The sequence below is a fragment of the Thermodesulfovibrio sp. 1176 genome (assembly GCF_029946585.1).
GTDB lineage: Bacteria > Nitrospirota > Thermodesulfovibrionia > Thermodesulfovibrionales > Thermodesulfovibrionaceae > Thermodesulfovibrio.
On record NZ_JARZRZ010000001.1, the window covers coordinates 230,687 to 346,029 of the forward strand.

Below are 115,343 nucleotides of genomic sequence, written 5' to 3' on the forward strand. Positions count from 1 at the left end.
AATGAAAAAGTATATTTTTGCTGAAAGAAACGGGATTCACATAATTGACCTGCAAAAGACAGTTAAAGGAATTGAGGAAGCCTATGAATTTATTAAAAGTGTAGCATCTCAGGGAAATGGAATTCTTTTTGTTGGAACAAAAAAACAAGCTCAAGAAGCAATAGCTGAGGAGGCAAAAAGAGCAGGAGTATATTATATTAACAACCGTTGGCTTGGAGGAATGTTAACTAATTTTTCCACAGTTAGAAAAAGTGTTGAAAAATGGCAGAGAATTGAACAGATGAAAGAAGACGGAACTTTATATCTTCACACCAAAAAAGAAATTGCCAAACTTGAAAAAGAAAGACAGAAACTTGAAGTCAATCTAATAGGAATAAAAGATATGATGGAACTACCTAAGGCTATATTTATTGTTGATATAAAGAAAGAAAGGATCGCTGTTGCAGAGGCAATAAAACTTGGAATTCCCATAGTAGCAATTGTTGATACAAACTGTGATCCTGACCTTGTTGATTATGTAATACCTGGTAATGATGATGCTATAAGAGCAATTAAGCTTATAACTTCTAAGATGGCAGATGCTGTTTTAGAGGGCAAAGAAATTCTGATTAAAAAACTTGAGGAAGAGGCTGAAAAAGCAGCAATAAAAGAAAAAATACTCCAGGAAGAGGAGTATCAGAAATCAATGGATGAATACATAGAACAGTAAAAAGGAGGAAATCATATGGCAATATCTGCTCAAATGGTCAAAGAACTTAGAGAAAAGACAGGTGCAGGAATGATGGAGTGTAAAAAAGCCCTTGAAGACTCAGGGGGAGATTTTAATAAAGCAATAGAATATCTTAGACAAAAAGGGCTTGCAACAGCTCAGAAAAAAGCAGGAAGAACTGCAACAGAGGGTATAATAACTTCTTATATTCATATGGATAAAATAGGTGTACTCTTAGAGCTAAACTGTGAAACAGATTTTGTAGCAAGAAATGAAGAGTTTCGTCAGCTTGCAAAGGACATTGCTATGCATATAGCAGCAGCTAATCCTCAATATATAAGCAAAGAAGATATACCTCAGGAAATAATTGAAAAAGAAAAAGAAATATATAAAGCTCAGATTACAGGGAACAAACCTCCACAGGTTATTGAAAAAATTATAGAAGGAAAACTAGAAAAATTCTTTGAAGAGATGTGCTTACTAAACCAACCCTTTATTAGAGAGCCTGAGAAAAAAATTCAGGATTTAATTACTGAAAAACTCGCTAAATTTGGTGAAAACATAGTTATAAGAAGATTTGTTCGTTTTCAGGTAGGACAGAGTGAATAAAAAATTTTATGATAGGATTCTCCTGAAACTAAGTGGAGAAGCCCTTATGGGTGACAGGGGTTATGGAATTGACCCTGATACAGTTAGTTATATGGCTAATGAAGTTAAAAAAGCCTATGAATTAGGAACGCAAATAGCGGTAGTAATAGGAGGAGGTAATATATTTAGAGGAGTTGAGGCAGCAGAACAGGGCATAGAAAGAGCAACAGCAGATTATATGGGAATGCTTGCTACAGTGATAAATGCTCTTGCTCTTCAGAATGCCCTTGAAAAAATAGGAGTAAACACAAGAGTACAATCAGCTATTGAAATGAGAGAGCTCGCTGAGCCATATATAAGAAGAAAGGCAATTAGACATCTTGAAAAGGGTAGAGTTGTTATTTTTGCAGCGGGCACAGGAAATCCTTATTTTACAACTGATACAGCTGCTGCCTTAAGGGCAATTGAAATTGGTGCTAATGTTATACTTAAAGGCACTAAAGTTGATGGAATTTATTCCTCAGATCCTATAAAAGATTCAAAGGCAAAAAAGTTTGATACACTTACTTATATGGATGTGATAAGATATTCATTAAAAGTTATGGATTCTACAGCGATTACGCTATGCATGGATAATAATCTTCCAATAATAGTGTTCAACATTCGTAAAGAAGATAATTTAAAGAAAATTTTGTTAGGTAAAAGAATAGGAAGCATTGTTTTAAGAGAGGTGAAAGATGATGCAGGAGTTCAAGAAGAAAGCTAATGAAAAAATGAATAATGCAGTTGAAGTTTTTAAAAAAGATTTAGCTACTTTTAGAACTGGTAGGGCTTCTCTTTCCATTCTTGATAACATAAGAGTTGATTATTATGGAAGCCTTGTCCCTCTAAATCAGGTTGCTACATTAGGAATTCCTGAACCAAGAACAATTACAATCCAACCTTGGGAACAAAAGATGGTAGGAGAAATAGAAAGGGCTATAATGAAATCAGATCTCGGACTTACACCTATAAATGATGGTAAAACCATAAAAATTAATATTCCTCCCCTTACAGAAGAAAGAAGAAAACAGCTTGTAAAAGTAGTAAGAAAAAGAGCTGAGGAAGCAAGAGTTGCAGTTAGAAATATAAGAAGAGATATTATTGAGGAAATAAAAAAAGCTGAAAAGGATAAAAAATTAAGTGAGGATGACTCAAGAAGAATTCAGGATGAAATTCAAAAGATAACAAATTCTTTCATTGAAAAAATAGATAAAATCCTTGAGCAAAAAGAGAAAGAGATTATGGAGGTCTAAATAAATGAAAATTGATGATGAAAGAAAAGATAGACTAAAAAAAATGCTAAATAAAATGAAAGAACAGATTATACAAGAAGACAGAGAAGAGATGAAAAAGTTTCAAACCGGTGAGAAAAGACAAATTGTCGAAGCTGTTATGGATGATGCAGATTTAAGTGCCATTGATATATCAGAAGACATTAGCTTGAAACAATTAAGTACCCACAGAGACATTTTAAAAAAAATAGAAGAGGCATTGAGAAAACTTGAAGAAGGTACATATGGAATATGTGAGATGTGCGGGGATGAGATTTCTGAGCAAAGACTGAAAATTCTTCCCTTTGCAATTTATTGTAGAGATTGTCAGGAAAAAATAGAAATCTCAGAAAAATTTGAAGGGGAAGAGGGTTAATAAATAATTCTCTCTAAAAAAAGTCCTTGGGGAGGGGCTGTTCTTAATGGATTTGGCCTCTCCCCTTTTTTTATAGCTTTTTTAACAGCCTCTATTGTTAAACCACCTCTTCCTATTTCAATTAAACATCCTACAATATTTCTTGCCATATATTTTAAGAATCCATCTGCTTGTATTCTAAATTTTATAAATGAACCATTTAAATCCATATCCATAAAGGAGAATTTGTTTAAAAATTCTAAATTTATTTGATAAACAGTTCTGACCTTGTCTTTAACATCGGTACTCCCAGAAAAAGATTGAAAATTCATGGTACCAATCAAAATTTCCTTTGCCTGATTCATAATTGATAAATCAAGTTTTATTGGATAATGCCATACATATCTTTTAAGAAAACATGAACAATCCTCATCAATGCAAAGATAATAAATATAGGATTTTTTCTTAACATCATATTGAGGATGAAAATTTTCATCCACCTCTTCTAAATCAACAATTCTAATATCTGGAGGAAGATTAACATTTATAGCTTTTTTTAAAATATCAAGGGAAAATTTTAAATCAAAGCTGAATGTAGCAACCTGTCCGAGGGCATGGACTCCTGCATCTGTTCTTCCTGAACCTCGGATTTTGATATCTGATTTTAGGATTTTTGATAGAACCTCTTCAATGGTTGCCTGAATACTTTTTCCTTTTTTTTGTCTTTGCCAACCGTTGTAATTTGTTCCATCATATTCAATAGTCATTTTAATTTTACCCATAGTTTTAAATTATAACATTTTGATACTTCTTATTCTTTCAGGTTAAAATATTTCATGCAAAAGACAGGTATTGCTGAACTTCCACTCCATAATGGTAAAGCTCCAAGATGGCTCTTCAGCAGAATGAAAGCCCTTGCAGAATCATTTGTAGAAATCATGATTATTGAATTTGGTAAAAAAGAAATTTTGCGAAGAATGTCTGATCCATTCTGGTTTCAGGCTTTTGGGTGTTTGCTTGGATTTGATTGGCATAGTAGCGGACTAACCACAACTGTCACAGCAGCAATTAAAGAAGCTTTGAAGGATAAAAAAAAGGAATTCGGAGTCTTTGTTGCTGGGGGCAAGGCAAATACTGCCTTACAGACTCCTCAGGAAATACTAAATTACGCCGAATCCTTTTGTTTTGATCCAACCCCCTTTATTTATGCAAGTAGACTTTCGGCAAAGGTAGATAATGTAGCAGTTCAGGATGGATTTAATTTATATCATCATACTATCATATTTACCGATGAAGGAGATTGGTGCGTAATACAGCAGGGAATGAATAGTAATCTTTGTGTAGCAAGAAGATATCATTGGTTAAGTTATAATCTTAAAAGCTTTGTTGAAGAACCGCATACTGCTGTATGTTGTGATTTAAAAACAGAGGCTTTGAATTTTACAGCTATTGAATCATCTTCTTTAAGGGAAAAATCTGTATCGCTTTCCTGTGAGAAACCTGAAAAAACTTTAAAAGAGATTAAAAAGGTTAAAGAACTTATTATGCCGAAAAGACATTTTTTAACATTGGAAGATATAACGCCAGAAAATATCTACAAAATTTTAATCAAAACCTATGAAAAACAACCTTGTAATTTTGAGTCATTACTAGAAATTAAAGGGGTAGGAGCAAAAACCCTTAGAGCTTTAGCTTTGACATCGGAACTTCTTTATGGAACACCTATTAGTTTTAAAGACCCTGCCCGTTATAGTTTTGCCCATGGTGGTAAAGATAGAATACCTTATCCTGTCGATAGAAAGCTTTACGATAAGACCGTTGATGTTTTAAGAAAAACAATTGAAGAATCTAAAATAGGCAGAACTGAAAAAATTTTCGCATTAAGGAGATTGAATCAATTTTTTAAGCTGGCGTAAGAACTTTATCTTCAAGTCTTTGAATTCTTATTAAAACATCGTCAATTACTTCTTTTTGAGAAAGAGCTTTTTTTAGTTCTGTTTTGATTGAGGATATTTCGATATAGAGTTGATCAATTCTTTGATTTGTCTCGTCAATTCTTGCACTCAGTTGAGAGTTTAAATTATCAATTCTTGTGCTTAGTTTCCAATCTAAATCATCAATGCGTTTATTAGTATCATCAATGCGTTTGTTAGTATCATCAATGCGTTTGTTAGTATCATCAATAGATTTTCTTATTTGTCTTAATTCATTTTCAATATTAATCTGACGATTTTCCATCGCTGTCATTCTGTTTTCTATTGCTGTCATTCTTGCATTCATTGATTCTATTGCTATCTGAAATCCTGCAAGTTGTCCTGTAACAGTGTTTTTAAAATCTTTAAATTCTTCCTTTATTTCTCCAAGAATTAAATCTCTTATTCTTTCTGCTATTTTTTCCCATTCCATAATGCTCCTCCAATTATTTTAATACTATCAAAAATCATATTAAAATAACAAGATTATCTCTGTGAATAATTTCATCGGAATATTTGTAACCTAAAATTTTATTTATATCAGAGGATTTTTTCCCTTTTATTAACCTGATTTCACAGGAGGAGTAATTAACTAATCCTTTTGCAATTCTTTGACCATTTTCATCAATGCAATAGACTGCATCTCCTATATCAAAATCACCTTCAACTTTCTTTATTCCTGAAGGTAAAAGACTTTTTCCATTTTGTATTAATGCCTTTACAGCACCGCTGTCAATATATAAATTCCCCTTTGACCTTGTTGCATAGGCTATCCAGCCCTTGCGAGAGGTTACTCTGTGACTTATTGCTTCAAAGTAGGTACCAATACTCTTACCTTCTAATACTGCTTTTATATTTCCGTATTTTCTTCCACTTACAATATGAACAGGTACACCAAAGGAAGTTGCTTTTTTTGCAGCAATTACTTTAGAGTACATTCCTCCTGTTCCATATCCTGTTGAAGTTGGTTTTGCAATATTTTCAATCTCCTTTGAAAATTCTTTGACATGCCTGATTATCTTTGCATCTGGGTCTTTTTTAGGATCTGATGTGTAGAGTCCTTCAACATCAGATAGAATTATTAAATGATTAGCCTCGATAAGTCCGGAAACCAAGGCTGCAAGCTGGTCATTATCACCAAATTTTATTTCATCAGTGGCAACAGTATCATTTTCATTTATTATTGGAATCACTTTCATCTCAAGGAGTGTTAGAATCGTATTTTTTGCATTTATATATCTAATCCTGTCACTTAAATCATCTCTTGTAAGAAGAATCTGAGCTATGTGTTTCCCATATTGTAAAAAATACTTTTCATACATCCACATTAAAAGAGGTTGACCTACTGCGGCTGTTGCTTGTTTTTTTCTTATTTCCTTTGGCTTATTTTTTAGTCCGAGTTTTCGAAGCCCTGACGCAATTGCCCCAGATGAAACCATTACAATTTCTATTGAACGATCAGTCAACTCTGATATTTCTTTTGCAAGGAAATGAATTCTTCTCTGATTAATTCGACCAGCTTTGTCTGTTAAAAGATTGCTCCCTATTTTTACTACTACTCTCATTTTTTATTACTCACTTTCTCTGAAAGATATTCTAATAATTTATCGATTCCTTCTTTTTTTACTGCACTTATTGGGAAAAAATCAATCCTTTTTTCTTTACAGTAATCTTTCAGCCTCTTAAGCCTTTTCCCTTCGTAGGCTATATCAATTTTTGTTCCCACAACAGCAAAGGGTTTATTTATAAGTTTAGGGTTATAAAGTTCAAGTTCCTTTTGGATCTTTTCAAAATCCTCTACAGGGTCTGATTGAAGATAATCTGATACATCTACGAGATGGAGAATTAAAGAGGTTCTTTCTACATGTCTTAAAAATTGATGCCCTAATCCAGCACCTTTATGGGCTCCTTCAATTAATCCAGGAATATCGGCAACAACAAAGCTTTGGTAGTCTTTATATTTTACTACACCTAAAACAGGAGTAAGAGTAGTAAAAGGATAATCAGCAATTTTTGGACGAGCAGAACTTATTATTGATATTAAAGTTGATTTTCCAGCATTTGGAAGACCTATGAGTCCAACATCAGCAAGAAGTTTAAGTTCAAGAATTATCCATTTTTCTTCACCTTTTTGTCCTGGTTGAGCATATCTTGGAGCTTGATTTGTAGGAGTTGCAAAATGGGCGTTTCCAAGACCTCCTTTGCCTCCTCTGGCTACTATAAACTCTTTGCCATCTTGATTAAGGTCTATAAGTATTTCTTCTGAATCAGCATCTTTAACAACTGTACCAATAGGAACTTTAATTATAAGGTCTTCACCATCCTTACCTTTCATGTTACTACCTTTTCCGTGTTCACCACGCTTAGCTTTATATGTCTTCTGATACTTGTGATCAAGGAGAGTATGAAGTTCTGAAGAAGCTCTTATTATAACATCACCGCCTTTTCCACCGTCACCACCATCAGGTCCGCCCTTAGGTACATATTTTTCTCTGCGAAAGCTTATACAGCCTCTTCCACCATCGCCTGCTTTTACATATATTTTTACATAGTCAACGAATTTCATATAGAAGAAAGGGGTGGACTTTCCACCCCGCTGATTTTTATTTATTGGGTAGGTTGAGTAACTGGATAAACGCTTACTTTAAGTCTTTCTTTGTCTTTTCTTTCAAATTTAACAACCCCGTCAATTAATGCAAAAAGTGTGTAATCAGAGCCTACACCTACATTGGCTCCGGGATGAAACTTTGTTCCCCTTTGTCTAACCAATATGTTACCTGCTTTAACAAACTGCCCACCAAATCTCTTAACACCCAATCTTTTTGCTTTACTGTCTCTACCATTTCGAGAACTTCCTACTCCTTTTTTATGTGCCATTTTATTCCTCCTTGTTTCTTAAATTTTTTAAACAATTTCCTTAATTTTTACTTTAGTAAAAATTTGTCTGTGTCCCTTTAGTTTGTGAATAGCTTTTTTTGATGGTGGTCTGTAAACAAGAATTTTGTCATCCTTTTTTGTTTCAATTACTTGAGCTTTAACTTTCATCCCCTCAATATAGGGATTACCTACTTTGATGCTTTCTGAAGATTTAAAAAGTAATACTTTCTCAAAAATTACTTCATCTCCTGGATTTAAATTTAGTTTGTCAATTTTTAATATGTCTCCTTCTTTTACTTTAAATTGTTTTCCTTTTGTTTCTATGACTGCGTACATTATAAATCACCTCCGTTATGGAATTACTTTATTAAGTGGATACTCTACAAAACCAGATGCTCCAGCATCTTTAAGTTTTGGTAGAATTTCTCTTACTTTTTTCTCATCTATTATAACCTCTAAGGCATACCAATTTTCATCATAAAGTTGGGATATTGTTGGAGAATGTAAAGAATTAAGTAAGCTCAATACTCTCTTTAGAGATTCTTTAGGAACATTCATTTTAAGCCCCACTTTTTCTTCTGCTAAAAGAGCACCCTTAAGAAGTATTGCGATGTTTTCCATTTTCTTTTTTTTCCAGGGATCTCTCCATGAATTTCTGTTTGAAATAAAACGGGTTGTTGACTCAAGTATAACTTCAATTACACGAAGTTTGTTAGCCCTTAAAGATGTTCCTGTCTCCGTTAAATCTACAATTGCATCGGCAAGATAAGGAGGTTTGACTTCTGTAGCACCCCATGAAAAGTAAACTTCTGCTTTTATTCCCTTATTTTTTAGATATCTCTTGGTGTATCCCACTAATTCTGTAGCAATTCTCTTGCCCTGTAAGTCTTCAATTTTCTTTATAGGAGAGTCTTCTGGAACAGCTATGACCCATCTAACGGGTCTAAACCCCTCTTTTGCATATTTCAACTCAGCAACTTCTACAACATCAACATTTTGTTCAAGTAACCAATCATATCCAGTAAGCCCGCAGTCAAGATAACCTTCTTCTACATATATGGGAATTTCCTGTGCCCGTAAAAGCATACAAGATATTTCTTCATCATCGATTACAGGATAGTAAGACCTGTGTGATACATGTACATTAAAACCTGCTTTTTTAAAAAGTTTCAATGTGGATTCTTGAAGACTTCCCTTTGGTAATCCTAATTTTAAAATCTTTTCTGCCATATTTTTATTAAAACCCCCAATATTTGCTTAGAAATATTATTTTAAAATTATCTTTTATTTTCAGTCAACTAAATTTTAGTTCAATTTTTTTAATTAAAAATAAAAAAAACTCTTGACAATCTTTGTAAAATTTGGTATTGTTTACTTCAAAGTAAAAAATTATTCTTTAAAAGGAGGTCATTATCATGACAAAGGCAGATTTAATCAGCAAGGTAGCAAGTAAAGCGCAGTTAACAAAGGCTGAAGCAGCAAAAGCTCTTGATGCTACAATTGAAGCAATTAAAGAAGCTCTTAAAAAAGGAGATAAGGTTACACTTGTTGGATTTGGAAGCTTTTATGTAACAAAGAGAAAAGCCAGAAAAGGAAGAAATCCAAGAACAGGTCAGGAGATTAAAATTCCTGCAACAAAAGTTCCTAAATTTACAGCAGGTAAATCTTTAAAAGACTCTGTGAAATAATTCTTATTTTTTTAATTAAAAGAGGGGAGGTCTATGCCTCCCCAATTTGTATTAGAAAAATGATTTTAAAGTGACAAAACATTACAATTTATTTTTTAATTTAGCCTTTCCAAATAAAGTACCAACAAAACAACAAATAAAAAATCTTATATTAAAAGTTTCTGATTTGTTTACCAATCTCGAAGCTGAAAGACCCGCTGATTATATGAATTCTAAAGAAGTGCTTACAGGTTATCTTATATACTTTGTACCTGTTAATTTATCGAAAATTTATAATATTTTTAAAGAATTAGCAATGCATAATAAGTTTTTAAAAAAGAATGAATTACGAATAATAGATTTAGGATGCGGACCATCACCTGCAGTAGTTCCCATTTTTGATTTAATAGAGGAGGGAAAATTAAGGATAAATCATATCAGATATGCAGGAATTGATTCAGAAGAAAAGGCTTTAAAAATAGGAGAAAAAATAGTTCAAAAAACTAAACCTGAAAAAGTATCTATTAAAGCTGAATTTATAAAAGGTGATTTACTTGATCTTTCTCTTTATAAAACTTTAAGAGATATCAAGCCCGATATTATTATCTTTTCTAATTCCTTAGGTGAAATTTTTGATAAAAGAGGGATTAACATAGATGAATTTATAAATCTTATTAAACCTTTTACATATAAAAATCCTGATCTTACTTTGATTTTAATTGAACCAGGTACAAAAAAAGCATCAATGAGGCTTCATGGAATAAGAGATAACTTAATAGAAAAACTTAATTTTTATCCCTATAGTCCCTGTCTTAATAATTTGCCTTGTTCAGCGCTTAAGGCAAAAAACTGGTGCTATGAGGAAAGAAAATGGTCTCCTCCTGAATATCTGGTTTTTTTAAGTTCTGTTGGATTACAGATTAATTATCTAAAGTTTAGTTATGTTGTATTGAGAAGAGATAAAGCTAACATTAGTGATATATTCGATACAGATGGTCATATAATAAAAAATACAAGTCATCTTTTAAATGAAAAAGGTAAGGTTAGGTTATGGGCTTGCTGGAATGGAAAACTCATTGATATGGAAAAATTAAAAAGAGATTTGAATGAAGATGATAATTGGCTAAAAATAAAAAAGGGAACCTATTTTTCAGTTGAAGGTGTAATATTTCTTTCAGACAAAAAAGTCAGAATTCCTAAGGATAGTGAAATCAAAATTCTTTATGAACCTTAAAAATTTTTTATAGAGGGCGGAGCCTCCGCCCTCTTAGATTAAAGAATCGGTAAATATCTTTCTAATTCATAGGGGAATATTCTTATACGGTAGTCATCCCATTCCTTTTTCTTGCTTTCAATAAGATTTGTGTATATGTGATCTCCTAAGGTTTCTCTAAGTATTTCACTTTTTTCGGCATATTCAATGGCTTCAATTAAACTTCCTGGAAGATTGTCTATCCCCAAAGCTTTTCTTTCTTCTGGATCAAGATGATAGACATCTTTTTCAATGGGTTCAGGAAGTTTATAATTCTTTTCAACTCCAGTTAATCCAGCATTAAGCATACATGCAAAGGCAAGATAGGGATTACACGCAGGGTCTGGACTTCTTAGTTCAATTCTTGTTGCCTTTTCTTTCCCAGGTTTATAGAGGGGCACTCTTATAAGAGCAGATCTGTTTCTTCTTGCCCAACATATATAGACAGGAGCTTCATAGCCAGGGACTAATCTTTTATAGGAATTAACCCATTGATTTAAAACAAGGGTAATCTCTTTTATATGAGTTAAAAGTCCTGCTATGTAACTTTTTGCAACATCTGATAGATAGTACTTGTCTTTTGGATCAAAGAATGCATTTTTATCACCTTTAAATAATGACTGATGGGTATGCATTCCACTTCCATTTTCCCCAAAAAGGGGTTTTGGCATAAAGGTAGCATAAACTCCGTGCTGTTTTGCAATCTCTTTTACTACAACTCTATAGGTCATTACAATATCAGCCATCTCAAGAGCTTCAGCATATCTTAAATCTATTTCATGTTGAGAAGGTGCAACTTCATGATGGGAATACTCTACCTTAATGCCCATTTGTTCTAAAGCTAAAATAGTGTCTCTTCTAAGGTCTTCTGCAGCATCTAATGGATAATCAAAATATCCACCTTCATCAAGAGTCTCTGTGCCTTTATCGTTTTTGAAATAGAAAAACTCAAGTTCTGGTCCGAGATAGAAGGTATACCCTTTTTTAGAAGCCTTTTCAAGATTTAGCTTGAGTATGTATCTTGGATCTCCTTTGTATGGAGTTCCATCAGGCTCATAGATATCACAAAACATTCTTGCAACAGGGCTTTCTTTTGGCCTCCAAGGAAGTATTGCAAAGGTAGTTGGGTCAGGTCTTGCAATCATATCTGATTCATCAATTCTTGCAAATCCATGAATTGAAGAACCATCAAAACCCATACCTTCTGAAAAGGCTACTTCAAGTTCTTCCACCGGCACGGCAAAACTTTTTAACTGTCCGAGAATATCAGTAAACCAGAGTCTTACAAATTTAACATTGTAATCCTTTACAAGTTGCATAACATCCTTTTGATCCCTTGGTTTTGAGTAAGTCATAAAATCCTCCTGCATTCATATTTACTGAGGCAAAGCCTCTTTATATAAAACTCCGTAAGTTTTTAAGTTTCAAAAATAGTTAAACATATTTTTATAAAACTTTTCCAATAGATTTAAGAAATTTTAAACGGCTAACGGTTGCCATATAGACATTATATTGGAAAGAAATTTTTTTGTCAATATAAGAGAAAAATTCTTATATGAAAAATGAATAATAAAATGGTAAAATTTGACAGTTTTCAAAGATTGATTAGAGAATTGTCAGAATAAAAATTTTTTGAACAAATTTGAGCCTAAGCATTACTTAATAAAAAATTAATATTTCAATTAAGTGAAAAATAAAAAAAGAGGAGGTGAATATTGAAAAGGATACTTTTTATTTTAATTATGCTGTTCTTTTTCACAGTTTTTATTACTGCAGACATCTATGGGCAAACACCGATTAACAAGTCACCACTGAATAATGCACCACCTAAGGTTAATGAAAACATTCCAAAGGAAAAACCTAAACCAACTGTTAAGAGCAGGGAATTCAGAAACATTAACTTAACAGCCACCCAGATTTCAAAGAGCAGAGAATTCAGAAACATTAACTTAACAGCCACCCAGATTTCAAAGAGCAGAGAATTCAGAAACATTAACTTAACAGCCATCCAGATTTCAAAGAGCAGGGAATTCAGAAACATTAACTTAACAGCCACCCAGATTTCAAAGAGCAGGGAATTCAGAAACATTGATTTTATTGTTACCCCCTTTAGATGAAGAGCAAAAAGTTTTGAGATATTGAATTTATAGAAGTAAGAATTTTTGATCTACAAAAAGTAAAAAATGAAAAGCAAAAACAAGGAGGAAAAATGAAAGTAAAATTTAGTATTTCTTTAACCCTATTGGTAATTATTGCCTTAGTAGTATTCTCAGTAAGCTTTGTATTAGCCCATGACCCTTCACTTACTAATCATCCAGGATTAAGTCATATTCATGTTAAAGGAAAAATAACTGCACCAGATGGTTCTCCTGCTCGTCTTCCCAGTGGTGCAATGATTGGTGGTAAGTCAGGTGAAGTATTTGATCTGATAGCTATTGAATGTCATGCTAATCCGAACGAAGTTGTTACCTCTCCGATTAATCCTAATACTGGAGAGTATGAAATTATTTTTTATTTCAAAAACCATACCGAAAGATGTCGTGAAGAGTTTGACGTAAGACCCATGTGGCCAGAAAGAATGAGATTTATAAATGCTCCGGGTTATGAGTTAAAGAGGGCAGCAAGATAGTAAGTAATTAACTCTTATATCGGATTGCTAAAAACATCAGAGGAAGGATTTAGCCTTCCTCTGATATTTTAATTTATAGACTTTTAAAGATCTTTTTTGAAATAATGTTTCTTTATTTCTTCTACTGCCTGTTCCTTTGTAGAAATTTTACCTGCTAATATAAGGATTTCTATTCTTTGTAATATCTCCCCTATTAGAGGAGATGGTTCAAATCCAAGATTAATAAGATCATCACCCTTTATTAGCGGGAGTTTTTTCTTGTTTCTTAAATAAACCTTTTTATAAAAGTCCTCAATCTCTTCATAGAACCATTTTCTTGAAGTACCAAGAGGATCTTTGCTCATTCCGTATATCAGGGCAGGTTGTAGAATATGCTCAAAATCTTTGATAAATCTAACTTTGTCAAGCAAAGTTTCAATTTTTTTTATTCTTGTGCCAGCTTTAATTAAAGCTTCGCAAAATTTTTGTTCTTTCCTCGAAGGTTTAATATTTTTTAATAAATCTGAGGAATGAAAATCAAACAAAGTTACAAATTTAAAACAGTTTAAATGTTTTATCTCTCTTTTTGAATTAATTAACAGTTCTTCTGCTATCTTTAAAGCTTCTATATGAGGTTTTAACGGCAGATAATCTGAAGTTTTGAATATACTTCTAAAGATATCATCTTCTATGATTAATTTTACGGTTTTATAGCTTCTTTCAACAGAAAAAATCTTCCAGAGTTCTTCCTTTACTCTTTCTTTTGCTGTAATTTTCATTAAAGGGGCATATTTTTTTAAAGCCTCCCTTGTTTTTTCTTCAATTTCGAATTCTAATGTAGCATGAAATCTATAAGCTCTCAGTACTCTGAGTGGGTCTGTCTTAAGATTTTCTTCATTTACCATCCTTATTATTTTATTTTTTATATCTCTCATTCCCTCAAAGGGATCAATAATTTTATCCATAGATAAGGGAACAGCCATTGCATTTATAGTGAAGTCTCTCTCACTTAAATCAGTTTCAATTGAATCTCCTCTTAATTGAGAAAAATCTATAGTTACATTGTCTTTTACAACTCTACCAATTGAAAAATTTTCATCAAGTAAAACAAAACTTCCTCCAACTGTTTTTGAAAACTCCCTTGCAAGTTCAATAGTCTCAGCATTAATTGCAAAATCTAAATCTTTTATTTCTTTTTTAAGAAGTAAATCTCTAATCGTCCCTCCGACCAGATAGGAATTATGAAAGAGTTTTTTTGATATTAAAAAATTTGAAACTTCTTTGAAATAGGGATTTTCTTTAAATTTATCAAACATGTCTCACCTCGAATTTATAATAAAAGTTACAGGTCCTTCATTGATAAGGCAGACATGCATAAATTTTCTGAATATTCCCTCTTTTACTGGAACTCCTTTTTCTTTTAAAGATTCAATAAATTCTACATATATTTTTTCTGCTTCCTCTGGAGGCATTGCTTTATCAAAGGAAGGTCTGTTTCCTCGACTACAGTCTCCCGCAAGAGTAAATTCTGATACAATTAGTATTTCTCCATTTACATCTACAACTGAAAGATTCATTTTTCCACGGGAGTCTTCAAAAATTCTCAAGTTTATAATTTTTTTAACAATATAATCTATGTCCTTTTTATTATCTCCTCTCTCAATTCCTAAAAATACAACAATACCTTTTTTAATTTCTGATATAATTTTGCCATTAACTTTTACATCTGCTTTACTTACTCTTTGGATTAATGCTATCATTTATGCTAATATATCATACAATGTTTGAGGAAGTCTCTACAATATTAGTGGTTGACGATGAAGAGGTTAATCTTGAATTAATCAGTGCAATTTTTTCAAATGTACCCAACATCATTGTCCTTACAGCCTCAGATGGATTAGAAGCAATGGAAATTCTTAAAAAACAGAGTCCTGATGTTATTGTGCTTGATATTAGAATGCCAAAAATGTCAGGTATGGAAGTTTTAGAGTACTTAAAATCTGACCCTCAGACTTCTCTGATTCCTGTAATTATTCTGTCAGGTGATGAAAATGAAAGAAAAAGAGCTTTGAACATGGGTGCTTCAGATTTTATTGGGAAACCCTTTGATTCCGAAGAACTTAAATTAAGAATTATGAATAATCTCAAAGTAAAAAAATACAATGATTTAATTAAAGACATAAATGAGGTCCTTCAAAAAGAGGTAATGAAAAAGACTCAGGAATTAAGAATAGCTTTAGAACTTGCAAGGGAAGCTGAATATGAAATGGTTATTAAGTTTGGTATGATTTCTGAATTTAGAGATGAAGAAACAGGCGCCCATATTAAAAGAATAAGTTTCTATGCTCAGCTATTAGGAAAGTTATATGGATTGTCTGAGGAAGAGCAAGCCCTTCTTCTTTATGCTGCTCCTTTACATGATGTAGGTAAAATAGGGATACCAGATAATATTTTAAAAAAACCTGGTCCTCTTACACCAGAAGAGTTTGAAATAATAAAACTTCACACAACTATTGGAGCAAAAATTTTAGAATCCGACCCAAGATTTTTAACTTTAAAAGCTGGGAGAATAATAGCAGAACAGCATCATGAAAAATGGGATGGGACAGGATATCCTTATGGACTTAAAGGAAAGGATATTCATCTTTATGCAAGAATTGTTGCAATATGTGATGTTTTTGATGCAATGACCTCAGATAGAGTATATAGACCTGCCTTCAGTGTTGAATCTACTTTAAATATCATGAAAAATGGCAGAGGTACTCATTTTGATCCTGATATTTTTGATCTTTTCATAAATAATATTTCAGATTTCATAAAGATTAAGGAAACATTTAAAGATTAACTAATAAATTATCTATAAGTCTTGTGTCTCCAATTTTAACTGCAATAGCAATTAAACAGACATCTTTCAATTCTTTTAATTCATTAAGAGTAAAGGGATCGAAAACCCCAGCATACTGAATTTCTTTTATAAGAGGTTCTTTTTTCAAAAGATTTTGAATTCTCTCGGAAACCTCTAATGGATTAATTTTTGCTTTTAAAAGTTTTTCTCCCTCTTTTAGACATTTATATATAACTGTGGCAGATTTTCTTTCAATTTCATTCAAATAACTGTTTCTTGAACTCATTGCTAATCCATCCTGATCCCTTATAGTAGGACATACTATGATTTCCACATCAATGTTTAAATCTTCTACCATTTTTTTTATAATTAAAGTTTGTTGATAGTCTTTTTGACCGAAATAGGCTCTATTTGGATTTACTATGTTGAAAAGTTTACAAACAATGGTTGCAACTCCACGAAAATGACCCGGTCTGAACTTCCCACATAATTTATCACTTAGATTTTCAACATTAATATAGGTACTGTAACCATTAGGATATAAAGAATTAACATCAGGTAAAAATAAATAGTCTATTTCTATATTTTTTAGTTTTTCGCAGTCTTTATCAATATCACGAGGATATTTTTCATAATCTTCACCAGGAGCAAACTGGATAGGATTTACAAAAATACTTACTACAGTAATATCATTTTCTTCCTTTGCCCTTTTTATTAAAGACAAATGTCCTTCATGGAGAGCTCCCATTGTAGGAACAAAACCAATAGTCTTGCTTTTTATTTTTAAATTTTTGGTTATCTCTCTCATCATTTTAGGTACTCTTATTATTTCCATCCCTTCGTCTCCCTATAAATTAGTTTTTTGAAAGAAATTATTTTATGATATATTTATTTTATGTTTTTTCTCAAAAAATTAGCCACTTCACTTATTTTGCCTCCTGGGTTTTTTATAGTTATATTTCTTATGATTTTTATTTTAGTGAAAAAGCATAAATTATTGCGTTTTATATCAATTTTTATGGCTTTTTTTATTTATTCAATTTCAATTGAACCAGTAAAAGATTTTTTAATTACACCTTTAGAAAAATTCTATTTTCAACCTTCGGAATTAAAAGGTGATGTAATTATTATTCTTGGAGGAGGTGTTTACAATTCTGGCTCTTTAAAAGAGGATACTGTTAATCGCCTGTTAGAAGGGTATATGTTGTATAAGAAAATAAAAACTCCCATAATTCTTTCAGGAGGGAATACAGAAGGTAAAACAGGTGAAGTTAAGATAATGGCAAGGATTTTAAAGGAATTGGGAGTTAATGAAAAATTCATAATAGAAGAGAGCAAAAGCAGAGATACATCAGAAAATGCTAAGTATGTAGCTAAAATTTGTAAGGAAAAAGATTTCAGAAAAATTATACTTGTTACTTCTGGCTATCATATGAAAAGGGCAGTTATATTTTTTAATGATAAAGGATTTGAGGTGGTGCCATATCCAGTTGATTTTAAAAGAGATGGACACTATACAGTATACAGTTTTTTACCTAAATTTAGTTCCTTTGTAAATTCAGCAAAGGCAATAAGAGAATATATTGCCCTTTTAATTTTGCTGATATAATTGTTAGATTAAAAAGATGAAAAATATTGACAAATTTTAGTGATTTAAAATTTGACAAAGTAAGAGATTTTAAGGTAATTTATAATTTTAAGTCTAACTGATAAATTAATTTGAGGTGGGGTATAAAAATGAAAACAGTCTTTGTTAAAAAAGAAGATGTAAACAGAAAGTGGTGGATTTTAGATGCTAAGGGCCAGACTCTTGGAAGGTTTGCTTCAAGAATTGCAAAAATATTAATGGGTAAAAACAAACCCAACTATACTCCAAACGTAGATAATGGAGATTTTGTTGTGGTTGTGAATGCTGAAAAAATTAGAGTAACAGGGAAAAAATTAAATCAAAAAGTTTATTATCATCACACTGGTTATATCGGCAATCTAAAGGCAGAAACTCTTAAAGAAAGATTAGAAAAAAAACCAGAGGAAGTTATTGTTGATGCTGTGTGGGGAATGCTTCCCAAGACAAGATTAGGAAGAAAGATGATAAAAAAATTAAAAGTTTACAGAGGTTCAGATCATCCTCACATTGCACAGAAACCTGAACCTCTTAAAATAAATTAAAGTTTGAGGTGAAAGTAATGTCTGAGAATTTAGCCACAGGAAGAAGAAAAAGATCAATTGCAAGAGTTATTTTATTGCCCGGTTCAGGTAAAATTACAGTAAATAATAAGCCAATTGAAGAGTATTTCCCGAGAGAAACATTAAGAATGATTCTTATGCAACCCTTTCAAGTAGCTGGTGTGACAGGTAAATACGATGCGATTGTAAATGTTACCGGTGGAGGATTAAGCGGGCAGGCTGGAGCGATAAGGCATGGAATTGCAAGAGCTCTTGTAAGTATCAACCCTGATCTGAAGCCAAAACTAAAAAAAGAAGGACTTCTTACCAGAGATCCAAGAGAAGTAGAAAGAAAGAAATACGGTCAGCCAAAGGCAAGAAAGAGATTCCAGTTCTCTAAGAGATAAAATGCTCAAAGTTTTTATATGCGGTGGAAGCGGTTATACAGGGGCAGAACTTTTAAGGATCCTTGCAGGACACAATGAAGTAAATGTAGTTGGAGTAACTTCTGAAAAATCAGCAGGGATGGCAGTTAATAGCCTTTTCCCTGCTTTTTTTATTTATAAAGATTTAAAATTTGAAAATCTGAATGTAGATGCTATAAAAGACAGGGCTGATGTTTATTTTCTTGCTCTTCCTCATGGTAAATCTCAACAAGTAGCTTCAGAACTTGTTCAATATGGTAAAAAAGTAATAGACCTTTCTGCAGATTTTAGAATAAAAGATGCAAAAGCCTACTCATTGTGGTATAAAACTGAACATCTTTATCCCTCTCTTTTAAAAGAAGCAGTTTATGGTTTACCTGAAATATACAGAGATAGAATAAAAGAGGCAAAACTTATAGCCAATCCTGGCTGTTATCCAACAAGTGTTATTCTTCCTCTTTATCCTTTTTTAAAAGGAAATTTGATAGATACCCATACTATTATTGCTAATTCCTGTTCAGGAGTCTCGGGAGCAGGTAGAAAAGCTGAAATTGCTCTCAGTTACTGCGAAGTAAATGAGGATTTTAGAGCATACAATGTGGCAAAACACAGACACACCCCCGAGATTGAACAGGAGTTAAGTTATGCTGCTGGTAGTTCATTAACCATAGATTTTACAACCCATTTATTGCCTCTTAACAGAGGGATTCTTTCAACAATATATGCTAATCTGAACAAAGAGTTAAAAACAGCAAATGCTATAGAAATACTTATAGAACAATACGGGAATGAACCCTTTATTCAAATTATGCCAGAGGGTGAAGTCCCAAGTATTAAGTATGTAAAGGGAACAAATTATTGTTATATTGGGGCAGTATGTAATCCAAGAACTAAGAGATTAATTCTTATCTCTGCAATAGACAACCTTGTAAAGGGAGCTTCAGGACAGGCTGTACAAAATATGAACATTATGTTTGGAATTGATGAAACCAAAGCCCTTAAAAATCTTGCACTGTCTCCTTAATAATTCCTCCTCCTAAAACTATATCATCTTTGTAAAATACAGCACTCTGACCGGGTGTTGGTGCAAATTGAGGCTCGTCAAAAACAACCTTAGCTTTTTTATCCATTACAGTGACGGTAGCTTTTTCAGGATTCATGGCATAACGAATTTTAACTTCACATCTGAAATCGCTTTCTATATCATAAAGCCAATTTAGTTCTTCCACATAAAATTCTCTTATAAAAACCTTATCTTTCCCATCCACATAAATAGCATTAATGTTTGGGTCTATTTTTACAACGTATAATGGATATGGCGAGGCAATACCGATTCTTTTTCTCTGACCTATTGTATAAAGATGAATGCCTCTATGTTGACCAATAATTTTACCTGTTGAGAGGGAAATAATCGGTCCATAGGATGAGGTTTTAAGCATTTCATAGTATCTTTTTTCTTTAAGAAAACAAACTTCTGCGCTTTCCTCTGCTGACTTTGAAGGAATATTGGCTTTTTCAGCAATTTCCTTTACCTGTTCTTTTGTATATTCTCCGATAGGAAAAATTAATTGTTTAAGAAAATCCCTTTTTATTCCATAAAGAAAATAGGACTGGTCTTTTTTTCTGTCAATTCCTTTTGCAAGATAGCAATTTTTATTTTTTCTTAAAATCCTTGCATAATGTCCTGTAGCAAAATATTTTGCATTTAATCTGTCAGCTATATTTTTTAGGGCAGGAAATTTTATGTATTTGTTACAAAGAATACAAGGGTTTGGCGTTAAACCACTTTTGTAACCTTCAAAAAATGGATTTACAACATAGCTTTTGAAGGATTCTCTTAAGTCTTCAATGTGAATTTTGATATTGAGAAATTTTGCCGATTCCTTTGCAAGCTCAATATTGGCAGGGTCATCATAAAGAACAAAATATACTCCTTCAACAGCCCTTTTATCTTTAAGTAGCAAATAGGCTACAGTAGCTGAATCAACTCCTCCGCTCATTGCCACAACTACTTTTTCCATTTTTTTATTGTATCAGAGAGAGTTCGTAAAATTGAAAAATTCTCTTAAGGTTTCATCGGAAGGAATTAAGAACTTAATAATATGGACATTCTCCTTATAGCGAAGAAAATTCCTTCTATGTGGTATTATAATTTTATTGGAGAGGTGCCAGAGTGGACGATTGGGGCGGTCTCGAAAACCGCTGTGGGTTTACACTCACCGAGGGTTCGAATCCCTCCCTCTCCGTCATCCGATAAATTTTTTAATTATTTTTTCTTCATATTCAGGAAAATCTTCAAGATAAAAGGGAGTTTTTCTGCCAATATTGAGTTTAAGTATTTTAAAATTAAGTTCTCTTATTTTTCTGATTCTTACTTCGTCATCATCTATTGTTTTTAAAAGCTCCTTTAAATCTATTATTTCTTTTCTTATTTCCATCTCAGGAGGAATACATCCTGCATTTTTAAGAATTTTATAAGCAAGTCTTAAATCTTCAGGTACCCAGCTAAGGTCTTCAAGTTTCAGAGGTTTTCCCTTGTTTGGAAGGTCATCAAAAAGTCCCTGTTCCATTGCTTCACGAATTTTTTCTTCAGCTATTTTTTCAAATATATCCATTAATTTATATTGGCAGAAAATTTTTATAAAAAGTCAAATTTTTGTAGGTTCTTTACCTAATTGAAGAAATTAAAAATTCTTTAAATTTTTCGGGAATAATCCATTCTATACCAAGTTTGTCAGCCCATTTAATAAGTCCCTGATCACCTGTTATCAAAGTTGCTTTTATTTCTAAAGATAAAAATATCAAATCAACATCTTCTTTACTGTCGATAATTCCTTCTCTTAAAGCTTCTCTGTATTTTTTTCTTAAATCTTTAATAGTATCCTCAATGCCCTTTTGGGATACGGTCTTTACTGCGTGTTCTGCAGATCTTAATCCTTTGTTTATTCTTATTCTCATTTCCTCTACAAGTTCATAAAAAAATATAGCAGGACATAAAATCCTATGTTTATCAGGTGATTTAATTCTTATTAGATAATAAAAGTCCCTCGAAAGTTTTTTTTCATCGATAAAATAAAACAATTCTTTAACTACAGAAGAAGGCATATAAAAGTCAAAAGATGGACTTTTTTTCGCCAGATTTAAGAATTCATTTATAGCTTCTTCAGGAGTTTTTCCGAAAGGACTTCTTACGTCTGGATTTACAAAAATACTTGTATCTAATACTATTTTTCTTCTTTTTTTTAAAAAGGAAAAAATCATTTTATGAGTTCACAACCTCTAAAATCTACTTGAAAACTATTCCAGTCACCACATTTGGAACATCTTCCTGTCCATTCTTCAAATTGAGATTTGCAAACTTTGCAACTATAATTTATAGAGGAAATCCTGTTTTCAGGGCATAATTCCTTAAATGAAGAGAGGGCTTTTAAAGTTTGATTTCTTCTCAGATAAAGATACCCTTTAATGCAATAAAGTTTAGGGTTTGTATATACAGCAGTATCTATTGAGTCTAAAATATCCATTGCATCATCAATCATTTCTAAACGATAATATAATCTGCCAAGTAGCATTTTAAGTTCATTATCATTTGGAGATTCATTTATAGCTTTGATGTAAGACTGAATTAATCTTTTTGGATCGCCAATGCTTATAAGTAAGTCTTCAAGTCTAATGAGTAAAATTTTTGATTTATGTTCAAAATAGGCTTTTTCAATTAAATTTATAGCCTCTTCTAATTCACCCTTTGAGATTAAAACTTCAACCATGCCTAAATAGGAAGGAATAAAATTTGGATGGGATTTGATTAAAGTTGAAAAAATTCTTTCAGCATTTTCTAAGTTTCCTTGTTCAAGGTTTACTCTTCCGTATTCATAGGAATATCCAATTAATTTGTTTTCTTCCTCCAACTTTTTTGAATTAGATACCATTTTAATAATTTTTTTCTGAATATTTATTAACTCTTCCCATTTTTCCATTTTTTCAAGAATGTTTCTCATTTTATAATGGGCTAATAAATTATCTGGCTCTATGCTTAAAATCTGATCTATATATTTTAATGCGAGCTCATTATCATTCATTTTTTCCATCATATCTTCAAGTGAAAGAAGGGGTATGATATTTTTGGGATCGAATTCATAGGCTTTTTTATAATATTTAAGGGCTGTTTTGAAATCTTCTTCTTTTATTGCGATATCTCCCAATCTAATAAGTGCATCAATATGTTCTGGTTCTTCGTTTAATATTTCCTGTAAAGCTTCTTTTGCTTCTGAAGTTTTATCACGCATAATTGCATTAAGTGCCTTTGCATAATATTCTTTGATTTTTTCTTCTCTTTTCTGCCTTTTTTGTGTTTGAATTTTATTGATAAGTCCAACTGTATCCCTTATAAAAAAAACAATAAAAATAAAAAAAGCACCGAAACTGACGGAAATCAGAATTAGGGCTATTTTAGACATTTCATAGTAAGAGCTAAAAGGTATTTTTAAAATAATAGATTCCTTATTTTCAACCGCAAATAAACCAATAATTGTTATAAAAATAAGTATTAAGAAAATATACAATTTCGCCATAAAAAACCCCTCAGCTTTATTTTCTAAATTATAACTCAAAAGAGATAGAAAAATTAATATTAATTGACAAATAAATATATAAATATGTTAATTTTATAAGTCGGGGCTGTAGCTCAGTTGGGAGAGCGCTTGAATGGCATTCAAGAGGTCGGGGGTTCGACTCCCCTCAGCTCCATTAGATTTTTCAAGGGTTTTCAAAAGTTAAAATTATTAACATATAACTTAGTATTTTTAAGAAAGTTGTAAAGTGAAATTGATAATTTTGGGATAATTATTTTAAAGAATTAGCTAAAGAGAGATGATAGGGCTCTGATGTCCTTGATTAAAATTTTGCGATTTTGTTCAGTTATATAGCCTAATCGTTTAAGTTTACTTATAATTCTGATTGCTGTTTCTGTTGTTGTTCCACTTAACTCAGCAAGTTCCTGTTTTGTAATTTTTAAATTTATTAAAATTCCATCATTTGTTTTCTCTCCATATTTATTTGCGAGTTTAAGCAACTGATAGGCAATTCTTGCAGAAACATTCTCTAAGGCAATCTTCTGAAGATTTTCAATTCCTGATTTAAGTCTCATTGTTACGTGATGAAGAATTTCAGAGTGTAGTTCGGGATATTCTTTCAGAACCTGCAAAAAAATATTACTTTTTATTTTTCCTATTTCACAATCTTCCATGGCAATAGCATTTGCTGGATAGGGAAAGTTTTTTATAACTGCAAGAGCACCAAAAACATCAGGTGCATTAATTATTTCAAGGACTACTTCTCTGCCATCTGTGGCAATTTTTGAGATTTTTATTTTTCCTTTCAAGAGGATGTAAAGCCAATCGGGTTTTTGTCCTTCATGAAAGATAAAATCTCTTTTTTTGGTTTTGAAAGAAATTAGATTCCTTTGTAGAATTTCTATATCTTTTTGATTAATGTTCTTAAAAATAAATATTTCTTTGAGCATTGCGCTTTTAACTAATTTCTCTTGTCAATTACTCTTTTTAATTTTCCATCTACTTTTTCTAAGGAACGTTTTTCTGCGAGCTTTACATTAAAGGATAAACCAAATTCCGATGAAAGCCTATCTTTAAGTATATTTATTAATTGGCTTTGTTCCTTCATTACATCGGAAAATATATCTTCTGTTACTTCAAGTAAAATTGTGATGTTGTCAACTCCTGATTGTCTTTCAAGTATAATCTGATAATTTGGTTGTTTACCTTCTATTTCATATAAAATAGCTTCTATCTGAGAGGGAAAAATTTTTAAACCTCTTATAATTATCATATCGTCTGTTCTTCCCATAATCCGATCAATCCTTCTAAAGGTTCTTCCACAGGGACATTGTCCTGGTAAAAATCTTGTTAAGTCACCAGTTCTAAATCTCAATACAGGAAACGCTTCTTTTGTAAGAGTTGTTATAACAAGTTCCCCTGTTTGCCCTTCTTCCAATGGTTCAAGAGTATGAGGATCTATTATTTCAAATAGAAAATGGTCTTCATTTATGTGTAATCCGTTTTTTTCCAAACATTCTCCAGCTACACCAGGTCCCATAACTTCACTTAATCCATAATTATCTGTCGCTGTTATTTTAAGTTTTTCTTCAATTTCCTTACGCATTCTTTCTGACCAGGGTTCAGCTCCAAAAAGTCCGAATTTAAGGGATAGAGAATTAGGATTTATGTCTATTTCAAGTATTGTATTGGCGATTAAAAGGGCATAAGATGGAGTAGATATGAGGGCTGTGGTTTTATAGTCCTGCATTATTTTTATTTGTTTTTTAGGATTTTCAATTGATATGGGAATAACTGAGGCTCCTATTTTTTCTGCTCCATAATGAAAACCAAAGGCACCTGTAAAAAGTCCATAGTTAAAGGCAATTTGTATTACATCATCCTTTGTAATTCCTCCAGCTGAAAGGACCCGTGCAACAAGTTCAGACCATATTTTAAGATCACCTCTTGTATATCCAACAACAATAGGCATACCAGTCGTACCAGAAGAGGTGTGAATCCTTACTACCTCTCTTAATGGAACAGCAAATAATCCATAGGGATAATTCTCTCTCAAATCATTTTTAGTTGTGAAGGGAATTTTTTTTATATCTTCAATACTGCTGAAAGAATCAGGGTCTATTCCTTGTTTGTCAAACATTCTTCTGTAAAAAGGCACATTTCTGTAAACTCTGTGGATAGTTGATTGAAGCCTTTCAAGTTGAAGTTGTTTAAGGTCTTCTCTGTCAATGCATTCTTTTTCTTTATCCCATATCATAGTAACCTCCTTTAAATTCTTAATTCTGCATCAAGGTCTCTGCCAAGATAGGCTCTCTGCACATCTTTGTTAGAAAGCAAATCCTCGGCAGTTCCTTCTAAAATAATTCTTCCAGTTTCAATAACATATCCTCTGTTTGCTATTTTTAAAGCACTTCTTGCGTTTTGTTCTACAAGGAGAACTGTAAGCCCGTAAAGTCTTTTTAACTCTACAATATGCTGAAAAACTTCCTTTATAATATTCGGAGCAAGTCCCATACTTGGTTCATCAAGAAGAATAAGTTTGGGTTTTGACATTAAGGCTCTTCCAATTGCAAGCATTTGTTGTTCTCCACCAGACAGAGTCCCAGCAAGTTGTTTTTTTCTTTCCTTAAGTTTTGGAAATAAATGATAAATTTTATCGAGTTCCTCTTTAATTTCCTTTCTTTTTTTTAAACTATATTTACTATATCCTCCAATTAAAAGATTTTCCTCTACTGTAAGAGTTTTAAAAATCAAACGCCCTTCTGGAACCTGTGATATTCCCATTTTAACAATATTTTCAGTAGATTCTTTTGTTATATCCCTTTCTTCGTATATAATGCTTCCAGAAGAAGGTTTGATAAGCCCTGAAATAGTTGAAAGCAAAGTGGTTTTACCTGCTCCATTACTTCCAATTAAAGCTACTATTTCGCCTTTTTTTATATGAAGAGAGATTTTTTTCAGCGTGTAAAGTTTTCCATAATAAACATCTATGTTTTTAAGTATAAGCATTCAATCTTCCTCACCAAGATAGGCAGTAATTACATCAGGATTTTTCTGAATAGATAAGGGATCACCCTCTGCAATAACTTTTCCAAAGTTTAGAACAGTTATTGTATCACTTATACCCATAATCAGTTCCATATCATGTTCAACAATGAGTAAGGTGATTTGTTTTTCTTCTTTTAAATTTTTTATAAGAATGCTTAAATTTTTAGTTTCTCTAATATTAAGTCCTGCAGCTGGTTCATCAAGAAGCATTAATATGGGATCTGCTGCAATAGCTCTTGCAATCTCAAGAAGTCTTTGTTCTCCTACGGGTAAATTTTTAGCATATTCGTTTTTTCTATGATTAAGTCCAACATAATCAAGTATATTAAGGCTTTTGGTAATTATATCTTTTTGGACTTTCCTAACACTGTTTAACATTAATCCAGATTTTATAAATCCTGTTTCATATTTTAAATACATTCCCACCATAACATTTTCTAAAACTGTCATTTCTCCAAATAATTCAAGATTTTGAAAGGTTCTTGCAATGCCTATTTTTGTTCTTTTCTCAGGTGGAAGTTTATTAATAGGTTTATCATTAAAGATTATTTCTCCAGAATCCGCTGTTTCTAAACCACTTATAATATTCATTAAAGTTGTTTTTCCCGCACCATTTGGACCAATAAGAGCATGGATTTGACCAGTTTTAACTGAAAAACTAACATTTTCAAGAGCTTTAAGTCCACCAAAACTTTTCGATATATTTTTTATTTTAATTGTTATCTGTGAATCCATCTTTTGTATGTGTCTATAGTCATGGGTACTAAGCCTTTTCTCATAAAAAGAAGAAATAGTGTTAAAATTAATCCATAAAGGAGTATGTCGAACTCTTTAAATCCCCTTAATACTTCTGGAAGAATTGTTATAATAAGAGCACCTACTATACCTCCCCATATGTTAGATATTCCACCAATTACTACCATCATCAAAAACAAAACAGAATGAAAAAGTGAAAAACTACTCGGACTTAAAAATGTTACATAATGGGCATACATTGCTCCTGCTAAAGATGCATATATAGAACTTAAGATAAAAACTTTTATTTTTAGCTTTGTCAAATTAATGCCAGCAGTTTGAGTTGCTATTTCACTTCCATGCATAGCTTGAAGAGCTTTCCCTGTCATAGAATTAATAAGATTTAAAGAGAAAATCATGATTACTACGACACACATCCAGACAAGATAAAAATAATCATTTGTTGATGTAAAGGTATATCCAAAAAGATTCATTTTAGGAATATCTCCAAAACCAGAAGGTCCTCCTGGTCCCCATTCATGAAGTATAATATGGATTATCTCCCCAAATCCCAATGTAGCAACTGCCAGATAATGTCCTTTAAGTCTTAATGCAGGGATTGCAAGAATTATGGCAGCAGTCGATGAAACCAAAAGGGCTAAAAAAATGCTTAATATAACGGGTAGTCCAAAATGCAAACTCAATATAGCTGAAATATAAGCTCCGATTCCATAAAAAGCAGCCTGTCCAAGAGATATTTGCCCAGCATATCCCATGAGTATTGTGAGTCCAATTGCTACTAAAGCATTTATCCCTGCAAAAATTCCTATTGTATGAAGATAAGTATCTTTGATTACTATCGGGAATATAATAATTACTAAAGTTAAAATTAAAAGACTAAGTATATTACCTTTACCCATATTAAAATTTTCTTAATCTTAATGTTTCAGTTTTACCAAAAATTCCAGCAGGTCTAAAAAAGAGAATGAACAGCATAATCAAAAGAGCTACAGCATCTTTAAAGCCAGAATGAATATATCCTGCAGTGAATGATTCCAGTATTCCAAGAGTAAATCCACCAACAACTGCACCTCTTCCTCTTCCAAGTCCTCCCATTATAGCAGCACAGAATCCTTTAACAGAAAGCATAGCACCTTTATCATACTCCATAAGTGATATAGGAGTTATTGCTATTCCTCCAATTGCACCAATAAGACCACTTATAATAAATGAGAGCATAACCATGTTTGAAACATTAATCCCCATCAGCCTTGCTGCTTTTATATCAAGGGAACAGGCTTTCATAGCTCGTCCAAGCATTGTTTTATTAAAGAAAAGATAAAGAATGACAATACTTAATGCAGTAATTCCTATAACCCAAAGAGTCTGCTGGGTTATGACAGCGCCATAAATAACTAATGGTTCTCCCTCTGTGAAAGGTGGATATGTGTAAGGATCTTTACCAAATTTAAACATTAGAAGTCCTCTAATTAGAATAGATACAGCAATGGTAACCATTATCATAAGAAGGAGGTCACCTTTTTTAAGGAGAGGCTTAATAGTAAGCCTCTCCATGAGTAAAGCTACAGTAGCTGCTACAGTTAAAGTTAGCGCTACAGAAGTGGCAAAGGGTAAATTCATTCCTTCAAGAAAAAACCACATCATAAGTCCGCCAATAACAACAAATTCTCCCTGAGCGAGATTCAGAATAGAGGTGGAATTGTAGACTATATTAAATCCTATTCCAACCAAAGCATAAACAGAACCTGTTGTAAGTCCTGAAAAGAGAAATTGTAGTAATAAACTCATTTAAGTAATTATTTTAATATTTCCCAGTCACCATTTTTTACAATAACCATCTCAAAGGCTGTCATATCAAGTCCACAGTGGTCATTAGGAGACATATTAAAAATACCTCCTGTGCCAGGCCAGTTTTTAATTTTATTTTCAATGTAATCTCTGATTTTTTTCTTATCAGGTCCTGCATTTTTCAGGGCATCTACTACAATCATCAATGCATCATAGGCATGGCCACCAAAGGTGCCTGGTTCACTCTTATAACGAGCTTCATAATCAGTAACATATTTTTTCAAAAGAGCTTTTTGAGGATGTTTATCAGGAAGTTTATCCCAAATAACAAGTCTGCCAAGAGGAGCAATTACTCCTTCTGCAGCCTTACCTGCTAATTCAATATTTTTCTTGCTACCCCATCCATGACTCTGAAATAGAGGGATTCCCATTTTAAGGGCGTGCCAGTTTTTTGTAACTATGACCTGTCCAGGTCCAACAGACCAGTTTATAACTGCTTGAGCTCCAGCAGATTTTATTTTTACAAGCTGGGTTGTCATATCTGTATCTTTAGGACCATATCTTTCATCAGCTACAACAGATATGCCAAATTTTGGAGCTAATTCAAGAAGGGCTTTTCTACCTGCATCACCGAAACTTGTTGTTATTGTTATTATGCCAACTTTTTTTATACCCGTCTTTTTCATGTATGTATAAATTGCCTCTACTGCACTTGTATCATACTGGGCAGTTTTGAATACCCAGTATCTTTCTTTTACAGGTTGGGTTATACTTGCTCCAGCAGCAACTGAAATAAGAGGAGTTTGAGCAGATGTTGTAATAGGAATTACTGCCATTGATTCTCCTGTAGTAGATGGTCCAATAATGGCAAGGACTTTGTCTTTTTCAATTAATTTTTTAGCTGCAAGCACAGCCTGAGTTTCATCACTTTTTGAATCTTCAATTATTACTTCAAGGGGATGACCATTAATGCCACCAGCTTTATTAATCTGTTCTACAAGCATTAGCACAGTATTTTTTTCTGGTTCACCAAGAAAGGAGGCTGCACCTGTTACTGAAAAAATAGCTCCAATTTTGTAAGGTTCTTTGCAATAAGATGGAGAGGTCCATAAAATTATAAAAGCTAAAATAATTAATAATAACTTCCCAAAAAACTTCATGATATCCTCCTTTTACTTTGTTTTATCTATTCTTTTTACCTTCTTATGTAAAGCCTCTATTTCCTCCTTTGTAAGGGATCTATACTGTCCTGGCTTTAGTTCTCCCAATTTTACTCCATCAATGGCGATTCTTATAAGTCTTATTACAGGATGACCAACTCTTTCAAGCATCTTACGAATCTGTCTTTTTCTCCCCTCATGAAGAGTTATTCTTATCCATGAGTTTGCTTTAAGTTTTCTTACAAGATTAACGCTTACTGGTATAGCTAGTTTACCATCAATTTTTATACCCTTTTTTAATTTTTCAATTGTCTCTGACTCAATGATACCATCAACCTTTACAAGATAAGTTTTTTCAACTTCTGAACTTGGATGCATAACATGATAAGCAAGTTCTCCATCATTGGTAAGAAGAAGTAGTCCTTCTGAGTCAAAATCAAGACGACCAACTGGATAAACTCTGAACTTTATACCTTTAATAAAATCTTTTATTGTTGGTCTTCCCTGGGGATCAATCAGGGAAGTTATTACTTTTCTTGGTTTATAGAAAGCATAATAAACTTTAGGCTCTGGTTTTATAAGAAGCTTCCCGTCAACCTTAATATAATCTTTTTCAGGATCTGCTTTCTGTCCAAGTTGAGCAATTTGACCGTTTACAGTGACTCTTCCCTCTTTAATTAATTCTTCTGCCTTTCTGCGGGATGCAATTCCATATTCTGATAATATTTTCTGTAATCTTTCGAGCATATATTAATCCATAATCTCTATGTATGCCTTTTGTCTAAGACTTCGTACCCAAAGTTTATAACCCTTCTTAAATTTTTCCTCTTCAAGCAGAGCTCGAACATAGTTTTTTAAAGCTTCTGAGTCCCTTTTAAAACATTTTCCATCAAGTTTAAAAATGTATATACCATTTGCTGTCATCATAGGTTCACTAATTTGACCTATGTTCATTTTTGAAAAGAGATTTAAAAGTTCTGGTGAAATCTCACTTGTCTTAAGAAGTCCAATTGAACCACCTGATTTTGATGAAACATCTTCACTAAATTGAGAAGCCACTTTGCTGAAGGACTCACCTTGTATGAGTCTTTTTAAAATTTCATTGATTATATTTTTCATTTCATCTTCTTTTTCCCTGGCCTTGACGAATATTTGACTTACATAATAACCTTCTTCATCACAGGATAATTCTGGATGGGAAGCAATATAATTATTTACCTCTTTTTCAGTAATAATAATCTTGCTTCTTACCAATGAATTTAATGCTCTACCAATTAATATTTGTTCCCTAAGCATTTTTCTGTAATCATTTAGAGTCATTCCTTCTTTTTTAAGTGTTTCTATGAAGGCTTCATCAGTGAGGTTATATTTGTTCTTTATGTCTTTGATAGCACCCTCAATTTCACTTTCAGCAACAAAAATTCCATATCTTTCTGCTTCATCAATTTGAAGCTTTGTATCAATTAATTTTTCAAGGAATTCCTGTTCATGGTTTTTAAAATATTTAAATTTTTCATCAGGATTTAATGCCTTTAACTCATCTTTAAAGGTGAATTCCATGAATTTATAAAGCTCACTCCATGTAATAACTTCTTTATTTACTACCGCTACCACTTTGTCAACAAAGAATTTGTTTTCTTCTGCAAATGCCAAAGAGACAAGAGGGAGAGGCAAAGCGGAAGGTTCTCCTTCTTTAGAAAAATCTAAGATAGACTGAAATAATAAAGTTGTTATTAAAGTAAGAAAAACAGCAATTTTTACCAATTTTGAATAATTTTGAATAAACCTGAACATCTTTATCTCCTTAAATTTAACATATTCTTGGTAACTGTTCTCCCGGAAGCATGTCAACCAATCTTGTTCCTCCAATAGATGTTTTAAGTAAAACTTTGCCTCCACCTCCTGTTATCTCTCCAATTATAGCAGATTCTTTCCCAAAGGGGTGTTTTTTTATTAATTCTAATATTTCTTCTGCTTTTTGAGATTCTACTATTGCAACAAAAATTCCTTCATTGGCAACATATAGAGGGTCAAGTCCTAAAAGGTCACATGCTCCTTTGACAGTATCATGGACTGGAATTGAATTTTCGTAAATTGTTATATCTTTTCCTGAATCCACAGCAAGCTCTTTCAATGTTGTGGCAACTCCTCCACGGGTTGGGTCTCGCATTATTTTTATTGCTGAAGCAAAATTTTTCATTATTTCATTTATAATTCCGTTTAATGGTCTTGTATCACTTAGCACAGGAGGTTCAAAGGTAAAACCATTTCTTTCTGCCATAACAGCAATTCCATGATTTCCAATTGAACCACTTATCAAAACCTTATCTCCTACTTCTATTTTTAAAGGTGAAAGCTCAACTCCATCTGGTACTATACCAATTCCTGAAGTATTTATAAAAATTCCATCTCCTTTTCCTTTATCAACAACCTTTGTATCTCCTGCAACTATTTTTATATTTGCTTCCTTTGCTGATTTAGATATACTTTTCAAAATTCTTTCAAAATCAGAAATTTGGAAGCCTTCTTCAAGAATAAATCCTACTGTTAAATAAAGAGGTATAGCACCGACAACCGAAAGATCATTCACAGTTCCATTTATTGCAAGGTCACCAATATCACCGCCAGGGAAAAAAATCGGTGAAACTGTATAGGAATCAGTAGTTATGGCTATTTTACCTGAATGATTAATATTAACTATTGCTGAATCCATGAGGGTGGGAAGCTCAAACACAGGAGCAATATATTTTTTTATAAGGTCATGCATTAATTTCCCACCACTTCCATGGCCAAGAAGAATTCTATCCATGACTTACCTCCACTTTTATTTCTACTGGTTCACTTTCTTGTAAAGGACCTTCAGAGGAAATTTTATAAAAAATAGGCTTTTTTAAGTTATTAATATTATACTCAGCATCAAAAAATAAAGGAATCATTGTTTCCCCAATTAATATAAAATCCGAATCAACTTCTATTTTCCTATAAACTTTGTATATATTAACCCATTTCTCAGGAACTTCTTTCCATGATATGTAAACACCATTCTCATTTACTGTAAAGAACACTTCTTCTGGTTTGGATGGAATAAAATCATAAAGAGGGACTTTAATTTCAGTTCCTTTGCCTTCAATGTAGATATTAGGCTCAGATATGTATGGAGTAACAAAATAAATTAAAAATTGAGACTTTAGGTTCGAATCTGTAGGCTTAAGAAGATTTTTGAAAGTTTCTTCAACTAAGAAATAGTTTTTTTCTGTAAAACCAATTTTTGAGGCACTACCTTCTTTTTTTATTTTGTAAATGTTATACATTACAGAGTTTTCTGATTTCCATGAAAGTAAAACTCCATCATGGGTAATTTTATATTGTAGCCCCGTAACTTCTGGAAGTTTTTTGGTAGTTATAGAATTTTCTATAGGTTTGCTGTAAATTCCTTTTTTGTTTATTGCAAAAATTCTGTATTTATATGTTTCACCGAAAGCAAATTCTTTATCTTCAAAGGAAGTTTCTTCTGGGCTAAAAAATCCAAGAGATTTTACCTGACCATTATTTAGCCTCTCTAACAGAAAACTTCCAAGTTTAGATTTATTTTTTTCTGGATAACTCCAGGAAACCTGAATTTTATCATAATAAGCATTAATTGTAATTTTTTGAACAGGCTCTGGTTGAAGATAATCTTCAATGGTGGGATCCATTTTCTTCCCACATCCAGAAAGAAAGAGTAAAAGTAAAACGATAATAAGGAGGAGATTCTTCGCCTTCGGCTCAGAATGACATAAAGGCGAATCAGAATGATACAGAGATGGCTCAGAATGATATATAGGAGGCTTTGAATGACAGAAAGGTTGATTAGATGCTGTCGGGGTCTCCAAAAAGTCGTGAGCCTTTTTGGGTGCCCTTGTCTTGAGTCCTTTGAGTTTACTCAGGATAGACTCTTCGAAGGAATGACTATTCCTTCTGTCAACCTGAGGCTTTGCCGAAGGGGTTCCTCCTTGATTGTAGATGGATGAGATTCTTCGCTGAGGCTTAATTTTATATGTTTTCATTTCATTCCTAATGATTTTTTTAGTATTATTATTTGTTCTTTCACAAACTTCTTTGCGGTGCTTCCATAGGATTGTTTTGCAGTTATTGAGCCTTCCGGAGTTAAAATTTCATAAACATTTTCATCAATTTTATCTGAGAATTTTTTGAATTCTTTTATTTCAAGTTCTGAAAGATTTTTACCTTTTTCAATACAGTAAAGTACAATTTTGCCTACAATTTCATGGGCAATCCTGAAAGGGACTCCTTTTTTTACAAGATATTCTGCAAGGTCTGTTGCTGTAAGAAACCCTGTTTTTAGCGATGCTTTCATTTTATCAACGTTGAATTTTACCTGAGGAAGCATTTCTATCATAATTTTAAGGCTCATAATAACTGTATCGCAGGTATCAAAAACTGGCTCTTTGTCTTCCTGCATATCTCTGTTGTAAGTTAAAGGAAGAGCTTTCATTGTTGTTAAAAGAGAAATAAGATTCCCATAAACTCTTCCTGTTTTTCCTCTTATGAGTTCAGCTGAGTCAGGATTTTTTTTCTGAGGCATCATACTTGAACCCGTTGAAAATTTATCAGGAAGCTCTATGTATCCAAATTCATCAGTTGACCATATTATGAGTTCTTCAGAGAGTCTACTAAGATGCATCATTATCATTGCTCCACAGTAAAGAACATCAAGAACAAAATCTCTGTCAGAGACAGCATCCATACTGTTTGGGATTACTCTTTCCATTCCAAGTTCTTTAGCTGTGTAGTCTCTGTCAATTGGAAGTGACGTTCCTGCTATTGCACAGGCTCCAAGGGGACATTGATTTATTCTCTTTAAAGCCTCTGTGAGTCTACTTCTGTCTCTTTCAAACATCCATGCATAGGCTAAAAGATGATGAGCAAGAAGCACAGGCTGAGCTTTCTGCATATGTGTATATCCGGGCATGATTATATCAATATGTTTTTGTGCAATATTAATAATTGTTTTTTCAAACTCTGTAAGAAGTCCATTGATTTCAGTAACTTTTTTTCTTAAATATAGCCTCAGATCAGTTGCAACCTGATCATTTCTTGAACGGGCTGTATGTAGACGAGCACCTGCTGAACCTATTTTCTCAATAAGTGCTTTTTCAATGTTCATGTGAACATCTTCAAGCTCTGTTTTAAACTGAAATTTTCCCTCCGCTATTTCCTTTGCTATTTCTTTAAGCCCCTTTGATATTAACTTGAACTCTTTATCATTTATTATTCCTTGTTTATTAAGCATCTTTGCATGGACAATACTTCCTTCAATATCTTCCTGCCATAATCTCTGGTCAAAGGATACTGACTCTGAGAATTTTTCCAGTGTTTTTGCTGTTTTTTCCTTAAATCTTCCACCCCATGGCTTTTTCATTGTTCCTATACCTTTATTTGTCGCTCTTTTGTTTTGTGATGATAACCTCTGAAGTCTCTTTTCTCCTCATTCTGAGGTTTTCCATGTCATTCTGTTCCTCTTTTTTTGTCATTCTGTTCCTCTTTTTTTGTCATTCTGAGCCAAAGGCGAAGAATCTCCTCCTTATTCCGAGAGATTCCTCGGGGCATCGAGCCCCTCAGAATGACAGAAAAAGAAGGTATTCCCTTGAAATACATATCTATTACTACTCCTCTGCCTTTGCCTGACGTTCTTTCTGTCTTTGTTCAATTATTTTTTGAGCTATATGAGATGGAACTTCCTCATAATGGGAAAACTCCATTGAGTAAATTCCTCTACCAGAGGTCATACTATGAAGCTGATTGGCATATGTAAGCATTTCAGCCATTGGAACAAGGGCAATTATTTTTTGATTTCCACCTGCCTGTGGCTCCACTCCCTGGACCTTTCCTCTACGGGCATTTAAATCTCCAATTATTGTACCAAGAGTTTCATCGGGAACAATAATTTCTGTTTTCATTATTGGTTCAAGCAAAACAGGTTTTGCATCCATGAAAGCCTTCTTTAAAGCTAAAGCTCCTGCAATTTTGAATGCCATTTCTGAGGAATCAACTGGATGATATGTTCCATCATAAAGAGTGACCTTTATGTCAATTATTGGATAATAAGCCAAAATACCCTCTTTCATTGTCTCAAGAATACCCTTTTCAACAGCAGGGCGATACTGCTGAGGTATTACTCCACCTACTATTTTATCAACAAATTGATATCCTTCACCCCTTGGAAGCGGTTCAATCTCAATCCAGCAGTCTCCATACTGCCCTCTTCCACCAGATTGTTTTTTATACTTACCCTGTGCTCTTGCAGTTGCTCTGATTGTCTCTCTGTAAGGAACCTTCGGAGCCATAAGATTTACTTCAACTCCGAATTTTCTCTTAAGTTTCTCTAAAGCAACTTCAATGTGAACCTGTCCCATTCCACTTAAAATCATATCCTTTGATTCTTCATCCCTTGAAAATCTAAGAGTAGGGTCTTCTTCAAGTAATTTATGAAGTCCTGCACTTACTTTTTCTTCATCTCCTCTGGTTTTTGGTGCAATTGCATAGGAAATAAGAGGTTCAGAGAATCTCACCTCTGGTAAAATTATAGGATTTGCTTCATCACAGAGGGTGTGTCCTGTAAGAGTATCCTTTAATTTAACTGTTGCAACAATTTCACCGGGACCTGCTTTCTGACAGGGTGTTTGATTTTTACCAAGTACATAGTAAATCTGACCAATTCTTTCTTTTGAACCTATATTAGGATTAAGAACTGTGGAGTCTGCTTTAAAAATTCCTGAAAATACTCTTATGTAAGATATTTTCCCTGCAAAGGGATCAATGGTAGTTTTGAAAACATAGGCTGAAAGGGGTTCAGATTCAGAGGGCTTTCTAATTATCTCAGAACCGTCTTTTGGATTAGTTCCTTTTATTGGATAGATATTTGCCCTTTCTACAGGATCGGGAAGACATAGGATTATGCTGTCAAGCAATGCTTCTATTCCAATTCCAAGGAGAGCTGAACCTGCCAACACAGGAATAAATCTTCTTGCAAGGGATGCATCATGAAGTCCCTTTCTTAATTCTTCTTCTGTAAGATCTCCACCTTCAAGATATTTTTCAAGGAGGCTGTCATCAAGTTCAGCAATTTTTTCAACAAATTTTTTCCTGTATTCTTCCACAGAAGAAGAAAGTTCAGTAGGAATTGATGTTTCCTTCAGAGAATTCCCATCATAAATGTATGCTTTCAATGAGATTAAATCAACAACTCCCTTTAGTCCAGGACCTTCTCCAATTGGTAGTGTAAGAGGAATTGCTTCCTGTCCAAAGATTTTTTCAATTTCTGCCACTGCTCTCTGAAAGGAAGCATTCTCTTTATCAAGTTTATTTACAAAAACAACTCTTGGAAGGTCATAGTCATCGCAGTATTTCCATATTCTTTCTGTTTCTGCCTTTACCCCTGAAATTGCGCTAACTATGACAACCGCACCATCGACAATTCTTAAAATGCTTTTTGTATCTTCAAGAAAATTAACAAAGCCAGGTGTATCAATTATATTGATTCTATAATTTTTGTAGTCGCAGTATGCAACTTTGGAACTTAGTGTCATATTTCTCATAAGTTCTTCTGGTTCATAGTCAATAACCTTGCCGGTAGACTCACCAGTAGTCACCCTGTCAATCAACCCTGTTTTAAAAAGTATTTGTTCTGCAAGTTTAGTATTACCTGCACCTGCATGGGCAACAACAGCAATGTTTCTGATTTTTGTAACATCTCTACTCATAGAGAGCCTCCTTAAAATAAGTTTTTATCTATCTCCAAAAACTCTTTCATAAATATAATCTACATTTCTTGTGTAATAGTTTAAATCAAAAATGCTTTTTATTTCATCTTCGGTGAGATATTTTCTTATTTCATTGTCATTAAGAAGTAAATTTATAAAGGGTACACCTTCCTGCCAGCTACGCATTGCATTTGTTTGAGTGATTTTATATGCTTCTTCACGAGTAAGTCCCTTTTCAATGAGAGCAAGAAGTACTCTTTGAGAATTATAAAGTCCATAGCTAAGTTCTATATTTTTAAGCATTCTTTCAGGATATACAACAAGGTCCTTTATTATTCCATAAAGCCTGTTAAGCATGTAATCTACTAATATGCAGTTGTCAGGTATAATGATTCTTTCAACGGAAGAATGAGAGATGTCTCTGTCATGCCATAGTGCCACATTTTCAAAACTTGCAAAGGCATTACTTCGGACAAGTCTGCTTAGTCCTGATAAATTTTCGCATCCAACAGGATTTCTTTTATGAGGCATTGCTGAGGAACCTTTCTGCCCCTTTGTAAAGGGTTCTTCTGCTTCGAGGACTTCTGTTCTTTGAAGATGTCTTATTTCAATAGCTATTTTTTCAACCATTGCAGCAATGAGGGCAAGACAACTTAAAAATTCGGTGTGTCTGTCTCTCTGGACAACCTGTGTTGCCACAGGCTCTGGTTTAAGTCCAAGCTTCTTCAGAGCAATTTCTTCAATTTCTGGTGGAATATTTGAAAAAGTTCCAACAGCACCAGATATTTTACCAACACTGATTCTTTCTGTAGCTTGTCTTAGTCTTTCCATGTTTCTTTTTGTTTCTTCATACCATAAGGCAAATCTTAGACCAAAACTTGTTGGTTCTGCATGAACACCATGACTTCTTCCCATACATATAGTGTTTTTATATTGAAAAGCCTTTTCACGAAGAAGTTCTTTAAATTCAATAAGGTCTTTCATTATAAGATCTCCTGCTTCTTTCATCTGTAATGCTAAAGCTGTATCCACTACATCACTTGATGTAAGTCCCATGTGGATGTAACGGGATGAAGGACCAACCTTTTCTGCAACAGCTGTTAAAAAGGCTATAACATCGTGTTTAACCATTGCTTCAATTTCATCAATTCTTTTTAAGTCAAAGTCTGCCTTTGCTTTAATTTCTTCTAAGGCATCTTGAGGGATTTTTCCAAGTTCTGCCCATGCTTCACATACAGCAATTTCAACTTCAAGCCATTTTCTGAATTTGTTCTCCATGCTCCATATATGACCCATTTCTTTTCTTGTATATCTCTCTATCATAATTCTTCCTCCCATATAATTCTTTCAGGTTTTATAATTACGCCATTTCCAAAGCCTATGCCAAGAATTTTTCCTGTTTTATCCTTAACCTTTACCCATCCTGCTGGAACAATTCCAGAGGGAATTTTTACTGAATTTCCATTTAAAAATTTTCTAACAAGAGCATCACCTATTATGACAGAAGGAATGAAATATAAAGCTTTATCTATTGTTAAAAAAGCATCTGAAATTGCCTTTTCTTTTATTTTTTTCAATTCCTCTAAATCAATGGATTCTTCAACTTTAAAGTTTCCTATTCTTGTTCTTTCAAGTTCAACAATATGGGCTCCTATTCCTAATTCTTCACCTATGTCATTGCAAAGAGCTCTTACATATGTTCCTTTACTACATACTACTCGGAATGATACAAAGGGTGGTTTAAACTCTTCAATTTTAATGGAATGAATAATAACCTTTTTAGGCTTTCTTTCTACCTCAATTCCCTTTCTTGCAAGTCTATAAAGGGGAGTGCCGTCAATCTTTACTGCTGAATACATTGGAGGAGTTTGCATTATTTCACCTTTATATTTCGTTAAAATTTGCTCTATTTCCTCTTTTTTAAGTTCAAAATTCTCTATCACCTTTGTAACATTGCCATCAGCATCATAGGTGTCTGTTGATATCCCAAATTTTGCTTTAAAAAGATACTCCTTTTCAAGTTCCATAAGAAGAGGTGTAATTTTTGTAGCCTCATTAATACAAACAAGCAAAATACCTGTTGCGATTGGATCAAGACTGCCAGCATGACCTGCTTTTTTACATTTTAAAATCCTTTTTACTTTTGTAACAGCATATTGACTTGTAAAACCCTTTGGCTTATTGAAAATCAGTACTACATTCATAGAAGTTTAATTGCTCCTATTCCTTTTAATTCAAAAATTACAAGGAAACTAAAGTCAGATGTCTCTTTACCATGTCTTTCAACAGGTTTTCTTGATAAGGAAATATTTGCTGCCCAGCATTTTTCAGCATATCTTATATTTAAAGTACTGTCCCTTAAACCAGCACCCTTTGCATCGTAATTTATATTTGTATTAAACGACCATTTTTCAGATATTTTTTTTGCTAAAGAAAAAGCATATGTTTTTATTCCTTCTTCATTTTCATAGAAATCATACTGGTTTCTTAATGTAGGAGCCCATAAATAGGCAGGAGAAAGGGCTTCATCTCTTGTATATCTTTGACTAAATGAAATAGAAGTTGTTTCATCAGGAGAAAATCCTATCCAGCTATTAAAACGTTCCATTCTTTTTTTAGAAATATTTTGATAGGTATCAAAGCCAAAACTTATTTTCCAGAAAGATGCTCTTCCTTCTATTAAAATAGGATACATTTTATCCCATTCATTTTTTGCTCTAAAATCATAAACCTGTGCTATTCTTCCCTCAATGGTGAGACTCTTAAATTGCAATTTATTGTAAACTCCTGCTCTTATTAATCCTGTATCATCAAGTATTTCAGCATCTTTTAAAATTGGTGGTTTTCCATTTACACCAATAAAAACTCCTTCTACAAAGGGTTCGATTAAATGACTAAAATCACTCTCCTTTTTATAAAGTAGCATAAAAGCCTTTGCATTATATTGAATCATTTCTCTATGAGATACATCTTTATAGGGTGTGGTTTTTTCAAGATTATAAAATATAACTTTTGCATTTAAATTTTGTGTGAGCTTAACAACATCTCCAAAATTATGAGTTATTTCTGGATTTATCTCAACTCTTTGCCCATTAAGACCGTCTTCTTTATAAAACTCTGCTAAATTTATGTTAAAATTGGCATTAAAGGGTCCGATTTTATAGGGATAGACAATATAACCAAGTTCTGCTTTAAGTGGTGGACTCATTCCATCATTTTTTAAATCCTTCCATCCCTGTCCCAACAAATAAAATCTTGACTGAACAAGAGGAACAGATACTTCCATAGAAGACTGTAAGAATCTATCATATCTTGCCTGAAGGTCTTTTCCAAATTCCTTAAAAAGATAGGTCACATTAACTGAGCGAACATCTCCGTATTGTCTGTAAAAGTCATTTTTATTTACATAATTCAAATCAATAAGAAGGTCAAAGTTTTTTAATTTTTGAAGATGTATTGCTCGAAGTTCTTGATAGTTTTTATCGAGAATCCTATCATTAATTTGATAGGCATACCACATCCCTTTAGTATTGAAATCCATATATCTATATTCAATTCCCTTCCCAAGACCTGCCTTTGAAAAATAGTCCAGATATAAGGTTGCATCCTTATTGCTATCTATAACAAGATAATAGGCAGGAGAAAACTGGAAACCTCTTATGTTTGAGTTTCCAATTTTTAATGGAAGAAATCCGGATTTTTTTGTGTTTCCTCCAGGACCCCAGAAAATAGGTGAAAAAGCAAGGGGAATATTTTTTACCTTGAATGTTGTAGCTTTAGATATCAAAGTATCATCAACTATTAAATCAACACTTTCTCCTGTAAAACACCACGGTTGAGCCTTGTCTGGTTCAGGCTCACAGGTTGAAAAAGTGGCTTTTTTTGCCTTGTATTTTATTTCGCTTAATCTTTCTATTTCATCGGCAGTAATCCATATATCCTGTTTTTTTATGTGAATCAAAGATTTTTTCAAAAATCCTGTTTTTTGTTCTATATTTATTTTCCCTTCCTCTGCCCATGCTGTTATTTCATCATCTTCATAATACATATCTCCAAAGGCTTCAACTTCGTTAGTTTTTTCATAGTAGATTGCTTTTTGGGCTTTTAGTATGAATTTTTCATTTTGAATTTTTACATTTCCTATTGCTACATATTTTTGCTCTTCTTCAAAGCTTTCAAGTGTATCAGATGTTATTTCTAAAGCAAAGGCATAAATTGGCAGAAAAATAATAAATAAAAATAAAGGGACTTTTAATTTCATAAAACTTCACCAAGCCTTCTATGGGATGTTTTTTCGCCGAGAAATTCTTTTAATTCTCCAACTAAATAAACTGAACCAGTACATAAAAGATAGAGATTTGGATTTTTTTTACAGACAGAAACACCTTCTTTAAAAGCCTCAACAGGATCTGAAATATAGGATAGATTTAATGAATAACCATTTAATCGTTCTGAAAGTTCATCATACTTTAAAGCTCTTTCATAGTTTGGGACAGTAAATATAATTTTGTTTGCGTAATTTTCAAAGGATTTAATAAAACCGCCTACATCTTTGTCTCTCATTATTCCAAAAACTAAAACGGGTTTTTTATCAGTAATGATTTTCAAAGATTTTATTAATGTTTGAGCAGCCTGAGGATTATGGGCGATATCAAAGATTATGAGAGGTTCTTCTGATATTATTTCAAGTCTACCAGGAATAGTAACATTTTTAAGTCCTTCTCTAATATAATTTTCATCCCAATTAGGATATATGGTCATAAAGGCCTGCATAGCAACTGCTACATTTTCAAGTTGATGAAATCCTATAAGAGGTAAGAATAACTCTGAAGTCTGAAGGTTTGAGGCTGAGCTAAAAATAAAATTGATGCCTTTTATACTCATTGATTTTAGTTCAGCTGAGAAATCTTTACCGTAGATAAAAAGTTCTGAACCTGATTCTTCTGCTTTTTTTCTAATTACCTCTTCTGCTTCTGAAGCCTGCTTAGATGAAACAACAGGAACTCCTTTTTTTATAATTCCTGCTTTTTCTTTAGCAATAGATTTAATGTCACTGCCAAGAAATTCTTGATGATCAAGTCCGATGGTTGTAATTACTGAAACTTCTGGTACAACAACATTTGTAGCATCTAATCTTCCACCCATTCCTGTTTCAAGTACCCCATATTCAATTCCTGCTTCTGCGAAATAAAGAAAAGCCAGCACTGTTATAAATTCAAAAAAGGTAAGTTCCTCGCCAAAGGGTTTGATTTTCTCGATTAATCTTACAACTTCATCTTCTGTTATTTCTCTATCATTAACGATTATTCTTTCTGTAAATCTTGTAAGATGAGGAGATGTGAAAAGCCCTGTATTTAATCCGTGAGCCCTTAAAAGATGATAAATTATTTTAGATGTAGAACCCTTGCCATTTGTGCCAGCAATATGAACTGATTTGAACCCTCTATGGGGATTATCAAATGTTTCAAGTACTGAAAAAACTCTTTCAACTCCTAACTTGATACCCTTTGTTCTTCTTTTATAGAGTTCATTTATTAAAACTTCATACATGCTCTTTTGGTAAAGGCATTAAAATGTCAATAATTTTAGCTATAGTGTTTTTTAATTCTTTTCTGTCTACAACGATGTCAACCATTCCATGTTCAAGGAGAAATTCAGCCCTTTGAAAACCCTCGGGCAATTGTTGTTTTATTGTTTCCTGAATTACTCTTGGTCCAGCAAAACCTATAAGACTACGAGGTTCTGCAATAATTATATCCCCGAGCATTGCAAAGGATGCTGTAACGCCACCAAAAGTTGGATCTGCTAAAACAGAAATATATAATAAACCTTCTTCTTTTAATCTTCCTATAGCCTGAGATGTCTTTGCCATCTGCATGAGGGAAAACATTCCTTCCTGCATTCTTGCTCCCCCTGAAGATGACACAATGATCAAAGGAACTCTTCGCTGTATTGCTCTTTCAGTAGCTTTTGTTACTTTTTCTCCGACAACTGTTCCCATGCTTCCACCCATAAAGGAAAAATCAAGAACAGCAATAACTACATCTCTTCCGTTAATTTTTGCATCTCCATAAATAGCAGCCTCTTTAATACCTGATTTTTTCTCATTTTCCTTTAATCTATCCTTATAGGGAATAGTGTCTTTGAAGCCAAGAGGATCAGGGCTTGTAAGATCAGGGTCTAATTCGTTAAAGCTTCCTGAATCTGTTATAAGAGTAATTCTTTCCTTTGCTGAAATTCTAAAATGATATTTACACTTTGGGCATACTTTAAAATTATTTTCCAGTTCTTTACGGTAAATAATTTCTTTACAATTTTCACATTTAACCCATAATCCTTCGGGAATTTTTACTTTTTTTTCTAAGGGTGGTTCTTTTCTTTTAAACCATGCCATTTTATATTGCCTCTCTTAAAGATTTTATAAAGTTTAAAACTTCTTCAGGTTTTTCATGAAATTTTTTAACAATAGCACTTCCCACGATTACTCCGTCAGCAAACTGAGCAACATACTTAGCCTCCTCAGGCTTACTTACTCCGAATCCAATGCATACAGGGTTACCAAAGCTTTTTACAAAATTTATGTGTTCTCTGAATTTTTTATCAAGTCTGAGTTCTGTACCCGTTATTCCTGTTATTGAGACATAGTAAACAAAGCCAGTAGATGCATTAACAATTTTTTTTACTCTTTCTGGAGTTGATGTTGGTGCTACAAGAAAAATTATGTCAATACCATATTTTTTTGCAAGGGATCTGTATTCCGATGATTCTTCAACAGTTAAGTCTGGGAAAATAACTCCTGCAACTTTTGCATCCTTTGCGTTCTGGAAAAATTTTTCAATACCATAGCAGAAAACAGGATTCAAATAGGTCATAAGAATAATGGGGGTATGGATGCTATTTTTAAATTCATTAAGAAAGTTCAAAATTTTTCTTAAAGTTGTTCCAGATTTTAATGCTCTTTCAGCTGCTCTTTGTATTGTAGGACCATCAGCAAGAGGATCTGTAAAAGGGACTCCAAGCTCTATAATATCAGCTCCTGCATCACTTAGAAGTTTAAGCCTTTTGGCAGTTGTTTGAAGGTCGGGGTCCCCTGCCATAATATATGGAATAAATGCCTTTTTGCCAATTTTTTTCAGTTCCTCAAGTTTCTCTCTAACAGAAAAACCTTTCAAACTCCACCTCTTAAAGAGAAAGTCTTTTGATTCTTGCTACTTCTTGAACATCTTTGTCCCCTCTTCCTGAGAGGTTTACAATAATAATTGAATCCTTTGACATCTTTGGGGCAATTTTTATTGCTTCTGCGACAGCGTGGGCAGACTCTAAGGCAGGAATAATTCCTTCAAGTCTACTTAAAAGTTCAAAGGCATGTAATGCTTCATCATCAGTTGCATAGGTGTATTTAACCCTTCCTTTGTCTCTGAGATAGGCATGTTCAGGACCAACAGAGGCATAATCAAGTCCTGCTGAAACAGAATGAGTTTCAAGAATATTTCCATCTTCATTTTCCAAAACATAGCTAAGACAACCCTGAAAAATTCCCTTTGCTCCACCTGCAAATCTTGCAGCGTGAAGTCCAGATTGGATTCCTTTCCCTCCTGCTTCAACGCCAATCATTTCTACATTATCTTTCAAAAAGGCACTGAAAAGTCCTATTGCATTACTACCTCCGCCAACGCAGGCAATTAGGATATTAGGAAGTTTTTTTTCCTTTTGAAGTATCTGTTTCTTTGTTTCTTTACCAATTACACTTTGAAAAAATCTTACAAGAAGAGGATATGGATGAGGTCCAAAGACAGTACCTAAAACATAATGGGTTGTTCTTACATTTGTGGTCCAGTCCCTAAGAGCTTCATTAATAGCATCTTTTAAAGTTTTTGAACCTGTATCAACAGGAATAACCCTTGTACCAAGAAGATTCATCCTGAAGACATTGAGCTTTTGTCTTCTAATATCTTCTGTTCCCATGTATATATCACAGCTAAGTCCTACAAGTGCAGCACCTGTAGCAGTTGCTACGCCATGTTGACCAGCTCCAGTTTCAGCAATAATTCTTTCCTTCCCCATTAATTTTTTAGCTAATAAAGCCTGTCCGAGAGCATTGTTAATTTTATGGGCTCCAGTGTGGGCAAGGTCTTCTCTTTTTAGATATATTTTTGCTCCCCCAAGATGTTCAGTGAGTCTTTTAGCAAAATAAAGTGGAGTAGGTCTACCTACATACTCTTTAAGAAGAGATTCAAATTCTTCATTAAATTTTTTATCCCTTTTTGCTCTATAGAAAGCCCTTTCCAGTTCTTCTAAGGCTGGCATTAGAGTTTCAGGAACAAAACAACCTCCATACTGTCCAAAATATCCTCTTTTTTTACCCATGAAAAGTATTATAGCATAGAAGGTTTGAACTATGGGATTTTGTTATAATACCTTTATAATGGATATTTTTAAATTTAAACAGACCTATCTTTCTGCTAAAAGAGTTCAAGAAATTCTTAATATTTTTATAAAACACGGCTTTGGACAAATAATTGATCAGCTTAATCTTGGTAAATTTATTGCTATTAAGAGAAGATTTCATAAATTTGGTAGATGGACTACTCAGCCTACACTTTCAATTTCAGAAAGATTGAGAATGGCCTTTGAGGAGTTAGGTCCTACTTTTATAAAATTAGGACAGCTTCTTGCTTCAAGACCTGATATTATAGGCAGTGAAAATATAAAAGAATTCAAAAAACTTCAAGATAAAGTACCCCCCTTTAGCATTGATGATGTTAATAAAACCGTTGAAAAAGAGTTGGGATTAACTCCTGATAAAATTTTCAAAAGTTTCAATCCTATCCCTATTGGTTCAGCTTCAATTGCTCAAGTTCACGAAGCTGTTTTACTGAATGGGGAAAAGGTTATAGTTAAGGTTAGAAGGCCTGGAATTAAAGAACAGATTTTAATTGATATTAAGATACTTAATACTCTTGCAAGGCTTATGGAAAAACATATTCCCGAAAGTAGAATTTTCGATCCTGTGGGAATAGTAAATGAATTTTCAAGATCTATCTTACGAGAACTCGATTTCCGCAGAGAAGCAAGAAATGCGATGATCTTTAAAGAAAATTTTAAGGAAAACGAAAAAATTTATATTCCTGTTATATATAAAGACTACACGAAAGAGAGAATTTTAGTTATGGAGAAGGTCGAAGGAGTAAGAATTGATAATATTGAAGCACTAACTCAGATGGGTTTAAATGTTAAGAAGATTTTTAAAACAATTATTGATATATATTTTATCCAGATTTTTGAACACGGTTTTTTCCATGGTGATCCCCATCCTGGAAATCTTATTGTAACAGAAGATGGAAGAATAGTAATGGTTGATTTTGGTATAGTAGGGAAAATTGATGAGGAATTTCAAGAATCCTATGCTAATATTGCACTGGCAATTATTAAGCAGGATTTTGATCTTCTGCTTGACAATTATTTAAAACTTGGAATAATTCCAGATAACATTGATATGCATAAGCTTAAAAGAGAACTTAAGGAAGACATTGAAGACATTCTCTATCCCCTTTATTCTTCATCTTTTGAGGAGATTAAAATTTCTGAATTTATAGAGTCAATTATGAAGGTTAGTTTAAAACATAAATTAAGATTTCTTCCAGAACTTTTGTTAATTGACAAGGTTTTAATAATGCTTGATGGACTAGCAAGAGAACTTTCTCCACAAACATCAATAATTGAGATGCTTAAACCATACGCTGAGAATATAATTGCAAGAAGGTTCAGCCCTGATTTTTACATAAAAAAATTTTTAACGATTTTCAAAGAGTTTAAGAATGCTGTTGAAAATATACCTTTTCAATTCAAGATGTTACTAAGTAAGGCTGTAAGGGATGATATAACAGTAAAAATGTTTCATGTAAATATGCCCGAATTTTTGAAAGACATTGAAAAATCAAGTAATAAAATATCCTTTAGTCTTATTGTAAGTGCCATGATTCTTAGTTCGGCAATAATGCATGCTGCAGAGGTAAAACCTTTAATGAATGGGATTTCAATTTTTGGTCTTATAACTGGTGTAGTGGCATTTTTTCTTGGAGTTTGGCTAATAATCTCAATTATTAGGTCAGGAAAATTATAACTTTTATTGAATGTCCTTTTAAGTGCTCTGAAAATCAATATGATTTGAATAAGTTTTTGTTTATAAAGTATAATTTAAATTTACAAATTTTCAGGCAGAGGGTTTTCTGCCAAAAAATGGTTGGAGGTTATAATGAGAATTATAGTTTGCGTCAAACAGGTTCCAGATGTTACAGAAGTAAGAATTGATCCCAAAACAAACACTCTTATAAGAGAAGGTGTTCCAAGTATAATGAATCCCTATGATTTGCATGCTGTAGAGGCAGCACTTCAGATTAAAGAAGCCACTTCAGGTAAGGTTACAGTTATAACAATGGGGCCGCCACAGGCAGAGGAGGTACTAAGGGAGGCAATATCAATGGGAGTTGATGATGCTGTTTTACTTACAGACAGACGGTTTGCTGGAGCTGATACATGGGCAACTGCTTATACCCTTTCCCTTGCAGCAAAAAAGATAGGTTTTGATTTAATAATTTGCGGGAAACAGGCAATTGATGGAGACACTGCACAAGTAGGACCGGAAATGGCTGAATTTCTTGATATTCCTCATGTTTCCTATGTAAGAAGAATTGATAAAATAGAACCTTCAGAAATGATTATTGAAAGACTTATGGATGACTGTTATGAAAAAATATGGCTTTCCCTACCAGCATTGATAACTGTTGTAAAGGAGTTAAACAACCCTCGTCCACCTTCAATAAGAGGTAAAATGGCAGCAAAAAAAGCAGTTATTCCAAGATGGAATGCCGATGATATTGAAGCAGAAGAAGACAAAATAGGACTTAAGGGTTCGCCCACAATGGTCAAAAACATATTCGCACCTCCACCAAGAGGTGAACGTAGAATTCTTGAAGGAACACCTGAAGAGCAGGTCAATACACTTCTTAAGGAGTTAAGGAGGTTAGGATGCTTATAAGAATTGACATAGAAAAATGTACAGGATGTGGAAACTGTTTAAATCTATGTCCCTTTGGTGCAATAATAATCAAAGAAGATAAAGCTTTCATTACAGAAGCCTGCACCCTTTGTGGTGCCTGTGTAGAGAGCTGTCCAGAGTCTGCAATAATTGACGAAAGAGCAAGAGAGGGAGAAAAAGAGGAAAATTTCAGAGGTGTGTGGATCTTTGCTGAACAATCACAGGGCAGGATAGCTTCTGTAGCCTATGAATTACTTGGCATTGGAAGAAAGCTTGCTCATGAACTTCAAACAGAGCTTTCTGCTGTCTTATTTGGAGAATCCCCAGAAGTAGAGGAGCTTATTAAATGGGGTGCTGACAAAGTTTACTATACAGATGCATCTCAGTATGGTTATTTAGATGATGAATTATATGCTAAAACACTTGTAAACTTGATAAATCAACACAAGCCTGAAATTCTTCTTGCAGGTGCAACTGCCATAGGTCGTTCTTTTATACCAAGAGTTGCTGCAAGATTAAGGGTAGGGTTAACAGCAGACTGTACAGGGCTTGAAATTGATAAAGAAACAGGAAATCTTCTTCAGATTCGTCCAGCCTTTGGAGGAAATATTATGGCAACAATTGTTTCTCCAACAAGCAGACCCCAAATTGCAACAGTAAGGCCTCGTGTTATGAAAAGGGGTGAGTATGCTCCAAATAAAAAAGGTGAAATAATAAAAATTGAACCCCTTGAATCTAAAGGAAGAGTAAAAATTCTTGAAAGGATTCACGATAGCTCCTTCTGTAAAGTAAATTTACAGGATGCAAAAGTTATAGTATCAGGCGGTAGAGGACTTGGTTCGCCAGAGAATTTCACTTTGCTATGGGAACTTGCAAATCTTCTTGGTGGAACTGTTGGAGCTTCCCGTGCAGCAGTTGACGAAGGATGGATTCCCTATGCCCATCAGGTAGGACAGACAGGTAAAACAGTATGTCCAAAACTTTATATTGCCTGTGGTATTTCAGGTGCAGTTCAACATCTTGTAGGAATGCAATCATCTGATATAATTGTTGCAATAAATAAGGATCCAAATGCACCCATATTTAATGTGGCAACCTATGGAATTGTTGGTGATTTAAAGGAAATAATACCTTTAATGATAAAAAAACTCAAAGAAGGAGTTTCTGAATGATAGCTTTTGTTTTTCCAGGTCAGGGTTCTCAGTATGTTGGAATGGGTAAGGATTTGATTGATTGTGCAAAGGATTTGTTTGAAAAAGCAAGTAATATCGTTGGTTTTGACATAGCAAAGTTGTGTTTTGAAGGACCTGATGCTGAGTTAAATAAAACAGAAAATACTCAACCAGCCATACTTACCATCTCCTATGCATTGCTAAGGGAAGTTCTTTCAGAATCAATAATGCCCTCTTATACCGCTGGACATTCTCTTGGAGAATACACCTCAGCTTTATGCGGAGAGGTTTTTTCTTTTGAAGATGCAGTAAAGATTACAAGGAAAAGAGGACAACTTATGCAGAAGGCTCAACCAGAGGGCAAAGGTGCAATGGCTGCAGTTTTAGGGCTTGATGAAGATACTCTGAAAGAAATTTGTAAGAGTATTACTGATTTTTATGTTGACCTTGCAAATCTTAATTGTCCTGGACAGATTGTCATATCTGGGGAAGCAGAGGGGGTTAAAAGGGCTTCTGAGCTCGCAAAACAAAAAGGTGCTAAAAAGGTTGTTCCTCTTCAGGTAAGTATTCCTTCCCATTGTATGCTTATGAAAGAAGTGGCAAAGGAGTTTGAGGAGTATTTGAAGGGCTTTAAATTTAATAATTCAAAAATTCCTATTGTAAGTAATGCACTTGCAGAGGAAATTCATGATCCCCAGGATATTATGAATGCCTTAATAAGACAGCTTTATAGTCCTGTAAGATGGCAGGATTGTGTAAAATACATGATTTCAAAGGGAGTTGACACGTTCATTGAAATTGGTCCTAATAAGGTGCTTTCAGGTCTTATAAGAAGAATTGACTCTTCTGTTAAAGTTTTAAATGTGGAAAATTTGGGTGATATAGAAAAAATTAAGGAGGAATCAAAATGAGAAAAAAAATAGGTATTGTAGGAGCAGGAAATGTTGGAGCTACCCTTGCTTTATTTGTTGTAAATAGTGGTTTATGTGATGTCGTAATCTTTGACATTGTAGAAGGAATGCCACAGGGTAAAGCCCTTGACATCTTACAAAATACCGCAGTATTGGGAATCAAAGCAAATATCATAGGAACAAACAATCTTGATGACCTTGCTGGCTCTGACATTGTTGTAATTACAGCTGGATTAGCAAGAAAACCTGGTATGAGAAGAAAGGATTTATTGATGGCTAATGCAGATATTGTAGGAGGTATTGTAAAAAAGCTCGCACCTCAATGCCCAGATGCAATTTATATAGTAGTCACGAATCCAATGGATGTAATGGCTTATTTAACTCTTGCAATATCCAAAGTGGGGAGACAAAGAGTTCTTGGAATGGGAGGTATTCTTGACTCATCAAGGTTCAAAACATTTATATCAATGGAGCTTGGAGTTGCACCTAAGGACATTGAAACCCTTGTTCTTGGTGGTCATGGACTTTATATGGTTCCTCTTGTAAGATTTACCACCGTAAAGGGAATTCCTCTTTCAAAATGGCTTTCAAAGGAAAAAATAGAAGCCCTTGTTCAACGTACACGCGAAGGTGGTGCTGAAATTGTATCTCTTCTTAAAACAGGCTCTGCCTATTATGCTCCAGCTCAGTCAACCTTTGAAATGGTTAAAGCAATAATTCTTGATGAAAAAAGAATTCTTCCATGTTCTGTTTATCTTGATGGTGAATATGGAGCAAAGGATGTATTCAATGGTGTTCCTGTTATTCTTGGAAGACAGGGACTTGAAAAAATAATTGAGATTGAGCTTACAGATGAAGAAAAACAAGCCTTTGCAAATTCTACAGAAGAGGTAAACAACATGATTAAAATTCTTAAGGAGGAGGGAAAGATATAATGGAAAAAACATTAGTTATAATTAAACCAGATGCAGTAAAGAAAAACCTTATCGGAGAGATAATTTCAAGATTTGAGAAGAATGGTTTAAGAGTTGCAGCCCTTAAAAAGCTCAAGATGACAAAGGAACAGGCAATGGGATTTTATGTTGTTCACAAAGATAGACCCTTTTACGAATCTCTTACAGATTTTATGTCTGAGGGTCCCTGTGTTGTAATGGTTTTAGAGGGTGAGGATGCAATAGCAAAAGTTAGAAAAATTATGGGAGCAACAAATCCTGCTCAAGCAGAAGAGGGAACAATAAGAAAGGATTTTGCAGAAAACATTGAAAGGAATGCAGTACATGGCTCTGATTCACCTCAGTCAGCTTCCTATGAAATTCCTTATTTCTTTTCAGCTTTAGAAATTCTTTAACCTGAATTACGCAAGGTAATTCAGGTTAATATTGATAAATCTTTGAGGGACAAAGTCCCTCAAACTCCCTTTTAAAAAAGTTTGTTTTTATTTTTTGGAGGTTTTAAAGGAGCAAAGCCCCTTTGAGATTTTTCCTTATTTTAATTCACCTTTTGGGTGATCTCGAATTTGGGATTTGGGGCGAAGCCCCAAATTACTCTACATATATTTGCGTAATTTGGGTTTAAAAATTAGGGGTCTCTTTCATGGAAGGAGCCCCATTTATTTTTGATATAAAGTTATTAAACCAAAATGGAGTATTGGCAAAAGTATGTATATATCTGAAAAACTCTTGTTTGAAATTATCACTAAAAAGTCCTAAACTTAGAGCATTGTTTATTTTTTCTATGCTCCAAAAAGAGACTTCTTCGATTTCTTCCCGATTAAAATTAAAAGGACCTTCATGAACTGTCCAGTAAGTGTAAACAAGTTCACTTTCGTAATTATTTGAATGTATATAGGTATACAAAAATTGAAGATTTTGTGCTTCCACACCAAGTTCTTCATACATTTCCCTTTTAGCTGCGTTTACTATATCTTCTCCGGGCATTATATGCCCACCAACTGAGGTATCCCACTTACCAGGTGCAACATCTTTATTATTAGATCTTTTTTGTAAAAGAATTTCTCCCTTTGAATTAAAAACCAATATATGGACAACTCTATGAAGCATTGAAGGATTTCCATGGATAATACTTCTTGGTGCTATTGATATGATACGTCCATCCTTATCTACAACTTCTAAAAATTCTTCCATTTCACCCCATAATCAATTTTGATAGAGAGGAAACTGTATTTAAATGCCGGTGGTGGGATTTGAACCCACACGGGATTGCTCCCAGCGGATTTTGAGTCCGCCGCGTCTGCCGTTCCACCACACCGGCTATGAAAAAAACGATAGCATAAAAAATTAAAAAAAATCAACATGTTGTAAATACTGAAAAATACCTCTTGACAAATTTTTCAAAAAATGGTAAAAAGGGTAAACCACATTTAAAAATCCATTCAAAGGAGGGCTTAAAATGGCAAAAGTAGGGGTTTATCTGTGTCACTGTGGAGAAAACATCAAGGGCGCCATTGACATTGAAGAGCTTAAAAAGTATGTAGAAACTCTACCAGATGTAGCTGTAGTAAAAAATTATGTATTTATGTGCTCCGATCCTGGCCAAGATATAATTAAACAGGATATCAAAAGTGGTAATGTAGACCGTGTAGTAGTTGCAGCATGTACTCCAAGAACTCACGGTCCTATATTTAAAAAAGCCATTGAGGACGCAGGACTCAATGGTTATCTTTTTGAAATGGCAAATATTAGAGATCAGGATAGCTGGCCACACTGGCATAACAAAGAAGGAGCACTTGAAAAAGCAAAAAGACTTTTAAAAAGTGCTATAGCCAAAGTAAGACTTAATGAACCTCTTGAAGATCGTTATGAAGACATGGAAAAATCAGTTTTAGTTATAGGCGGTGGTATTGCAGGTATGTTTGCAGCTTTAGATCTTGCAAATATGGGTCTTAAAGTATATCTTGTTGAAAAACAGCCATCCATTGGTGGGAATATGTCAAAAATTGACAAAACCTTCCCAACAATGGATTGCTCTGCTTGAATACTCACACCTAAGACGGGCGAGGTCGCCCAGCATCCAAATATTGAACTTATTACCTATGCAGAAGTAGATGATGTTAAAGGATACGTAGGTAATTTCGATATCCGTATAAAGAAAAAGGCAAAATATATTGATTGGGATAAGTGTATAGGCTGTGGTGTGTGTACTGAAATATGTCCAGCAAGAGTTCCAAATGAATATAATTTCGGTTTAGATCAGAGAAGAGCAGCTTATATAGAGTATCCACAGGCTGTTCCAAAAAAGGCAGTTATAGATGAACCAAATTGTTTATACTTCAAATCAATAAAAAAGACAGGTAAACCCGCTTGTGAAATATGTAAAAAAGGTATTCCACCAAAAGGAATACAGGGATGTCCAGCAGATGCCATAAAATTTGATGATAAAGATGAATATATGAATATTAGAGTAGGAGCAGTTATAATTGCCACTGGATTCAAGCCAATGCCTAAACATTACTTCAAAGAATATTCTCCTCACAGCCCAGATGTTATAACCTCTATGGAATTTGAAAGGATACTCTCTGCAACAGGACCAACTGGTGGTGAATTAAAGAGACCATCAGATGGAACAAAACCAAAGACAATTGCTATGATTTCTTGTGTTGGAAGCAGAGATGAGAGATATCATCCTTACTGTTCAAAAGTTTGTTGTATGTATATGCTTAAGCATGCAAGAATCCTTAAAGAAAAATATCCAGACATTAAACTTTATCTATTCTTTATAGATGTAAGAACAGCAGGTAAAGATTTTGAAGAATTCTATGTTTATACAAGAGAGCTTGGCGCAAAGATAATTAGAGGAGGAAGAGTTTCATCAGTTGATGTAAAACCGAATGGAAAATTAAGAGTAAGAGGATTTGATGTTGACCTTTGCTCACCTGTTGAGCTTGAAGCTGATCTTGTCGTTCTTGCAACAGCTATTGAGCCACCTGATGGAGTTGAAGAATTGGGAAGCATGTTTACTGCTACATGCGGTAGAGAAGGTTTCTTAAGAGAGGTCCATACAAAACTATATCCTGTCGAGACTCAAGCAAGAGGTGTGTTTATTGCAGGATGTGTTCAGGGACCAAAGGACATTCCAGAGTCAATAGCACAAGCCCGTGCAGCAGCATCAGCTACAGCAGCACTTGTAATACCTGGAAAGATTAAGTTTGAAGCTATTATTTCAGAGGTAGACAGGGATAAATGTAGTAGTTGCGGTGTTTGTGTTCCTCTTTGTCCTTACACAGCTATAAGAATAGTAGAATACAAAGGAAAAGAAAAAGCATACATAGAACCAGCGCTCTGTGCTGGTTGTGGTGTCTGTGCATCTGCATGTCCATCAAGAGCTATTACATTCCATGGATTTACAACCGACCAGATTATGGCACAGATTGAAGCATTAACAGAAGCTTAAAAATAAAATAAAGGAGGATAAATATGGAAGAGGGTGGCGTAAATGTAATTGACCTTACACAGGGCGATGAAAGTTTTGTAAAAGAACTCATAGCTTTGGGAGCTGATGAGCTTAGAGAATGTATACAGTGCGGAAAATGTGGAGCTACATGCCCAATGGCATTAGCAGGATTAGAATTTTTTATTAAAAGAATAGTTCATGCTGCTAATTTAGGTTTAAGAGATATTTTACTTGAGGACTCTTCAGTTTGGGGCTGCCAGTCCTGTAACAGATGTGTTGAGATATGTCCAATGGATATAAAACCATACGAAGTAATTCAGGCAGTAAGAAGAGCTGCAGTAAAGGTTGAAGCATGTCCTGCAAATACATATGAAGGATTAAGAAATCTTTACAGATTTGGACATGCAGTATTTCCAAAGGGATTTGAAGAAAGAAGAAAGAAAGTAGGATTGCCAGAGAAACCACCAACAGCATTAAGTTTTGATGAATTTAGAAAAAAGTACCAGGAATTGTTAAGACAGACAATCCTGGAAGAAATAGCACCATTCCCACTTGATTAAGGAGGAAAGAAATGCAAAAAATAGGAATTTTTCTTGGATGTAACATACCTTTTAATAGGCCAGATATAGAGTATTCAATGAGGTTTCTTTTAAAAGAGTTAGGAGTTGAAATTGTAGAATTAGAAGGTGCAACCTGTTGTCCTGCCTATGGAACAATGCCATCATTAGGGCTATTAGAATGGGCAGTTGCCTCAGCATGGAATTTAAGTATTGCAGAAGAAAAAGGTGTAGATATGCTTACAGGTTGCGGTTCCTGTTATGGAGTTCAAAATGAGGCTAATTACTATCTTAAAAAACATCCTGAAATTAAAGAGCAAGTTGACAAGATTTTAGCAAAGGTAGGAAGAAAATATGATGGAACTGTAAAGGTGTGGAATGTTATTAATTTTATTTATGAAAAAATAGGACTTGATACATTAAAACAGAAAATAAAATATAACCTAAATGGTTTAAAATGTGCTGTTCAGACAGGATGTCACAATCTTTGGCCAAGCAAAGCATTTCCATCAGGAGAGGATAACACCTTTTTCCCAAAGAGATTAAGAGAAATTTGTGAAATAATGGGAGGAGTTGCCCCCCACTATAGCACAATAACAGACTGCTGTGGAATGGGTGCTTTAAGATCAAATGCACCTGAAAAATCTCTTGCCCTTTTCAAAAAGAAACTCGATGTTATAAAAGAAGAACTTGATCCGGATTTAGCTGTAATAGGCTGTAGTTCCTGTCTTCTTCAGTTTGATGCTGGTCAGGCACTTCTTATAGAGCAGAAAAAGCTTAATTATAAAATTCCAGCTCTTCATCTCGCACAGCTTACAGCCATAGCATTAGGAGCAGAGGTGGAAAAAGCAACTGCTATGGCAAGCATACCTTTGAATGGAGTAATAACTAAGATAAAAGGAGGGAATTAAGATGGCATGGGAGCCAAGGCTTATTGTTATTGCCTGCCATTGGTGTACATATGCAGGGGCAGACCTGGCAGGAAGTCTTCGTTATAGTTATCCTCCTACAGTGCATATAGTAAGAGTGCCCTGTAGTGGAAGAGTGGAACCAGAATTTATAGCAGAGGCCCTTATAAGAGGGGCAGACGGAGTTTTTATAGGTGGGTGCCACTTTGGTGACTGTCATTACAAAGAAGGTAATTACAAAGCTATAAGAAGGTTTAATCTCTTTAAAAGAGTTGCTACAGAGCTTGGAGTAGAACCAGATAGAATTCAGCTTGAATGGATTTCAGGAAGTGAAGGAAAGAAGTTTGCTGAATCTATGACAGCTTTTGATGCTAAAATTAGAGAACTTGGACCAAATCCATTGAAAGGAGGAGCACAATGAGCAAACCTAAACTTGCATACTATCTTGCTGGTGGTTGCGGTGGTTGTGATATTGCGGTTGTAGATTTGTCTGAGACATTGGTAGATGTTGCTTTACAATTAGATATAGTATTTTGGGCACCAACAGTGGCAGACGCAAAATATAAAGATCTTGAAGCAATGCCTGATGGTTCAATTGATGTAGGATTAGTTTCTGGTAATGTAAGAAACTCTGAACATGAACATATAGTAAAGGTAATGAGACAAAAATGTAAAGTTCTCATAGCTTTTGGAATATGTGCATCCTGTGGTGGAATCAAGGGACTTGTAAACTTACATACTACAGAGCAATTACTTGATAAAGCATATATAAACACATTTAGTACAGACAATCCAGAAAAAATACTTCCTCAGACAACTGTTGTTGTTGATGGGAAGTATGAATTAACCTTACCTTCCTTAATGGATGCAAGACCTCTTGATCAAGTTGTAAAGGTAGATTATTATGTAGGTGGATGCCCTCCCTATCATGAACATATAGGAAAGGCATTTATGGCATTACTTTCAGGTCAGCTTCCACCTTCAGGTTCATGGATTACTATGGGCAAAGCAGTATGTGAGGTCTGTAATAGAAATCCTGTTTTACAGGGTAAGTCAAAGAAATTCGCGACTACAGTAAAAAGAACCATTGACGGACCCCCAAGTGAAGATGGCTGTCTTCTTGAAGAAGGATATCTCTGTCTCGGTCCTGTAACTCAGGGAGACTGTGGATCAAAATGTCCTTCTGCAAATGTACCATGTAGAGGATGTGGTGGACCAATTCCAGGAGTAAAAGATTTTGGTTTAAGAGCTATAAGTGCTATTGCAAGTATGCTTGACAATGAAGAGCTTGTTGACCAGATTCCTGATCCAGTACATCTGTTTTATAGATATACATTACCGAGTTCTTTCCTTGGCAAAAAAATAAAGAGATAAAAAATGGGCTTGATAGATATAATAAAAAAAATAACCCAGAAGGGGGGAAAGGGAATGAAGAAAATTGAAATTAATCCGATGACAAGGCTTGAAGGCCACGGAAAAATAACTATATTCCTTGATGAACAAGGAAATGTTGAAAATGCATTCTTACAAGTAGTTGAGTTTATGGGTTATGAAAAATTTCTTATTGGAATGCCTATTGAAGAGGTTCCCAGAACAGTTCAAACAATTTGCGGAGTTTGAAGGGGTGTACATTATACAGCCTCAGTGAAGGCTGCAGACGGAGTTTATGGGGTTGAACCAACTCCAACAGCAAAGAAAATTAGAGAACTTTTTTATAATGCCCATTATGTAGAAGATCATACAGGAATTCTTTATGCCCTTGGTTTTCCAGATTTTGTTTGTGGTCCAACAGCTTCACCTGCTGAAAGAAACCTTATAGGTCTGATTTTAAAAGTAGGTGCAGATGTTGGTAAACTTGTTTTAAAGAAAAGATTTTCAGCAGTTAGAATTTTTGAAATAACTGGTGGAAGAACAAGCCATCCAGTTACAGCACTGCCAGGTGGCTGGGCAAAGAGAATTACAGAAGAAGAAAGACAGGAGATTCTTAAATGTGCTGATGATTGTATTGAACTTGCAAAATTAACCTTAGATGTTTTTGATAAGGTTGTATTACAAAACAAAGAATATATGGCTCTTGTGACAGGAGATGTATACAAAGTAGTAACAAATTACATAGGAACAGTTGATGAAAACGATAAAGTTACCTATTACGATGGAACACAAAAAATCGTTGATACCAAAGGAAACGAAATAGGTAGATTTAAGGGAATACAGTATCTCGATTATATTGCTGAGAGAACTTTACCATGGAGTTATCAGAAAGCTCCTTATTTAAAGAAAATTGGCTGGACAGGTCTTGTTGATGGAGATGGAACAAGTATTTACAGTGTAGGACCTCTCCCAAGATTTAATGTTGCAAGTGGTTTTGACACTCCTTTGGCACAAGAAGCCTACGAAAAGATGGTTGCTGCATTTGGTGGAAAACCTGTTCACAATACACTTGCCTATCACTGGGCAAGAGCAATAGAGCTTATGCATGCAGCAGAGAAAGTAAAACAGATAGCATCTGATGAAAGTATTACTGATCCTAATGTTCGTCAGGAGCTTGGAACTCCAGTTGGTGAGGGAGTTGGAATTGTTGAAGCAGCAAGAGGTGTATTGATCCATCATTATAAAACAGATGATAAAGGTATAGTTACCGATGCAAACCTAATTGTTGCAACAACTCACAACAAAGGTCCAATGAATATAGCAGTAAAGAGGGCAGCGCAAAACTTCATTAAGAATGGTAAGGTTGATGAAGGAATTCTTAATCTTGTTGAAATTGCCTATAGACCTTACGACCTCTGCTTTGCCTGTTCAACTCATACACTTCCTGGAAGAATTCCAGTAAGAATTGATATCATTGACCACCATGGTGAACTTGTAAAAAGTCTTAGAAATTTTGAAATAACCTAAAACAATCTTTCAAGCGGGGGCTTTGTCCCCCGCTATCTTATTATTAATTCTTATGGGGTAAAATGAAAAAAATAGTTGTTGGTATTGGAAATCCTAATTTTACTGATGATGGTGTAGGACTTAAAATTATAGAGTATCTTGACGGAGTTGTTGACACTGTCTCACTTTTAAACATAAGTTTTCAAATTATTGATTCAATCCTTGGTTATGATAAAGCAGTAATTGTTGATGGAGTTAAATCAGGGGCTGAGCCTGGAAGTATCTTAGAATTTAACACTGATTATTGGGGAAATATATATGCAAGCGGAACTCATAATCTTTCAGTTTTTGAAATATTGAGAATTGGCTACTCTCTTTTTCCTGATGAAATGCCAAAGGAAATAAAAATCATTGGTATTGAAGTTGAGAATGTTGAAACTTTAAGTAGACAGTTAACTCCGAAAGTAGAGTCCGCAATTCCAGAAGCTGTAGCCAAGATAAAGGAATATTTAGGAATAAATTAGTTTAAGAACAATATAAGAGATAACAAAGGCAATTGAAGGTGTAGTTATAAAATTTAAGGCAATTTTTCTTAGAAGAGATAATTTCACTGTTTTAATTCCCTTTGTAAGACCAACGCCTGTAATTCCACCTATTATGCAATAAGTAGTGGAAATAGGCATTCCCAAGAAGGTAAAAAATAAAACACAACATCCTGCACCAAACTGAGCAGCAAAGCCTGAAAAGGGGTCTAATGTTGTTATACCTTTTCCAACAGTTTCAATAACCCGGTGACTTAATAGAATTGCACCCATAAAAACCATGAGTGAACCAATTAAGAATAAATAAATTTTATCTATTCCAATATTAGAATGAATGACAGGTCCGAGCACAGTTGCAAGTTCATTTGCACCTGTATTGTAGGAAATTAAAAAGCCACTTAAAAGCAATAGAATTCTCAGAATTTTTTCAATCTGAAAGAATGAAAACTTTGAAAGGATTTTTTCGATAATTTTATAAAACAAATAGGAAAATCCGACGGCTACAAAGGGAGATATTACCCAGGAAATAACGATTTTTAAGAATGAATTAAAATTTACATTAACACCTGCTGCCAGAGCAGAACCAATTAGGCTTCCAATTATAACCTGATGAGTTGAAAGCGGAAGTTTGCGCCAGTTTGAGAATATTATTAAAGATGCAGACACAGTCATAGCAACTATAATAATTGTAATATTTACATCTACAAGATTTTTGCCAACTGTTTTCATTACCTGACTTCCCTGAAGCATTATTCCAAGAAATACAAGACCACCAAAAAGCAGAATAGCTCTTCTGAGTCTGATTATTCCTGCACCTACACAGATACTAAGAGCATTTGAAGCATCATTGGAGCCTATACCGAAGGCAATTAAAAAACTCGTGGCAACTGCAATTTCTATCATTTCTGTTCCTGTAATATAATTTTTTTTAATTTAAAGACACAAAGTGTCTGAGAGAATGTAATTTTTTATTTTAGGCTTATTTCAATTATATAAAGGTAATCACTGGCATCTTCTAATAAATCGCTTAATCTTGTTAAATAATCCACAAAGTCGCTAATAATTTTGCCATCCCAGAAGTTCTGAATTTCTATTTTTCTTAATTTTTCTATAATATCAAATTTCAGGTCATCAATCTGTTTTTCGCATATTCTTATTGCTAAATTTTTTTCTTTAAGATCTCCTTTGTCTATTAATGCCTCAAAGGCTAATGAAAGTATTTCACACATTTCAGAATTAATTTTTGCAATTCTTGAACATTCAGGTTCTATTATCTTGAAAAGTTCATTATTAACATATCTAAATTCAAAGGCTGCGTCTTCTAAGGTATCAAAGGCTTCGTCAACAATCTCTATGAATCTGCATATATTAGGTCTTATAAATGGAAGAAAGGCTCCCTGATGAATTGTTGTTATTATTTCTCTTCTGATTGTATCTGCTTCTCTTTCAAGTTGGGCTACACAGAATGTAGACTCTTTATCTGCTGATGAGATAGCCTGTCTAAAGCATTCTGCAGCAGAACAAAGGGTTTTTAAATGAATTTTAATACTTTCAATAACCTTTTTTTCTAATTTACCACTTGATATAATTTTGTCAAACATTTACTTGCTCCTTGCTTTTGCTACTAAAGAAGCTGATAAGACATCTAAAAGAGATACAACTCCTATAATCTCTTTTCCTTCGTGAACAAAGACTCTCGCAATATTGAATTTTTCCATCAATCTTATAAGATGTTCAAGCTCGGTTTCTTTATCAATACTTATAACAGGTTTTGATGCGATTTCTTCAATTTTAATTTTTTTAGGATCTAAATTTTTGGCAATTACTTTAAAAACAATATCTCTTACTGTAATAACTCCATATACATCATTTTCATTTTTGGGAAGTACAATTAAAGATCTCATTCTTTTGTCAACAAGTTTTTCAATAGCATCATAAACAGATGCATCTGGTTTTATTGTTTCCAGTTTAATGTTCATTATTTCCTTTACTTTAGTATTCATTCTTTACCTCCAGTTAATATTTTTGTTAAAATATTATACAGTTTTTTATAAAAGTTGACAATAAACTTTAAAAGTTCTTATATTATAAAGTTAAAGTTATAGAGTGCCACCGTAGCTCAGCGGGTAGAGCAGCTGATTTGTAATCAGCGGGTCGGGGGTTCGAATCCCTTCGGTGGCTTGAATTACTTGAAAAGAAAAAATTATAATATTACATTCGGAGGGGTACCCGAGTGGCCAAAGGGGACAGGCTGTAAACCTGTTGGCGTCAGCCTACGAAGGTTCGAATCCTTCCCCCTCCATATTTGCGGGAATAGCTCAGCGGTAGAGCGTCAGCCTTCCAAGCTGAGGGTCGCGGGTTCAAATCCCGTTTCCCGCTTTTTTATGCCCATGTAGCTCAGTCGGCAGAGCACGTCCTTGGTAAGGACGAGGTCACCGGTTCGATCCCGGTCATGGGCTTTGGGAAATGCTAAATAAAAGTTTTAGGAGAAATTAAAGGAGGAAGAGATGGGAAAGGCAAAATTTGAGAGGAAGAAGCCCCATGTAAACGTAGGCACAATTGGGCATATTGATCATGGAAAGACCACATTGACAGCATCGATAACGAAGTATTTGAATTTAAAGGGAATGGCACAGTATAAGAGTTATGACCAAATAGACAATGCACCAGAGGAGAAGGCGAGAGGGATAACGATAAACACAGCACATGTAGAGTATGAGACAGATAAGCGTCATTATGCGCATGTAGACTGTCCTGGTCATGCGGACTATATCAAGAACATGATAACAGGTGCTGCGCAGATGGATGGTGCTATATTGGTAGTTGCAGCCAATGATGGACCGATGCCGCAGACGAGGGAGCATATATTATTAGCCAGGCAGGTAGGAGTACCATATATAGTAGTATTTATGAATAAGGTTGACATGGTAGATGATCCTGAGTTATTGGATTTAGTAGAGCTTGAGGTAAGGGAGTTATTGAGCAAGTATGGATTTCCTGGGGATGAGATACCAGTAGTGAGGGGTTCAGCATTGAAGGCATTGGAGAGTAGCAGTAATGATCCTAATGCAGAGGAGTATAAGTCGATACAGGAATTACTTGATGCATTAGACAGTTATATACCTGAGCCAGAAAGGCCTATAGACAAGCCATTTTTGATGCCTATAGAGGATGTATTTAGCATATCTGGAAGGGGAACAGTAGTAACAGGGAGAGTAGAGAGGGGAATAATAAAGGTAGGAGATGAAGTAGAGATAGTGGGGTTGAGGGAGACGAGGAAGACAGTGGCAACAGGAGTAGAGATGTTTAGGAAGATACTGGATGAAGGAAGGGCAGGAGACAACATAGGAGTGCTGTTAAGGGGAATAGGTAAGGATGAAGTAGAGAGAGGGATGGTATTAGCAAAGCCTGGGAGTATAACACCGCATACAAAGTTTAAGGCAGAGGTATATGTATTGACGAAGGAGGAAGGTGGGAGGCATACACCTTTTTTCAATGGATATAGGCCACAGTTTTATTTTAGGACAACGGATGTAACAGGAGTGATAAAGTTACCTGATGGGGTAGAGATGGTAATGCCTGGAGACAATGTGAATTTGAGTGTAGAGTTGATAGCGCCGATAGCGATGGAAGAGGGATTAAGGTTTGCTATAAGGGAAGGTGGAAGGACAGTAGGAGCAGGTGTAGTTACAGAGGTGTTGGAGTAAAATATGAGAGACATTATACTGCTTCAGTGTACTGATTGTAAATCTAAGAATTATTCTACAACAAAAAATAAGAAGACTACACCAGATAAATTACAGTTAAGAAAATATTGTAAATTTTGTAAAAAGCATACTGTACATAAAGAAACAAAAGCTTAATAGGCCAGTAGCTCTAACGGCTAGAGCACCGGACTCCAAATCCGGGGGATGGGGGTTCGAATCCCTCCTGGCCTGTTTTGTATATTTTTTGAGGTGAAAAATGATAGGGAAAATTAAAAATTTTTTCCAAGAGGTAAAAATAGAAGCAAAAAAGGTTAATTATCCCAAAAAGGATGAAATAGTAGCTTCTACATGGGTTGTTATTGTAACAGTTATTATAATTTCCTTTTTTCTTGGATTAATAGATTTTGTATTATCAAGATTTATAAGCATGTTTATTGGGTGATGGAATGGCAAAACAGTGGTATGTAATTCATACAATGTCAGGATTTGAAGAAAAGGTTAAATCATCTATTCAAGAGAGAGCAAAAACAAAAGGATTGGAAGATAAAATTTCAAGAATACTTATTCCTACGGAAAAAATTATTGAGGTAAAAGGAAAAAAAAAGAAAGAATCAGAAAAGAAGTTTTATCCTGGTTATATTTTAGTAGAAATGGAGCTTAATGAAGATACATGGCATCTTGTTCGAACTACTCAAAGAGTAACAGGATTTATAGGAGGCAAGAAGCCTGCACCTATTCCTGAAGAAGAAGTAGAGATGATTTTGCAACAATTAGAAAAAGGCAAGGCACCACAGATAAAAGCTCATTTTGAAAAAGGAGAAACAGTTAGAATTATTGACGGTCCATTTACAAACTTTACGGGCTTTATAGATGAAGTTGACTCTGAACATGAAAGGATAAAAGTGATGGTAAGTATATTTGGTAGACAAACACCTGTAGAACTCTCTTTTTCACAGGTTGAAAAGGTTTAAAGGAGGAATAAATTTATGGCAAAAAAGGAAGTAACAGCACAGGTAAAACTTGTCATTCCTGCAGGTAAAGCAAACCCTGCACCACCTGTTGGACCAGCACTCGGTCCCCACGGTATTAATATTATGGAATTTTGTAAACAGTTTAATGCACAAACGCAAAACATGGGTGATACTCTCATTCCTGTTGTATTGACTATCTACAAAGATAGGACTTTTACTTTTATACTAAAAACACCTCCTACAAGTGAACTTATTAAAAAGGCTGCTGGAATTATAAAGGGTTCTGGCGCAACAGGTAAGGAAAAGGTAGGTTCTTTAACAATGAAACAGGTTGAAGAGATTGCAAAAACAAAATTACCAGATTTAAATACAAAATCCTTAGAATCAGCAATGAAAATGGTAATTGGTACAGCAAAAAGTATGGGTGTTGAGATAAGGGGGTAAAAACAGATGGGAAAGAAATTGGAAGCAGTTAAAGAAAAACTTGATTTACAAAAAGAATATACATTAGAAGAAGCAATTAATATTTTAAAGGAAAACAGTTTTACAAAATTTAATGAAACAGTTGAGATGGCAATAAACTTAGGAATTGATCCGAGAAAATCAGATCAGGTTGTAAGAAATAGTGTAGTTTTACCTCATGGAACAGGTAAGGAAGTAAGAGTTTTGGTTTTTGCTAAGGGTGAAAAAGAAAAAGAAGCAAGAGAAGCAGGTGCTGATTATATTGGAGCAGAAGATTTAATAGAGAAAATTCAAAAGGGTTGGCTTGAATTTGATAGAACTATTGCAACTCCTGATATGATGGGACAAGTTGGTAAGCTTGGAAAAATTTTGGGTCCAAGGGGTTTAATGCCAAATCCTAAACTTGGTACAGTTACCTTTGATATTGCCAAAGCAGTTAAAGAAGCAAAGGCAGGAAAAATTGAATACAGAAATGATAAAGGCGGTGTTGTTCATGTCCCAATTGGTAAGCTTTCCTTTGAAACTGAAAAACTTGTTGAAAATGCAATTGCTGTTTTGAAATCAATTGTTAAAGCTAAACCACCAACATCAAAGGGTAAATATATTAAGAAAGTTGCTTTATCTTCAACTATGGGACCGGGCTTGAAGATAGACATATCTAAATTGAAACTTTAAAACAGGCTTTGCCTGTTAATAATAATCTGAGACAGCAGGTGCCATAGGGGCTTAATGGGGAAGCCGCCTGCCGAGATTGGGAGATAAGATGATTTATATTCCTTCAAATGCACTGCTGTCCAAGAAAGGAGGTATAATCTGAGTACCACAAAAGAAACAAAGAAAAAAAGAGTTGAAGAACTTGTTGCAAGGCTATCAAAATCCAAATCATTTATTTTGACTGATTTTCAAGGACTTTCTGTTGCTGAAATATCTGAGTTAAGACATTTAATGAAAGAAAGTGGAGCAGAGTACAAGGTATGTAAGAACACTCTTTTCAGGATAGCCTTGGGAGATGCCCCCTTTAAAGAAAATTTAAAAGACTCTTTAAAGGGATGTACAGGAGTTGTTTTTGGATATGATGATCCTGTTGTTGCTGTCAAAAAAACAATTGAATATTCTGAAAAGAATGAGAAATTTAAATTAAAACATGGTGTAGTTGAGGGCAAAGTATATTCTCCTGAAGAACTTAAAGAAATTTCAAAGTTACCTTCAAAATCTGTACTGCTTGGTATGCTTGCTGGTGGTATTATATCACCACTTAACAAGATGGCATCTGCACTTCAGGCAGTTAATTTGAAATTACTTTACGCATTAGAAGCATTAAAAAATAAAAAAGCACAATAAAGGGAGGAAGGAATAATGGCAATTACAAAAGAAGAGGTTTTTCAATTTTTTGATAATCTTACCATTTTAGAGTTAAGCCAGTTTATTAAAGAATTCGAAGAAAGATATGGCGTAACAGCTGCAGCACCTGTTGCAGTCGCAGCAGTAGCGGGTGCACCAGCAGCGGCTCAAGCAGCACCAGCAGTTGAAGAAAAAACAAGTTTTGATGTAATTTTAAAGGCAGCTGGAGACAAGAAAATTCAGGTAATCAAGGTTGTAAGAGAACTTACAGGATTAGGACTTAAGGAAGCTAAAGATTTAGTTGATGGTGCTCCGAAACCAGTAAAAACAGGTGTATCTAAAGAGGAAGCTGAAACAATCAAGTCAAAACTTGAAGCAGAAGGTGCAACTGTAGAAATACAGTAAAAAATTTAAAAAGAAGGAGAACCATGATAAAGCCTTTAAGAGAGAGAATAAACTTTGGAAAGGTACCTCCCCTTGTGGAGGTACCTTATCTTCTTGAATTTCAAAGAAAATCTTTTGAAAATTTTCTTCAAAAGGATGTTCATCCCGATGACAGAATAGAAATGGGACTTCAATCTGCTTTACAAAGTGTTTTTCCAATTAGTGATTATAATGGAACTACTACAATTGAATTTTTATCTTATACAGTAGGAGAACCTAAGCTTACTCCTCATGAATGTATGGTTAAGGGACTTACTTATTCAGTTCCAATAAAAATGAAAGTAAGGTTGAATATATGGGACAAAGATGAAGAGGGTAATAAGTTTCTCAAGGAATCAAGAGAACAGGAAGTATTTCTTGGCGATCTCCCGATGATGACAGAGACAGGTAGCTTTATCATAAATGGTGTAGAAAGAGTTGTTGTAAGCCAATTACATCGTTCTCCTGGTGTTTATTTTGCTCCTGATAAGAGTAAAAGCAGGATAAGCGGAAGATTTTTATACACAGCAAGAGTTATACCTGTTAGAGGGTCTTGGCTTGATTTTGAATTTGACTCTAAGGACCTTCTCTATGTTCGAATTGATAAAAGAAAAAAATTACCAGCCACAATTGTTTTAAAGGCTCTGGGGTATACAAATGAAGATTTACTTAAAACATTTTATCCAATAGAAGAAATAAGAATTAAAGATGAAAACACATACACAAGAGTAGTAAGCGACATTCTTGCAGGAATAAGAACAAAGACTGATATATATAGCCCTGATGGCAAAGACCTTCTTGTTAAAGAGGGTAGTAAAATTACAAAATATGCTCTTAAGAAAATGAAAGAAATGGGAATAACTGAGATTCCTATTTCAAAAAGTGAAATAATCGGACGAATAACTCTTTCAGATATAGTTGATCCAGAAACAGGTGAAGTTATCATAGACAGCAATAAAGAGATTACAGAGGAGGCTTTCTATAGAATATTAGCAGCTAAAATAGAAAAACTTCATCTACTTTTCATTGACAATGTTAACTATCTCCCTTCACTTAGAGAAACCCTTCTTACAGATAAAGTAGAAAATAAGTCCCATGCATTAAGAGAAATTTATAAAAAATTAAGACCCGGTGAGCCAGCAACAGAAGAAGCTGCTGAGGAGCTTTTCTACGGATTATTTTTTGATCCTAAAAGATATGATTTATCAGTAGTGGGAAGATTGAAGCTAAATCAAAAATTGGGATTAGATATTCCTCTTGATGTGAGAGTTCTTACTGATAGAGATATCATAGAAATAGTAAAATACTTACTTAATCTTAGAACAGGTAAAGGTGAAATTGATGATATAGACCATCTTGGTAATAGGAGAGTAAGAGGTGTTGGTGAGTTACTTGAAAATCAATTCAGAATTGGATTGGTTAGAATGGAGAGGGCTATAAGAGAAAAAATGACAATTACTGAAATAGAAAATGCTATGCCCCACGACCTTATAAATACAAAACCTGTTATGGCAGCTGTAAAGGAGTTTTTTAGCTCAAGCCAGTTGAGTCAGTTTATGGATCAGACTAATCCATTGAGTGAGATTACCCATAAAAGAAGATTAAGCGCCCTTGGTCCTGGAGGATTAACTCGTGAAAGAGCTGGTTTTGAAGTAAGAGATGTTCATCCAACCCATTATGGAAGAATTTGTCCTATTGAAACTCCAGAAGGTCCGAACATTGGACTTATAACATCATTGGCAACCTATGCAAGAATAAATGATTATGGTTTCATAGAATCACCTTATAGAAAAGTTGTTGATGGTAAAGTAACCAATGAAGTTCATTATTTAAGTGCCCTTGAAAGCGAAAATTATGTTATTGCAGAAGCTACAACGCCTGTGGATTCAGAGGGAAATATAATTGGTGAGTCTGTTTCTGCACGGGTAAAGGGAGACTTTAAAATGGTTTCTCCCCAGGAAGTTCAGTACATGGATGTATCACCAAAACAGATTGTCAGTGTATCAGCTTCTCTAATCCCATTTCTTGAAAATGATGATGCTAACAGAGCCTTGATGGGTTCTAACATGCAGAGACAGGCTGTTCCTCTAATACAGACAGAGGCTCCAATAGTAGGTACTGGTATGGAATTATATGCAGCAAGAGATTCTGGCTGGCTTGTCGTTGCAAAAAGAGCTGGAATTGTTGAAAGTGTTGATGCCACAAGAATTGTAGTTAGAGTCACAGAAGAAGGTGGTGGTGTTGACATTTATAAATTAATCAAATACCACAAATCTAATCAAGGAACATGCATGACTCAAAAACCTATTGTAAAAGTTGGACAGTTTGTTGAAAGAGGCACTATTTTAGCTGATGGGCCTTCTATGGATAAAGGAGAGCTTGCTTTAGGAAGAAATGTCCTTGTTGCTTTTATGCCATGGGGTGGTTATAACTTTGAAGATGCTATTCTTATCAGTGAGAGATTAGTAAAAGAAGATGTTTATACTTCTATTCATATAGATGAATTTGAAGTTGAATGCAGAGACACAAAGCTTGGACCTGAGGAGATAACAAGAGAAATTCCAAATGTAAATGAAGAGCTTCTTAAAAATCTTGATGAAGATGGAATTATAAGAATTGGAGCTAAAGTAAAGGCAGGAGATATTCTTGTAGGTAAAGTTACTCCAAAGGGAGAAAGGGTTCTCACTCCAGAGGAAAAATTACTTTATGCAATTTTTGGAGAAAAAGCTGAAGATGTTAAAGAAAGCTGTCTTTATGTGCCCCCTGGAATTGAAGGTGTTGTTATAGATGTAAAAATTTTAACAAGAAAAGGAAAGGAAAAAAGTAGAAGAGCAAAGGCAATTGAAGAAGAAGAAATTAAAGCCATAGAGAGAGATAGAGATGATGAAATAAGAATACTTAAGGAGACCAAAGCAAGCAGAATAAGAAAAATTCTCAAAGATAAAGTTGTCTTAGAAGATGTAAAAAATCCTAAGGATGGAAAAGTTTTATGTAAAAAGGGAGAGAAAATTTCAGATAAAGTTGCCAATCTACTTGATGTAAACCAATTAATGAAAATAAAAGTTGAAGACCCTGATGTAAAGGCGGAGATAAACAGAGTTAACAGAGAAGTTGAGCAAAATATTAAGCAGATTCATGCTAAATATAGTGAAAAAATTGAAAGAATTCGTAAGGGAGATGAGCTTCCACCAGGAGTTAATCAGCTTGTAAAGGTTTATATTGCAATGAAGAGAAAAATTCAGGTAGGCGATAAAATGGCAGGACGACATGGAAACAAAGGTGTAGTCTCTATGATACTACCAGAAGAGGATATGCCCTATCTTGAAGATGGTACACCTGTTGACATAGTACTTAACCCATTAGGTGTTCCTTCAAGAATGAATGTAGGACAGATTTTGGAAACTCATCTTGGTTTAGCTGCTAAAGCCTTAGGTTTCTATGTAGCAAGCCCTGTTTTCGAGGGAGTGAAAGAAAATGAAATAAAACAACTTCTTCAGAAAGCTAATTTGCCTACTACAGGACAGGTAACATTATATGATGGAAGAACAGGGGAGCCCTTTGAAAGACCTGTTACAGTAGGTTATATGTATATGCTTAAGCTTCATCATCTTGTTGCCGATAAAATTCATGCTCGTTCTATAGGTCCTTACTCCTTAGTTACTCAACAGCCCCTTGGTGGTAAAGCCCAATTTGGAGGTCAGAGACTTGGAGAAATGGAAGTTTGGGCATTGGAAGCCTATGGAGCTGCTTATACATTGCAAGAATTTCTAACTGTAAAGAGTGATGATATAACGGGTAGAACAAGAATGTACGAAGCAATAGTAAAGGGACATCCTGTTTTAGAACCAGGAGTTCCAGAATCATTTAATGTATTGATAAAAGAACTCCAGAGTCTCTGCCTTGATGTAGAGCTTCTGGAGAAAAAGAAAAAATTGGGGGGATAAACCTTGACAGAGGATATTTATTCACTTTTTCAAAAACCAAGAAATCAGAGAGATTTTGATGCTATAAGAATAAAACTTGCTTCACCTGAAAAAATACGCGAGTGGTCCTATGGAGAGGTTAAAAAACCTGAAACTATAAATTATAGGACCTTTAAACCCGAACCAGATGGTCTTTTCTGCGCAAGAATTTTTGGTCCTATTAAAGATTGGGAATGCCTTTGTGGAAAGTACAAAAGAATGAAGCACAAGGGAGTTATATGTGATAAATGCGGTGTTGAGGTTATTCAGTCAAAGGTAAGAAGAGAAAGAATGGGACATATTGAGCTTGCTGCTCCAGTAGCTCACATTTGGTTTGTAAGAGGTGTCCCGAGCAAGATGGGATTGTTACTTGATCTTTCAGTAAGACAGCTTGAAAAGGTTATATACTATGAGGACTATATTGTTATTGACCCTGGAGATACTCCATTAAAGGAAAAGGATATTTTAACTGAAGAGGAGTACAAGAAAAAGGTTGCAGAGTACGGACCCAGGTTCAAGGTTGGAATGGGTGCTGAAGCAATAAGAGAGTTATTAAAGAAGATCGACTTAGATAAACTCGCTTTGGAATTAAAAGAAAAAATTGAAACAGCCACATCAAATGGAATAAAAAGAAAACTCACAAAGAGATTGAAAGTTGTTGAGGCTTTTAAGAAATCAGGAAATCGTCCTGAATGGATGATACTTGATATTATTCCTGTTATACCACCAGAGTTAAGGCCCCTTGTTCCTCTTGATGGTGGCAGATTTGCTTCATCAGATCTGAATGATCTTTACAGAAGAGTTATCAACAGAAATAACAGATTAAAAAGATTAATGGAATTAAAAGCACCGAGTGTAATTATCAGAAATGAAAAGAGAATGCTTCAGGAAGCTGTTGATACCCTTTTTGACAACACAAAGCGTTCAAAGGCTTTAAAAGCAGGAAGTCGAAGACCTCTTAAATCTCTCAGTGACATGATTAAGGGTAAACAAGGAAGATTCAGACAGAACCTTCTTGGTAAAAGAGTTGACTATTCAGGTAGATCTGTTATAGTTGTCGGACCAGAATTGAATATGAATCAATGCGGATTACCAAAAATGATGGCTTTGGAGTTATTCAAACCATTTGTGTTTAATAAGCTTGAAGAAAAGGGATATGCTACAACAATTAGACAGGCAAAAAGACTTGTTGAACAGGAAAAGGCAGAAGTATGGGATGCTTTGGAAGAAGTAATTCAAGAACATCCTGTACTTTTAAACAGAGCTCCAACACTTCACAGACTTGGTATTCAAGCCTTTGATCCTGTTTTAGTTGAAGGTAAGGCTATAAAACTGCATCCTCTTGTATGTACTGCCTTTAATGCTGACTTTGATGGTGACCAGATGGCTGTTCATGTTCCTCTTTCCTATGAATCCCAGATAGAAGCAAGAATACTTATGATGTCAGTTGGGAATTTACTTTCTCCAGCCAATGGAAAACCAATAGTTGTTCCAACACAGGATATGGTTTTGGGTATATATTACCTGACTAAGAAAAAAAGTAATGCAAAGGGTGCGGGTAAAATTTTTGCTGATTCTGATGAGGTTATTCTTGCCTATCAGAGTGGAATAGTTGAAAAGCATGCACCTATTAAGGTCAAATTAAATGGAAAATTAGTTGAAACAACTGTTGGAAGAATAATTTTCAGTGAAATTGTTCCAAAAGGTATTCCCTTTGAGATGATAAATAAGGAGTTTACTAAAAAAGAACTTGGTAAATTAATAGAGTATATTCATACAAAATATGGTAAAAGAGAGACAGTTTTATTTTTGAACAAAATAGAAAAATTAGGGTTTGAGACTGCTACACTTTCTGGTATATCTATCTGCATTGATGATATGCATATACCTTCAAAAAAGGCTGAATTAATAAAGGAAGCAGAAGCACAGGTTATGGAAGTACAGAGACAGTATGCAGAGGGTTTGATTACACAAGGTGAAAGATATAATAAAGTTATAGATATTTGGGCTAATGTAACAGAATTAGTTGCCGATGAAATGATGAAAGAACTTGGTGCTGAGGAAGGTAAAGAGTTTACTCCAGAAGAACTCGCTGAAAGACGTTCTTTTAATAGTATATTTATGATGGCTGATTCAGGTGCCCGAGGTAGTATTGCTCAGATAAGACAGCTCGCTGGAATGAGAGGATTAATGGCAAAACCTTCTGGTGAGATTATTGAGACTCCAATTACAGCAAACTTTAGAGAGGGACTAACACCTTTGCAATACTTTATCTCAACACATGGAGCAAGAAAAGGGCTTGCTGACACTGCATTAAAGACTGCTAATGCCGGATATCTTACAAGAAGACTCGTTGATGTTGCTCAGGATATAATTCTTACAGAGATTGACTGTGGAACTAAAGATGGAATATATATTACTGCTTTGATAGAAGGTGGAGAGATAGTAATGCCTCTTGAGGATAGAATTTACGGAAGAACTATTGCTGACGACATTAAAGATCCTTTAACAGGTGAAATTATAGTTAAAAGAAACACTTTGATAGATCAATCTTTGGCTAAAAAGATAGTTGATGCAGGTATAGACAGAGTAAAAATCCGTTCTGTTCTTACATGTAAGTCTAAATATGGAGTTTGTTCTAAGTGTTACGGAATGGACCTTGCAAGAGGAGAGCCTGTTGAAATAGGGGAGGCGATAGGAGTAATTGCAGCACAATCAATCGGTGAACCAGGTACTCAGCTTACAATGAGAACCTTTCACATAGGTGGTGCAGCTACAAAAATAGTTGAGCAGGCTGTTTTGGAAGCAAAAGGTTCAGGTACAATTAAATTTAACAATTTACACTACGTTGAAAGAAAGGATGGCTCCTTAATTGTTCTTAACCGTAATGCACTGATAATAATTGTTGACGCAGCTGGAAGAGAAAGAGAGAAGTATAATCTTGTCTATGGTGCAAAAATTCTTGTTAAAGAAGGTGATCAGGTTGAAGCCGGTCAAAGATTAGCAGAATGGGATGCCTATACTACTCCCATCATTACTGAAATTGGTGGTAAAGTTGCACTCGGAGATCTTGTAGAGGGAGTCACTTTTAAAGAAGAGACAGACCCTACAACAGGTCTTTCCCATAAAATTATAATTGATTATCCAGCTACATACAGGCCAAGAGTAACAATAAAAGATTCAGAAGGAAAAACTGCAAAACTACCTTCTGGTTCACCAGCAAGATATTTACTTCCTGCTGGAGCTATTTTAGTAGTAGATAAGGGTGATAAAGTTGAACCAGGTGATATACTTGCAAAAATTCCAAGAGAGACAATAAAAACAAAGGATATTACAGGAGGTCTTCCAAGGGTTGCAGAACTTTTTGAGGCAAGAAGACCAAAGGAATCAGCTATTGTCAGTGAAATTGATGGAATAATAGAATTAAAAGGTGTGCAGAAAGGTTCAAGAGTTATAGTTGTTAGAGGAGTAGATGAAACCCGAGAATATATTATTCCAAAGGGTAAACATGTTATTGTTCATGACGGAGACTGGGTTAAAGCAGGAGAACCATTAATTGATGGTTCTATTAATCCTCATAGTATTTTAGATATTTTAGGACCCACTGAACTTCAGAGATATTTGGTAGATGAAATTCAGAAGGTTTATAGACTGCAGGGTGTTTCTATTCATGACAAACATATAGAAGTTATAGTTAGACAGATGATGAAAAAGGTTAGAATTGAAGACCCTGGAGATACATCTTTTCTTATAGGAGACGAAGTTGAAAGAAGCCTATTCATTGAAGAAAATGAAAGGGTTGTCTCACAGGGAGGCAAACCTGCTCAGGGTAAACCGTTATTATTAGGTATTACAAAGGCTGCGCTATCAACAGAATCATGGGTATCAGCAGCTTCTTTCCAGGAGACTACCAGAGTTTTAACTGATGCAGCCATAGAGGGTAAAATAGATGATTTAAGAGGACTAAAAGAGAATGTTATAATGGGAAGAATTATCCCTGCAGGAACAGGCTCTCCTCTTTATAAGGATACTCTGATTAAAGGAGAATTCTATAAAATGCAGATAGAACATCCTGTAGAAGAAATAACAGATTGATTTGCTTTCAGGAAAAGAAAATAAAGATAAGTCTATTCCTAAATTTGCTGTAGATGTAATGCTGGGAAGCCTGAGCCGATGGCTCAGGCTTTTTGGTTTTGATACTTTTTACAAAAATAATTTAACTGATAAAGAACTCATTAAGATCTCTCTTCAGGATGAAAGAATATTGTTAACTAAAGACAATGCACTGGCAAAATCAAAAATTCTTAAAAATGTTCTTTTGATTAGTTCCGAAGAATTAGAACTTCAGCTTAAAGAAGTTTTGACATATTTGAGGAAAAATAAAATTGAGATATTGAGTCTTCCTCCAAGATGTCCTGTATGTAATGGAGAGATGAGGACAGTAGAGAGGGAGGAGGTAATTACAGAAGTACCTGATTATATTTCAATGACTATGAACCAATTTTTAAAATGTAAAGCCTGTGGAAAAATTTACTGGCATGGAAGTCATAAAGAAAAAATTGAAGATTTGAAAAAGAAAATACTGAAAGATTTAAAATTTTAAGGATTTCTTATAAATTCTCCGCTTTTTCCTCCAGATTTATAGAGAAGTTTTATTCCTTCTATAATCATTTCTTTATCTACTGCTTTGCACATATCATATATAGTGAGTGCTGTAACTGCTGTTGCAGTCAATGCCTCCATTTCAACGCCTGTTTGGGCTGAAGTCTTTACCTTTGAAATTATTTTAACCTTTGAGTTCTCTATATCAGGTTCAATTTCAATTTCCACCGAAGTTATCGGCAAAGGATGGCAAAGTGGAATCAGATGGGGGGTCATTTTAGCAGCCATTATTCCCGATAAACGGGCAACTTGAAAGACATCTCCTTTTGCAATTTCTTTATTTATAATCATTTTTAAAGTTTCTGGTTTCATTTTGACAAAACCTTCAGTTACAGCTACTCTATTTGTTACATGTTTTTCTGTAACATCAACCATTTTTGCTCTTCCTTTTTCGTCAAAGTGAGTAAACATTTCTTTTCCCTTAAAATATTTTTTTATCGTTCTTGTTCAGTTGGTCTAATCAAAAGTTCACTTACAGAAACATTTGTGGGTTGACAGGCTGCATAATATATTGCTTCTGCTATATCTTCAGGACGTAAAGCATTCATCTGTGATCTGTGTTTTATCCAATCTTCAGGCATATTTTCTCCCCATTCTGTTTTTACAACTCCAGGTTCAATAACAGTCACACGGATATTATGTTTTATTAACTCTTTTCGAATTGATTCTGAAAAACCAATTACAGCCCACTTTGTAGCACAATAAACAGACCATCCCGGAATTCCGACCTTTCCAGCCACTGAAGAAATATTTATAATATGCCCACTTTTCTGCTTTATCATCATTTTTACTGCTAAATGGGTAAGATGAATAAGCCCTGTAAGGTTTAAATCAATAATTTCTTTCCATTCATTATAAGAGCCATTTTCAATATAATTAAAAATTCCCCTTCCAGCATTATTGATAAGTATATCAAGTTTTTGAAAATTATTTCTGAAAATTTCAAAGGCTTTTTCGACTTCTGTAGGTTTAGAAATATCAGCATTTGCAAAAATAACTTTAACTTTATATTGGTTTTGTAATGTTTCAGATATTGCCTTTAATGCTAATTCAGATCTTGATATTAACATTAAATGAGAGCCTTCTTTTGCAAACTTTTTAGCCGTAGCAAGACCTATTCCTTTTGAGGCTCCAGTAATTATTGTTACTTTGTCCTTAATGTCAAACATTTTTCAATTTTTTATTCTTTTTGTCTCTTTTACTTTTTTAATTGATTTATTTTTAGAAACTTTCACTGGCTTCTTTTTCTTAGAAGTCTTCTTTTCCTGATATAAATCCTCCTTTGAAGGAGTAAATTTATCCTTTGGAGGAACTTTAATTTTTGTCCCAGGTTTTAGATTTTTGAAAACTTCGGTTCCATTCATTTCATATAAAACTAAAGCGGATAGTTTCGTTTTTTTAGCAATTTTGTATACCGTATCACCCTTTTGAGTAATGTAAGTGTCATAACTAAATCTTTCTTCAGGAGGTATTTTGTCAAATTTTGCCAAAAAAGTGTCCTTTTTACCAGCAGGAATTCTTATTATATATTCCCTTACATTTATTGGAGTAGCCCATCTTTTTAGTTCAGGATTCAGTTCTTTTATTGTATTTGAATCAGTCTCAGCACATTTAGCAATTATATCAATGTCAGTTGGAGATGGTATTATTACTTCATCATATTCCAGTGGTTCGTGTTCTCTGAGATTTTCAAAACCAAAATTTTCAGGTTGTTTTGCAATTGTTATTGCAGCAATATATTTAGGGACATAATCCTTTGTTTCTCTTGGTAAATATCTTGTTCCCAAAAGATTCCAATAATCATTTTCTCCAATTTTATTTATAGCCCTGGACACTCTTCCCTCACCAGCGTTATATGCTGCAAGAGCTAAAGACCAATCACCAAACATTTTGTAAAGATCTCTTAAATATTTAGCGGCAGCTTCAGTTGATTTAATTGGGTCCTTTCTTTCATCTCGCCACCAGTCTATTACTAATCCGTATCTTCTACCAGTGCTTTCAATAAACTGCCAAGGTCCAACTGCTTTTGCAGGCGAACGGGCATGAACATTAAAACCGCTTTCTATTAATGGTAAGTAAACCAGATCTTCAGGAAGTCCCTTTTCAATTAAAATTTCCTTCATTTTTTCTATATATTTTGTAGAACGAGAAAGCCAGATTGAAAATCTTTCTTTCAGTTTTTCGGAAAATAAATTAATATTCTTTTCGATTAGATTTAAAAAATTTTCTTTTTTTTCAGACAATAATTTGAAGTCATCGCTTCCTGAAAAAATTATTTCTGTTTTATCATCTTGTTTTAATATTTGAGGTGGTTCTTCTGAGTAAGTTACAGAATAAGTTGTAAAAATTAGAAATAAAGAAAAGATTAAGATAAGAGCAAATTTTTTCATCTTTATTTTATAACCTAAAAGACCTTTAATTTTCAAGAGAACGAAAATTCTTCAGTAAATAATTTTTCTGAAATTGCTCGATCAATTAAAAAAGTTGTAGAATTTAAAATTAAAGTATTTCTTAGGAGGAGTCATATGTTAATGTTAGGTGTAAATGTTGATCATGTAGCAACAGTAAGACAGGCAAGAAAAACCTTTGAACCTGACCCAGTAATGGCTGCTACATTGGCAATCCTTGGTGGAGCAGATGGTATTACAATTCACTTAAGAGAGGACAGAAGACACATTCAAGATAGAGATCTAAGATTACTAAGAGAAATAGTACCCTGTGAGCTTAACTTAGAGATGGCTGCCACTGAGGAGATGATAAATATAGCAATTGCTACAAAACCTGATATGGTAACTTTGGTGCCTGAAAAAAGAGAAGAATTAACTACAGAGGGAGGTTTAAATGTAATTGAGATTAAGGATCATCTTAGAGAGGCAATAAAAAAAATTAAAGATGCTGGAATTTTAGTAAGCCTTTTTATAAATCCCTCGAGAAGTGACATAGAATGTTCAAAGGAAATCGGAGCAGATATGGTTGAGATTCATACAGGATATTATTCAGAGACAAAAGGAGAAGCTCAAAAAAGAGAACTTATTAGAATTAAAGATGCTGTCTCTTTTTCATTAAGTCTTGGGCTTAAAACTAATGCTGGACATGGACTTAACTATTACAACGTAAAACCAATTGCCTCAATCAAGGGATTAAGAGCTTTATATATAGGACATAGCATTATATCTCGTGCAGTTTTAGTTGGTATAGAAAGAGCAGTAAGGGAAATGAAAGAACTTATCAAAGAGGCAGAAAGCATTGTTTAATGTAGACTTAGTTTACAGTTCTCTTTCTGATTATCTTTATGAAATAAAGGAACTTATTCAGTTTGAAGCTGAATGGAGATGGATTGTTGCTGAAGTAGCGAAAGTAAACATCGACAGAAATAATCGATGCTGGATTGAGTTGGTTGAAAAGAAAGATGACATAATTGTCGCTCAATCATCGGCAGTTGTATGGGAAAGTAACATTGAGACAGTCTATAACTTTCATATTAAAACCGGATTAGAACTTCAGGCAGGGATGAAAATTTTATTTTATGGTAAAGCCACTTTTCATGAAAGATATGGATTTAGAATTCAAATAAATCAGATTGATCCTTCCTACACTCTTGGAGAAATGGCTTTAAGAAAAAAAGAAATTCTTGAGAGACTTACAAAAGAGGGATTAATTGACAAAAACAAATTACTTCCTATGCCAAAAATTATACAGAGAATAGCTGTTGTATCGAGTCAATCAGCTGCAGGATATGAGGATTTTCTTAAAATACTCAAGGGGAATTCTTCAGGTTATAAATTTCACATACATTTTTTTGATGTTTTTGTTCAGGGTGATTTAGCAGTACCGTCTATTGTAAATGCTTTAAAGAAATGTGCTGAAATTTTTAGTAAATTTGATGCTGTTGTAATTATTAGAGGTGGAGGTGCAGTTGTTGACTTACAGTGTTTTAATGAATATGAGATTGCAAAGGCAATTGCTCTTATGCCAATACCTGTTTTAACAGGGATAGGACATACAAGAGATGAAACTGTAGCAGATTATGTTGCACATCGGAAATTTAAAACTCCCTCCGAGGTTGCCAAATTTATTCTTGATTTAGCAAGATTTTTTGAGGGAGAAATTGAAAATTTAGTTAAATCAATCTATCACAAAGCAGAGATAATATTAAAGGAAGAAAAATCAAAAACAAAAAATTATGAAGAAAAATTAAAAAAATCTGTTGAAAGTCTTTTAAAGGAGATAAATTCACATATTAAACTCTCATTAAATAAATTGGGAACAAAGGTTTTCAGTAAGATTAATGCTGAGAGGGACAAAATTTCTATTGCCAAACATCTATTTCAAAAGAATACAAATCTTTGCATTAAGAAAGAAGCTATCAAAATCAATTCTTCTTATAACAAAATTATTTCAACTACGTCTAAATTTTTTGTAAGGGCAAATTCTGAGTTAAAATCTAATTTCAATACCTTATCCCATAAATCAAAGAGTATTATTTTATTAAATAATATGAAACTCTCAGGATATGATGATAAATTGAGAATTTTAAGCCCTGAAAATACACTCAAAAGAGGTTACAGTATAACCTATTTAAATGGAAAGGTTTTAAAAGATTCAAAAGATGTAACTATTGGAGATAAATTGGAAATTAAACTTTACAAAGGCAAAATATTAAGTGAAGTGCAAAAAAAGGAGGATACAGATGGAGAATCTAAGTTATTCTAAGGCAATTAAAGAAATTGAAGAAATACTAAAATATATAGAATCACAGGAAGTAGATGTAGATATTCTTGTTGAGAAGGTAAAAAGAGCAACAGAGCTAATTCGTTTTTGTAAAAATAAATTAAGAACAGCAGAGGAGGAACTTCACAAAACTTTACATGAACTTGAAGAAATTCCATCTTCAGAGGAAGAGGAGCCCTTTTAATGAGAAATTGGAAAAATAATGTTTTTTTTGTTCTCGTTGAACCAAAGGAAAGCGGAAACATTGGTTCTTCTGCAAGAGCAATAAAAAATATGGGATTCACTAATCTTTGCCTTATTAATCCATCTAATATTACTGAAGAAGCAAGATGGATAGCATGGAGAAGTGAAGATGTTTTAGAAAAAGCACAAATTTTTCAACAATTAGAGGAAGCCTTAAAGGATAAATCCCTTGTGGTGGGCACTACTCGAAGAAGGGGTTCAAAAAGAGGGGCAATATTAGATGTAAGAGATGGTGTAAGGAGAATCTATGAGATAGCACAAGAAAACAAAGTTGCAATTCTTTTTGGTAGAGAGGATAAAGGTTTGTTAAATGAAGAGGTTGAAAAATGCGGATATTTAATAACCATTCCTACAGATGAACTTCAGCCATCTTTAAATTTAAGTCAAGCAGTTTTAATAGTAGCCTACGAACTTATGCGACAAGAAGAAAAAAGGGATTATCACATAGAAAGACAGTTTTATATTTCCCAAGATGAATTAGAGAAACTATACGAAAGACTTCATGTAATCTTAAAAAAAACAGGATACATTCCCGATGACACAGAACTTGAAAGAAGAATAATAAATAATTTTAAACATCTTTTTGGAAGAACAGGGCTTACTTTTTGGGAATTGAAGCTTTTGCATGGATTACTAAGTCATATTGAAGAGGTTTTTTCAAAAAAAGCATAAAATAAAAGACTCTATAATTCCAACTTCATAATTAAAGCATCTTCTTGTGGTAAAAGATAATAATTTTTCCGTAAACTACAAATTTTAAAACCAAATTTTTTATAGAGATTTATAGCCGGTAAATTTGATATTCTAACTTCTAAATAACAAGTTTTTACTATATTTTTTAACTTTTCAAGGATATAAGATACTAAATTAGCTGCAATACCTTGTTTACGAAATGATGATTTTACAGCAATTGAAAGGATTTCAGCTTCATCAAGAATTGATCTTGCTACAATATATCCTGTTATTTCACCATTTACTTCAGCTACAGCTAAAATAGACTGAGGATTGCTTAATTCCTCTAAGAAAGATTTTAAAGACCAGGGGATTGTAAAACTATCTTGGGCTATTGACATTATTTCAAAAAGGTCAGATTCCTGAGCTTCCCTTATTTTTAAATTCATCCAAATTTTATCTCTGCTTCTGATTTTCTTAAATATATAGGTTCAAGTTCTTTTGCAGAAATAAAAAGTCCCTCTTTTAATTTTTCCTGTGCTACTGTAGCTACAATTTCAGGAGAGGGAATTCCGTAAATAGAATTAATAAATATAGCTTTTGTTCCAAATAAAGCCGAGATTTTCTCTTTATAAATAGATACACCATCACCAGTAAATATGGTTTGTTCTTTTATCCATTCAGCAAGTTTGTCAATTGATAATACAGAATCTTTTTTGATTCTTATTAATTTCCCTTCATTCCATTTAAAAAGAGCAGTATATACTTCCTTTTTTCTCGCATCTAATATAGGACATATTGGTTTTTCAACCAATGCTATTCTTCGTGCAATTACTTCGAGGGAAGAAACAGGAATAATGTATTTACCTGTAACATAAGCTAAACCTTTTAGTGTGCTTATTCCAACCCTAAGACCAGTAAAAGAACCAGGACCAACAGTTATGGCATAATAATCAATTGTTTCAAGTGGAATCTTCATAATTTCAAGAATATGAGCAATCTCTGGAAGAAGCTTTTCAGAATGAGAAGCTTTAAACTGCATAATAGATTGGGCAATAAGATTGTCATCATCTAATACTGCTACACCTGCATATTTTGTTGATGTATCAATGCCTAAGATTCGCATTTTTCAATCCTAATAATATATCTTTTGCCATTTATCAAGGGAAGGTCAAATTCTTTTATTTGTACTTTGTATTTTTGTGGTAACTCTTTGAGTTCTTCTTGCAGTTTCAAGGATTTACTTATTAAAAAATATCCGTTTTCTTTAAGTAAATGCTTACACTTTTCGATGAATTCTTTCATACTCCATAGAGCTCTTGAGACAACAATGTCAAATTTTTTTTCAACTTCTTCAGCTTTCATTTGATAAACTTCAATATTAGGAAGTTCGAGTTTTCTTTTTATATTTTTCAAAAAAACACATTTTTTCCATGAAGGTTCAATTAATAAAATTTTCAAATCTTCTCTTACAATCGCTATAGGTACACCAGGAAAACCTGCACCACTTCCTATATCTGCGATGTTTAATGATTTTTCAGGAATAAAAGAAAGATACAGGAGTGAGTCTAAAAAATGCTTGACTATTATTTCTTTTTCATCTTCAATTGAGGTGAGATTGTAAGTTTTATTCCATTTTTTAAGTTCAGTAAGATAGATTAGAAATTTATCGTAAACTGCCTCATTAGAAAGCTTTAAATGTAATTTCATAAAATCTTTTAAATCACTCATTGTTTACTTCTTACTTACATTGCCTTTCTGTATAGCTACCATTAGTATAGATATTGCTGCTGGAGTAACCCCAGGAATTCTCATTGCCTGACCTATGGTTCTTGGTCTAATTTCATCAAGCTTTTGTATCACTTCTTTTGAAAGACCTGGGAGATTAAAATCAAAATCTTGGGGAATAATTTTTTCTTCAAACTGCCTCATTCTTTCAACCTGCTCTAATTGTTTCTGAATATAACCTTCATATTTGATATGAATTTCAACAAGTTCTTCTATTTCTTTTGTGAGAGATTCCTCTGAAGGTGAAAATCTTTTAATAAATTCATAGTTAATTTCAGGTCTTTTAAGAATTTTATCAAGAAATATGGCTTCTTCAATAGGTGTTGTTCCAGCTTCTTTTAAGGCTTCATTGAGTTCCTCTGAAGGTTTTATAATTGTCGTCTTTAATCTTTTGATCTCCCTTTCAAGAGCATCCCTTTTTTTTATGAATTTTTCATAGGTCTTTTCGTCAACGAGTCCAACACGATATCCATAATCTCTAAGCCTTAAATCAGCATTGTCATGTCTTAAAAGAAGTCTAAACTCTGCACGGGATGTAAACATTCTGTAAGGTTCTTGAGTTCCCTTTGTTACAAGATCATCAATCAAAACTCCTATGTAGGCTTCATCCCTGCCAAGAATAAGAGGTGGTTGTCCTTTTATTTTTAGAGCTGCATTAATTCCTGCGATTAATCCCTGCGCAGCTGCTTCTTCATATCCACTTGTTCCGTTTATCTGTCCTGCAAGATAAAGCCCTTCAATTGCCTTGGTCTCCAGTGTATGTTTAATCTGAGTAGGATAAACAAAATCATATTCAATAGCATATCCAGGCCTCATTATTTCAGCATTTTCCAGTCCTGGAATAGTTCTTACAAAGGCAACCTGAACATCATAAGGCAATGATGTGGATATTCCATTAGCATAGTATTCCTTTCTACTTAATCCCTCTGGTTCAAGAAATACTTGATGCCTTGGTTTTTCCCTGAATTTTACAACTTTGTCCTCAATAGAAGGGCAGTAACGGGGACCAATTCCTTTAATTTTTCCACTATAAAGAGGCGAACGATCAAGGTTATTGAGTATAATTTCGTGAGTTTTTTCATTTGTATATGTTATGTAACAGGGAACCTGAGGATTTGTAATCTCCTCTGTTGAGTATGAAAATGCAGGAGGGGGAAAATCACCCCACTGTTCTTCAGTTTTTGAAAAATCAATTGTTTTTGCATCAATTCTTGGTGGAGTTCCTGTTTTAAGTCTTCCCATCTTTAAACCAAGTTTCTGAAGACAGTAAGAAAGCTTTTTTGAAGGAAATTCGCCTGCTCTTCCTGCCTCAAAGGAATTAAGTCCGATGTGAATTAACCCATTAAGAAATGTTCCTGGGGTAATTATGACAGCTTTTGCTTCATAGAAAACACCCAAAGAGGTAATTATTCCTTTAACTTTCCCATTTTCAACAACTATTTCTTCAACCATTGCCTGTTTTATTGTAAGATTGTCTTGCATCTCAAGAAGTTTCCTCATTGAAACATTGTAAAGAATTCTGTCAGCCTGAGCACGAAGGGACCATACAGCAGGACCCTTTGAACGATTAAGCATTCTGAACTGTATTCCAGCCATATCAGTAACACGAGCCATAATTCCACCGAGTGCATCAATTTCTCTTACAAGATGACCCTTTGCAAGTCCTCCAATTGCAGGATTACAGCTTAGCTGAGCAATTGTGTCAAGATAAATTGTAAAAAGGGCGGTGCTTAGTCCCATTTTTGCACAGGCAGCTGCTGCTTCGCAACCTGCATGTCCTGCTCCAACAACAATTATTTCAAAATCTTTTTCTTTATACATATTTTTTTCTTTATTCATAGTTGCTTTTTTTTTATATTTTATTATAATAGATATTATGAGTTTTCCTGTATTTAAACATACAATTTCGAGATTTAGAGAGCTTTTAAAGGAAGATGGTGAAAAGATTTCCTATCTCATAAAGTATGACCCTATAATTGCATATCTTATATTTCATGAAGTAAATAAACCCTCTGGCAAAATAGAAATAACAAATTTCTCACAGATGGTTAATTATTTAGGTCTCAGTAAAATTGAACAAATCATTCTTGAGAGAGACCTTTTTCTTGAAGAAGAAGATTTATTTTTCTGGGTATATGGAATTTTAAGTGCAGAAATTTCTTCTTTAATATCTGAAAAGTTTTCCCATATTCATCGAGATGAAGCTTTTTTTGCAGGACTTTTACCTTGTCTTGGTTTAATTTTCATGATGAATGAATTCCCCGCATACAGAAGAATCATTAATTTTTTGATAAAACTTCCTCTTGAAGACAGAGTTTATCTTGAACAATCTGTTTTTGGAACAAATAATATAGAGGCTCTCAGGAGAAATATTCTTTCTAAACCCTTTAGAGAAGTTGTAAATATGCTTAATAAAATATTTCCTCAAGATGGACAAAAAAATATAAAAACTTATGTGCCTCAGAGAGGTACAATCTTACAGAGTATTTACGATTTAGCATTGCTGTCAGATTTGTCTGCCTATGGTGCACAGGCTTTAATGTTTCCGTCCGTTGTTGATAATCGTGAATTGTTCCTTGAACTTTCAAAAAGATATTTTCGTATAAAAGAGTCCGATTCAACGGAAATTTTACAGAATGCTATGGATAGATTTCTTTTAATTGCAAAAGATTTTGATGTACTTGAAGAAGTTCGATTTTCAACAGAGACGTTTTACAAGCTTAAAAAATTTAAGTTTGAAACAAAAAATCCTATTTTTTCTAATATGCTTAAAAATTTATTTGAAGAAAATTCAAAAGACAGAAATATCTTTATTTACGGAGAAGGAGCAGTAGGCAAGAGACTTCTTGCTGCAGCTCTTCATACAGCCGATGATAATCCTCGAAGAGAAAAACCCTTTGTTATGATTTTTTGTGATATAGAAGAGGAAACTCTTGAAGAGGAATTTTTTGGAGTAAAGGAAGGATATCTTGGTAAAAAGGGAAAGAAAGGAGTTTTACAAAACGCTCGTGAAGGGACCTTAGTAATAAAAGAATTTGATAGTATGCCAAAAAGTTTTCAAGATAAATTTGAAAAAGCGATTAAAAATAGAAAATATTATAGGGTAGGAGATATTAATCCCATTGATTTTCCTGATATAAAGTTTATTCTTGTAGGTAAAGAAGATATAAGAATAAAAGTAGCAATGGGTGAATTTTCAAGTTCACTTGTTAAACTTCTTGATCCTTTTTTCTTCAGAATACTTCCGTTAAGAGAAAGAAGAGAAGATGTTTTTTACATTGCAGGAGAAATCGTTAAAAAGTATAACTTAAATATTGAAGACAAACTCACTCAAACAGAGGTTGTAGAAAAGTTAAAAACCGATCCATTTCCTAATAATCTTAGGGATTTGAAAAGATTTTTATTTCTTCTTTACATTCAAAGGCTTCTTAAATCTTAGATACTCTATGCCTCCAACAGTAGAAGCAAAAGCCTGAGAAAGAAACCATAATAAAGATACTGCTACAACCTGAGGCTCACCAAAGGATTTTCCAAAAAATAAAATAAAACACCATTCTCTAACTCCAATGCCTGATACTGATATTGGTAGCATAGAAATTAATATTATAATTGGCAAAAATACGCATAATTCAAAAAAAGATATGGAAATTTTAAATCCATAGAAAATAACATAAACTGAAATAATCACAATAAATTGAACAATTAATGAATAAAAAAATCCCTTCAGAATTTGTTTTTTGGTATAACTAAAAATGTAATCTTTAAATTCCTGAAAAAATTTAATTTTTGAAATTAGCATTAGACAAACCGTGCCAACAAAAAATCCAAAAAAACTTACTGGAACAATCCATAAAAAAATCTGCTTTGGAATCTTATTATAAAATAAGATAAAGAATATAAGACTGATTAACAACAACGCAAAAAGTCCTGTATATCTTTCCATAAAAACAGAAGCTATAGCTTTTTTAATTCCAGTTTTTTCTTTAATCATTAAAATTTTTACAACATCTCCTCCAATTATTCCAGGCAAAATATTATTAAAAAATGAACCAATTAAATAAAGGGAAAAGAGTGTTGAAATTTTTAAATCTTTCTCCTGAAGAAAAATTTTCCATCGTAGTGTTGATATGTATGAGGAAAGAATATATAAAAGAGAGGCAAACAAAAAAACAAAGGGATTGATTAAAACAAAAACATTTAAAAACTGCGTAATTTCTATTTTTTTAAAAAGATATAAAACCAGTAAGGCAGTTACAGTAAAACGAATAAAAAAATTAATATATTTTTTCAATCTCCTGGTCCCAGAATTTTCTTTAAAATATAGATGGGTTTTTTCTGGGTTTCATGATAAACCCTTACGATCATTTCGCCAAGAAGTCCCATTCCAATAAAATTAAGACCTATCAAAACAGAAAAAAATCCACCAAGCAAAAGAGGTCTTCCGCCAATTGAAATGCCCTTGAAGATTTTAAGAAAAACAAGATATCCCACAATAACTGTACCAAAAAACATAAATAAAACTCCGATTGGTCCAAAAAATTGAATAGGCTTTGTTGAAAAGCTATGTAGAAATTTAACAGTAACAAGGTCCAAAAGCACTTTAATTGTTCTTCCAATTCCGTATTTCGATTTTCCTTTGTATCTTGGATGATGTTTTACTTCAATCTCTTTTATTTTAACTCCATACCAGCTTGCAAGGGCTGGAATAAACCTGTGCATTTCTCCATAAAGTTTTAGATTTTTAATAACTTCTCTACGATATGCCTTAAGGGAGCATCCATAATCATGAATTCTTACTCCTGTAACTTTTCCAATAAGCCAATTTGCGATCATGGATGGAAGTCTTCTACTTAAAAAGGGATCTTTTCTTTTTTTCCTCCAGCCACTTACTAAGTCAGCATCCTTTATTGCTTCAAGAAATTTTGGAATATCCTCAGGATCATTTTGCAAATCTCCATCCATAGTAATTACCACATCTCCACGGGCAAAATCAAAGCCTGCTGCAAAGGCTGCTGTCTGTCCGAAATTTCTACGAAAACTTAAAACAACAACATGGGGATCTTTTCGCTGAATTTCTTCAAGATATTTCAATGTATTGTCAGTACTTCCGTCATCAACATAGATAATTTCGTAATCAATTGGTAATTTACTTAAAGTTTCTGTAAGTTTTTTCTGAAGTTCTCTTATATTTTCTTCTTCATTGTAAAGAGGAATTACTACTGATAAATCCATCCTTCCTCCTTAATAACTTTCTGGTCTTGGTAATTTCATACCTTTAAAATTATAGCATTTAAAAATCGTATAATCTCTAATTTTAACTTCTTTTATATAAACTGTAAAACTCTCTGGAATACATTTTTCAAAAGCATTAAGAACTTCTATCTGAGGATTCTCTTTTATTCCGTAAACAACATAAATACCATGAACTGGCTTGTCTGTCATTTTAACTCTTTCTTCTGTGCTTCCGAGTAAGGTTTTATCATTCTGATTTACTCTTTTTTTGTCATTTTGCTCTCTCTTTATGTCATTCTGAGGCACAAAGTGCCGAAGAATCTCCTCATTTTTCAATTCATCATTTATTGATTCCCATAAATCGTACTGATTCATTCTTCTTCCGATAGGAATGCAATATACGCGGGATTTTCCTTGTACATAAAAAGCAAGCTCACTTGAAATCTGATATCTGTCAGAAAAGATAATAACTTTACCCTCTTTTTCAAGTGATTTTTTTATCTCTGATACTTTTAATCCCAGTTCATTCCATCCTTTGAGCCTTGCTGAAGGGTCTATTTTTGAAGGAAGATTTAGATAAGGCAGGGAGTAGTTTATAAAAGTAAAAATTGTTGCAACGATAATTGCTATATATGTGATTTTTTTTAAAATTTTTCTTTCATAAGCATAGGCAATTGCTATTACAAAAGCAATATAAGTTGGCATTGCCCAGTTTGCCTGAACCTTACCTTGAAGACTTTTTAAGAAAAAAAATACAAAAACAGGCATTGAAAAGGAAATAAGAAACCATCTTATATTTATTATTCTGCCATTCTTATCCCTCTTTATGTCATTCTGAGGCACAAAGTGCCGAAGAATCTTTTCCTTAATAATTAAGTACAATCCAAGAACAAAAACCAACGGAGTTACAACAATAAGTTGGCTTCCTATAAACTCTGCAAAATATTTTAAAGAGATTTTGAATCCTTCATAGAGATGTGCCTGACCAGCAGTATGTTTAAGGGTTACCCAATTATGCTGAAAATTCCATATTATCACAGGAGAAAAAACAACCAGAGAAATAAAAAGACATAAATATAAGTATGAATTTTTGAAATAATCTTTTTCTTTTAGCAAATAAAGAAGCATGCATACATAAAAAAAAGCCATTGTATATTTTGTAAGAAGCCCAAATCCTATTGTGAACCCGAGAATCACCCAGTAAATTTTTCTCTTTTCTAAGGCAAGCAAAAAAAGATACATTGAGACAAGCCAGAATAAAATAAAGGGACTATCAATTGTAAATAGGACTCCAAAGGTTGAAAAAAGAGGAATTAATTGAAAGAAAATACCACTTAAATAACCAGTTTTTTCATCAAAAAGTTTTTTTGCAATTTTATAGATGAAGATACTACTTAAAAAGGAGCATACAACCGCAAGAATTCTTACTCCAAAGGGATTATCTCCAAAAATCCATGTTGAAAGGGCGATTAAATAGGCAATCATTGGACCTTTGGAGTAGTAGCTTAAATCAAGCCTTCTTGACCATTCCCAGTAATGGGCTTCATCGGGGCTTAGGTCAACTGGTCCATGAAGAATAAAATAGATTCTAAAAAGACTTATAACTACAAGAAAAAAGTAGAAAAATCCTTTAATATTCTTAATCGAAAAAGTTGTTTTAAAAACAGTGAAACCAATAATAATTCCTAAGAAAGCACCACCAACCACGTCATTAGGCCAATGCAGACCTAAATAAATTCTTGAAAAGCATATAAGTAGAGCCACTGAAAAAATATAAATTGGAATCAATCTTGAAAGAGCCATCCCTTTCCAAAAAAGTATTAAAATAGTTGCTACTGCCATGGAATTTGTAGCATGATTCGAAGGAAAGCTGTATGAGTTTGTGCATCCTACAACTTCTCTGAAATACTCTGTATGACAGGGTCTAATTCTTTGAGCAATATTTTTTATTTCAAGGGAAAACCAATCAGAAAGAAAAACTCCTAAAATTATAGCAAAGGTTAAACAGACAATTCCTCTGTAATTTTTTGTTTTTAAATTTTTAAAAATTATCCATAAAAAAACAGGAAGCCATAAAAGATACCCCCTTTGTGTAAAAAATACCATCAAAGTGTCTAAAAAAGCACTTGATAGAGTTTTATGAAAAAACAATAAAATTTCTCTTTCCATGTTTGATTTGAAATTATAACATGTTATAATTTCATTATGCCTGTTTACGTTAAAGACAGTGAAAAATGTGTTGGATGTTTAATCTGTATTTTTGCCTGTGGAAGGGCTCATCAAGCAGTTGGACTTGAAAGTTCCTGTATAAAAGTAAGGTCTCAAGGTGGAATATCAAGAGGTTTTTCAGTTTGGGTATGTCGTGGTTGCGAAGACCCACCCTGTGCTCGTGCCTGTCCAGAAGATGCTCTTTTAGTAAGAAAAAATGGTGGAGTCCTTTTAAATGAATCTAAATGCACAGGTTGTGGATATTGTATTAAAGCCTGTGTTCTTGATGCAATTGGATGGAATAGTTTAACAAATAAACCAGTTATATGCATTCAATGTGGAGAATGTGCAAAAAATTGTCCATACAAGGTAATGGAGTTTAAAAGGAAATGATAAAGACAGATCCTTTAAAAAGAATACTTTATATTGATTTGACAAAAAAGAAATTCTGGGTAGAAGAGCGCCCCGATTTATTTGAAAAATTTCTTGGTGGTACAGGAGTTGCAATAGCCCTTTTACAAGAAAATTGTTCTTCTGATACAGATCCATTTTCTCCTGAAAATCCCATAATTTTTGCTGTTGGTCCATTAAATGGGCTTTTTCCTATAGCATCAAAAACCGTTGCGATGTTTAAGTCTCCTCATACAGGAAATCTTGGAGAATCCCATGCAGGAGGTAGAAGTGCCATTGCAATAAGAATGGCAGGATATGGAGCAATTGTTATAAAGGGAAAAAGTGAACGACCCTGTTACATTTCAATTCATGGTGATAAAGTGTTTTTCAGAGATGCTACAACGCTTTGGGGATTAGAGGAGTCAGCAGGAAGAATAATCAGAACCCGTGAACCTGGGGCTGGATTAAGAACTATAATGAGAATCGGTCCTGCAGGAGAAAAACTTGTAAGTTTTGCCTGTGTAACTTTGGAAACTTACAGACATTTTGGAAGATTGGGGCTTGGAACAGTTTTTGGAAGTAAAAATCTTAAGGCACTGCTTGTATCAGGGAAAAGAGACCTCTCAGTAACTGATTTTAAAGAATATAAAAACCTTTATTCCTTACTTCTTAGAGAGCTTTCAGAATCTGAAAAGATGAAAAAATATCATGAACTTGGTACACCTGCAAATGTCCTGCCTCTTAGTTTTTCAAAGGGAATTCCAATAAAAAATTTGCGTACTAATGAACTTTTAGGTATTGAAAATATCTCAGGTGAGGTTTTTGCTCAAAAACATCTCGGAAGAAGAGTTGCCTGCTGTCACTGCCCAGTTGCTTGCATTCATTTAGCAGCCCTCAGAAAACCCTATGAAGATGAACCCTATTTTTACAGAACTGTTTATCTTTCCTATGATTATGAACTTATTTATGCTCTTGGCTCTATGCTTGGAATCACATCTTCAGAGGACATTTTAAAATTAATTGAAGTTGTTGAAGATATGGGACTTGATGCAATCTCAACAGGAGTAGTACTTGCATGGGTTACAGAGGCTTTTGAAAAAGGCATAATAAGTGAAAAACAAACAGAAGGAATTATCCCAGAATGGGGAAATTTAAATGCCTATGTTGAAATAGTAAGAAAAATTGTGTATGGAGAGAGCGAGTTTTACAAAGATATTGCCAGAGGAGTTGATCATGCTTCTTCAAAATATGGAGGGAAAGATTTTGCATTAACTTATGGCAAAAATGAAATGCCTGGATACCACACAGGTTATGGTGCTCATATTGGATATCTTTTTGGTGCAAGACATAGTCACCTTGACTCTGCAGGATATGCCATTGATAAAGAGGCTATGACAAAACATTTCACAGCAGAACAAATTGTTGAAAAAATTCTCAATGAAGAACAGTGGAGACAGATTCTTTCAAGTCTTGTAATATGCTTTTTTGGAAGAGAAATTTATACTCCAGAAATAGTTCTTAAAAGTTTAAAACTTGCAGGTTATGAATTAGATGAGAGTAATTTAAGAAAAATTGCTCAAGATATATACGCTGAAAAGTATCGTTTTAAAATTAAATCTGGTTTTAACTTTGATAGTCTTAATCTACCAAGAAGAGTCTTTGAACTTCCCTCAAGTAATGGTCAGATAAACGAGGATTTTGCAAGAAGATGCATTGAAATATTAAAGATTAAAATTAGAGATTTACTATGAATCTGCCGTATGATATATGAATTTCTTCAATCAATAATTATTATTTTCGGTGTTTCAGGAATAATAATCTATGTTCTTGGCAAACTTAAAATTCCCTCTATTGTTGGATTTCTGATCGCAGGTACTATTATTGGTCCCTATGGACTTGGTTTAATAAAAGATCCCCATGAAGTTGAACTCATAGCTGAAATAGGTGTTATTTTACTTATGTTTACAATTGGAATTGAGTTTTCAATTCCAAGATTGATTTCTTTAAAAAAGGAAGTTTTTCTATTTGGTAGCCTACAAGTTTTTTTAACAATAGCTGTGATAACTTTTTTAAGTTATTCTCTGTTAGATGTTACTTTAAATAATGCAGTATTTTATGGTTTTATTGTTGCTTTAAGCAGTACAGCTATTGTGATGAAACTTCTTTCTGACAGAGGAGAATTAAACTCACCTTATGGTAAGATTTCTCTTGGAATTCTTCTTTTTCAGGACCTTTGCGTAGTTCCATTAATGCTTTTTACTCAGATGCTTTCAGGTGAAGGTGGAGGATTGTTTAATTTTCTTACTGTTATTTTAAAAGCTTTCCTTATACTTTCCGTTGTTTTTATCTTTTCAAGAATAGCTGTACCTTTTCTACTTCATGAAATTGTAAAAACAAGAAGTAGAGAGCTTTTTATAATTACAACTATTTCTATCTGCCTTGGAACTGCCTTTTTTACATCAAAATTAGGACTTTCTCTTGCACTTGGTGCATTTTTAGCTGGTGTGGTTATTTCTGAATCCGAATATTCAGCTCAAGCTGTATCTGACATCTTACCCTTTAAGGAAACTTTCTCAGGTATATTTTTTATCTCAGTAGGAATGTTATTAAATGTGGATTTTATAAGAACTCATATCTTAGAGGAAGTATTTTTAGTTGGAAGCATTTTCTTTTTTAAAACTTTAATTATTCTCCTTATTGTTTATTTTTTCATGAATTCTCTTAAATTATCTTTATCATCTGCATTAGCGCTTTCTCAGATAGGAGAATTTTCCTTTGTCCTTGCTTTTACTGGCAAATCAGTAGGATTATTAAATGAAGATGCCTATCAAAGCTTTATTTCTGCCTCTGTTATAACAATGCTACTTACTCCTCTGATAATAAGATACTCTCATTCTGTTATTGATTATTTAATTCAGAAAAAGCCTTTCAAACACTTTGAAAAAGCTCGAAAAATAAAAGAAACAGAGATAGTTGTAAGAAAATCTAATCATGTAATAATTGTTGGATATGGGCTTAACGGAAGGAATCTGGCAAAAGTTTTAAAAGAAATCAATATTCCCTATGTTGTTTTAGAACTAAATCCAGATACTGTAAGAAAAATGAAAAAACAGGGTGAGCCTATTTATTATGGAGATGGAACAAGTCCTGAAGTTTTACATAAATTAGGAATTCACAGAGCAAAAGTTTTAGTAATTGCTATATCTGATCCACTGGCAACAAGAAAAATTGTTCAGATTGCAAAAACATTAAATTCAAAAATTCACATAATTGTTAGAACGAGATTTGTAACAGAAATCGAAGAACTTAAGAGAATTGGTGCTAATGAGGTTATTCCAGAGGAGTTTGAGACATCCTTAGAAATTTTTGCAAGGGTATTACACTATTTTGGTACTCCAAGAAATAAGATTCTTCAAATGATAGAAAAGATAAGAGCAGAAGGTTATGAAATATTAACAATGTCTCAAACCCCTAAAACAAGAGCAGGAATTGAATGCGTTATATTTGAAGGACTTGATATGGATAGCTTTTTAGTAGAAAAAGACTCCTGGTTAATTGGACATTCTTTAAAGTCTCTTGATATAAGACACAGAGCAAAAGTTACAGTCATTGCTGTTCAAAGAGGACAAGAGACGATTCTCAATCCTTCTGCTGATTTTATTTTAAAAGAGGGAGATATAATAATTTATGTTGGAAACAAGAAACAATTAGTTGATGCATTGAATTTTTTTCAGAAAAAAGATTAAATCCTGTTTAAATTTTTTATCTTATAAAATTAGTGAATATTTTTGCTTCTTTTTGTGGTTCAATTATTTTGTCTTTCCCATTTTCAAGAAGTTTTAATGTCCATGCCATATTTTTCCCGAGTATTCTCATTATCTGCATTCCTTCTTCGTCTTTTAAAGCTTCTCCGGGATTCATTCCAAAGATTACATTCCAGTAATTAGATGATGGAACAATCATTTCTGTATAATGTAGATAATGCAAAAGCTGGTCAAAAGTTGCTACTCCACCTGAACGTCTATCAGCTACAACAGCTACTCCGACTTTATGCCTAAACAGTCCACCATTAACAGATGCAACAAAAAAGGCTCTATCCAAAAAGCATTTAAAGGTACCAGCTATTCCTGAGAAGTAAACAGGCGAACCTAATATAATACCGTCAGATTCCTTTATTTTTTGAATCCATTCATTTACTTCATCGTTAATCACACATTTTTCATCTCTGTTTTTAGCACATTTATAACAGGCAATACATCCTCTTATTTTTTTATTACCAACTTGAATTATTTCAACTTTTATTTTTTCTTTTTTAAGTTCTTCAGCTACTATTTTAATTGCATGATAAGTATTACCATTTTTCCTCGGACTTCCATTAAAAGCTACCACCTTCATTTTTATCCTCCTGCAATAAACAATAAAATACGGAGAGGGAGGGATTCGAACCCTCGGTGGAGCTTTTAGACCCCACACGCGATTTCCAGTCGCGCCCGTTCGGCCACTCCGGCACCTCTCCAAAAAGATTTTTTATTTTAGCATTTACTCTGTGATATTTTCAAAAAACTTTAGAAGTTTCTCTTCATTTTTTGTTAAAAATGACTCAAGTTCTTCTTTTGTAAGAGGACTACAATCATCGGGATTTTCAGGATTAACCTTTACAAGCATAATTCTTTTTTATTTTTCCTTCAAGCACTGCAACACACATAACAATATCATTTATCAAAAATTCAAGTTCTTCAAATTCCTCAATTTTTTCAGGAATACTTTGACAAGCAAGGGAGCAACTTTTTAAAAAATCAGAATTTTTAATAGTTTCTAATTTAAAGGGTTTTCCGATGAACTTTTTAAATTTTTCCATTTTTAATATAAAAAATATAAAAAGCCGGAGTATAAACTCCGGCTTCAAAATAAATTATCCTTTTTTGTGGCATTCATTACATTTTGTTGGTGCAGCTTTACCACCTTCATTTTCCTTTTTGTGACAGTCTATACAATTCTTATGATAGGCAGTTTCTGCCTTTGGAGCACCATTTTTTGCCTCTGCTATATCATGGCAGGAAATACATTTTGCTACCTTTTCAGCAGGATTTGGGTCTTTGTGATGGCATACTTTACAGTCAATTTTGTAATCTTCAGCATGTTTTTTATGTGTAAACTCTGTAGGTGGAAGCTTAGCTCCTTCCCAGTGAAGCTTGTAGACATCCTGTGGTTGTGCATATACGAAGGAAATAGCAAATAAGAAGCAGGCAACTATTAGAACCATTAACCCTTTTTTAGATTTCAACTTTACTCACCTCCTTTCAATTCAATTTTTTATTATATTATTAATTAATGCTCTTCATGTTCTTCTTCATACCCTGTAAACATGGCTTTTATATGAGCCATTGGAGTGTGTCCCAATGTTGCAAGATAAAAATGAACTAATATAAAAGCAGTAAAAAATATCCATAAACCAGTATGAATTAGTGAAGCTATCTGAATTCCTCCTATTATACTGATTAGGAAGCTAAAAAGTTGAGGATCCCAAAGCATTAGTCCTGTAATAATCTGAAGAGGAATCAATAATACCATAATCATCAAATATGAAATCTGCTGCATTGGATTGAATTTATGTTCAGGGGTTGGATGATGAGGATTTTTGTCTCCAACCATTATTCCGTATCCGTAATATTTTGCCTGTTTAATAGAATTTTTTATAAATTCAACAGGTCTCCAGAAAGGTGGAATATAAATTTTAAATAGTTTACCTGTAAAAAGATAATACACAAGCCATATAAAATAGTTTGCAAGTAATATAAATCCTAACCAGCTGTGAATGTCAACTGCTGTTTCAAAGCTCATTAGTCCCATTGAATCAACAAATCTTATCTGTGCACCTGTTAAGATTAAAATTATAAATCCTATTGCATTTATCCAATGCCAGATTCTTACTGGTAATGGATGAAGATAAATCTTTTTCATTATTTTCCCTCCCTTCTTTTTCTTCTAATTGGTGCAGTTAAAATTCTAAGTGTAATGTGACCTATTGGAATTGCTATTCCAGCTAAAAGTGCAAGGAAGAATAGAGTATCAAGAATTTTAATTTTTGTTAAACCTAAAACATAGAAATCTTTTATATTTGGTATAGCATAGGCTGAATTAAAGGCACTTCTTTCAAGTTCAAACTTAACTGGTTTAGCTCCTTCTCTATTAATTTCCAGTTTACCTGTAAAGGCAACGCCTGAACTATGGCAGGCAGCACAATCTTTAACTGCCTTGGTTTTTACTTCTATTTTATGAGCATCATTTGGATTAGAAACATCAATCCTGCCTGAAAGATTTGCCTTTACTTTCGTTTTAATCATGCTCATAAACTGCCATAATTCCTTTTCCTGAACTTTTCCATCTCCATTAGAATCAATCTTTCCTTTTATTTCTTTAACATCTATTCCTAAAAGTTTCGCAACTTCGCTTTCTGTAAGAGGCTTTTTATTAGCTCTATCAAAGAGCACAACTGATAATGATTTATCTGCATTGGTATGACAGGCTGCACAGGAGGCTGAATTAAAATGAACATCAACAAAGGTTGTAAGTCTTACAGGAGGATTCCATAGCCATTTATTGTGAACAGACTTCGTGTCTTTATGGCATTTTAGACAGGAGTTATTAAGATTTGCAATATTAGTAGCTAATACATCATGAGAATTATGACAGGAAGAACAATTTGGTGCGTCCTTTTTACCCTGAATTAAAGCATTATGATGAATACTTGATTTAAAAGCTTGTCCTTCTTTACCGTGACATTTTACACAAAGTTCATTGCTTGCAATTTTATCTTTTGTAATCAATGTGGTTTTATGATAATCATGGCATTTAATGCAATCAGGTGCTTCTGGAACACCTTTCTTGAATGCTTCTGCATGAATACTTTTGTCATATTTTTTGACCGCATCTTGGTGACAGTTATTGCAAATATCCTTTGCCTTTGCCCTGTAATCCTTTATTGATTCAAAACTTCTTATGGGATGCTGTGTTGTTGAAAATTCTTTGTGACAATCTGTACACTTAAGTTTTTTATGAACTGAATTTATAATATCTGATTCTTTGACTTGCACAGAAAGGGTTTCACCATTTTTCATCTTCATTGATATTGCTCTACTGTGACAGCTAAGGCAGTACTGATTTTCTGGAAGAGCCTTTGCAACCTTTGCAGGCTTTACGCCGTGAAACCCGTGACATTCAATGCATGAGGCTGTTTTTGTCAAAGCATAATGAGCTGGATTTTTCTGGAGTTCCTTATCAGTATGGCATTTTGTACAGATATCAGTCATCTTAGCTCTGTACTCTGCTTTATTTTTAAAATTGTAAATTGGATGTTTTGCCTTTGAAAAATCACTATGGCATACAATACAATGAAATTTACCATGTACAGATTTTTTAATTTCATCTTCGTTGACTTTCAAGGATATTTTTTCATTACTTGGTAGAGTTTTGGTAATATTAAATTTATGACAGGACAAACAATATTCATTAAAGCTTGCTTTATTTTTCCATTCTTTTATTGAACCCATATAGTGGGAACCATGACATTGGGCACATACTATCTCGCCTTTTTTAACAACTATTCCATGGACTTCTGGCTTCATTAAAGTATTTTGTGGGTGACAGTTAAGGCAGTGCTTTGAAAACTCCTTTGTATATACCATTTTGTTAGCAATCTTCTTAGGTCTTGGATGATTTTTAAGTGTAATATCTGGATGGCATGAGGAGCAGTCTAAGGCTCCGTGAACGGATTTTTCATATTTAGCTCCGTCAACATAGAGAGAAAGGGATTGACCATCTTCTAATTTCTTACTCAATGTTTTGACTGAGTGACATTTAAGACAAGATTTAATATCCTGAGATACTGCATCCTTTAAAGGAATAAAATATGACGCTAAGAAACACAATATAACTATTACTGTAATAAAAATTGCCCTCATCCCTCACTCCTTTTTATAGATTTTATAAAAACAGTTGCAACATTATAACACAAACAATGAAATAGAGGGATATAAAAATTTTTTAAGGAATTAATTAATGCTTTTTATAGAATAGAGGGTCTTCGCAGATTTTTTTAAGGCAGTATTTTAAAGTTTGTTCAATTTGTTTGGCAATTTCTTCATTAAATCCAACAAAAGCTTTATCACCGATAAATGTTACAGGCACTCCTGAGGGACTTATTCCGTAAGACTGTGACATTGTAAATAGAAGTTGCCTTGGTGCCTGATTATGCCATACTTCATAATCTTTTATTTGTAATTTTGGATATTTCTTTTTTAGAGAGTTAAGAAATTCCTTTTCCTTTTCACAGTGAGGACAGCCCTCACCCCAGAAAAAATAAAGTATTATAGATTTATTTTCTGCAAAAGCAAAATTGGTAGAAAGAAAGGCAAAAATTAATAAAGCAGTCATAAATAAAGTAAATCTGCTAAGTTTAATCATAGAAAAATATAACACTTCTGTGTTAAATTAATCAAATAAAACTAGAGTTAATGCTTGAGGAGAGGGTGTTTTTAGATTTTAGAGATAGTTTTGATTTCTCTTACTGTTGTCATTCGCTGGATTTAATACTTTGTAGTGCTGTTCCTCTCTCTGTCACCCTGAGGCAAAGCCGAAGGGTCTAAATTCTTATATAAAATTAAAATAAGGAGGGGATTCTTCGGCACTTTGTGCCTCAGAATGACATAGAAGGGATGCTCTAAAATAACAGAAAATAATAGCAAAATTACATAAAAAGAGGTTTATAAATACAAAGAAAGGAAGTAAAAAAGACAAAAATGCAAAAGAATATTTTTAAATGTAGTCAGGACATACCAATATTACTCAAAAGACAGCACAGATTCCATTACTACTTTGGATATTTGGATAAAATAAAAATAAATAAGGGGGATTGATGGGTAAAATTGATAAATGGAATGATAGGGTTTGGAATTTTTTTGCTTCTGTTGACCTTGCTGTTGCTTTATTTATAATTATTTCTATTGGTGCTGCCATTGGAACGGTTATTCCGCAAAGTATCGAACCTGAGCCTGTTATTAAATTTTTTTCAAAGTTTATGTCTATTTCTTCTGCCCATAAAGCTTATGAAATAGTTAGTCTTTTTGACCTTAATAATCTTTATCACAGCTGGTGGTTTACATTTTTGCTTTTCATGTTTGCATTAAATTTAATAGTATGCTCAATTGACAGGCTCCCCTCTCTTTTAAAATCTTTTAAAACATCCCCTAAGCCTTATCCATTAGAAATTTTGGAGAAGATGCCGATAAAAAGCACTATAGAGATTAATAACGATAAAATACTTGAAAAAGTAAAAGAAGTCTTTAAAAAGAAAGGATTTTTAATCCATCTTTTTGAGACCAAAGATGGTGTTCAAATTCAGGCAAGAAAAAGGAGTAAAACAAGACTGGCAGTTTATCTTACCCACTTAAGCATCCTTATTATTCTTGCTGGAGCTTTAATAGGAATTTTCTTCGGATTCAGAGGTTCAATGAATATAGTTGAAGGAACTGGACTAAATTTTGCAATTTCTGATGAAGGTAAAGCCATTCCACTTGGTTTTGAGGTTAGATGTGATAAATTTGAAGTAGAATATTATGAAAATTCTGGGGTACCGAAGGCTTATAGAAGTTATTTAAAAATTATTGAAAATGGTCAACCTGTCAAAGAAAACATTGTCATTGAAGTAAATCATCCCTTTACATATAAAGGAATTACATTTTATCAAGCAAGTTATGGATTTCAACCAACAGAACATGCTGAGTTTAGATTTACCTATTTTGATAAAAAAGGTAAAGAACACAATATTAGTGCCCATTTTGAGGAGAAATTCAAAATTCCTGAAACCTCTGTAAATGCCTTTGTTATAGATTTTTCTCCTGCTTTAGGAGTTGATGAAGCAGGAAGACTTTTTAACATGAGCACTGATATGATAAATCCTGCTGTACTTGTGGTTTTTGAAGAAAAGGGAAAACAAACTCAACAATGGATACTTTCAAAAATTCCTGAAACATGGGAGACTCCCTATGGTAGATTAAGATTTAACGAGCTTTGGGGAGCTCAATTTACAGGACTACAGGTAAGGCAAGACCCAGGAGTTCCTCTTATATATATTGGCTCAATTTTAATGTGTGTAGGACTTTTCATATGTCTATTTTTAAGACCCCTAAATTACTTTGTGATAGTAAGCAAAAATAAAATAACCTTTTATAGCCCTACATCAAAGGGAATGATTGAAAAACAGATAGATGAAATAATAAAAGAAACGAAAGGAGATAAAGCATGAGCTATCAAATAATTTCTATTGCAGGACTTCTTTATATTATTGCAATGCCGATTTATATTGTTTATATGCTTACAAAAAATAAAAAATTAGGTTTTGCTGCTACAGGAATGATTTTTTCTGGTGCTTTAATTCATATTTACGGATTTATTCAGAGATTTAAAGAAATGTATTCAATAAATCACTCATTTATGAGAAGTATTCCAATCACAAATCTCTATGAGAGTCTTGTTTTCTTTGTTTTGTGCATTGTTTTAGGCTATCTATTTATTGAATGGAAATATAAAAACAAAACCTTCGGAGTTTTTGTCTCTATTATTGCCGGAATAACCATAGGAATTACTGATTTGCTTGGAATTACTAAGGAAGTACAACCCCTTGTTCCTGCTTTAAAAAGCAATTGGTTACTTGCCCATGTTACACTGAGTTTTATAGCCTATGCTGCTTTTGCAATAAGTTTTATCACTGCCCTTATTCATATAATAATGGGCACAGAAAATAAAAAATCTTTTAAATATATTTTTTCAACTTCAGCTTTGGGTTTTATGTTTTTTATGTTTGTTTCGGTAATACTTGATGTTGTCACATCCTCAAATCCCAAATCAGTCAAAATTTTTCATTCAACTTTAGGGAATCCATCTATTGGAATATCTCTTTTTAGTTGGTTAGCCCTTTTTGGCACAATTTTTCTTTTCTGGGGACTGAGCAATCGTATTATAAAAATCTTTGAAAACTTCAAAATTACTCCTCAATTCCTTGAAGATGTTACTTACAAAGCAATAGCCTTTGGTTTTCCTATTTTTACGATAGGAGGATTGGTTTTTGGCGCAATATGGGCAGATCAGGCATGGGGTAGATACTGGGGTTGGGACCCAAAGGAAACATGGTCATTGATAACATGGTTTGTTTATGCCTTTTACCTTCATGCTAAATTTATAAAAGGATGGAAAGGCACGAAAACCTCTATGATAGCAGTAATTGGCTTTCTTGTAACAATGTTTACCTATCTTGGAGTTAATTTATTCTTAAGTGGACTTCACTCATACGGAAGCATGTAATTTATGATTATACTCGGTATTGATACATCCTGTGATGATACATCTGTAGCAGTTTTAGAGAATAGAAAAATTTTAAGCAATATTGTATCTTCCCAGATTAAGTTTCACAGTAAATATGGTGGAATAGTGCCTGAGATAGCTTCCCGCAAACATATTGAATGGATTTGGAATGTCACAGATAAAGCCTTAGAAGAAGCAAATGTTACCATAAAAGATATTGAGTTAATAGCAGTTTGTAATGGTCCTGGTCTTATTGGATCATTATTAGTAGGATTATGTTTTGCCAAGGCTTTAAGTTATGCTTCAGAAAAACCTATTATCGGAGTAAATCATCTCGAGGGACACATTCAGGCAGTTTTTCTTGAAGAAAAATATCCAGATTTTCCTTTTTTATGCTTAATTGTTTCAGGCGGTCATACAAGTCTTTACAGAGTTGATGATTTTGGAAAATATAAAGAACTTGGAAGAACCCGTGACGATGCAGCTGGAGAAGCCTATGATAAAGTAGCAAAAATGCTTGGACTTGGATATCCTGGTGGACCTGTAATTGATTTTTTAGCAAAGGATGGTAACCCAGAGAAATTCAATCTACCAAGACCCTATTTGCATGGAAGTCTGGATTTCAGTTTCAGTGGTTTAAAAACAGCTGTAAAAGTTCTTCTAAAAGATCTCAATTATAAAGAAGGAAATGTTTCAGAGGAAATAAAAAAAGATATCGCTGCTTCTTTTCAAGATTCAGTTATAGATGTGTTGATTGAAAAAATAAAATGGGCTTTAGACTCAGAAAAAATAGATAGAGTTGTAATTACTGGTGGTGTTGCTGCAAATAGCGAACTAAGGAAAAGGGCTGGAATGCTTAAACAAGAAGGTTTGGAGATTTTTCTTCCATCAAAGGCTTTATGTACTGACAATGCAGCCATGATAGCAATAGCAGGTTATCATAGATTTTTAAGGGGTGAAAGATCGGATTTGTATCTTAATGCCAAGGCATATATGCCTTTATAAACTGTCACACCAGAATCTTGCATTTTGAAAAAGTTTAATCCATGGTGAAGCCTTTAATTTTTTCCATTCCTCAGGCACCCATGCCCATTGCCACAGTAAAAAGGTTCTTTCAGGATGAGGCATCATTGCTAAGTGGCGACCATCTTCAGTGCATAAAGCAGTAATTCCTAATGGTGAACCATTTGGATTGAAAGGGTAGGTTTCTGTGATATTCCCATCATCATCGACATAACGAAGTGGTGCAAGATTTTTTTCAATTACCTTATCAAGTATTGCTTTATCAGGGAAATAGGCTCTTCCTTCTCCATGAGCTATCCATATTCCTAAGACTGATCCTTCCATCCCTTGAAGCATAATTGATGGTGAAGGTAAAATTTTTACTGTTGCAAAACGGGATTCAAATCTTCCTGATTTATTCCATATAAATCGAGGTTGCATAATCTGCTCAATTCCATACCATGGAATCCATCCAAGAAGTGCCATAAGCTGACATCCATTACAAACACCAAGACTGAATGTATCAGATCGCATATAAAATTCTTCAAACTCTTTTTTAAGGTGGGAAAATTTGATACAGCCTGCCCATCCTTTAGCAGAATCAAGTACATCGGCAAAACTAAATCCTCCAACAAAGGCAATCCCTTTAAATTTTTTAAGTGAAATTTTTTTATCTATCAAATCTTGCATGCATATATCCCAGGGTTCAAATCCTACAGAATAAAAGGCTGCTGCCATCTCTCTGTCTCCATTACTTCCTTCTTCCCGAATTATCGCAACAGCTGGTTTTGCCTTTTTTCTAAGGATTATTGTTGGTGTTTTATCTGGGATGAAGCTCAAGTTGTACTTTGGTGAAACCCTTGCATAAATTACTCTTTTTTCTTCCTGCACACATTCAGGATTTGCCTGTAGAAGGTCAATTCTATAACTTGTCTCTTCCCAGAGGTCTCTTAATTTTGTCATTGGTTCATCAAGAACAATTTTATTTCCATGTTCAATAATGATTCTGTCTTCTTGTAAAGTTTTTGCAATTTCGTAATAGGGTATGTTGTTTTCATTGAGTATTTCTTTTACTTTCTTAACTTTTTTTATATCAACTTCTATGGCAAGACCTGGTTCTTCATTGAAAAGTTCGGAAACAAGGAAGAGATTCTTCGCCTTCGGCTCAGAATGACAAAGAGGGAGCTCAGAATGACTTTCCTTCATTTTTATTAATAAACCAGAACTACCTGAAAAAGCCATCTCAAGCAAAGTTACAATAAGTCCTCCATCTGAACGGTCATGTCCAGAAAGTATGAGATTTTGATCAATTAAAGATTGAACGACTTTGAAAGTTCTTTTTAGAAGTTCAGGGTCTTCTAAGTCTGGACAGTCATTTCCTAGTTGCCCGAAACATTGAGCTAAAGCAGTTCCTCCAAGTCTTTTTTTTCCATTACTTAAATCAATAAAAAGAATCAGGCTTTCACCGGGAGCTTTTATATCGGGGGTAATTACTTTATTTATGTCAGGACAGGGAGCATAGGCTGATATTACAAGTGTTCCAGGAGATTTTACTACTTCAACTCCTTCTTGTTTTTTTACTTTTGCAGCCATTGAAAGGGAGTCTTTCCCTCCATCAATTGCTATCCCAAGCTTTATCATTAACTCTGCCATTGCTTGAGCTGCTCTGTAAAGACGTACACCCTCTCCAGGAAGTTTTGCTGCCCACATCCAGTTTGCAGAGCATTTTATATCTTCAATATCCGTTATTTTTGCCCATACTATGTTTGTAAGTGCTTCAGTTACTGAAAGTCTTGCCATTGCCTCAGGATTTATAAGTCCCTTTATTGGTTGTTCACCAATTGCATGGGCAATTCCTGTTTTATCAAAATAACTTTGAGCAACAACACATACATCAGAGACAGTAAGTTGAACAGGACCTGCACATTGTTGTCTAACAATCAATCCTGTAACTGATCGGTCTACTTTATTTGTTAAAAATCTTTTTGACCCAACTGACAGAAGTCTTAGAACTCTATCAAGGGCTTCATGAATTGTCAAATTTGTTGGAAGATTAAGAGGCTCAAGTTTTCTTTCTATTGTTTGCAATTGAAATTCTTTTTTTGGAATCTCTCCTAGGACATCTTTAAGGTTAAAGTTTACAGCAATCTGATCATCTTTACTGTCATAGACAATAAGTTTTCCATCTCCTGTTACTTCTCCAATAATAGACCATGGAAGCCTTTCTCTTTCACAGAGGTTTTTAAAAAGAGAAACACTTTCTTTTTTTATTAACAGCGCATCATTTTCCTGATATTCAGCACCCCAAATCTCAAGAACTGATAGAGTTTCATCTCCTAATATTACCTTTCTTATATCAATTTTTGCTCCTTCAGGATAGACAAGCTCTTTGACTACATTACAGTTTCCCCCAGCACCCTGATCATGAATGCTTACAATAGGGTTTTTACTTCCAAGTTCAACGCAGGCACGGACAACTCTGTTAAGTTTATTTTCCATTTCAGCATCTCCTCGTTGAACAGCATTGAAATCAAGCTCCTCAGCCAATTCTCCTGAGACAACTGAAGAAGCAGCACCCCCTCCCATTCCAATTCTGTATGCAGGACCACCAATTTTTACAACATACATTCCTTTCTGAGGAGGTTCTTTTTCTGTATGAATTGAATTTATCTGACCAATGCCACCTGTAAACATTATTGGTTTTACCCATTCAATTCTTTCTCCATCATTAAATCTCATTCCAAAGGAGCGGGTAAATCCTGCTATTATTGGCTCACCAAATTTATTTCCATAATCTGAAGCACCATTGCTCGCCTCTATTTCAATTTGAAGGGGTTTTGCAAGATTCCCTGGATAATTAAATGATTTATCTTCCCATGGAAGTTCATATTGTGGAATTTGCAGATTTCCTACACAGTATGCAGCAGTTCCTGCAATTGTTAAAGCACCTTTGCCAGTGGCATGGACATCGCGAATTCTTCCTCCTGTTCCTGTTTCAGCTCCTGGAAAGGGTGCTACACCTGTTGGAAAATTATGTGTTTCTGCAGTAAAAATGAGATGATAAAGATTTTTTTCTATCTTAAACTTAGAAGGATTACCGGATTTTTCAGGTTTTAGATAACTTATTTTTGCACCATAGATAGCACTTGAGTTGTCTTTGAAAGCTATAACAGAGTTTCTGGGATTTCTTTTTAGAGGTTCTTTTACTATGTCAAAAAGCGAACGCTTTACTGGTTTTCCATCAATAATAAGAATTCCTCTGAAAAACCAGTGTCTTGAATGTTCACTGTTTGACTGAGCAAGGTCAAAACATTCTACATCTGTAGGATTCCTCTTCAATCTATCTCTGAAAAGGGTAAGATAAAAATCAATATCCCATTCATCCCATCCAAGACCAAGCTCATTATTTATTTTTTCTAAAGCTTCTTTTCCTTCTTCAAGGACAGGTATTATTTTTACAGGCTGTGGTTTTATGCCATGGGAGAAATCTTTTAAAGGCTCTAAATAGAGGCATTCGGTCATTCTGTCATGAATCATGTTTAGGAAGATATTTTTGGGAAATTCTTTGATTTCAGGGCTTAATTTATATCTGCGAGAGCGTTCTATTCTTTGGATTTTTTTTATTCCAATGCTGTGGCAGACAGATACAGCACAGGTTGACCAGGCAGTGGAAAAATTAAGTCGTGGTCCTACCTCAAATATCATTCCATTGTTTGAACTTAAGAAACTTTTTTCTGAAAAATTTTCTGGTTCAAAGGTTTCTGATAAAAGCCATCTTAGAACATTTAATTCATTTTCTGATAATTTTGCATCTGTCTGTATATAGTAACAAAACTCTGTTTCAATCTGTTTGATTTCATCTGAAATTTCAGAATGTAAACGTTTTAAAAGTAGATGGGTTTTATATTCTGAAAGTGCTGATTTTCTATAAAATCTTATTATCACTCTTTTTTTCCTTTATTATTAATTTGCTTTCCGCTTCTGCTACCAGAGAACCATCTAATTTTTTTATCCAGGCTTTTGCTTCAATCAGCTTTGATTTTTTATGCTCTGCCTTAGCTTCTATAAATATTTTTTCGTGAGGTGCTACTGAATTTTTAAATCTAACTTTTAATTCTGCTGTAACTGTATTGAATCCAAGAGAATTTCCAGCATAAACACATGCTTCATCAAGCAGGGCTGATATAATTCCTCCATGAATTATTCCGCTCCAGCCCTGGTATTCATCAGAAAGAGTTAATTCTGAAAAGGACATGCCTTGTCCATGATTGAATACAGCTTTTATACCTTTCGGATTCCTACTGCCACATACAAAACAGTAATCCTCAGTTTTCATCATTTATTCATCATTTCAAGAAATTCTTTATTTGATTTTGTTCCCTTAAGTTTGCTTAATAAAAACTCCATTGCTTCAATAGGGCTAAGAGTACTTAAAACTTTTCTTAAAATCCATACCTTGTTTAGAACATCAGGTGGTACAAGTAATTCTTCTTTTCTTGTACCAGAAGCCCCAATATCAATGCTTGGGAATATTCTTTTGTCAGCAAGTTTTCTATCTAAATGAACTTCCATATTGCCAGTTCCTTTAAATTCTTCAAAAATAACATCATCCATTCTACTTCCTGTTTCAACAAGGGCTGTAGCAATTACTGTTAGAGAACCGCCTTCTTCAATATTTCTTGCTGTTCCGAAAAATCTTTTAGGTTTCTGAAGTGCCGTTGCTTCTAATCCACCAGAAAGTACCTTTCCGCTTGCAGGTGTTATAGCATTGTAAGCCCTTGCAAGTCTTGTTAAACTGTCAAGTAATATTACAACATCTTGACCTTCCTCTACAAGTCTTTTTGCCCTCTCAATAACCATTTCTGAAACCTGACAATGCCTGTTAGCAGGCTCATCAAAGGTGGAACTAATTATTTCTGCACCTGTAACCTGTCTTTTCCAATCAGTTACTTCTTCTGGTCTTTCATCAATTAGTAGGATAATTAAATATATCTCAGGATGATTCTTTTTTATTGCCTTTGCAATTGATTGAAGAAGCATTGTTTTGCCTGTTCTTGGAGCAGCAACTATAAGACCACGCTGACCTTTTCCAACAGGAGTAAGTAAATCCATCACTCTTGTAGAATAATCTGTTGGATTGTATTCAAGATTAATTTTTTCAGTAGGATAATAGGGAGTTAAGTTATCAAAAAGAGGTCTTGTAATGCTTTCTTCAACTTGTTTTCCATTAATTGTTTCAACTTTAAGAAGAGCAAAGTATCTTTCATTTTCCTTAGGAGGCCTTATTTGCCCTGTAATCAGGTCTCCTGTTCTCAGTCCAAATTTTCTTATCTGAGATGGTGAAACATAAATATCATCAGGACTTGGCAGGTAACTGTAATCAGGACTTCTTAAAAAGCCAAATCCTTCTGGAAGAATTTCAAGGACTCCTGAACCATAGACAGTTCCTATCTTTTCAATCTGACTCTGAAGGATTGCAAAAATGAGATCCTGTTTTTTAAGCGAGGTGGCATTTTCAATGTTTAAAGTACTTGCCATCTCCATTAGTTCTGGAATTTTTTTTTGTTTTAACTCAGAAATAGAAATTGGAATAGTATTGTTATCCATTATATTACCCCGATTATTGATTTTTTAAGGATTTTTTTCACTTTTTAAATATATCTAACCCTTCCGAGGAGGGTAAGTAGTTGATAAATTAAGCATACAAAATCTATAAAATTTTGTCAATATTTTTTTTTACCCTGAAATTGCCGATAGAAATTTCAAAGAGTGATTTTTTGACTCTAAGAGCATCGCATTTTTAGGGGTGGTTTTATCTAAAATTTCTCATTTACTTATCTTTTAACTCCATTTTTTACCAAGATAATACCTTAAGCCCCTCTGAATTTCCCTGTCTTCTTAGCCAATCACCAACTGTGGATGGGTAAGCATTATTTTTCTACAAACTCTTTTGTGACCTTTGAGGGATTTTGTTCCTCAAACTCCCTTTAGATAAAAAATAAAGAATTTATCTTTTGGGGATACAAAGGGGTTTTGCCTCCTTGAGAACTTCAGAATAAACTGCTAAAACTGCTCTTGCTGTTATCTAATCTTTTGTGGAGGATATGTTGAATGAAAATATTTTTTGTTTTATTATATTTACGAGACTTCTTTTTCGAGGTTTTATTCCACCCTTAAAATTAAAATCCATAAAAGAAGGCTTACTTTTTATATTCTCATCGGTAATCTCAGGAAACAATATTTCTTTAGAGAAATTATTTTTGAGGAACGTCGACAGGTTGCATTAGAGTGGATAAAATTTTTAAAATATAACTGTTGCGCCTGTAGCTCAGTCGGATAGAGCAACTGCCTTCTAAGCAGTGGGCCGGGGGTTCGAATCCCTCCAGGCGCGTTGGCGGATGTAGCTCAAAGGTTAGAGCACTGGACTGTGGCTCCAGGTGCTGCGGGTTCGAGTCCCGTCATCCGCCCCAATTATACTGATAAAAAAAGACTTCTTGAACGAAAGACAGCCTTTCTTTAATCAGCAATTTTATAAAAGAATTTTGATTTATTTGATAAAGAGGTCATTTTTCAAGTATAATTAATTCTTATGCATCAGGAAGTAAGAAATAGAATTATAAGTTGTTTAAAAAAATTTAATCTTGATACATCAATAAATGTTGAGCTTGAAACACCAAAAAACGAATCCTTTGGTGATTTAAGTACTCCTCTTGCAATGGAACTTGCCAGAGTTTTAAAGAAGCCTCCAATAAAAATAGCAGAAGAGATTAAAGCCGACCTTGAAAAGGATATTTTTGATAGTATCGAAATAGCCAAGCCTGGATTTATAAACTTTAAATTTAAAAGAGAGTTTGTAATCTCAAAACTTCATGAATTATTAAATAAAGGCAATGAATTTTTTGCTCAAAATATTGGAAAGGGTAAAAAAATTCAAATTGAATTTGTTAGTGCTAATCCAACAGGACCTTTGCATCTTGGCCATGGAAGAGGAGCAGCAGTTGGACAGGCTTTAGCTAATATCTTAAAAGAGGCAGGATTTGATGTATCAACAGAATATTATATAAATGACGCTGGACGACAGGTTGAACTTTTAGGATTAAGTGTATATATTGCTCTTCAGAAAATATTCGGCAAAGATACACCTATGCCAGATGATTGTTATAAAGGGGAATACATCAATGAGCTTGCAAAAGAAATATATGATTCTTATGGTGAACAGTTAAAAGAAAAAAACTTCGATGAAGTAGGAGATTTTCTGATAGATTTTGCCTATAAAAAAATTCTTGCAGAAATTCAAAGGGATCTTGAAGATTTTGGTGTTATTTTTGATAAATGGGTAAGCGAAAGAAAACTCTTTCACACAGGAGAAGTTCAAAGGACGCTAATTAAACTTAAAGAACTTGGTTTTATTTATGAAAAAGATGGTGCTTTATGGTTTCGTTCAACAGCTTTCGGAGATGAAAAAGATAGAGTTGTTGTAAAAAGTGATGGTACTTATACATATTTTGCCTCTGATATTGCTTATCATAAAAATAAAATTGAAAGAGGCTTTAATGAGTTAATAAATATATGGGGAGCAGATCATCATGGTTACATAAAAAGAGTAACTGCCGCAGTTCAGGCTTTGGGGATGAATCCATCACAAATAAAAATTTTGCTAATCCAGATGGTAAATTTGCTTAGAGATGGCATACCTGTACAGATGTCAAAAAGAGCCGGAACTTTTGTGACATTAAGAGAACTTATTGATGAAATAGGTGCGGATACTACTAAATTCATCTTTCTTACCCGAAGACATGATAGCCATTTAGAGTTTGATGTGGAAATAGCTAAAAAACAGTCGCAGGAAAATCCTGTTTATTATGTGCAATATGCCCATGCAAGGATAAATAGTATTTTTGAGAAAGCTAATTATGAGCCTAAAAATTTTAACGGTGAACTTTTTAATGAAGATGAATTAAAACTTATTAAAAAAGTGCTAACATATCCAATGATTTTTGAATTGGCTGTGAATCTAAGAGAACCTCACAGAATAACTTTTTATTTACAGGAACTTGCAGGCGAATTTCATTCCTATTATCATAAATTTAGAGTAATAACAGAAGACAAAGATTTAACTGATGCAAGGCTTTCTTTATGTAAGGCAGTAATGTTTGTGCTTAAGCACGGATTAAAAATGTTAGGAGTTAAAGCTCCTGATAAGATGTAGTAGGAATTCGACCAAATTTTATAGCGTCGACAACTTTAACAACTTTTACAATTTCTTTAACATCGTGAACTCTCACAATATTAGCTCCATTTATAACTGATACCGCTACAGCTGCCATTGTGCCTTCAAGTCTTTGCTCTGCAGGAGCATTATCTAAAATTTTTCCAATAAAGCTTTTTCTTGAGACACCTATAAGAATTGGCTTGCCAAGATTGGCAAATTCTTTGAGATTTTTTATTATTAATAAATTGTGTTCTGGTTTTTTACCAAATCCTATTCCAGGGTCAATGATAATATTGTTTTCTTTAACCCCTGCATTTTTTGCAATTACTATTGAGTTTCTTAAATACTCTATAATTTCTGGTATAAGGGCATCATATACAGGATTTATTTGCATATTTTTTGGAGTTCCCTTTATGTGCATTATAACAACAGGTGTATCGTATTTAGATGCTATATAGGGCATTTGAGGGTCAAATCTAAGTCCGCTTATATCATTAATAATTGTAGCTCCTGCATTTATTGCTTCTTCAGCTACTTTTGCTTTATAGGTGTCAATAGATATTGGAATATTGATTTTTTTTGAAAGATTCTCTATAACAGGTATTACTCGTTTTAATTCTTCATCTACTGATAATGGTTCAGCACCGGGACGAGTTGATTCTCCTCCTATATCAATGATATCTGCTCCTTCTTCAGCAAGCTGTAATCCTCTTTCTACTGCTTTCTTAAAATTAATATATTTGCCACCGTCAAAAAAAGAATCTGGAGTTACATTCAGAATTCCCATAATATAAGTTTTTTTTGAAAAATCAAGGAGAAAATTTCGAAAACTGATTTTCATGCAGCTACTTTTGCTTCTAAGATTATCTGGTCTATTTCATTTGCTTCAAGAGTTTCTCTTTCTAAAAGAGCTTTGGCAATAGCATCAAGGAGATTTCTGTTTTTTTCGAGTAAGTCCTTGGTTTGATGATAGGCTTCTGTTACAATTCTTTTTGTTTCCTCATCAATTTCTTCTGCTGTTTTATCTGAGTAATCCCTGTGTTTAGCAATTTCTCTTCCTAAAAACACATGTTCTTCTCTTTTGCCAAAGGTAAGCGGACCCATTCTCTCGCTCATACCCCATTCTGTTACCATTTTTCTTGCAAGTTCTGTAGCTCTTTCAAGGTCATTGCCTGCTCCTGTTGTCATTGTTTGGAGAGCAATTTCTTCAGCAACTCTTCCACCAAGAAGTACTTTTAGGGTTCCATAAAGATAATCTTTTGAATAGGTATATCTGTCATCAAGGGGAAGCTGTTGAGTAACACCAAGGGCTCTACCTCTTGGAATAATACTTACTTTGTGGATAGGATCTGTAGATGGTGTAAGTTTTGCAACAAGAGCATGTCCAGCCTCGTGATAGGCTGTAATTTTTCTTTCTTCTTCACTTAAGACCATACTTTTTCTTTCAACTCCCATTAAAACCTTGTCCTTTGCAGATTCAAAATCATTCATGTGCACTTTTTCACTATTTCTTCTTGCTGCTAAAAGCGCTGCTTCATTGACAAGATTTGACAGATCTGCTCCTGAAAAACCAGGAGTTCCTCTTGCAATTTTTTCAAGGTCTACATCATCGCCTAATGGAACTTTTTTAGTATGTACTTTGAGTATTTCAAGCCTACCTTTTACATCTGGTAAAGGCACAACAATTTGACGGTCAAATCTTCCAGGTCTTAGTAATGCGGGGTCTAAAACATCAGGTCTATTTGTGGCTGCAAGCACTATAATACCTTCATTGCTTTCAAAACCATCCATTTCAACAAGTAACTGATTTAGTGTTTGTTCTCTTTCATCGTGTCCACCTCCTAATCCAGCACCTCTTTGTCTTCCAACAGCATCAATTTCATCGATAAAGATTATACAGGGAGCATTTTTCTTCGCCTGTTCAAAGAGGTCTCTGACTCTGCTCGCACCAACACCAACAAACATTTCAACAAAATCTGAACCGGATATAGAGAAAAAGGGAACACCTGCTTCTCCTGCAATTGCTTTTGCAAGAAGGGTTTTACCTGTTCCAGGAGGACCAACTAATAAAATACCTTTAGGAATTTTAGCACCAATTTTTGTATATTTCTGAGGATTTGTAAGAAAATCAACAACTTCTTTTACTTCTTCCTTTACTTCTTCAATCCCTGCAACATCTGCAAAGGTTACTTTTATAGATTTATTGGAAACCATTCTTGCTCTTGCTTTACCAAAGGACATGGCGCGAGAACTCCCTGCTTGCATTTGTTTCATAAACATAATCCAAAGAAAGATAAGGAAAATAATAGGTCCCCATGAAATAAGAAAATTCACATACCATGGAGTCTGCTCTGGTGGTTTGACTGAAAATTTTACGCCTTGGGTAGAAAGTTCTTTTACAAGGTCTGGATAATTGATATAGTAGGTTTTAAATTGGGTTCCGTCTTTAAGTTTTCCTGTAATAGAACTATCTTTAATTTGGGCTTCTTCAACCTGATTATTTTGAAGCTTTATTAAAAATTCTGAGAATATTATTTCTTTTTCAGATTTTTGGGGCACACTAAAAAGATTAAAGAGTGCAATGATAGATACACCTATAACAAGCCAAATTAATAGAGTTTTTAAGGTTCCCTTTGTCTGTCCATTCATAAAGTCATTTTACCTTAAAATTGATATAATTGTAAAATGAAATAAAATTAGGGGGTGTAAAGATGAAAATTCTCAAGGAAGAATTTTATCGACTGCTTCATCCTAAGGTAGTATTTCTTCTTACATCTATTGGAAAAGACGGTAGAGAAAATGTTATGTCCTGTGCTTGGGCATCTCCTGCTTCAGAGGAACCACCGATGGTTATTGTTTTTGTATCAAAGGAGCATTATACAGCAGAATTAATTCTGGAAACAGGAGAGTTTGCAATTAACATCCCAACAAAAAAAATGGAGAAGACAATTTGGATTTGTGGTAGCAAGACTGGTAGAAAAGTTGATAAATTTAAAGAAGCAGGGCTTAAGAAAATAAAAGCTCAAAAAATATCTGCTCCTTTGATAGATGGTTGTGCAGGATTTATTGAATGCAAATTAGTTCAGACAATAGATGCAGGTGAGTGCTATGGTTTTCTATCAGAGGTTCTTTTGAGTACAGTGAATGAAGAATTATTTAAGAATGGAATGTGGGTTGAAAATACTATTCCGATGCATTTAGGAGGAAAAAAATTAGTGTATTTTTCAGATGAAAAAAAAGATAAACATATTTTAAAATAGGGCTATGCTTAGATTTCTTACTGGAGGGGAGTCTCATGGTAAATGTCTTATAGGTATAATTGAGGGGATGCCTGCAGGTTTGTCTATTTCTAAAGATGATATCGACATTGACCTCAAAAGAAGACAAGGTGGATATGGTCGGGGTGGAAGAATGAAAATAGAATCTGATGAAGTGGAGATTCTTTCAGGAATAAGATGGGGTAAAACTATCGGTTCACCCATAGCTTTATCTATTAAAAATAGAGATTGGAATAACTGGGAAAAGGCAATGAATCCTGACAGCCAATTTGAAGATTCCATCGCACCAGTTACAAAGCCAAGACCAGGTCATGCAGATTTAGCAGGATTTTTAAAATATGGACATTCTGATATAAGAAATGTACTTGAACGTTCTTCAGCAAGAGAAACTGCTATAAGGGTTGCAATAGGAGCTTTAG

114 protein-coding genes and 11 tRNA genes (2 of these 125 running past the window's edge) are annotated in these 115,343 nt (G+C 33.8%); 62 read left to right on the forward strand and 63 right to left on the reverse strand.

All coding sequences use genetic code 11. From position 1 onward, the window contains the following. The 5 genes in view from rpsB to QI155_RS01245 are tightly spaced (at most 15 nt apart) and all read left to right on the forward strand, a layout consistent with a single transcriptional unit that may run on beyond the window. A protein-coding gene (gene rpsB, locus QI155_RS01225; protein ID WP_068859029.1) for a 30S ribosomal protein S2 crosses the window boundary here: on the forward strand, window positions 1-709 show its 3' portion. Its footprint begins 77 nt before the window's first position; only the last 709 of its 786 coding nucleotides appear in the window; its start codon lies beyond the left edge, outside the window; it ends in the stop codon at window positions 707-709. A 15-nt stretch (window positions 710-724) separates the two neighbouring features. Next, entirely contained in the window at window positions 725-1,318 is a 594-nt protein-coding gene (gene tsf / locus QI155_RS01230; RefSeq protein ID WP_281320964.1) for a translation elongation factor Ts, read from the forward strand. Beyond that, window positions 1,311-2,063, forward strand: coding sequence for a UMP kinase (pyrH, locus tag QI155_RS01235; RefSeq protein WP_083200028.1), 753 nt, complete (start codon window positions 1,311-1,313; stop codon window positions 2,061-2,063). The genes tsf and pyrH overlap by 8 nt, the downstream gene beginning before the upstream one ends. 7 nt (window positions 2,064-2,070) lie before the next feature. After that, window positions 2,071-2,592: a ribosome recycling factor gene (gene frr / locus QI155_RS01240; RefSeq protein ID WP_348650822.1), complete on the forward strand. Its 522-nt coding sequence runs from the start codon at window positions 2,071-2,073 to the stop codon at window positions 2,590-2,592. Between the two features lie 4 nt (window positions 2,593-2,596). After that, on the forward strand, window positions 2,597-2,986 hold the full coding sequence (locus QI155_RS01245) for a TraR/DksA C4-type zinc finger protein (RefSeq protein WP_281320966.1): 390 nt from the start codon (window positions 2,597-2,599) through the stop codon (window positions 2,984-2,986). Here QI155_RS01245 and truA read toward each other — a convergent pair. Beyond that, window positions 2,983-3,747: a tRNA pseudouridine(38-40) synthase TruA gene (truA, locus tag QI155_RS01250; RefSeq protein WP_068859040.1), complete on the reverse strand. Its 765-nt coding sequence runs from the start codon at window positions 3,745-3,747 to the stop codon at window positions 2,983-2,985. The genes QI155_RS01245 and truA overlap by 4 nt on opposite strands. A 54-nt stretch (window positions 3,748-3,801) precedes the next feature. Here truA and QI155_RS01255 point away from each other — a divergent pair, with 54 nt between their 5' ends. Further along, window positions 3,802-4,881: a DUF763 domain-containing protein gene (locus tag QI155_RS01255; protein ID WP_068859043.1), complete on the forward strand. Its 1,080-nt coding sequence runs from the start codon at window positions 3,802-3,804 to the stop codon at window positions 4,879-4,881. Here QI155_RS01255 and QI155_RS01260 read toward each other — a convergent pair. From QI155_RS01260 to hisG, 6 genes are read right to left on the reverse strand one after another with little or no spacing between them, the layout of a single operon-like run. Further along, window positions 4,868-5,371: a hypothetical protein gene (locus tag QI155_RS01260; RefSeq protein ID WP_068859046.1), complete on the reverse strand. Its 504-nt coding sequence runs from the start codon at window positions 5,369-5,371 to the stop codon at window positions 4,868-4,870. The genes QI155_RS01255 and QI155_RS01260 overlap by 14 nt on opposite strands. A 34-nt stretch (window positions 5,372-5,405) precedes the next feature. Continuing rightward, the gene (gene proB, locus QI155_RS01265; protein ID WP_068859049.1) at window positions 5,406-6,503 is read right to left on the reverse strand and encodes a glutamate 5-kinase; all 1,098 of its coding nucleotides are present in this window, start codon (window positions 6,501-6,503) and stop codon (window positions 5,406-5,408) included. Beyond that, entirely contained in the window at window positions 6,500-7,504 is a 1,005-nt protein-coding gene (gene obgE / locus QI155_RS01270) for a GTPase ObgE (RefSeq protein ID WP_068859052.1), read from the reverse strand. The genes proB and obgE overlap by 4 nt, the downstream gene beginning before the upstream one ends. 41 nt (window positions 7,505-7,545) lie before the next feature. Then, window positions 7,546-7,815, reverse strand: coding sequence for a 50S ribosomal protein L27 (gene rpmA / locus QI155_RS01275; RefSeq protein ID WP_068859054.1), 270 nt, complete (start codon window positions 7,813-7,815; stop codon window positions 7,546-7,548). A gap of 27 nt (window positions 7,816-7,842) precedes the next feature. After that, complete coding sequence (rplU, locus tag QI155_RS01280; protein ID WP_068859057.1) at window positions 7,843-8,151, reverse strand: 50S ribosomal protein L21; 309 nt, start codon at window positions 8,149-8,151, stop codon at window positions 7,843-7,845. 15 nt (window positions 8,152-8,166) lie between these two features. Further along, window positions 8,167-9,045 carry an ATP phosphoribosyltransferase gene (hisG, locus tag QI155_RS01285; RefSeq protein ID WP_068859061.1) on the reverse strand — a complete coding sequence of 293 codons (879 nt, stop codon included), beginning with the start codon at window positions 9,043-9,045 and terminating at the stop codon, window positions 8,167-8,169. A gap of 185 nt (window positions 9,046-9,230) precedes the next feature. Between hisG and QI155_RS01290 the strand changes: the two genes are divergently transcribed. Together QI155_RS01290 and QI155_RS01295 are read left to right on the forward strand one after the other, a co-directional pair. Next, window positions 9,231-9,503 (forward strand): HU family DNA-binding protein, encoded by a 273-nt coding sequence (locus QI155_RS01290; protein WP_068859064.1) that lies wholly within the window; start codon window positions 9,231-9,233, stop codon window positions 9,501-9,503. Between the two features lie 70 nt (window positions 9,504-9,573). After that, a complete protein-coding gene (locus tag QI155_RS01295) occupies window positions 9,574-10,716 on the forward strand; it encodes a small ribosomal subunit Rsm22 family protein (protein ID WP_068859067.1) in 1,143 nt (380 codons plus the stop codon). Window positions 10,717-10,754: 38 nt separating this feature from the next. Here QI155_RS01295 and glnA read toward each other — a convergent pair whose 3' ends face one another. Next, window positions 10,755-12,089, reverse strand: coding sequence for a type I glutamate--ammonia ligase (gene glnA, locus QI155_RS01300; protein ID WP_068859069.1), 1,335 nt, complete (start codon window positions 12,087-12,089; stop codon window positions 10,755-10,757). Window positions 12,090-12,449: 360 nt separating this feature from the next. Between glnA and QI155_RS01305 the strand changes: the two genes are divergently transcribed. Further along, window positions 12,450-12,851 carry a hypothetical protein gene (locus tag QI155_RS01305; RefSeq protein ID WP_068859074.1) on the forward strand — a complete coding sequence of 134 codons (402 nt, stop codon included), beginning with the start codon at window positions 12,450-12,452 and terminating at the stop codon, window positions 12,849-12,851. Between the two features lie 92 nt (window positions 12,852-12,943). Next, entirely contained in the window at window positions 12,944-13,363 is a 420-nt protein-coding gene (locus QI155_RS01310; protein ID WP_068859077.1) for a hypothetical protein, read from the forward strand. An 83-nt stretch (window positions 13,364-13,446) separates the two neighbouring features. On the opposite strand, the gene QI155_RS01315 is transcribed toward QI155_RS01310, so the two are convergent. Together QI155_RS01315 and dtd are read right to left on the reverse strand one after the other, a co-directional pair. Further along, window positions 13,447-14,658: a CCA tRNA nucleotidyltransferase gene (locus QI155_RS01315; RefSeq protein ID WP_068859080.1), complete on the reverse strand. Its 1,212-nt coding sequence runs from the start codon at window positions 14,656-14,658 to the stop codon at window positions 13,447-13,449. Window positions 14,659-14,661: 3 nt separating this feature from the next. Beyond that, complete coding sequence (dtd, locus tag QI155_RS01320) at window positions 14,662-15,102, reverse strand: D-aminoacyl-tRNA deacylase (protein ID WP_068859083.1); 441 nt, start codon at window positions 15,100-15,102, stop codon at window positions 14,662-14,664. A gap of 2 nt (window positions 15,103-15,104) precedes the next feature. On the opposite strand from dtd, the gene QI155_RS01325 reads away from it, so the two are divergent. Then, the gene (locus QI155_RS01325) at window positions 15,105-16,187 is read left to right on the forward strand and encodes an HD domain-containing phosphohydrolase (protein WP_254045431.1); all 1,083 of its coding nucleotides are present in this window, start codon (window positions 15,105-15,107) and stop codon (window positions 16,185-16,187) included. On the opposite strand, the gene panC is transcribed toward QI155_RS01325, so the two are convergent. Further along, window positions 16,177-17,022, reverse strand: coding sequence for a pantoate--beta-alanine ligase (panC, locus tag QI155_RS01330; RefSeq protein WP_068859088.1), 846 nt, complete (start codon window positions 17,020-17,022; stop codon window positions 16,177-16,179). The two genes, QI155_RS01325 and panC, sit on opposite strands and share 11 nt — an antisense overlap. 183 nt (window positions 17,023-17,205) lie before the next feature. On the opposite strand from panC, the gene QI155_RS01335 reads away from it, so the two are divergent. From QI155_RS01335 to argC, 4 genes are all read left to right on the forward strand, one after another. Next, window positions 17,206-17,796: a YdcF family protein gene (locus QI155_RS01335; RefSeq protein WP_281320967.1), complete on the forward strand. Its 591-nt coding sequence runs from the start codon at window positions 17,206-17,208 to the stop codon at window positions 17,794-17,796. A gap of 128 nt (window positions 17,797-17,924) precedes the next feature. Further along, window positions 17,925-18,356 (forward strand): 50S ribosomal protein L13, encoded by a 432-nt coding sequence (gene rplM, locus QI155_RS01340; protein ID WP_068859091.1) that lies wholly within the window; start codon window positions 17,925-17,927, stop codon window positions 18,354-18,356. Window positions 18,357-18,373: 17 nt separating this feature from the next. After that, entirely contained in the window at window positions 18,374-18,760 is a 387-nt protein-coding gene (gene rpsI, locus QI155_RS01345) for a 30S ribosomal protein S9 (RefSeq protein ID WP_068859094.1), read from the forward strand. Window position 18,761: 1 nt separating this feature from the next. Then, entirely contained in the window at window positions 18,762-19,802 is a 1,041-nt protein-coding gene (argC, locus tag QI155_RS01350) for an N-acetyl-gamma-glutamyl-phosphate reductase (protein WP_068859097.1), read from the forward strand. Here argC and mnmA read toward each other — a convergent pair. After that, window positions 19,777-20,799 carry a tRNA 2-thiouridine(34) synthase MnmA gene (gene mnmA / locus QI155_RS01355; RefSeq protein ID WP_068859100.1) on the reverse strand — a complete coding sequence of 341 codons (1,023 nt, stop codon included), beginning with the start codon at window positions 20,797-20,799 and terminating at the stop codon, window positions 19,777-19,779. The two genes, argC and mnmA, sit on opposite strands and share 26 nt — an antisense overlap. A gap of 138 nt (window positions 20,800-20,937) precedes the next feature. Here mnmA and QI155_RS01360 point away from each other — a divergent pair. After that, window positions 20,938-21,024, forward strand: a tRNA-Ser gene (locus QI155_RS01360). Here QI155_RS01360 and QI155_RS01365 read toward each other — a convergent pair. From QI155_RS01365 to QI155_RS01375, 3 genes are read right to left on the reverse strand one after another with little or no spacing between them, the layout of a single operon-like run. Further along, a complete protein-coding gene (locus QI155_RS01365) occupies window positions 21,025-21,393 on the reverse strand; it encodes a DnaJ family domain-containing protein (protein WP_068859102.1) in 369 nt (122 codons plus the stop codon). 52 nt (window positions 21,394-21,445) lie between these two features. Continuing rightward, complete coding sequence (locus QI155_RS01370) at window positions 21,446-22,039, reverse strand: RNA ligase partner protein (protein ID WP_281320968.1); 594 nt, start codon at window positions 22,037-22,039, stop codon at window positions 21,446-21,448. Then, entirely contained in the window at window positions 22,036-23,349 is a 1,314-nt protein-coding gene (locus QI155_RS01375) for a tetratricopeptide repeat protein (protein ID WP_281320969.1), read from the reverse strand. Before QI155_RS01375 ends, QI155_RS01370 begins: the two co-directional genes overlap by 4 nt. A 102-nt stretch (window positions 23,350-23,451) precedes the next feature. Between QI155_RS01375 and QI155_RS01380 the strand changes: the two genes are divergently transcribed. Beyond that, window positions 23,452-23,524, forward strand: a tRNA-Ala gene (locus tag QI155_RS01380). Window positions 23,525-23,633: 109 nt separating this feature from the next. Here the strand turns inward: QI155_RS01380 and QI155_RS01385 are convergent. The 20 genes from QI155_RS01385 to trpB form a co-directional block, all read right to left on the reverse strand. Continuing rightward, window positions 23,634-24,299, reverse strand: coding sequence for a Crp/Fnr family transcriptional regulator (locus QI155_RS01385; RefSeq protein ID WP_068859113.1), 666 nt, complete (start codon window positions 24,297-24,299; stop codon window positions 23,634-23,636). An 11-nt stretch (window positions 24,300-24,310) separates the two neighbouring features. Then, a complete protein-coding gene (locus tag QI155_RS01390; RefSeq protein WP_068859116.1) occupies window positions 24,311-25,606 on the reverse strand; it encodes a phenylacetate--CoA ligase in 1,296 nt (431 codons plus the stop codon). 11 nt (window positions 25,607-25,617) lie between these two features. Then, window positions 25,618-26,358 (reverse strand): ABC transporter ATP-binding protein, encoded by a 741-nt coding sequence (locus QI155_RS01395; protein WP_068859118.1) that lies wholly within the window; start codon window positions 26,356-26,358, stop codon window positions 25,618-25,620. Further along, window positions 26,359-27,132: an ABC transporter ATP-binding protein gene (locus tag QI155_RS01400; protein WP_068859121.1), complete on the reverse strand. Its 774-nt coding sequence runs from the start codon at window positions 27,130-27,132 to the stop codon at window positions 26,359-26,361. Further along, window positions 27,117-28,052 carry a branched-chain amino acid ABC transporter permease gene (locus QI155_RS01405; RefSeq protein WP_068859123.1) on the reverse strand — a complete coding sequence of 312 codons (936 nt, stop codon included), beginning with the start codon at window positions 28,050-28,052 and terminating at the stop codon, window positions 27,117-27,119. Before QI155_RS01405 ends, QI155_RS01400 begins: the two co-directional genes overlap by 16 nt. Before the next feature lies 1 nt (window position 28,053). Next, window positions 28,054-28,941: a branched-chain amino acid ABC transporter permease gene (locus tag QI155_RS01410; protein ID WP_068859126.1), complete on the reverse strand. Its 888-nt coding sequence runs from the start codon at window positions 28,939-28,941 to the stop codon at window positions 28,054-28,056. An 8-nt stretch (window positions 28,942-28,949) separates the two neighbouring features. After that, complete coding sequence (locus tag QI155_RS01415; RefSeq protein WP_068859128.1) at window positions 28,950-30,101, reverse strand: ABC transporter substrate-binding protein; 1,152 nt, start codon at window positions 30,099-30,101, stop codon at window positions 28,950-28,952. 12 nt (window positions 30,102-30,113) lie between these two features. Next, a complete protein-coding gene (locus QI155_RS01420; protein WP_068859131.1) occupies window positions 30,114-30,848 on the reverse strand; it encodes a pseudouridine synthase in 735 nt (244 codons plus the stop codon). Window positions 30,849-30,851: 3 nt separating this feature from the next. Then, window positions 30,852-31,895, reverse strand: coding sequence for a peptidylprolyl isomerase (locus QI155_RS01425; protein ID WP_068859134.1), 1,044 nt, complete (start codon window positions 31,893-31,895; stop codon window positions 30,852-30,854). A 16-nt stretch (window positions 31,896-31,911) separates the two neighbouring features. Then, window positions 31,912-32,910, reverse strand: coding sequence for a hydrogenase expression/formation protein HypE (gene hypE / locus QI155_RS01430; RefSeq protein WP_068859138.1), 999 nt, complete (start codon window positions 32,908-32,910; stop codon window positions 31,912-31,914). Beyond that, window positions 32,903-34,147, reverse strand: a complete 1,245-nt coding sequence (locus tag QI155_RS01435) for a fibronectin type III domain-containing protein (protein WP_281320970.1) — start codon at window positions 34,145-34,147, stop codon at window positions 32,903-32,905. Before QI155_RS01435 ends, hypE begins: the two co-directional genes overlap by 8 nt. Then, window positions 34,144-35,523 (reverse strand): argininosuccinate lyase, encoded by a 1,380-nt coding sequence (gene argH, locus QI155_RS01440; protein WP_068860785.1) that lies wholly within the window; start codon window positions 35,521-35,523, stop codon window positions 34,144-34,146. Before argH ends, QI155_RS01435 begins: the two co-directional genes overlap by 4 nt. A 244-nt stretch (window positions 35,524-35,767) precedes the next feature. Beyond that, window positions 35,768-37,864: an elongation factor G gene (fusA, locus tag QI155_RS01445; RefSeq protein WP_068860787.1), complete on the reverse strand. Its 2,097-nt coding sequence runs from the start codon at window positions 37,862-37,864 to the stop codon at window positions 35,768-35,770. Between the two features lie 24 nt (window positions 37,865-37,888). Beyond that, entirely contained in the window at window positions 37,889-39,187 is a 1,299-nt protein-coding gene (purB, locus tag QI155_RS01450) for an adenylosuccinate lyase (RefSeq protein WP_068860789.1), read from the reverse strand. Further along, window positions 39,184-40,068 (reverse strand): tRNA pseudouridine(55) synthase TruB, encoded by an 885-nt coding sequence (truB, locus tag QI155_RS01455; protein WP_068860791.1) that lies wholly within the window; start codon window positions 40,066-40,068, stop codon window positions 39,184-39,186. The genes purB and truB overlap by 4 nt, the downstream gene beginning before the upstream one ends. Beyond that, a complete protein-coding gene (locus tag QI155_RS01460; protein ID WP_068860793.1) occupies window positions 40,065-42,125 on the reverse strand; it encodes an LptA/OstA family protein in 2,061 nt (686 codons plus the stop codon). The genes truB and QI155_RS01460 overlap by 4 nt, the downstream gene beginning before the upstream one ends. Next, window positions 42,122-43,414 carry a folylpolyglutamate synthase/dihydrofolate synthase family protein gene (locus QI155_RS01465; RefSeq protein WP_068860794.1) on the reverse strand — a complete coding sequence of 431 codons (1,293 nt, stop codon included), beginning with the start codon at window positions 43,412-43,414 and terminating at the stop codon, window positions 42,122-42,124. The genes QI155_RS01460 and QI155_RS01465 overlap by 4 nt, the downstream gene beginning before the upstream one ends. After that, complete coding sequence (accD, locus tag QI155_RS01470; protein ID WP_281320971.1) at window positions 43,407-44,258, reverse strand: acetyl-CoA carboxylase, carboxyltransferase subunit beta; 852 nt, start codon at window positions 44,256-44,258, stop codon at window positions 43,407-43,409. Before accD ends, QI155_RS01465 begins: the two co-directional genes overlap by 8 nt. 1 nt (window position 44,259) lies before the next feature. Then, window positions 44,260-45,036, reverse strand: coding sequence for a tryptophan synthase subunit alpha (gene trpA / locus QI155_RS01475; RefSeq protein ID WP_068860800.1), 777 nt, complete (start codon window positions 45,034-45,036; stop codon window positions 44,260-44,262). 10 nt (window positions 45,037-45,046) lie between these two features. Next, a complete protein-coding gene (gene trpB / locus QI155_RS01480; protein ID WP_281320972.1) occupies window positions 45,047-46,231 on the reverse strand; it encodes a tryptophan synthase subunit beta in 1,185 nt (394 codons plus the stop codon). 31 nt (window positions 46,232-46,262) lie between these two features. Between trpB and QI155_RS01485 the strand changes: the two genes are divergently transcribed. From QI155_RS01485 to ndk, 6 genes are all read left to right on the forward strand, one after another. Next, window positions 46,263-47,987, forward strand: a complete 1,725-nt coding sequence (locus QI155_RS01485; RefSeq protein ID WP_068860804.1) for an AarF/ABC1/UbiB kinase family protein — start codon at window positions 46,263-46,265, stop codon at window positions 47,985-47,987. Between the two features lie 132 nt (window positions 47,988-48,119). Continuing rightward, window positions 48,120-48,902, forward strand: coding sequence for an electron transfer flavoprotein subunit beta/FixA family protein (locus QI155_RS01490; RefSeq protein ID WP_068860806.1), 783 nt, complete (start codon window positions 48,120-48,122; stop codon window positions 48,900-48,902). Continuing rightward, complete coding sequence (locus tag QI155_RS01495; RefSeq protein WP_068860808.1) at window positions 48,893-50,074, forward strand: FAD-binding protein; 1,182 nt, start codon at window positions 48,893-48,895, stop codon at window positions 50,072-50,074. Before QI155_RS01490 ends, QI155_RS01495 begins: the two co-directional genes overlap by 10 nt. Then, the gene (fabD, locus tag QI155_RS01500) at window positions 50,071-50,985 is read left to right on the forward strand and encodes an ACP S-malonyltransferase (RefSeq protein WP_068860810.1); all 915 of its coding nucleotides are present in this window, start codon (window positions 50,071-50,073) and stop codon (window positions 50,983-50,985) included. The genes QI155_RS01495 and fabD overlap by 4 nt, the downstream gene beginning before the upstream one ends. Next, window positions 50,982-51,920, forward strand: a complete 939-nt coding sequence (gene mdh / locus QI155_RS01505) for a malate dehydrogenase (protein WP_068860812.1) — start codon at window positions 50,982-50,984, stop codon at window positions 51,918-51,920. The genes fabD and mdh overlap by 4 nt, the downstream gene beginning before the upstream one ends. Further along, on the forward strand, window positions 51,920-52,333 hold the full coding sequence (gene ndk / locus QI155_RS01510; protein ID WP_068860813.1) for a nucleoside-diphosphate kinase: 414 nt from the start codon (window positions 51,920-51,922) through the stop codon (window positions 52,331-52,333). The genes mdh and ndk overlap by 1 nt, the downstream gene beginning before the upstream one ends. 223 nt (window positions 52,334-52,556) lie before the next feature. On the opposite strand, the gene QI155_RS01515 is transcribed toward ndk, so the two are convergent. Continuing rightward, a complete protein-coding gene (locus QI155_RS01515; protein ID WP_068860815.1) occupies window positions 52,557-53,129 on the reverse strand; it encodes an NUDIX domain-containing protein in 573 nt (190 codons plus the stop codon). 44 nt (window positions 53,130-53,173) lie between these two features. Beyond that, window positions 53,174-53,256: transfer RNA gene (locus QI155_RS01520), tRNA-Leu, on the reverse strand. Between the two features lie 138 nt (window positions 53,257-53,394). Between QI155_RS01520 and QI155_RS01525 the strand changes: the two genes are divergently transcribed. The 7 genes from QI155_RS01525 to QI155_RS01560 all read left to right on the forward strand — a co-directional run bounded on the left by QI155_RS01525 (window position 53,395) and on the right by QI155_RS01560 (window position 60,261). Next, entirely contained in the window at window positions 53,395-55,395 is a 2,001-nt protein-coding gene (locus tag QI155_RS01525; RefSeq protein WP_083200112.1) for a CoB--CoM heterodisulfide reductase iron-sulfur subunit A family protein, read from the forward strand. Between the two features lie 23 nt (window positions 55,396-55,418). After that, the gene (locus QI155_RS01530) at window positions 55,419-55,955 is read left to right on the forward strand and encodes a 4Fe-4S dicluster domain-containing protein (RefSeq protein WP_068860816.1); all 537 of its coding nucleotides are present in this window, start codon (window positions 55,419-55,421) and stop codon (window positions 55,953-55,955) included. Window positions 55,956-55,966: 11 nt separating this feature from the next. Beyond that, the gene (locus QI155_RS01535; RefSeq protein WP_068860817.1) at window positions 55,967-56,863 is read left to right on the forward strand and encodes a CoB--CoM heterodisulfide reductase iron-sulfur subunit B family protein; all 897 of its coding nucleotides are present in this window, start codon (window positions 55,967-55,969) and stop codon (window positions 56,861-56,863) included. Then, the gene (locus QI155_RS01540; protein WP_254045465.1) at window positions 56,859-57,281 is read left to right on the forward strand and encodes a hydrogenase iron-sulfur subunit; all 423 of its coding nucleotides are present in this window, start codon (window positions 56,859-56,861) and stop codon (window positions 57,279-57,281) included. Before QI155_RS01535 ends, QI155_RS01540 begins: the two co-directional genes overlap by 5 nt. Continuing rightward, on the forward strand, window positions 57,278-58,234 hold the full coding sequence (locus QI155_RS01545; protein ID WP_068860820.1) for a F420-nonreducing hydrogenase: 957 nt from the start codon (window positions 57,278-57,280) through the stop codon (window positions 58,232-58,234). The genes QI155_RS01540 and QI155_RS01545 overlap by 4 nt, the downstream gene beginning before the upstream one ends. A gap of 54 nt (window positions 58,235-58,288) precedes the next feature. Further along, window positions 58,289-59,758 carry a Ni/Fe hydrogenase subunit alpha gene (locus QI155_RS01555; protein WP_083200113.1) on the forward strand — a complete coding sequence of 490 codons (1,470 nt, stop codon included), beginning with the start codon at window positions 58,289-58,291 and terminating at the stop codon, window positions 59,756-59,758. A 62-nt stretch (window positions 59,759-59,820) separates the two neighbouring features. After that, complete coding sequence (locus tag QI155_RS01560; RefSeq protein ID WP_068860822.1) at window positions 59,821-60,261, forward strand: hydrogenase maturation protease; 441 nt, start codon at window positions 59,821-59,823, stop codon at window positions 60,259-60,261. Here QI155_RS01560 and QI155_RS01565 read toward each other — a convergent pair. The 3 genes from QI155_RS01565 to QI155_RS01575 form a co-directional block, all read right to left on the reverse strand. Next, window positions 60,247-61,182, reverse strand: coding sequence for an inorganic phosphate transporter (locus tag QI155_RS01565; protein ID WP_068860824.1), 936 nt, complete (start codon window positions 61,180-61,182; stop codon window positions 60,247-60,249). The genes QI155_RS01560 and QI155_RS01565 overlap by 15 nt on opposite strands. 65 nt (window positions 61,183-61,247) lie before the next feature. After that, the gene (locus tag QI155_RS01570) at window positions 61,248-61,880 is read right to left on the reverse strand and encodes a TIGR00153 family protein (RefSeq protein ID WP_068860826.1); all 633 of its coding nucleotides are present in this window, start codon (window positions 61,878-61,880) and stop codon (window positions 61,248-61,250) included. Beyond that, window positions 61,881-62,282: a CBS domain-containing protein gene (locus tag QI155_RS01575; RefSeq protein ID WP_068860828.1), complete on the reverse strand. Its 402-nt coding sequence runs from the start codon at window positions 62,280-62,282 to the stop codon at window positions 61,881-61,883. 105 nt (window positions 62,283-62,387) lie between these two features. Between QI155_RS01575 and QI155_RS01580 the strand changes: the two genes are divergently transcribed. The 16 genes from QI155_RS01580 (at window position 62,388) to QI155_RS01655 (ending at window position 75,748) form a co-directional block, all read left to right on the forward strand. Beyond that, a tRNA-Thr gene (locus tag QI155_RS01580) sits at window positions 62,388-62,460 on the forward strand. Between the two features lie 38 nt (window positions 62,461-62,498). Next, window positions 62,499-62,581: transfer RNA gene (locus tag QI155_RS01585), tRNA-Tyr, on the forward strand. Window positions 62,582-62,586: 5 nt separating this feature from the next. Beyond that, window positions 62,587-62,658, forward strand: a tRNA-Gly gene (locus QI155_RS01590). A 7-nt stretch (window positions 62,659-62,665) separates the two neighbouring features. Continuing rightward, window positions 62,666-62,738: transfer RNA gene (locus QI155_RS01595), tRNA-Thr, on the forward strand. Window positions 62,739-62,786: 48 nt separating this feature from the next. Continuing rightward, window positions 62,787-63,986, forward strand: a complete 1,200-nt coding sequence (tuf, locus tag QI155_RS01600) for an elongation factor Tu (protein ID WP_281320973.1) — start codon at window positions 62,787-62,789, stop codon at window positions 63,984-63,986. A 3-nt stretch (window positions 63,987-63,989) separates the two neighbouring features. Beyond that, window positions 63,990-64,142, forward strand: coding sequence for a 50S ribosomal protein L33 (gene rpmG / locus QI155_RS01605; protein WP_068861124.1), 153 nt, complete (start codon window positions 63,990-63,992; stop codon window positions 64,140-64,142). 1 nt (window position 64,143) lies between these two features. Then, a tRNA-Trp gene (locus tag QI155_RS01610) sits at window positions 64,144-64,217 on the forward strand. Window positions 64,218-64,242: 25 nt separating this feature from the next. Next, window positions 64,243-64,428 carry a preprotein translocase subunit SecE gene (gene secE, locus QI155_RS01615; protein ID WP_068861123.1) on the forward strand — a complete coding sequence of 62 codons (186 nt, stop codon included), beginning with the start codon at window positions 64,243-64,245 and terminating at the stop codon, window positions 64,426-64,428. A 4-nt stretch (window positions 64,429-64,432) separates the two neighbouring features. After that, on the forward strand, window positions 64,433-64,957 hold the full coding sequence (gene nusG, locus QI155_RS01620; protein WP_281320974.1) for a transcription termination/antitermination protein NusG: 525 nt from the start codon (window positions 64,433-64,435) through the stop codon (window positions 64,955-64,957). A gap of 15 nt (window positions 64,958-64,972) precedes the next feature. Continuing rightward, the gene (gene rplK / locus QI155_RS01625; protein ID WP_068861122.1) at window positions 64,973-65,401 is read left to right on the forward strand and encodes a 50S ribosomal protein L11; all 429 of its coding nucleotides are present in this window, start codon (window positions 64,973-64,975) and stop codon (window positions 65,399-65,401) included. 6 nt (window positions 65,402-65,407) lie between these two features. Beyond that, window positions 65,408-66,094 (forward strand): 50S ribosomal protein L1, encoded by a 687-nt coding sequence (gene rplA / locus QI155_RS01630; protein ID WP_068861121.1) that lies wholly within the window; start codon window positions 65,408-65,410, stop codon window positions 66,092-66,094. A gap of 138 nt (window positions 66,095-66,232) precedes the next feature. Further along, the gene (gene rplJ, locus QI155_RS01635) at window positions 66,233-66,760 is read left to right on the forward strand and encodes a 50S ribosomal protein L10 (RefSeq protein ID WP_068861120.1); all 528 of its coding nucleotides are present in this window, start codon (window positions 66,233-66,235) and stop codon (window positions 66,758-66,760) included. A 15-nt stretch (window positions 66,761-66,775) separates the two neighbouring features. Continuing rightward, the gene (gene rplL / locus QI155_RS01640; RefSeq protein WP_068861119.1) at window positions 66,776-67,165 is read left to right on the forward strand and encodes a 50S ribosomal protein L7/L12; all 390 of its coding nucleotides are present in this window, start codon (window positions 66,776-66,778) and stop codon (window positions 67,163-67,165) included. Window positions 67,166-67,188: 23 nt separating this feature from the next. Beyond that, window positions 67,189-71,127, forward strand: a complete 3,939-nt coding sequence (gene rpoB, locus QI155_RS01645) for a DNA-directed RNA polymerase subunit beta (RefSeq protein ID WP_068861118.1) — start codon at window positions 67,189-67,191, stop codon at window positions 71,125-71,127. A 3-nt stretch (window positions 71,128-71,130) separates the two neighbouring features. Beyond that, window positions 71,131-75,240, forward strand: coding sequence for a DNA-directed RNA polymerase subunit beta' (gene rpoC / locus QI155_RS01650; RefSeq protein ID WP_281320975.1), 4,110 nt, complete (start codon window positions 71,131-71,133; stop codon window positions 75,238-75,240). Window position 75,241: 1 nt separating this feature from the next. Next, window positions 75,242-75,748 carry a Mut7-C RNAse domain-containing protein gene (locus QI155_RS01655; RefSeq protein WP_281320976.1) on the forward strand — a complete coding sequence of 169 codons (507 nt, stop codon included), beginning with the start codon at window positions 75,242-75,244 and terminating at the stop codon, window positions 75,746-75,748. Here QI155_RS01655 and moaC read toward each other — a convergent pair. The 3 genes from moaC to QI155_RS01670 are packed head-to-tail and all read right to left on the reverse strand — an operon-like array spanning window position 75,745 to window position 78,197. Further along, entirely contained in the window at window positions 75,745-76,218 is a 474-nt protein-coding gene (moaC, locus tag QI155_RS01660) for a cyclic pyranopterin monophosphate synthase MoaC (protein ID WP_281320977.1), read from the reverse strand. The two genes, QI155_RS01655 and moaC, sit on opposite strands and share 4 nt — an antisense overlap. 23 nt (window positions 76,219-76,241) lie before the next feature. Then, complete coding sequence (locus tag QI155_RS01665; RefSeq protein WP_068861115.1) at window positions 76,242-76,976, reverse strand: SDR family oxidoreductase; 735 nt, start codon at window positions 76,974-76,976, stop codon at window positions 76,242-76,244. Window positions 76,977-76,979: 3 nt separating this feature from the next. Further along, window positions 76,980-78,197 (reverse strand): lytic transglycosylase domain-containing protein, encoded by a 1,218-nt coding sequence (locus QI155_RS01670; protein ID WP_143600788.1) that lies wholly within the window; start codon window positions 78,195-78,197, stop codon window positions 76,980-76,982. A 135-nt stretch (window positions 78,198-78,332) separates the two neighbouring features. On the opposite strand from QI155_RS01670, the gene QI155_RS01675 reads away from it, so the two are divergent. The 4 genes from QI155_RS01675 to QI155_RS01690 are packed head-to-tail and all read left to right on the forward strand — an operon-like array spanning window position 78,333 to window position 81,453. Further along, the gene (locus QI155_RS01675; RefSeq protein ID WP_068861113.1) at window positions 78,333-79,061 is read left to right on the forward strand and encodes a pyridoxine 5'-phosphate synthase; all 729 of its coding nucleotides are present in this window, start codon (window positions 78,333-78,335) and stop codon (window positions 79,059-79,061) included. Then, the gene (gene xseA / locus QI155_RS01680; protein ID WP_068861112.1) at window positions 79,054-80,520 is read left to right on the forward strand and encodes an exodeoxyribonuclease VII large subunit; all 1,467 of its coding nucleotides are present in this window, start codon (window positions 79,054-79,056) and stop codon (window positions 80,518-80,520) included. Before QI155_RS01675 ends, xseA begins: the two co-directional genes overlap by 8 nt. Next, window positions 80,498-80,722, forward strand: a complete 225-nt coding sequence (gene xseB, locus QI155_RS01685) for an exodeoxyribonuclease VII small subunit (protein ID WP_068861111.1) — start codon at window positions 80,498-80,500, stop codon at window positions 80,720-80,722. The genes xseA and xseB overlap by 23 nt, the downstream gene beginning before the upstream one ends. Then, window positions 80,722-81,453, forward strand: a complete 732-nt coding sequence (locus QI155_RS01690) for an RNA methyltransferase (RefSeq protein ID WP_068861110.1) — start codon at window positions 80,722-80,724, stop codon at window positions 81,451-81,453. Before xseB ends, QI155_RS01690 begins: the two co-directional genes overlap by 1 nt. An 11-nt stretch (window positions 81,454-81,464) precedes the next feature. Here QI155_RS01690 and rimI read toward each other — a convergent pair whose 3' ends face one another. The 4 genes from rimI to mnmG are packed head-to-tail and all read right to left on the reverse strand — an operon-like array spanning window position 81,465 to window position 85,062. Beyond that, window positions 81,465-81,902 (reverse strand): ribosomal protein S18-alanine N-acetyltransferase, encoded by a 438-nt coding sequence (gene rimI, locus QI155_RS01695; protein WP_068861109.1) that lies wholly within the window; start codon window positions 81,900-81,902, stop codon window positions 81,465-81,467. Next, a complete protein-coding gene (gene tsaB / locus QI155_RS01700; RefSeq protein ID WP_068861108.1) occupies window positions 81,899-82,579 on the reverse strand; it encodes a tRNA (adenosine(37)-N6)-threonylcarbamoyltransferase complex dimerization subunit type 1 TsaB in 681 nt (226 codons plus the stop codon). Before tsaB ends, rimI begins: the two co-directional genes overlap by 4 nt. Next, window positions 82,567-83,184: a 16S rRNA (guanine(527)-N(7))-methyltransferase RsmG gene (gene rsmG / locus QI155_RS01705; protein WP_068861107.1), complete on the reverse strand. Its 618-nt coding sequence runs from the start codon at window positions 83,182-83,184 to the stop codon at window positions 82,567-82,569. The genes tsaB and rsmG overlap by 13 nt, the downstream gene beginning before the upstream one ends. 3 nt (window positions 83,185-83,187) lie before the next feature. After that, window positions 83,188-85,062, reverse strand: coding sequence for a tRNA uridine-5-carboxymethylaminomethyl(34) synthesis enzyme MnmG (gene mnmG / locus QI155_RS01710; RefSeq protein WP_083200132.1), 1,875 nt, complete (start codon window positions 85,060-85,062; stop codon window positions 83,188-83,190). Window positions 85,063-85,117: 55 nt separating this feature from the next. Between mnmG and QI155_RS01715 the strand changes: the two genes are divergently transcribed. Then, the gene (locus tag QI155_RS01715) at window positions 85,118-86,680 is read left to right on the forward strand and encodes a sigma 54-interacting transcriptional regulator (RefSeq protein ID WP_143600786.1); all 1,563 of its coding nucleotides are present in this window, start codon (window positions 85,118-85,120) and stop codon (window positions 86,678-86,680) included. Here the strand turns inward: QI155_RS01715 and QI155_RS01720 are convergent. The 3 genes from QI155_RS01720 to QI155_RS01730 are packed head-to-tail and all read right to left on the reverse strand — an operon-like array spanning window position 86,642 to window position 90,579. Further along, the gene (locus QI155_RS01720; protein ID WP_281320979.1) at window positions 86,642-87,532 is read right to left on the reverse strand and encodes a lysylphosphatidylglycerol synthase transmembrane domain-containing protein; all 891 of its coding nucleotides are present in this window, start codon (window positions 87,530-87,532) and stop codon (window positions 86,642-86,644) included. The genes QI155_RS01715 and QI155_RS01720 overlap by 39 nt on opposite strands. Next, a complete protein-coding gene (locus QI155_RS01725) occupies window positions 87,529-88,473 on the reverse strand; it encodes a glycosyltransferase family 2 protein (RefSeq protein ID WP_281320980.1) in 945 nt (314 codons plus the stop codon). Before QI155_RS01725 ends, QI155_RS01720 begins: the two co-directional genes overlap by 4 nt. Window positions 88,474-88,482: 9 nt before the next feature. Next, window positions 88,483-90,579 carry a glycosyltransferase family 39 protein gene (locus QI155_RS01730; RefSeq protein WP_281320981.1) on the reverse strand — a complete coding sequence of 699 codons (2,097 nt, stop codon included), beginning with the start codon at window positions 90,577-90,579 and terminating at the stop codon, window positions 88,483-88,485. A 99-nt stretch (window positions 90,580-90,678) separates the two neighbouring features. Between QI155_RS01730 and QI155_RS01735 the strand changes: the two genes are divergently transcribed. Genes QI155_RS01735 through QI155_RS01745 form a run of 3 tightly spaced genes read left to right on the forward strand, consistent with a single transcriptional unit; the run spans window position 90,679 to window position 94,820 of the window. Then, window positions 90,679-91,074, forward strand: a complete 396-nt coding sequence (locus tag QI155_RS01735; RefSeq protein ID WP_068861552.1) for a 4Fe-4S binding protein — start codon at window positions 90,679-90,681, stop codon at window positions 91,072-91,074. Then, window positions 91,071-92,825, forward strand: coding sequence for an aldehyde ferredoxin oxidoreductase family protein (locus QI155_RS01740; RefSeq protein WP_068861553.1), 1,755 nt, complete (start codon window positions 91,071-91,073; stop codon window positions 92,823-92,825). The genes QI155_RS01735 and QI155_RS01740 overlap by 4 nt, the downstream gene beginning before the upstream one ends. Window positions 92,826-92,834: 9 nt before the next feature. Beyond that, window positions 92,835-94,820 (forward strand): cation:proton antiporter, encoded by a 1,986-nt coding sequence (locus QI155_RS01745; protein ID WP_068861554.1) that lies wholly within the window; start codon window positions 92,835-92,837, stop codon window positions 94,818-94,820. A 16-nt stretch (window positions 94,821-94,836) separates the two neighbouring features. Here the strand turns inward: QI155_RS01745 and QI155_RS01750 are convergent, their stop codons facing one another. The 8 genes from QI155_RS01750 to QI155_RS01785 form a co-directional block, all read right to left on the reverse strand. Continuing rightward, entirely contained in the window at window positions 94,837-95,469 is a 633-nt protein-coding gene (locus QI155_RS01750) for a flavodoxin family protein (RefSeq protein ID WP_068861555.1), read from the reverse strand. 30 nt (window positions 95,470-95,499) lie between these two features. Continuing rightward, window positions 95,500-95,590: transfer RNA gene (locus tag QI155_RS01755), tRNA-Ser, on the reverse strand. Window positions 95,591-95,613: 23 nt separating this feature from the next. Beyond that, window positions 95,614-95,739, reverse strand: coding sequence for a hypothetical protein (locus QI155_RS01760; RefSeq protein WP_281320982.1), 126 nt, complete (start codon window positions 95,737-95,739; stop codon window positions 95,614-95,616). Then, the gene (locus QI155_RS01765; RefSeq protein WP_281320983.1) at window positions 95,723-95,932 is read right to left on the reverse strand and encodes a hypothetical protein; all 210 of its coding nucleotides are present in this window, start codon (window positions 95,930-95,932) and stop codon (window positions 95,723-95,725) included. Before QI155_RS01765 ends, QI155_RS01760 begins: the two co-directional genes overlap by 17 nt. Window positions 95,933-95,986: 54 nt before the next feature. Continuing rightward, window positions 95,987-96,358, reverse strand: coding sequence for a cytochrome c3 family protein (locus QI155_RS01770; protein ID WP_068861557.1), 372 nt, complete (start codon window positions 96,356-96,358; stop codon window positions 95,987-95,989). 44 nt (window positions 96,359-96,402) lie between these two features. Beyond that, complete coding sequence (locus QI155_RS01775) at window positions 96,403-97,035, reverse strand: cytochrome b/b6 domain-containing protein (RefSeq protein WP_068861558.1); 633 nt, start codon at window positions 97,033-97,035, stop codon at window positions 96,403-96,405. Then, complete coding sequence (locus tag QI155_RS01780) at window positions 97,035-99,035, reverse strand: cytochrome c3 family protein (protein WP_281320984.1); 2,001 nt, start codon at window positions 99,033-99,035, stop codon at window positions 97,035-97,037. The genes QI155_RS01775 and QI155_RS01780 overlap by 1 nt, the downstream gene beginning before the upstream one ends. 94 nt (window positions 99,036-99,129) lie before the next feature. Continuing rightward, window positions 99,130-99,537, reverse strand: a complete 408-nt coding sequence (locus tag QI155_RS01785) for a hypothetical protein (RefSeq protein ID WP_068861548.1) — start codon at window positions 99,535-99,537, stop codon at window positions 99,130-99,132. Window positions 99,538-99,988: 451 nt separating this feature from the next. Here QI155_RS01785 and QI155_RS01790 point away from each other — a divergent pair, with 451 nt between their 5' ends. Genes QI155_RS01790 through tsaD form a run of 3 tightly spaced genes read left to right on the forward strand, consistent with a single transcriptional unit; the run spans window position 99,989 to window position 103,437 of the window. Then, window positions 99,989-101,377 (forward strand): cytochrome c biogenesis protein ResB, encoded by a 1,389-nt coding sequence (locus QI155_RS01790; protein ID WP_068861547.1) that lies wholly within the window; start codon window positions 99,989-99,991, stop codon window positions 101,375-101,377. Continuing rightward, window positions 101,374-102,432 (forward strand): c-type cytochrome biogenesis protein CcsB, encoded by a 1,059-nt coding sequence (gene ccsB, locus QI155_RS01795; protein WP_068861546.1) that lies wholly within the window; start codon window positions 101,374-101,376, stop codon window positions 102,430-102,432. The genes QI155_RS01790 and ccsB overlap by 4 nt, the downstream gene beginning before the upstream one ends. Before the next feature lie 3 nt (window positions 102,433-102,435). Then, window positions 102,436-103,437, forward strand: a complete 1,002-nt coding sequence (gene tsaD / locus QI155_RS01800) for a tRNA (adenosine(37)-N6)-threonylcarbamoyltransferase complex transferase subunit TsaD (protein ID WP_068861545.1) — start codon at window positions 102,436-102,438, stop codon at window positions 103,435-103,437. Here the strand turns inward: tsaD and purL are convergent. From purL to rho, 3 genes are read right to left on the reverse strand one after another with little or no spacing between them, the layout of a single operon-like run. Further along, on the reverse strand, window positions 103,432-107,379 hold the full coding sequence (gene purL, locus QI155_RS01805; protein ID WP_281320985.1) for a phosphoribosylformylglycinamidine synthase: 3,948 nt from the start codon (window positions 107,377-107,379) through the stop codon (window positions 103,432-103,434). The genes tsaD and purL overlap by 6 nt on opposite strands. Then, window positions 107,360-107,773 carry a PaaI family thioesterase gene (locus QI155_RS01810; RefSeq protein ID WP_068861048.1) on the reverse strand — a complete coding sequence of 138 codons (414 nt, stop codon included), beginning with the start codon at window positions 107,771-107,773 and terminating at the stop codon, window positions 107,360-107,362. Before QI155_RS01810 ends, purL begins: the two co-directional genes overlap by 20 nt. Further along, complete coding sequence (rho, locus tag QI155_RS01815) at window positions 107,770-109,020, reverse strand: transcription termination factor Rho (RefSeq protein WP_068861056.1); 1,251 nt, start codon at window positions 109,018-109,020, stop codon at window positions 107,770-107,772. Before rho ends, QI155_RS01810 begins: the two co-directional genes overlap by 4 nt. 731 nt (window positions 109,021-109,751) lie before the next feature. On the opposite strand from rho, the gene QI155_RS01820 reads away from it, so the two are divergent. The 3 genes from QI155_RS01820 to argS all read left to right on the forward strand — a co-directional run bounded on the left by QI155_RS01820 (window position 109,752) and on the right by argS (window position 111,643). Next, a tRNA-Arg gene (locus QI155_RS01820) sits at window positions 109,752-109,825 on the forward strand. 3 nt (window positions 109,826-109,828) lie between these two features. Beyond that, window positions 109,829-109,904: transfer RNA gene (locus tag QI155_RS01825), tRNA-His, on the forward strand. 119 nt (window positions 109,905-110,023) lie between these two features. Beyond that, complete coding sequence (gene argS / locus QI155_RS01830; protein ID WP_068861046.1) at window positions 110,024-111,643, forward strand: arginine--tRNA ligase; 1,620 nt, start codon at window positions 110,024-110,026, stop codon at window positions 111,641-111,643. On the opposite strand, the gene folP is transcribed toward argS, so the two are convergent. Both folP and ftsH read right to left on the reverse strand, forming a co-directional pair. Continuing rightward, complete coding sequence (gene folP, locus QI155_RS01835) at window positions 111,621-112,487, reverse strand: dihydropteroate synthase (protein ID WP_068861044.1); 867 nt, start codon at window positions 112,485-112,487, stop codon at window positions 111,621-111,623. The two genes, argS and folP, sit on opposite strands and share 23 nt — an antisense overlap. Then, complete coding sequence (gene ftsH, locus QI155_RS01840; protein ID WP_068861042.1) at window positions 112,484-114,295, reverse strand: ATP-dependent zinc metalloprotease FtsH; 1,812 nt, start codon at window positions 114,293-114,295, stop codon at window positions 112,484-112,486. The genes folP and ftsH overlap by 4 nt, the downstream gene beginning before the upstream one ends. A gap of 62 nt (window positions 114,296-114,357) precedes the next feature. Between ftsH and QI155_RS01845 the strand changes: the two genes are divergently transcribed. Both QI155_RS01845 and aroC read left to right on the forward strand, forming a co-directional pair. Continuing rightward, window positions 114,358-114,906 (forward strand): flavin reductase family protein, encoded by a 549-nt coding sequence (locus tag QI155_RS01845; RefSeq protein WP_281320986.1) that lies wholly within the window; start codon window positions 114,358-114,360, stop codon window positions 114,904-114,906. A gap of 4 nt (window positions 114,907-114,910) precedes the next feature. Next, window positions 114,911-115,343: the start of a chorismate synthase gene (aroC, locus tag QI155_RS01850; RefSeq protein ID WP_068861038.1), read on the forward strand. Its footprint extends 737 nt past the window's final position; 433 of the gene's 1,170 nt are visible here — the first part of the coding sequence; its start codon is at window positions 114,911-114,913; its stop codon lies off the right edge, out of view.

Excerpts from the sequence above, each read along its gene's own strand:
- QI155_RS01690 (WP_068861110.1), top strand. The coding sequence starts at position 80,722 with ATGAGAAATTGGAAAAATAATGTTTTTTTTGTTCTCGTTGAACCAAAG.
- ftsH (WP_068861042.1), bottom strand. The coding sequence starts at position 114,295 with ATGAATGGACAGACAAAGGGAACCTTAAAAACTCTATTAATTTGGCTT.
- QI155_RS01785 (WP_068861548.1), bottom strand. The coding sequence starts at position 99,537 with ATGATTAAACTTAGCAGATTTACTTTATTTATGACTGCTTTATTAATT.
- obgE (WP_068859052.1), bottom strand. The coding sequence starts at position 7,504 with ATGAAATTCGTTGACTATGTAAAAATATATGTAAAAGCAGGCGATGGT.
- QI155_RS01310 (WP_068859077.1), top strand. The coding sequence starts at position 12,944 with ATGAAAGTAAAATTTAGTATTTCTTTAACCCTATTGGTAATTATTGCC.
- rplL (WP_068861119.1), top strand. The coding sequence starts at position 66,776 with ATGGCAATTACAAAAGAAGAGGTTTTTCAATTTTTTGATAATCTTACC.
- folP (WP_068861044.1), bottom strand. The coding sequence starts at position 112,487 with ATGAAAATCAGTTTTCGAAATTTTCTCCTTGATTTTTCAAAAAAAACT.
- QI155_RS01735 (WP_068861552.1), top strand. The coding sequence starts at position 90,679 with ATGCCTGTTTACGTTAAAGACAGTGAAAAATGTGTTGGATGTTTAATC.
- ccsB (WP_068861546.1), top strand. The coding sequence starts at position 101,374 with ATGAGCTATCAAATAATTTCTATTGCAGGACTTCTTTATATTATTGCA.
- fabD (WP_068860810.1), top strand. The coding sequence starts at position 50,071 with ATGATAGCTTTTGTTTTTCCAGGTCAGGGTTCTCAGTATGTTGGAATG.
- QI155_RS01775 (WP_068861558.1), bottom strand. The coding sequence starts at position 97,035 with ATGAAAAAGATTTATCTTCATCCATTACCAGTAAGAATCTGGCATTGG.
- QI155_RS01495 (WP_068860808.1), top strand. The coding sequence starts at position 48,893 with ATGCTTATAAGAATTGACATAGAAAAATGTACAGGATGTGGAAACTGT.
- QI155_RS01390 (WP_068859116.1), bottom strand. The coding sequence starts at position 25,606 with ATGATATGGGATAAAGAAAAAGAATGCATTGACAGAGAAGACCTTAAA.
- QI155_RS01745 (WP_068861554.1), top strand. The coding sequence starts at position 92,835 with ATGATATATGAATTTCTTCAATCAATAATTATTATTTTCGGTGTTTCA.
- rplU (WP_068859057.1), bottom strand. The coding sequence starts at position 8,151 with ATGTACGCAGTCATAGAAACAAAAGGAAAACAATTTAAAGTAAAAGAA.
- QI155_RS01740 (WP_068861553.1), top strand. The coding sequence starts at position 91,071 with ATGATAAAGACAGATCCTTTAAAAAGAATACTTTATATTGATTTGACA.
- proB (WP_068859049.1), bottom strand. The coding sequence starts at position 6,503 with ATGAGAGTAGTAGTAAAAATAGGGAGCAATCTTTTAACAGACAAAGCT.
- fusA (WP_068860787.1), bottom strand. The coding sequence starts at position 37,864 with ATGAGTAGAGATGTTACAAAAATCAGAAACATTGCTGTTGTTGCCCAT.
- argH (WP_068860785.1), bottom strand. The coding sequence starts at position 35,523 with ATGAAAAAGCCATGGGGTGGAAGATTTAAGGAAAAAACAGCAAAAACA.
- tsaB (WP_068861108.1), bottom strand. The coding sequence starts at position 82,579 with ATGCGAATCTTAGGCATTGATACATCAACAAAATATGCAGGTGTAGCA.
- QI155_RS01790 (WP_068861547.1), top strand. The coding sequence starts at position 99,989 with ATGGGTAAAATTGATAAATGGAATGATAGGGTTTGGAATTTTTTTGCT.
- QI155_RS01315 (WP_068859080.1), bottom strand. The coding sequence starts at position 14,658 with ATGTTTGATAAATTTAAAGAAAATCCCTATTTCAAAGAAGTTTCAAAT.
- QI155_RS01375 (WP_281320969.1), bottom strand. The coding sequence starts at position 23,349 with ATGGCGAAATTGTATATTTTCTTAATACTTATTTTTATAACAATTATT.
- secE (WP_068861123.1), top strand. The coding sequence starts at position 64,243 with ATGATAGGGAAAATTAAAAATTTTTTCCAAGAGGTAAAAATAGAAGCA.
- QI155_RS01535 (WP_068860817.1), top strand. The coding sequence starts at position 55,967 with ATGCAAAAAATAGGAATTTTTCTTGGATGTAACATACCTTTTAATAGG.
- truA (WP_068859040.1), bottom strand. The coding sequence starts at position 3,747 with ATGGGTAAAATTAAAATGACTATTGAATATGATGGAACAAATTACAAC.
- QI155_RS01460 (WP_068860793.1), bottom strand. The coding sequence starts at position 42,125 with ATGAAATTAAAAGTCCCTTTATTTTTATTTATTATTTTTCTGCCAATT.
- QI155_RS01290 (WP_068859064.1), top strand. The coding sequence starts at position 9,231 with ATGACAAAGGCAGATTTAATCAGCAAGGTAGCAAGTAAAGCGCAGTTA.
- tsf (WP_281320964.1), top strand. The coding sequence starts at position 725 with ATGGCAATATCTGCTCAAATGGTCAAAGAACTTAGAGAAAAGACAGGT.
- QI155_RS01675 (WP_068861113.1), top strand. The coding sequence starts at position 78,333 with ATGTTAATGTTAGGTGTAAATGTTGATCATGTAGCAACAGTAAGACAG.
- QI155_RS01750 (WP_068861555.1), bottom strand. The coding sequence starts at position 95,469 with ATGAAGGTGGTAGCTTTTAATGGAAGTCCGAGGAAAAATGGTAATACT.
- ndk (WP_068860813.1), top strand. The coding sequence starts at position 51,920 with ATGGAAAAAACATTAGTTATAATTAAACCAGATGCAGTAAAGAAAAAC.
- purB (WP_068860789.1), bottom strand. The coding sequence starts at position 39,187 with ATGATAGAGAGATATACAAGAAAAGAAATGGGTCATATATGGAGCATG.
- mnmG (WP_083200132.1), bottom strand. The coding sequence starts at position 85,062 with ATGTATAAAGAAAAAGATTTTGAAATAATTGTTGTTGGAGCAGGACAT.
- trpB (WP_281320972.1), bottom strand. The coding sequence starts at position 46,231 with ATGGGTAAAAAAAGAGGATATTTTGGACAGTATGGAGGTTGTTTTGTT.
- QI155_RS01420 (WP_068859131.1), bottom strand. The coding sequence starts at position 30,848 with ATGCTCGAAAGATTACAGAAAATATTATCAGAATATGGAATTGCATCC.
- rimI (WP_068861109.1), bottom strand. The coding sequence starts at position 81,902 with ATGAATTTAAAAATAAGGGAAGCTCAGGAATCTGACCTTTTTGAAATA.
- QI155_RS01325 (WP_254045431.1), top strand. The coding sequence starts at position 15,105 with ATGCTAATATATCATACAATGTTTGAGGAAGTCTCTACAATATTAGTG.
- mdh (WP_068860812.1), top strand. The coding sequence starts at position 50,982 with ATGAGAAAAAAAATAGGTATTGTAGGAGCAGGAAATGTTGGAGCTACC.
- xseB (WP_068861111.1), top strand. The coding sequence starts at position 80,498 with ATGGAGAATCTAAGTTATTCTAAGGCAATTAAAGAAATTGAAGAAATA.
- QI155_RS01425 (WP_068859134.1), bottom strand. The coding sequence starts at position 31,895 with ATGTTCAGGTTTATTCAAAATTATTCAAAATTGGTAAAAATTGCTGTT.
- QI155_RS01400 (WP_068859121.1), bottom strand. The coding sequence starts at position 27,132 with ATGGATTCACAGATAACAATTAAAATAAAAAATATATCGAAAAGTTTT.
- QI155_RS01405 (WP_068859123.1), bottom strand. The coding sequence starts at position 28,052 with ATGGGTAAAGGTAATATACTTAGTCTTTTAATTTTAACTTTAGTAATT.
- frr (WP_348650822.1), top strand. The coding sequence starts at position 2,071 with ATGAATAATGCAGTTGAAGTTTTTAAAAAAGATTTAGCTACTTTTAGA.
- QI155_RS01545 (WP_068860820.1), top strand. The coding sequence starts at position 57,278 with ATGAGCAAACCTAAACTTGCATACTATCTTGCTGGTGGTTGCGGTGGT.
- argC (WP_068859097.1), top strand. The coding sequence starts at position 18,762 with ATGCTCAAAGTTTTTATATGCGGTGGAAGCGGTTATACAGGGGCAGAA.
- QI155_RS01255 (WP_068859043.1), top strand. The coding sequence starts at position 3,802 with ATGCAAAAGACAGGTATTGCTGAACTTCCACTCCATAATGGTAAAGCT.
- QI155_RS01765 (WP_281320983.1), bottom strand. The coding sequence starts at position 95,932 with ATGGAAAAATTTAAAAAGTTCATCGGAAAACCCTTTAAATTAGAAACT.
- moaC (WP_281320977.1), bottom strand. The coding sequence starts at position 76,218 with ATGTTTACTCACTTTGACGAAAAAGGAAGAGCAAAAATGGTTGATGTT.
- hisG (WP_068859061.1), bottom strand. The coding sequence starts at position 9,045 with ATGGCAGAAAAGATTTTAAAATTAGGATTACCAAAGGGAAGTCTTCAA.
- QI155_RS01335 (WP_281320967.1), top strand. The coding sequence starts at position 17,206 with ATGGCTTTTTTTATTTATTCAATTTCAATTGAACCAGTAAAAGATTTT.
- QI155_RS01670 (WP_143600788.1), bottom strand. The coding sequence starts at position 78,197 with ATGAAAAAATTTGCTCTTATCTTAATCTTTTCTTTATTTCTAATTTTT.
- QI155_RS01845 (WP_281320986.1), top strand. The coding sequence starts at position 114,358 with ATGAAAATTCTCAAGGAAGAATTTTATCGACTGCTTCATCCTAAGGTA.
- rpmG (WP_068861124.1), top strand. The coding sequence starts at position 63,990 with ATGAGAGACATTATACTGCTTCAGTGTACTGATTGTAAATCTAAGAAT.
- QI155_RS01715 (WP_143600786.1), top strand. The coding sequence starts at position 85,118 with ATGAGTTTTCCTGTATTTAAACATACAATTTCGAGATTTAGAGAGCTT.
- QI155_RS01260 (WP_068859046.1), bottom strand. The coding sequence starts at position 5,371 with ATGGAATGGGAAAAAATAGCAGAAAGAATAAGAGATTTAATTCTTGGA.
- rplK (WP_068861122.1), top strand. The coding sequence starts at position 64,973 with ATGGCAAAAAAGGAAGTAACAGCACAGGTAAAACTTGTCATTCCTGCA.
- nusG (WP_281320974.1), top strand. The coding sequence starts at position 64,433 with ATGGCAAAACAGTGGTATGTAATTCATACAATGTCAGGATTTGAAGAA.
- accD (WP_281320971.1), bottom strand. The coding sequence starts at position 44,258 with ATGGCATGGTTTAAAAGAAAAGAACCACCCTTAGAAAAAAAAGTAAAA.
- QI155_RS01575 (WP_068860828.1), bottom strand. The coding sequence starts at position 62,282 with ATGAATACTAAAGTAAAGGAAATAATGAACATTAAACTGGAAACAATA.
- QI155_RS01465 (WP_068860794.1), bottom strand. The coding sequence starts at position 43,414 with ATGTATGAAGTTTTAATAAATGAACTCTATAAAAGAAGAACAAAGGGT.
- rsmG (WP_068861107.1), bottom strand. The coding sequence starts at position 83,184 with ATGAGTGATTTAAAAGATTTTATGAAATTACATTTAAAGCTTTCTAAT.
- hypE (WP_068859138.1), bottom strand. The coding sequence starts at position 32,910 with ATGGATAGAATTCTTCTTGGCCATGGAAGTGGTGGGAAATTAATGCAT.
- QI155_RS01810 (WP_068861048.1), bottom strand. The coding sequence starts at position 107,773 with ATGATGAAAACTGAGGATTACTGTTTTGTATGTGGCAGTAGGAATCCG.
- QI155_RS01245 (WP_281320966.1), top strand. The coding sequence starts at position 2,597 with ATGAAAATTGATGATGAAAGAAAAGATAGACTAAAAAAAATGCTAAAT.
- tuf (WP_281320973.1), top strand. The coding sequence starts at position 62,787 with ATGGGAAAGGCAAAATTTGAGAGGAAGAAGCCCCATGTAAACGTAGGC.
- QI155_RS01490 (WP_068860806.1), top strand. The coding sequence starts at position 48,120 with ATGAGAATTATAGTTTGCGTCAAACAGGTTCCAGATGTTACAGAAGTA.
- rplA (WP_068861121.1), top strand. The coding sequence starts at position 65,408 with ATGGGAAAGAAATTGGAAGCAGTTAAAGAAAAACTTGATTTACAAAAA.
- QI155_RS01395 (WP_068859118.1), bottom strand. The coding sequence starts at position 26,358 with ATGCTTATACTTAAAAACATAGATGTTTATTATGGAAAACTTTACACG.
- QI155_RS01515 (WP_068860815.1), bottom strand. The coding sequence starts at position 53,129 with ATGGAAGAATTTTTAGAAGTTGTAGATAAGGATGGACGTATCATATCA.
- mnmA (WP_068859100.1), bottom strand. The coding sequence starts at position 20,799 with ATGGAAAAAGTAGTTGTGGCAATGAGCGGAGGAGTTGATTCAGCTACT.
- dtd (WP_068859083.1), bottom strand. The coding sequence starts at position 15,102 with ATGATAGCATTAATCCAAAGAGTAAGTAAAGCAGATGTAAAAGTTAAT.
- QI155_RS01725 (WP_281320980.1), bottom strand. The coding sequence starts at position 88,473 with ATGGATTTATCAGTAGTAATTCCTCTTTACAATGAAGAAGAAAATATA.
- argS (WP_068861046.1), top strand. The coding sequence starts at position 110,024 with ATGCATCAGGAAGTAAGAAATAGAATTATAAGTTGTTTAAAAAAATTT.
- QI155_RS01385 (WP_068859113.1), bottom strand. The coding sequence starts at position 24,299 with ATGCTCAAAGAAATATTTATTTTTAAGAACATTAATCAAAAAGATATA.
- QI155_RS01565 (WP_068860824.1), bottom strand. The coding sequence starts at position 61,182 with ATGATAGAAATTGCAGTTGCCACGAGTTTTTTAATTGCCTTCGGTATA.
- truB (WP_068860791.1), bottom strand. The coding sequence starts at position 40,068 with ATGAATGTAGTACTGATTTTCAATAAGCCAAAGGGTTTTACAAGTCAA.
- QI155_RS01530 (WP_068860816.1), top strand. The coding sequence starts at position 55,419 with ATGGAAGAGGGTGGCGTAAATGTAATTGACCTTACACAGGGCGATGAA.
- QI155_RS01665 (WP_068861115.1), bottom strand. The coding sequence starts at position 76,976 with ATGTTTGACATTAAGGACAAAGTAACAATAATTACTGGAGCCTCAAAA.
- QI155_RS01435 (WP_281320970.1), bottom strand. The coding sequence starts at position 34,147 with ATGAAAACATATAAAATTAAGCCTCAGCGAAGAATCTCATCCATCTAC.
- QI155_RS01410 (WP_068859126.1), bottom strand. The coding sequence starts at position 28,941 with ATGAGTTTATTACTACAATTTCTCTTTTCAGGACTTACAACAGGTTCT.
- QI155_RS01415 (WP_068859128.1), bottom strand. The coding sequence starts at position 30,101 with ATGAAGTTTTTTGGGAAGTTATTATTAATTATTTTAGCTTTTATAATT.
- panC (WP_068859088.1), bottom strand. The coding sequence starts at position 17,022 with ATGGAAATAATAAGAGTACCTAAAATGATGAGAGAGATAACCAAAAAT.
- QI155_RS01485 (WP_068860804.1), top strand. The coding sequence starts at position 46,263 with ATGGGATTTTGTTATAATACCTTTATAATGGATATTTTTAAATTTAAA.
- QI155_RS01570 (WP_068860826.1), bottom strand. The coding sequence starts at position 61,880 with ATGTTTGACAAAATTATATCAAGTGGTAAATTAGAAAAAAAGGTTATT.
- rplM (WP_068859091.1), top strand. The coding sequence starts at position 17,925 with ATGAAAACAGTCTTTGTTAAAAAAGAAGATGTAAACAGAAAGTGGTGG.
- glnA (WP_068859069.1), bottom strand. The coding sequence starts at position 12,089 with ATGACTTACTCAAAACCAAGGGATCAAAAGGATGTTATGCAACTTGTA.
- QI155_RS01560 (WP_068860822.1), top strand. The coding sequence starts at position 59,821 with ATGAAAAAAATAGTTGTTGGTATTGGAAATCCTAATTTTACTGATGAT.
- rpsI (WP_068859094.1), top strand. The coding sequence starts at position 18,374 with ATGTCTGAGAATTTAGCCACAGGAAGAAGAAAAAGATCAATTGCAAGA.
- QI155_RS01730 (WP_281320981.1), bottom strand. The coding sequence starts at position 90,579 with ATGGTATTTTTTACACAAAGGGGGTATCTTTTATGGCTTCCTGTTTTT.
- tsaD (WP_068861545.1), top strand. The coding sequence starts at position 102,436 with ATGATTATACTCGGTATTGATACATCCTGTGATGATACATCTGTAGCA.
- QI155_RS01780 (WP_281320984.1), bottom strand. The coding sequence starts at position 99,035 with ATGAGGGCAATTTTTATTACAGTAATAGTTATATTGTGTTTCTTAGCG.
- QI155_RS01370 (WP_281320968.1), bottom strand. The coding sequence starts at position 22,039 with ATGATTTTTTCCTTTTTAAAAAAAAGAAGAAAAATAGTATTAGATACA.
- QI155_RS01365 (WP_068859102.1), bottom strand. The coding sequence starts at position 21,393 with ATGGATATATTTGAAAAAATAGCTGAAGAAAAAATTCGTGAAGCAATG.
- rpoB (WP_068861118.1), top strand. The coding sequence starts at position 67,189 with ATGATAAAGCCTTTAAGAGAGAGAATAAACTTTGGAAAGGTACCTCCC.
- rpmA (WP_068859054.1), bottom strand. The coding sequence starts at position 7,815 with ATGGCACATAAAAAAGGAGTAGGAAGTTCTCGAAATGGTAGAGACAGT.
- QI155_RS01760 (WP_281320982.1), bottom strand. The coding sequence starts at position 95,739 with ATGCTTGTAAAGGTTAATCCTGAAAATCCCGATGATTGTAGTCCTCTT.